This is a genomic window from Ruminococcus sp. NATIVEDY160 (genome assembly GCF_045819885.1).
Taxonomy (GTDB): Bacteria; Bacillota; Clostridia; order Oscillospirales; family Acutalibacteraceae; genus Ruminococcoides.
Window position 1 is genome coordinate 1321770 of sequence record NZ_CP162391.1, and the last position, 114478, is coordinate 1436247.

A 114478-nucleotide genomic window follows, 5' to 3' on the forward strand; every position below is an offset into this window, starting at 1 on the left:
TAGACTTACCAGCCATGTTCGGGCCTGTTATGATGTCTACCCTCTCACCCTTTGTGTCTAGATTTACGTCGTTAGGAACGAATGAGGAGTCCCTGAGCAGCAGCTCAACCACAGGGTGGCGCGAGTCCTTGATCACGATCGCGGTGGACTGGTTGACCTCGGGTCTGACGTATCGGTTGTCCGAAGCGACATTCGCCAGAGATGTCAGAGCGTCTAAAGTTGCCAACGCCTTAGCGGTGTTCTGGATCCTCTCGAGATTATCGGAAACGGTCGTGCGAATAGTCTCGAAGAGCGTATATTCCATCGCAATTGCTCTGTCCTTCGCTCCGAGAATACGGCTCTCCAAATCCTTTAGGTCGGGAGTTATGTAACGCTCGCTGCCGGTCAGGGTTTGTTTGCGAATGTATGTATCGGGCACCAGATTTTTATAGAAATTGGTGACCTCGAGGAAGTAACCGTAAACCCTGTTGTAGCCGATTTTCAGCTTTGGGATTCCGGTTTTTTCTCTCTCCTGAGCCTCAATCTGCGAGAGGATATCCTTGGAGTTGTTCATGTCGCTGTTGACAATGTCAAGCTCCTTGTTGTAACCCTCTCTGATCATTCCGCCCTCGCGAACCGAGAACGGCGGATCGTCGACGATCGCGCTGTCAATCAGTGAATGAATGTCCTCGAGCAAATCGAGATCCTTATAAATCATTCTCATGTAGGACGACTGACAGCCTGAAATCAAATCGGAAATCTGAGGCAGATCAGTGATTGCAGAGCACAGCGAACGCAAATCTCTGGCATTCGCCGAGCCGTAGACAATCTTTGTCATAATGCGTTCGATGTCGTAAATACCGCTCAGTGTCGCCGTAAGCTCCAGCCGCAGCACGGTGTCGTTTACAAGCTCCTCAACCGCGCTCTGACGGTTGTTGATTTTGGAAATATTCATCAGCGGATGGTCAAGCCACGAGCGGATAAGACGCTTGCCCATCGCGGTTTTTGTCTTGTCAATTACCCAGAGCAGCGAACCGCGCTTTGTTTTCGAGAGCATAGTCTGCGTCAGCTCGAGGTTGCGCTGGGTGTTGTAGTCAAGACGCATGTACTGCGCTTCGTTGTAGATCTCAAGGTGATTGATGCGCTCAAGACCGCTCATCTGTGTCTCGCGCAGGTAGTTGATCAGCGCGCCGACAGAGCTTATCACAACGGGCTTGTCCGATATCAGGTGCATTTCGTCGGGAAACTGCTGTTCTACTGTTTCACGGCAAAGCGAAAGCTCGAATTTATCGTCGTCGAGCATTTCGACTCCGGCGGACAGCTTGCTCTTGATAAACTCAGGCAGCTGCTTTAGGTTTATAATATCGCCGCCGAAAAGTATCTCGCGCGGACTGTAGGACGCCAGCTGATTGGTCAGTATCCTGTAGTAATCCCTGCCTGAGATATCGGTCGCGTATAATTCTCCTGTAGAAATATCGCAGAAGCAGATACCGATTTTCTTATCCGAGGAATACATCGAGCAGATGTAGTTGTTGCGGCTCTCGTCGAGCATACTCTGTTCCATGACGGTGCCGGGAGTGATAACGCGGATAATATCGCGCTTTACCAAACCCTTGGCGGCTTTCGGATCCTCGGTCTGCTCACATATAGCTACCTTGTAGCCCTTTGAAACGAGCTTTGCTATGTAACCCTCGCAGCTGTGGAAGGGTACGCCGCACATCGGCGCGCGTTCCTCCTGACCGCAGTCTCTGCCTGTGAGGGTAAGCTCCAGCTCACGGGATGCGAGAATCGCGTCTTCGTAGAACATCTCATAGAAATCGCCGAGACGATAGAACAGAATGCAGTCCTTGTTTTTCTCTTTGATCTCGAAGTATTGCTTCATCATCGGAGAAAGCTCCGCCATTTCTCACACTCCCTTTCTGAAAATAATTACAGCTTATCAGCCGCAGCCGCCGCAGGTGCTGCAGCTTCCGCTGCAGGACTCGGCATAGTCCGCGACCTCGGGGTCAACGCCGTCGATGCACTGCTGAATGATAGCGGTAACGCGGTTTGAGATCTTGTCAAACGCTTCCTTTGCCTCGTTGTAGGCGATCATGTTCTCGTTAGACATGATCTTTGAGTAAACCTCGCGCATCTCTCTGTTGAGGGTGGTCAGCTTCTGCTGATCTCTGTCCTTCTTTGAGGCTTCCTCGTTGATGCCCATTCTCTTTGTGTTGAACTCGCCGATGAGCTTCTGTAACTCCGCGTCGGCGTCGGCCTGAGCCTGAACGTTTTTGAGATTGATGTATGATTCCTCCTGCTGAATTGCTCTGCCGAGTTCTCTTGCAAGTGTGATTGTATCCATTTATATTCCTCCGTTTATATTAGCTCGCCCTTGAGAATCCAGTTGCGGGCTTTTGTAATTTTGACATTCTGAAATGTGCCGATCAATGACGGGTCGCCGTCAAGCTCGACGATGATGTTTCCGCTTGTGCGCGCGTTAAGCTCGCCTGTCTTTTCCTTTTCGCTCTCGATAAGCACGCGCTCGGTCTGTCCGACCATTGACGAACAGCGCTTCGCGGCGATTTCCTCCTGGACGTCGAGCAGCTCTCTGAACCACTTGGACTTTTCCTCGGCGGAAACGGGGTCGTCCATCTTCGCGGCGGGAGTGCCGACGCGCGGCGAATAGATGAAGGTAAAGAGCGAGGTGAACTCTACCTCTCTGATAAGAGAAAGCGTTTCCTTGAAGTCCTCGTAGGTCTCTCCCGGGAAGCCGACGATGATGTCGCTTGTAAGTGATACGCCGTCGATTTTCTCCTTGGCGTAGGCTATGGTCTCGAGGTACTTCTTTCTGTCGTAGCGGCGGTTCATCGCCTTGAGTATTCTGTCGGAACCGCTCTGGAACGGCAGGTGCAGGTGCTTGCTGATATGGCGGCTGTTTGCGATCGCGTCAATCAGCTCCTTTGAGCAGTCCTTCGGGTGCGATGTCATGAATCTCAGCCAGTACTCTCCGTCGTTTTGGTCAATCTCCGAAATGAGCTGAGCAAAGGTTACGGGTGTCTGCAGGGTCTTGCCGTAGGAATTGACGTTCTGACCGAGCAAAGTGATATCCTTGTAGCCCGAGCTTATCATGTCGCGAGCTTCGGAAAGAATAATATCCTTCTCTCTGCTGCGTTCCCTGCCGCGCACATAAGGCACGATGCAGTAGGTGCAGAAGTTATTGCAGCCGTACATGATAGGCAGCCAGCCCTTGAACGAGCCGTCGCGCCTGACGGGAAAGCCCTCGTATAATTTATTATCGTCATTTCCGCGCTCAAATATTCTCTTGCCGTCGACGAGAGAATGGTACATCAGCTCGGGAAAATGGTGAAGCGAGTGTGTGCCGAAAACAAGACCGACGAACGGAAAGCTCTGGTAGATGCGGTTTGCGATATGCTCCTGTTCCATCATGCAGCCGCAGAGCGCGATAAGTATCTGCGGGTGTCTGCGCTTGAGGTTTTTAAGCGCGCCGACGTTGCCGAAAACCCTGTCCTCGGCGTGCTCACGGACAGCGCAGGTATTAAAGAGTATGAAGTCCGCGTCGTCAGGCTCGTCGACAAAGCCAAAGCCCGATCTTGCGAGCATACCCTTGATTTTTTCACTGTCCGCAACATTTTGCTGACAGCCGTATGTACGGATAAACGCGAGAGGTTTTTCGCCTCGCTTGCGAATCTCCATAATTTCGGCGATCAGCGCCATATATTCCTGCTGTTTTTCAGACAGTTTATCCGCCACGATAATATTATCAGACAAATAAACGCCTCCTAACCCATTCTAGTTATTAACTAATTAAGTATATCACAAGTTGATTTTGATTTCAATATTTTTCTTTAGAATTATATAATATATTTCGTTAATAAATAGTCCTTGTTCCACCATATATTGTGGGAATCTCGCCTGTTATGACGTTTTGTGCGACCTCAAAATCCGTGTCAAAGCTTATCGTATCGCCGTAATCCGCGGAAGCCGTCACAATATGAGCGGTCACGACCAGCTTGATGTGGTGCAGGGTCTGATTCATGCCAGCCGACTCAAAGCTGCTCTCGAGGTGCGAGTTGAAGCTGCCCGTCATACAGAAGGTCAGCGGTATCTCGGGGCCTGAGTTTGAGAGAAGCGTCAGCCCCGTAAACGCGCCGAGCGGAATCATGATCTCGCTGTGTTTGATTTTTGTGATCTCGTCCTGCGCGGCGCGTGTAGCCTCGGCTTTGAGCAGATTTATCTGAGCGGAATTCGTTTCGATCGAGCGCGGCTGTCCGCTGTCGGAATATTCGACCTTCGCAAGATCGTCGTAGGAAAGATCAAGCTCGCCGAGCTTGCGGGTGACAGCGTCGTTAATCGCTTCCGCAGCGCACCGTTCGGCAAAGGACGGAATGTAGGAGTTTGAGAACACCTCCGCCTTTTTCTCAAAGCCGTAAACGAGCAGACCGAACACAAAGCAGACAAGCAGAATAATGATGTGCCATTTGCGTAAGCGATGTCTGCGTCTTTTTCTGTACAGCAAAAAAACACCCCTCGTACATGATATACGAGAGGTGTAAATCAGTGAAAATTATTCTTCGCCTTCGCAGCCGTCACAGCCGTCGCAGTTGCCGTCGCACTCTTCCTCTTCCTCGTCAAAAAGACCTGAGAAATCAAACTCAAGCAGCTCGCCGCAGTTCGGGCACTCGATCTCGCCCTCGAGGAGAACGTCCTCGGAAACGTTGAGCTTCTGTCCGCATGCGCCGCAGGTTACTTCGTAGAAGGGATTGTCCTCGTCGTCGAAGTCAAAATCCTCATCTTCATCATAATCATCGTCATCGTCGTCACAGCAGTCGCAGTCCTCGTCATAAAGCTCGGACTCAACCTCCGCGAGATCCTGATCGATTTCGTCAACCTGATCGCTGAGCTCGTCATAAAGCTCTTCCATATCGGTGAGATCGTAAGCGATATCGTCGAGAAGGTCGATGATCGCGTTGATAACCTTAACCTCGGGCTTCTTCTCGTCGAGAGAAAGACCCTCGCAAAGACCCTTGATGTAAGAAATTTTTTCGGTAATGTTCATAGCTTACTCCCGCAGATTATGCTCTGCCCATGTATTCGCCTGTTCTGGTGTCGATCTGGATAACCTCGCCCTCGTCGATGAAGAGAGGAACCTTGATCTCGGCGCCTGTCTCAAGGGTAGCGGGCTTGGTAGCGTTTGTAGCAGTATCGCCCTTGAAGCCGGGGTCGGTCTTTGTAACCTGAAGCTCAACAAAGTTGGGCGGCTCTACGCCGAAAACATTGCCCTTGTAGGAAAGAACCTTGCAGACCATGTTTTCCTTGACGAACTTGAAGTTGTCGCTGAGAACGCTCTTGTTGATGGGAAGCTGCTCCCATGTTTCTGTATCCATGAAGTAATAGAGGTCGCCGTCGGAATAGCTGTACTCCATATCCTTTCTCTCGATAAAAGCGGTGGGATACTTATCGTTGGGGTTAAAAGTCTTTTCAACTACCGCACCGGTAATTACGTTTCTGATCTTTGTTCTGACAAAAGCAGCACCCTTACCGGGCTTAACGTGCTGGAATTCGATAATGGAAACTACCTGACCGTCCATCTCAAATGTAACGCCGTTTCTGAAATCACCTGCTGAAATCATTGTTATTACCTCCTAAGTGTTTTAGTCGCACAGCTTTTGACACTGTGCTCTCATTATCTACCATTATACATAATATCGCCCAAAAAAGCAAGCCTTTTATAAAATTATCAATTCCTTGGGCAGAGATACGAGGTTTTCGTATCCCGTATCCGTGACGCAGAGCATATCCTCGATCCTGACGCCGAACCTGTCGGGAAGATAAATTCCCGGCTCGTCGGTGATGATCATGCCCGCTCTGAGGATCTCATTGCCGCGGTACGAAACAGCGGGAGACTCGTGGATATCAAGCCCTACCCCGTGACCCGTTGCGTGGCCGAAATACTTTCCGTAACCCGCGTCATCAATCACCTTCCGGGCGGCTCTGTCAACGTCTGCGGCAGGTACTCCCGCTTTTACGACATCGAGCGCGCTAAGCTGCGCGTTTAGAACCGTTGTATAGATTTCGCGCATCTCCTCGGTCGCGTGACCGACGGCGACGGTTCTGGTGGTGTCGCTGTGATAGCCCTCATATACCGCGCCGAAATCGCAGGTGAAAAAGTCACCCTCGGCGATTTTCGCGTCGGACGGCACGCCGTGAGGCAGCGAGGTCTTTTTGCCTGTGATTGTAATGAGGTCGAAGGAGATATCCTCTGCCCCGTTCATTTTCATCAGGAACTCAAGCCTTGCCGCAAGCTCGCGCTCGGATACGCCGACCTTAACGAAGTTGAGCATCTCGAGATACGCCTTCTCGGCGATTTTCTGTGCGGTGCGGATTTTCTCAAGCTCTGTTTCGTCCTTTATTATACGGCAGCCGGCAATCTTCTTGTCAAGCTCGCTGCCGTCGCTGACAGTAATACCCTTTGCCTCAAGCTTGTGTCTGAAAAACCTGAGCCTTGCGACCGTCATGTACTCCGCTTCGATTTTGACCGACTTGATCTCATTTTCGGCAAGGATTTTGAGTAAATCCTCGCTGAGCTTATGAAAGCAGATCACTTCGCAGCCGTGAGCCTTTTGATTTGCCGCCTCTATGTAGCGGAAGTCAACAAGCAGATAAGCCTTTTCTCGTGTGAGCAGATAATAGCCCTCGCTGTGGAAAAAGCCGCAGAAATAGCCTATGTTCTTCTCATTTGTGATAAGCGCCGCTTCCCTGTCGGAAAGGATCTCGCGGAGCCTGTTAATTCTTCTATCGAATATATCACTCATTGCAAAGTTCCTTCAGCGCCTCAATGGCGAGGAAATAGCTCAACTTGCCGAAGCCTGCGATCTGTCCCTTGCAGACGGGCGCGATGACCGAGGTGTGGCGGAACTCCTCGCGGGCGTGGATATTCGACATATGCACCTCGACATAAGGAATCTGTACGCAGGCGATAGCGTCCCTGAGAGCGTAGCTGTAGTGAGTGAGTGCTCCGGCGTTGATGACCGCGCCGCAGAATTCCTCGCGCGAAGAGTGGATTTTGTCGATAAGGTCGCCCTCGTAGTTTGACTGATAGACCTCTGCTTCAAAGCCCGACTTGAGCGCGTAGTCCTTGATCTGAGCTTCGATGCTCTCGGCTGTCTCCGCGCCGTAAACGCCCTTTTCGCGGATACCTACCATATTGAGGTTCGGACCGAGCATTACAAGTATTTTTTTCATATTAATACACCCCTGATAAAAAGGCGGACAGCATAAAACTGTCCGCCCATCTCTTTACCTGTATTTGCGCTTGCGAGCTGCTTCTGACTTCTTCTTACGCTTTACAGAGGGCTTCTCGTAAGCCTCTCTCTTGCGCACCTCGGCAATAACACCAGCTCTGGCACACTGCTTCTTGAATCTTCTTAAAGCACTTTCAAGAGATTCATTCTCTTTTAATCTGATTTCAGCCATCTATTATCCCTCCCATCTGCCACATGGCATGGGTAATATGCAAAATTGCATTTGTTATTATACAATATGCAGCTAATAAAGTCAATAGAAATGTAGAATTTTATAAAAAATTTTGTTTTTGTCAACGATTATGGCTTAACAACGAGGTTTACGAGCTTTTTGGGAACCACAATTTCCTTGATGATCTGCATATTTTCGATCGCTGCTTTTACCTTTTCGTCGGATTTTGCAAGCGAAAGAACCTCGTCCTTTGAAGCGTCAACGGGGATATTGAGCTTAGCCTTAATCTTGCCGTTGACCTGAACAACGATCTCGATCGACTCGTCAACGCACTTGCTCTCGTCGTACTCAGGCCACTGAGCCTCGGCGAGAATTCCTTCGCCGAGCTTGTTCGCGGAATAGACCTCCTCGGTTACGTGAGGCGCGAACGGATTGAGCAGAATCGAGAAGATCCTCAGCTCTTCCCTGTTGATCGTCTTGACGTTGGAGATATCGTTGATAAGAGCCATCAGAGCGGCGATAGCGGTGTTGAACTTGATGTTCTCGATGTCGTCGCCGACCTTCTTGATAGTCTTATGGAACGCGCTCTCGAGCTCGGGACGGATAGTGTCGCCGTCGACGAGGTTAGTCTGGAGGTTCCAGTATCTCTCGATGAATCTGCGGCAGCCGCGGATGCTAGCCTGGCTCCACGGAGCGGCCTTCTCGAAGTCGCCGATGAACATTTCATACAGACGCATTGTATCGGCGCCGTACTCGTTTACGATGTCGTCGGGGTTTACTACGTTGCCTCTGGACTTGCTCATTTTCTCGCCGTTCTCGCCGAGGATCATGCCGTGAGAGGTACGCTTTGCGTAGGGCTCGGGAGTGGGCACAACGCCGATGTCGTAGAGGAACTTGTGCCAGAAGCGGCTGTAGAGCAGGTGGAGTGTTGTATGCTCCATACCGCCGTTGTACCAGTCAACGGGCGACCAGTACTCGAGCGCTTCCTTTGAAGCGAGAGCTTCATCATTGTGGGGATCCATGTAGCGCAGGAAGTACCACGAGGAGCCTGCCCACTGGGGCATTGTGTCGGTCTCGCGGGTAGCCTTGCCGCCGCAGCACGGACAGGTGGTGGAAATCCAGTCTGTCATGTTTGCGAGCGGAGATTCGCCGTTGTCGGTCGGCTCGTAGGACTCAACCATCGGCAGTCTGAGCGGAAGCTCGCTCTCGTCGAGGGGTACGAAGCCGCACTTGTCGCAGTGAACGATCGGGATAGGCTCGCCCCAGTAACGCTGGCGTGAGAATACCCAGTCGCGCAGCTTGTAGTTGACCTTTGCGTGACCCTTGCCCTCTACGGTCAGCCATTCGATGATTTTTTTCTTTGCGTCGTCAACACTCAGACCGTCGAGCATACCGGAGTTTACCATGATGCCTGTCGCGCAGTCGGTGAAAGCTTCTTCCTGAACGTTGCCGCCCTTTACAACCTCGATGATCGGGAGGTCAAACTTCTTTGCGAACTCCCAGTCGCGGGTGTCGTGAGCGGGTACCGCCATGATAGCGCCCGTACCGTAGGACACGAGAACATAGTCGGAGATGAAAATCGGGATCTCCTTGTTGTTGACGGGGTTGATCGCGCGGACGCCGTCGAGCTTGACGCCTGTCTTGTCCTTGGCGACCTCGGTGCGCTCAAAGTCGGACTTTCTCGCAGCGGCAGCCTGATACTCGCGGATCTCGTCCATGTTGCCGAGCTTGTCCGCCCACTTCTCGATAAGGGGGTGCTCGGGTGAGATTACCATGTATGTAGCGCCGTAGAGTGTGTCGGCTCTGGTGGTATAAACGGTGAGAATGTCGCCTGTGGTGGTAGTAAAGTCAACCTCGGCGCCTGTGCTTCTGCCGATCCAGTTCTTCTGCTGAGCCTTAACGCGCTCGGGGTAGTTAACGAGGTCGAGGTCATTGATTAGTCTGTCGGCGTACTCTGTGATTTTGAGCATCCACTGTGACTTGACCTTGTGGACAACCTCGCTGCCGCAGCGCTCGCACACGCCGTTGACGACCTCTTCGTTGGCGAGGACGCACTTACATGAGGTGCACCAGTTGACGTTCATCTCCTTCTTGTAGGCAAGGCCCTTCTTGAAGAGCTGAATGAAGATCCACTGTGTCCACTTGTAGTAGTCGGGGTCGGTGGTATTGATCTCGCGGCTCCAGTCGAAGGAGATACCGAGCGACTGGATCTGCTTCTTGAAGCGCGCGATGTTGTTCTTTGTAACGATTTCGGGGTGAATGTGGTTCTTGATGGCGTAGTTCTCTGTCGGAAGTCCGAACGCGTCCCAGCCGATCGGATAGAGCACGTTATAGCCCTGCAGACGGCGCTTTCTCGCAACGGTGTCGAGAGCGGTATACGGACGCGGATGTCCAACGTGCAGACCCTGACCCGAGGGGTAAGGGAACTCGATAAGAGCGTAAAACTTCTCCTTGTCGCTGTTGTCCTGAGCGTGGAAAACGCCCTTTTCTTCCCATATTTCCTGCCATTTAGGCTCTACAGCCTTATGATTATACTTCAATTTACTTCCCTCCGTAATTTAATCCGTAATGATGTCCGTCAGATCAACGGGCTTGCCGTCCTGCCATAGACGGTCGAGGTCATAAAACTCCCTCGCCTCCTCGGAGAACACGTTGACGAGCACGTCGATGTAATCGAGCAGGATCCAGCTGTTTGAGCGGTAGCCCTCGATGTGGCTGACGGAAACGCCCGCCTTGTCGAGCTGATACTCAACCTCGTCGGCAAGCGCCTTGACGTGGGTGGAGCTGTTGCCCGTTGCGATAACCATATAGTCGGCGATAACGGAAACGTCGCCGATTTCTATAACCTGAATATTCAGTCCTTTTTTGCCGTCAATCGCCTTTGCGGCGGCAACGGCGGTTTCGTAAGCTGTCATAGACTACTCCCTTTCGATATTCAAAACCAATTCGTTGTAACAGTCGAGCTGATCGGGGTGGATCGCCAGCTCCTTTGAGGAGAGGTTTCCGATTGTGAACTTGCAGGAAAAAAGCATCGCGTCCTCGAGGGTTTTCCTCGAGAGCTCACGCATGATATCAACGTCCTTGTAGCTTCTCTCGGCCGAGGTAAAATCCGCGATATAGATGATTTTTTCCAGCAGGCTCATACCCGCTCTGCCGGTTGTGTGGTAACGAACCGCGTTGATGATGTCGTTATTTTTTATACCCAGATAATCGCGCACATATACGCTGCCGCTTATGCTGTGCCACAGCTTAGGTGCGTTTTTCTGCACGCTGTCTAAGATTATACCACCGTCCGCGATAATTTGCAACTGCTCGTCCTTGGGAAATTCCTTTGTCACATCGTGCAGAATTCCCGCGGTGTAGGCAAGCTCCTCGTCGCAGCCGTATATTTTTGCGAGAGCCACCGCCTCGTCAGCGACGTTTACGCTGTGAGTGAAGCGGTAATCCCCCATTTTTTGACGGATGAAATCCTTGTACTCAGACGTTTTCAAGTCAGTCACCCCGCGGTCAGTTTTTCTTTTTCGCCTTGGGCAGAACGATCTTCGGCTCCTTTGGGTTCGGGCGGTAGAGCACGAATTTTGAGCCGATGACCTGAACCACGTCAGCGCCGCACTTTTCGGCGATCATATCAGCCGCCTCGCGTGAGGAGTAGGCGCTTGTCTCGAGCACCTTGCACTTGATAAGCTCGCGCGCGGTGAGCGCGGTGTCCGCCTGCATTATGATATTGCCAGTGATCTCGCCCTTGCCGACGATCAGAATTGTCTCAAAACTGTTGGCAAGTCCTCTGAGATACGCTCTTTGTTTGCTTGTTAACATACTTTCCCCTTCCGATCAGCCGAAATGTTCCCTGAGAGCCGCCTGTAATTTTCTAAGCGCCTTGCCTCTGTGGCTGACCTTGTCCTTATCCTCTCCGCTTATCTGGGCGAAGGTCTTGTCTCCGAAGTAGAAAATCGGGTCGTAGCCGAAGCCGCCGTCGCCGATGAACTCGTAGCCGATTTTTCCCTCGCAGGTTTCTTCGATCTCAATTTTGCTGCCGTCGGGAAGAATGCAGCAGATAGCGCAGGTGTAATGAGCGCCGCGTTTCTCGTCCGGAACGCCCTGAAGCTCCTCCAGAATCTTTGCGGTTCTGTCCTCGTCGGTGACGCAGTCCTCGGGGCTGTAGCGCGCCGAGAAGATACCCGGTCTGCCGCCGAGAGCGTCAACACAGATGCCCGAATCGTCCGCGACTGCGGGCATACCGGTCTTTATATAGGCGGCGTTTGCCTTGAGAAAGGCATTCTCGCCAAAGGTGGTGCCCGTCTCGTCAACCTCGTCGAGCACAACGCCCGCGTCCTTTGCGCTGACGGCTTCAATGCCGAGCGGCTTCAGGATACGCTCCATCTCGACGAGCTTCTTCTTGTTATTTGTAGCGATAATAAACTTCATTATTCAGCGCCCTCCGTTTTTGTGAACAGAGCACGCGCGAAGTCCTCGGCGTTGAAGGGCTGCAAGTCGTCGATCTGCTCGCCCACGCCGATATACTTGACGGGAATGCCCAAACCGTCCTTGATTGCGAGGACAACGCCGCCCTTTGCGGTGCCGTCGAGCTTTGTGAGCACGATACCCGTGATGCCTGTCGCCTGACGGAACTGCTCAGCCTGATTTACGGCATTCTGACCTGTAGTGGCGTCGAGCACGAGGAGTTTTTCCTTTGCCGCGTCGGGAAGCTCTCTGTCGATAACGCGGTTGATTTTCGCAAGCTCGTCCATGAGGTGCTTTTTGTTGTGAAGTCTGCCCGCTGTGTCGCAGATTATTACGTCACAGCCTCTCGCCTTAGCGGCGGCGATAGCGTCGAAGATCACGGCGGCAGGGTCGCTGCCTTCCTTCTGCTTGATGATCTCGCAGCCGCTTCTCTGCGCCCAGATGTCGAGCTGGTCGATTGCGGCGGCGCGGAAGGTATCCGCAGCGGCGAGCAGGACGCGCTTGCCCTGCAAACGGAGGTTGTTCGCGAGCTTGCCGATGGTGGTGGTCTTGCCGACGCCGTTGACGCCGATCACGAGAATTATCGACGGGCTTGTGGAAACGTCAAGCTCTTCGCCGCCCGAGAGCATTTCGGTGATGACCTCCTCGAGCAGTCTGTTGATCTCTTTGGGGTCGGTAATGCCCTCCTTCTTGACGCGGACACGAAGCTCCTCACAGATTTTCTGAGCGGTAGGCACGCCCACATCGCCCATAACGAGCAGCTCCTCAAGCTCCTCAAAGAGCTCCTCGTCTATCTTTGTAAAGGATCTGAGCATGGACTCGATCTGACCCATGACAGCCTTTCTTGTCTTTTTTAAGCCTTCTTTGATTTTACTGAATAATCCCATAAGAATACTCCTTTATTTCGAATCTATTCCCAGCTTTTCGGCGACCTCTGTGGAACGCAGCTCGAGAAGCTTTGAAATGCCCTCGTCCTGCATCGTAACTCCGTAGAGAACGTCTGCTTCCTCCATGGTGCCGCGGCGGTGAGTAATCAAAATGAACTGGGTTTTTGCGGTGAGTCTGCGCAGGTAGCTTGCAAAGCGGAAAACGTTTACGTCATCGAGAGCCGCCTCGATCTCGTCCATTACGCAGAACGGCGCGGGTCGAACCTTCATGATCGCGAAATACAGAGCGACCGCGACAAGTGCCTTTTCGCCGCCCGAGAGAGCGTCGAGGTGGACTACGATTTTGCCCGGCGGGTGAACGAGGATATCAATGCCGCTGGTGAGGATATTCTCGGGGTCTGAAAGCGACAGAGAAGCCGTACCGCCGCCGAAGAGCTCCTTGAAGGTCTCGGTAAAGTTGCGGTTTATAGCGCCGAAGCTCTCGACAAAGATCTCCTTCATCTGCTTGGTTAGTGTAACGATGAGTTTTTCGATTTCAGCCTTTGACTTTTCAACATCGGCGACCTGTACGCTCATAAATTCGTACCGCTCGGAAACCTCTTTGTATTCCTCGATCGCGCTGACGTTTACGTTGCCGAGGCTCTTGATGCCCTGCTTGAGCTCTGTCAGACGCTTCTGAGCCTTTGCGGGTTCCTCGATTTTGATCGCGGTCTTTTCCGCCTCGCGGCGGGTTAGCTCATACTCCTCCCAGAGCTTCGAGATAATATTATTATACTCTTTTTCAATGTTGATCTTGCGTTCTTCAAGTCGTGCAAGCTCTCTGCCCGAAAGCTCGCGCTCGGAGGTCTTGTCGCGCTCAAGGCTGCGGATCTCCGCGGTGCGCTTTTCAAGCTCCTCACGCTGCGCGCTGACAGCGGCGATCTGTTCTGTTACGGACTTCTTTGTCGCCTCACATGAATCGACAGCGGCGTTGATCTCCGCGATTCTCTCGTGTGACTGTTCAATAGCCGCTTTGAATTCCTCAATCTGTAATTTAAGCTGTGCCTTCTTATCCTCGTTATCCGAGCCTGTGTTCTTTGCGTATACGATCTCAGAATTGAGCGCGTCGATGTCCTTCTGTGCCCTGACGATTTCAAGGCGGATATTCTGCATGGTGTCGGATAGCTGCTCGCGCTTCTGAGTAAGCTCAGCGCGGCTGCCCGTGACGGAATTGACTTTTTCTTCGGCAGCGGCGATCTTTAGATTGAGGTCGGTGAGTCTTTCTCTCGCCTCTGCCCTGTCCTTTTTAAGCGTTTCAATACGGTCAAGGCAATCATTTATTTCTTTTTCGGAATTATTAATCAATTCCTTGGTATTTTCATATTCAGTGTCGCAAGCTCTGCTTTCAGCCTGCATACGCGCAAGATCCTGCTGTCTGTTCGACAGATCCGCGCGCGTGCCGAGAAGCTCCGCGTCGATTGCCGCGCACTCACGGTTGAGCAGTTCGGTGTTATTTTCGGCTTCCTTTGCCTTTTTGATAAGGCTCTCTGTCTGTGCCTTGAGCTGAGCGATTTCGGAAGCGCGGCTCAGCACGCCCGTGTTTCTCAGCTGTGAGCCGCCTGTGAGCGAACCGCCCGCGTTGACGACCTGACCGTCGAGGGTCACTACCTTGAAGCGGTAGGAATAGCGCTTTGCGATAGAAGCGGCGCTGTTCAAGTCCTCGGCGATAACGATCTTGCCGAGAAGCGAGCTGAGAATATTTCTGTATCTGTCCTCGCAGGAGCACAGCTCAGCCGCCACACCGATGAAGCCGTAACAGTCGTCGAGGCCGTTTTCGCGCAGCTCTCTGGGCTTGATCGTATTCAGCGGAAGGAAGGTTGCGCGTCCTCCGTCAGAGGATTTGAGGTAGCGGATAGCCTGCTTCGCGTCCTCGTCGCTCTCAACAACGATATTCTGCATTGCCGAACCGAGGGCTGTTTCTATCGCGACGGCGTACTCAGACGGCACCGAGATAACTCTCGAAACAGGGCCGCAGATACCCTTAAGTCTGCCGTTGCGCGAGGCGTTGATCACGACCTTTACGCTCTTTGAGAAGCCCTCGAGGTTGCGCTCGAGGTTCTCGAGAAAGGAGATTTTTCTCCTGTGCTCGTTTAGGTCAAGTGTCAGCCTGTCACTTTCGGCTTTGAGCTCATTTCTCTTTTTATTTTTGGAATTCAGCTTAATTTCCAAGCCCGCTATGGAGTTCTCAGCCGATGAGATTTCTTCCTGCACGTTTTTTTTCTGTTCGGAGTAGCTCTCCTTCATCTCGCCGAGCTCTTTGAGCTGAACGGTTTTTTCTTCGTTTGTTTCTTTAAGGTTTTCGATTCTCGCGGTCAGCCCGTTGATGCTGCTGTCCGTGGTCATGTCGATGACCCTCGCGTCCGCCGACTGGGTTGTCAGTACAGACAGCTCGGCAGTGAGCTCCTGTAATTTATCACCGCTGCGGCTCGAGTCGAGGTTTATAGTGTTTAACTGTTCGGAGATTTTGGCGTACTCGCGCTGCTTTGAGGTGATTTCAAAGTCGAGGGCAGTGATCTTCTCCTGCTTCTCGGCGATAGTCTTGTCGAGCTCATCAGCGTTCTTGTCCGCCTGCTCAATTTCTCCCTGAAGCCTTGCGATGTTCCCGTTATTGTGGAGAATATCGTTCTCGGCAACGGAGATATCCGCGCGCTTTGCGGCAATCTCCGAGTCTAGCGAGGACACCTGATTTCTCAGCTCCTCAGCCTTCGAGGACAGAGAACCCGTCTTGAAATAGATTTGGTCGTTCTCCTCCTGGATATCCTCGAGAGCCTGTTCAGCGGCGTCGTACTGAGCGCGCGCGATGGCGATTTTCTCCTCCTGCTCCTTCAGGCTTTCCTGCGACTTGTCAAGAGTCAGCAGCCACAGAGCGATTTCAAGTCCGCGTTTTTCTTCGGACAGCTCCAGAAACTTCTGCGCCTTCTCGGACTGCTTTTTCAGCGGCCCTACGCGCTCCTCGAGCTCCGTGACGATATCGCGCAGACGCAGTAGGTTTTCCTCGGTGTTCTTGAGCTTTCTCTCGGCGTCGATTTTGCGGTAGCGGTAGCGTGAAATACCCGCCGCTTCTTCGAAAATCTCCCGTCTGTCCTCGCTTTTGGAGGAAACGATGCTGTCGATTTTGCCCTGTCCTATCATCGAGTAGCCGTCGCGACCCAAGCCTGTGTCCATGAACAGCTCGTTGATGTCCCTTAGTCTTACGGCGGCCTTGTTTATCATGTATTCGCTCTCGCCGCTTCGGTAGTACCGTCTGGTGACGGCGATCTCATCACCGTCAAAAGGCAGAAAGCGGTCGGAGTTGTCAATGTTCAGCGTGACCTCGGCGTAACCCTGACGCTTGCGCTTGTCCGTGCCGTTAAAGACAACGTCCTCCATCTTGGAGCAGCGCAGGCTTTTGGGCGACTGTTCGCCGAGAACCCAGCGAATCGCGTCGCTGATATTGCTCTTGCCTGAACCGTTCGGGCCTACGACCGAGGTGATTCCCTGCTCAAAAGATAATTTGGTTTTGTCGGGAAAGGTCTTGAAGCCCTGTATCTGCAATGATTTTAATCTCAAACGCTCACCCCTATGCGCATTTCGTATTTTTCCAATGAATCGTCAAAAATAATATTCACCCGGTAGCCCATTTCCTCAAAGGCGCGCAGGTTACATTTTCTCTGTCCGTACAGCTTGGACAGAGATTTTCTGTTGATCGTGATATCGATATTCCGGCTTTCAAGCAGCTTTGTTTTTTCTAAGAAGGAATTATAAAACAGCTTGCTCTCGCAAAGCTCCTTGAAGGCAGGATGGTAGTTTTCGCAGTATCCGTTCTCGATCAGGCTGTCGGAATAGTGCAGCCCGACGCGGATAATATTGATCTTGTTGTCCTCAAATTTCCTTATCAGCTCAGCGCAGAGTTCAACAGACTCCTTAAGCGTGTACGGCTTGTAGCTGCCGTTAAGGAAGTATTTCTCAAGAGCCGTGCCCTTCATAACGACGGTCGGATATATCCTGACTGTGTCGGGTTCGAGCGCGATAAATTTCTCTGCTGTATGCCTGTCTTTGTCAAAATCCGAGCCGTAAAGTCCCGTCATCATCTGCAAGCCGAGTGAAAACCCGAAGGATTTTATAAGCCTTGAAGCCGTACGCACGTCCTCAGCGCTGTGACCGCGCTCGTTAAGTGCAAGCACATGATCATCCATTGACTGAGCGCCGAGCTCAATCGCGGCAACTCCGTACTCTTTAAGCAAAGCGAGGATCTCAGCGTCGATCGCGTCGGGTCGGGTCGATATGCGTATGCCCGAAAACACGCCCTCAAACTCCCTCGCCGCGTCAAGAAGGGAAATCATATACTCCCTGTCAATCGCGGTGAAGCTGCCGCCGAAGAATGCTATCTCGGCGTTTTTCGCCCGTTCGCCCAAGTCCAACCGAGCCTGTCTGAGAGTTTTACGCACGTCCTCAGCGGTCGGCTGGTACGCCTGACCCGTAATGCTTTTCTGGTTGCAGAAGCTGCACTGATGCGGGCAGCCGTTGTGAGGAATAAATACAGAAATATTGCTGTGTTTAATAGCCCATCAGCTCCAATGCTTCTCTTGCCGCCTGCTGCTCGGCTTCCTTTTTGCTTCTGCCGCCGCCCTTTCCGATGACGTTGCTGTTGAGATGTACCTCAACGACAAAGTGCTTGTTGTGGTCGGGGCCGCTCTCGCCGATAAGGACGTACTCGAGCTTTTCGCCCGGGTTCTTCTGGACGATCTCCTGCAGGGTCGTCTTGTAGTCCTTGACCTTCTTTTTGCGCGAATTCTTTATCGACGGGATAACGAAGTTCAGGATATGCTTCGCCGCAGGCTCCATGCCGCCGTCAATGTAAATCGCCGCGATAAGCGCCTCGAAAGCGTCCGAGAGAATCGACGGTCTCTCGGCGCCGCCGTTATTCCTCTCGCCCTTGCTGAGAACAAGGTAGCTGCCGAGGTCGATTTTCTTCGCGAACTCAAAGAGCGATTTCTCGCAGACGAGAGAAGCCCTGAGCTTTGTCAGCTCGCCCTCGGGAAGCTCGGGACAATGGCTGAAAATGTAGTCGGAAACGACGATCGAGAGCACCGCGTCGCCGAGGAATTCCAGCCGCTCGTTGTACTTGATATGCTGAGCCTTGCGCTCGTTCGCGTAGGACGAGTGGGTCAGAGCCTCGCTGAGCAGGTCTTTGTTTTTAAAATGATAACCGATTTTATTTTCTAAGTCCGTCATTTTTTATCACCAGATAACGCGGCGGTAATCTCGGCAATGGCGTTCGCCGAAACATAGTTTGTCGACAGCTTGATAGCGTTGAACATCGTAGTCGCCTTTGAGTCGCCGTGAGCCTTGAATACAGGCTTTGACGCACCGAGGATAGGCGCACCGCCGTACTTGTTGTAGTCGAATTTTTCCTTGATACCCTTGAGGTCCTTCATGAGGAACGCAGCCGCGATTTTACCCTTTGCGCTGTCGGTGAACATGTGCTTCATGATCTTCATCATGGTGATCGCGACGCCCTCGTATGTCTTGAGAACCATGTTGCCCGTAAAGCCGTCGCAGACAACTACGTCGCAGACGCCCTTTGAGATATCTCTTCCCTCGACGTTGCCGATGAAGTTGAGGCTGCTGTCCTTGAGCATTTTATATGTTTCGCGGTAAAGCTCGGTGCCCTTGTGATCCTCAACGCCGACGTTGCCCAAGCCGACTCTGGGGTTTTTGACCTTCATTACTCTCTCCATGTATACAGAGCCCATGAGCGCGAACTGGTAGAGCATTTCGGGGCGGCAGTCGACATTCGCGCCGCCGTCGAGCAGCATGGCAGAGCCTGTTTCGGTGGGAATAACGGGAGCGAACGCCGGACGCTTGATGCCCTTGATCCGCTTGATTCCGAGAGTCGCGCCTACGCACAGAGCGCCGCTGTTTCCGGCACTGATGAACGCGTCGCCCTTGCCCTCGTTGAGCAGGCGGATACCGACAGCCATCGAGCTGTTTTTCTTTGACTTGAGGACGGAATTGGGCTCGTCCTCCATCGTAATGACCTCGTCGCAGTGAACGATTTCCATGCGGTTGAGTGAGATATTATTCTCCTCGGCGCACTTGCGGATCTCGCTCTCGATACCCGTCAGGACAATATCAATATCCAAGCCCTCGACTGCCATTGCGCAGCCCTTGATTACCTCGAGCGGACAGTTGTCGCCGCCGAAAGCGTCTACAATAATTTTCATAATCAATCACCTAAATTTTCAACAATAAAGCTATCAAGTGAAGCGAGCGCACGCTCGGCGTATGCAGCGGCACGTTCGCGCTTATCTCTAGGTCTGTGTTCAAGCTCGGGCAGAATACCGAGATTCGCGCCCATCGGCTGGAACTTCTTCACGCTCGGGTCTGTGACGTAGCCCTCAAGCGCGCCTGTCATTGTGTCCTTCGGGAAAACGACCGTATCCAGACCTCTGAGCCTTCTGACGGCGTTGATTCCCGCGACAATTCCCGCGTCGGCGCTCTCCATATAGCCCTCAACGCCCATGAGCTGACCCGCAAAGAACAGGTTTTTATTTTCTTTTACAGAATAATCCGCGTTGAGTACCTTCGGAGAACAGATGAAGGTATTGCGGTGCATGACACCATAGCGGACGAAATCAGCTTTGTGGAGCGCGGGTATAAGCGAGAACACGCGCTTTTGTTCGGGGAATTTCAGATTAGTCTGGAAGCCGACGAGGTTGTACATCGTGCCGTCGGCGTTTTCTTTGCGCAGCTGCAGCACCGCCCATGGTCTGTGACCTGTTTTCGGGTTTATTAGTCCGACGGGCTTCATGGGACCGAAACGGAGCGTACCCTCACCTCTCTGCGCCATTACTTCAACGGGCATGCAGCCCTCGTACACCTTCGGGTTGCTCACGTCGAAGTCGTGCAGAGGCGCTCTCTCGGCGGACACGAGCGCGTTGTAGAACGTCTCGTACTCCTCCTTGTTCATCGGGCAGTTGATATAGTCGTCCTCGCCGCCGCGGTCGTAGCGTGAGGCGGTAAAGGCGAAGTCCATGTCAACGCTCTCCGCGGTGACGATAGGAGCCGCCGCGTCAAAGAAGGACAGCGAGTCGCCGAAGCGCTTTTCTATAGCGGACGCGAGCGCGTCCGAGGTCAGGGGGCCTGTTGCGACAACGGTTATCGCGTCGCCCGGCAGGTCGGTGATTTCCTCGCTGATCACCTCGATATTCGGGTTGTTTTTAATTCCCTCTGTGACGAGCTGCGCAAACTGTTCTCTGTCAACCGCAAGCGCGCCGCCCGCGGGAACCCTGCACTTGTCGGCGCAGGTCATGAGGAATGAGCCGAGTCTGCGCATTTCCTCCTTCAATAGTCCTGCCGCGCTCTCGACGCGCATAGCCTTGAGTGAGTTTGAGCAGACGAGCTCTCCGAATAAGTCAGATTTATGCGCGGGCGATTTCTTGACGGGCTTCATCTCATAAAGCCTTACCTTAACGCCGCGGGAAGCGATCTGCATCGCCGCCTCGCACCCCGCAAGACCCGCGCCTATTACATTTATATACATTACTTTTCTTCCGTCTTTAATGTCTTTGAGAAGCCGCAGCCTTCCTTTGCGCAGAACACTGTGGGCTTCTTGCCTTTTTTCTTGAAAAGAATTTCTCCGCAGTTCGGGCACTTCTCGTTAACGGGCTCGTTCCAGCTCACGAAGTCGCAGTTCGGGTAGTTGGAGCAGCCGTAGAAAACGCGCTTGCTCTTTGTGTGCTTGACGATGATATCGCCGCCGCACTTCGGGCAGGGTACGCCTGTCTTTTCGACGAACTTGACGATATTCTTGCACTCGGGATAACCGGGACATGCGATGAACTTGCCGTATCTGCCGACCTTGACGACCATCTGTCTGCCGCACTTGTCGCAGATAAGATCGGTTTCGTCCTCCTTGAGCTTGATTTTAACGCCTTCCATGTCCTTCTTGGCGTCCTTGAGTGTGTTCTCGAAATCGCCGTAGAAGCCGTCGAGAAGCTCTACCCACCGGACGTCTCCGCTTTCAACGCTGTCAAGCTCCTCCTCCATCTCGGCGGTGAACTTGACGTTTACGATATCGGGGAAGCGCTCCTTCATCAGCGTGGTTATCGCTTCGCCGAGCTCTGTTGGAACGAGTGTCTTAGCCTCGCGCTTGACATACTCGCGGCCGGTGAGAGTGGTGATAGTCGCGGCGTAGGTCGACGGTCTGCCGATGCCGTACTCCTCGAGCGTCTTGATAAGCGACGCCTCGGTGTAGCGCGCGGGCGGCTGGGTGAAGTGCTGGTTCTTCTTGAGTTCCTTGCACCTTACTGGCATATCCTTTTCGAGCGGCGGAAGCTGTGTCGACTTCTCCTCAGCCTCGTCCTTGCTCTCGACATAGAGAGCGGTGAAGCCCGGGAAATCCACATAGTAGCCCGAAGCCTTGAAGGTATAGCCGTTTGCCTCGATATCCGCCTGAGTTGTTTTCTGAATGCAGTCAGCCATCTGGGAGGCTGTGAAGCGGCTCCATATGAGCTTGTAAAGCTTGTACTGATCGGAGGTCAGGCTGCTCTTGATCTTGTCGGGTTCAAGGCCCGGCATCGAAGGTCTGATAGCCTCGTGGCCGTCCTGAGCGTTCTTTCTTGACTTGTAGAAGCGCGGCTTGTCGGGCAGGTAGTCGCTGCCGTAGGTTTTGCCGATATAATCGGTCACCTCAGCGATAGCGACGTTTGAGATCCTCAGCGAGTCGGTTCTCATGTAGGTGATAAGACCGGTAGCGCCCATACCCTGAATTTCAACGCCCTCGTAAAGCTCCTGAGCGACCTTCATCGTTCTGCGTGACTGGAAGCCGAGCTTTCTCGACGCCTCCTGCTGGAGAGTTGAAGTGATGAACGGCGGCGCGGGACTCTTCTTTCTCGTGCCGTGTCTTACCTTTGTTACGGTGTAATCGGCGTCCTTGAGGTCGGCTTCGATCTTGTCTGCCTGCTCCTGATTTTTGATCTTTATCTTGCCGTTCTTGTCGGAATAGAGCGAAGCGGCAAAGGTCTTTCTGCTGCCCTTGGGAATGAACTTCGCGTCGATCGACCAGTATTCCTCGGGCTTGAACTTGCGTATCTCGTTTTCTCTGTCGACGATGATCCTCAGCGCGACGGACTGGACTCTGCCTGCCGAGAGACCTCTGCGGATTTTCTGAGAGATGAACGGACTGAGCTTGTAGCCGACAAGACGGTCGAGTATCCTTCTCGCCTGCTGTGCGTTCACGAGGTCGATGTTGATCTCTCTGGGGTTGCTCATACCGTTCTGAACGCCCGTCTTTGTGATTTCATTGAATTCCACGCGGTTGCAGTAATCCTCGGGCAGACCGAGAATATACGCAAGGTGCCATGAAATCGCCTCACCCTCGCGGTCAGGGTCGGTCGCGAGGTAGATGTTATCGCTTTGTTCGGCAAGGCTCTTGAGCTCCTTGACGAGCTTTTCCTTGCCTTTTATAATATCGTATTTCGGAGCGAAGCCGTTTTTGATGTCGACGCTTAGTCTTGCCTTGGGCAAATCGCGAACATGACCCATCGAAGCTACGACCTCATAGTCGCTGCCGAGATACTTCTTGATTGTCTTAGCTTTGGCTGGAGACTCCACAATGACCAAATTTGACATTATATTCCTCCTAATCAATACCTTTTATTTCAACGCGAACCGCCTGTTGCCCTTTGACACAATCAGATCGTAAATTTCGAGCTGTGTCAGTGATGAAATAATCTTGTTGACGGGCAGACCGGTGTCCTGCGATATCTTGTCAATGCTGACAGGTGTGTCGGAGAGGTATTTATACACCGTCTCGGCATCCTGTGAAAATCCCGTAATTTCCTTGTGAACGGGCTTTTTTGAGAGCACTTCCTGTTTTGAAGAGCCCTTATCCTTCTTTTTGACGGACTTTTCGGGTTTGATTCTTCGAACCTTTGATTTTACGGGAATTTTCTCCACCTCGTCGAGCGGAATATCTTCCTCGTCCTGCTGTTCGTCAGGTGTTTTGCGGAGAGCGACGACTATATCCAGAAAATCCGTGACGGGCTTTGCCGCGCCGCTTTTGATACGCTCGTTGGAGCCCTCGTTCTCGGGACTGTTGTTGCCCAGAAGCGCGAAGAGCTGCTTGCCCATGTCAAGGGCGTAGTTCGCGGTGATAAGCGAACCGCTTTTCTTACCCGACTCAATAATCAGCACGCCGTCCGAAAGAGCCGCGATGATGCGGTTCCTCGCGGGGAACTGGTAAGGATAAGGCGGAGTGTCGGGCGGATACTCTGAAATCACGGCGCCCTTTTGGGTAATCGCTTCGCGCATGGCGGCGTTATCCATGAGATACGGATAGTTTATGCCGCAGCCGCGGACGCAGACTGTAACTCCGTTTGACGCGAGAACGCCTCTGTGCGACGCGCAGTCAACGCCGAGAGCGCCGCCGCTGACAACGATGAATTTATACTTTGCGAGCGCGTAGCCGAAGGAATAGGAATTCTTCAGCCCGTAATTAGAGGCGGTGCGTGTGCCGACGATACCTATGGTGTCGGATTTGTCAACATCGGGCAGGCTTCCCCACACGTAAAGCACTGCGGGCGGATTCGGGATCGCCCTCAGACACTTCGGGTAAGCGTCGTCGTCGATCGGGAGTATGCTGTAGCCGAGCTCGTCGCAGCGGCTGATGATGCCGTCGGCAGCGTCTTGCTTGATGTTGCTCAGATGTCTGAGCTCGGTATCGGTAAAAAGACCGCTGAACTGCCATTCTTTCTCACCGCCGTCACAAAAGACGGTGATGTCTCTGTACAGCTCATACAGCGCCTTGATTTTTGTGCTGCCGAAACCGAGAGCCTTGCTCAGCCATATCCAGTATTTCACGTTTTTGCTTTTCATCGTAGCATTTCCCAGATAATAACCGTGGCGGCAGCGGAGGCGTTGAGCGACTCTGCGTTGCCGTTCATCGGAATTGTGATTTTATGCTGACAGGCGGAAACGGTTTGTTGTTTCAGACCGTTGCCCTCGTTGCCGATGACTGCCACGCACGAGTCCCCGAAGGAGATGTCCGTGATTCTTTCGGCGTTTGAATCCACAACAGCCGCGTATGAAACGAGCTCAGGGTATTCGCCTAAGAACTCCGCGACAGTTCCGCACACAATAAACGGTACGCGGAACACCGCGCCCATAGAACCGCGGACGACCTTTGGGTTGTAGATATCGCAGCAGTCGTTTGAGAGAATAACTCCCGAAACGCCGAATGCCTCGGCAGACCGCAGTACGGTGCCGAGATTGTTCGGATCCTGCACATTATCGAGCGCAAGGAATTTTCCGCCATTTTTAATTGTAGCAGACTGTAGGGTTTTGTCAAGTGTTTTTATTGTGCACAAAACGCCCTGAGGGTTCTGAGTGTCGCTGACATGGGAGAATACCGCGTCAGAGAGCAGCACGGCTTCCTCGGCGTAATCGATAAGCCCGGCGAGCTTGTCAGAATATTTTTCAAGAGCGGTTTCGGTCAGATACAGCGTCTTTATCACGGCGCGGCTGAGCATAGCGTCGCGGCATACCCTCAGACCTTCTGCGGGAAACAAGCCCGACTGACGGCGAAAGCGAGCGCTAGACTGCAGCTTGATTAGATTTTTAACCCTCTGATTATCCTTGCTTGTGATCATCTGCATAGTTTTCTCCTGATACAGCAAAAGCGTTTGGAGTTATCCAAACGCTGTTACAGTCATTATTTTACCTTCTCAACAAGAGCGGTGAAAGCGGCGGGATCCGAAATCGCGATCTCTGAGAGCATCTTGCGGTTCAGGATAATGCCGGCCTTCTTAAGACCGTTCATAAAGGTTGAATAGTTAGTGCCGTTAGCCTTGCAGGCAGCGGAAATTCTGGTGATCCAAAGACGGCGGAAATCTCTCTTTCTCTGCTTACGGCCGATATACGCATAGTTGCCGGACTTCATTACCGCCTGCTTCGCCATTTTGAAGTGCTTGGATTTTGCACCCCAGTAACCCTTGGCGAGTTTTAATGTCTTTTTTCTTCTTTTGCGAGTCATCATCGCACCTTTTACTCGTGCCATTCTATATTACCTCCGATATTTTGAATTAAAGTGTGAAGCTGAGATTTATCCCGATTATTTGTAAGGGATAAGGCGCTTCATCTGCGGTGTATTGGTTCTGTCGGCAACAACTGTCTGACGGAGACCTCTCTTACGCTTTCTGGTCTTTTTGTTCAGGATGTGGCTTTTGTTTGCGTGAGCACGAATAACCTTTCCGTTCTTGGAAAGCTTGAAGCGCTTTTTGGCACCGCTATGAGTTTTAATTTTAGGCATTTTAATATCCTCCCTTGATGAAATTACTTGTTTGACTTTGGCGCAAGAAACATAAGCATATTGCGGCCTTCGAGCTTCGCGGGCTTCTCGATAACGGCTTCCTCAGCGCAAGCCTCGGCAAAGCGCTTCATGGTATCAAGGCCGATCTCGGGGTGACCCATCTCGCGTCCTCGAAAGCGTATGGATACCTTGACCTTGTCGCCGTGTCTGATGAATTTGAGAGCGTTGTTGAGCTTAGTGTTGAAGTCATGCGTATCGATATTAAGTGAAAGTCTGACTTCCTTAACGTCAACGATATGCTGATTCTTTCTGGCTTCCTTCTCTCTCTTAGCCTGCTCAAAGCGGTATTTGCCGTAGTCCATAATCTTGCATACGGGCGGGTTGCTCTGAGGAGCGATCTTGACAAGGTCAAGATTCTTCTGCTCCGCAATGTTGAGAGCTTCCTTTGCGGACATAATACCGAGCTGCTGACCGTCTGAGCTGATGACTCTCAGCTCCTTGTCGCGGATTTCTTCATTGATCTGAATGTTGTTATCTTTCTTGCCGATGGTTGAGCACCTCCAAAGCACATTTAGCGAAATAAAGAATGCGGACAGAAATACTTCCGTCCGCAGCAATACACAACTATAGCATAGTCAGATATTGACCCGTGCAGACGGTACCCCACAGGTGAAAGCATTTCTGCTTTGCTTTATTTTACCGAATTATTATATTACATATTTCTGAGTTTGTCAAGAGTTTTTTTGAAAGTTAAGATCAGTTAAAATAATCCTTGTACGTCACCGCGAGCGTCTTGTTTCTGAAGCTTTTGTCGTACGTTACCTCTTTGATGACCGTGACAAAATCGGGCAGAGTAAACTCCTGGTTTTCATCTAAAAGCTCGATTTCAAGCAGAGCGAACCTGTCCCAGAACGGAAATACGTCCAGCTCAAAATATGAATTGTTCCATACTATACAATATCTGTCCTTCGCTATTGTACCGCCGCAATATTCTTTTCGGGAAATATAATTCTCGTACTCTTCCTCGCTGATACTCTCTTCGATTTCTATGCGGCGGATCTCGCTTATCTTTTTCTTGACGGTCTTAATGAAAACCGCGTCCTCTCCCTCGCCGCGCTTTCTGACCCTGAACCTGCCCTCCTCGGGAGTTTCGAGATATGTCTGCGAGAGCGGTACCCTGCAGCAAGCATGCATGTTATTCAAAAGACTGAGGTCGGGATAAAAAATCAAAAATTTCCGTTCTATCTCAAGCGGCTCGGGTATACCTACGACGGCGAGCGTTTCTATTAATAAACGTTTCAGCTTGCCCTCAAAGTCCGTGCTGTTGTCGATCACCCTCAGGTGCGGAGCGCCTGTCCAGACGGAGAGCAGCCTGTTATCTATCCTGCGCGCGGTTTCGATGTCCTCGCTTCTCGCTTCGTTGTTGTCGGTCTGATAATGCTCCTGCGCGCCGTCGGCGGCAGTTACAAGATGAAACACCGCGTCGTACTCACAGAGGATATGGTTCTCACCGAAGCCGTTTTCCTTCGCGTACGCAAAAAACTCCTCGTCTGTAACATACGCGCGGCTGTCCATCAGACCTCTGTCGCAGAGGATAACGCACTTCCCGGCAGTTGACTGTTCAGCGAGTAACCGCAGTCTTTTCTCACCCTCGAGCTGGGTTTTGAACAGCAGGCTGTGGAAAGCATAGCTGCCCATACCCCCGGGAGTCCTGCCCGAGTTCATCAGCGCGGTGGCGGTTTCTTCAAGGCAGAATACCTCTGCGCCGAAGCGTTCAAGCTCTGTTTTAAGGAAGGCGGCAGCAGAGGTTTTACCGGCGCAGGGGCCGCCTGTCAGTGCGATTTTGTAAATCTGAGTCATAAATATCCCCCGAAATTAGCAGATAATATTATTATAATCTGCAATAATATCATTATTTTTCCATAAAGGAATATTAATGCAGTTTTAAAGTGCTAAAATACTAAAAAGAAAATTTCACTTTTGAAAGGAAGTTATATAAATGGCAAAGCAGAATATCGATTGGTCAAACCTCGGCTTCGGTTACATCAAAACCAACGAGCGTTTTGTCTCCAACTACAAGGACGGCAAATGGGACGACGGCGTTCTGACAACCGACGACATGGTAACAATCAGCGAGTGCGCGGGCGTTCTCCAGTATGCCCAGACCGTATTCGAGGGACTCAAGGCGTACACCACCTGCGACGGCAGAGTTGTTGTATTCCGTCCCGACCTCAACGCGTCCAGACTCAAGGACAGCTGCGAGCGTCTTGAAATGCCCGTTTACCCCGAGGAGAAGTTCATCGAGGCGATCAAGAAGGTAGTCAAGGCGAACATCGACTTCGTACCTCCCTACGGCACAGGCGCGACTCTCTATATCCGCCCCTACATGTTCGGCACCAACCCCGTTATCGGCGTTAAGCCCGCGAACGACTACCAGTTCCGCGTATTCACAACACCCGTAGGTCCCTACTTCAAGGGCGGCGCCAAGCCCATCACTATCAAGGTTTCGGACTTTGACAGAGCTGCTCCTCACGGCACAGGCCACATCAAGGCAGGTCTGAACTACGCGATGAGCCTGCACGCGATCGTTACCGCTCACGAGGAAGGCTTTGACGAGAACATGTACCTCGACGCTGCTACACGCACAAAGGTTGAGGAAACAGGCGGCGCGAACTTCCTGTTCGTAACGAAGGACGGCAAGATCGTCACCCCGAAGTCAAACAGCATTCTCCCCTCTATCACCAGACGTTCGCTCATGTACGTAGCCGAGCACTATCTCGGTCTTGAGGTCGAGCAGAGAGAGGTTTACTTCGACGAGGTCAAGGACTTCGCTGAGTGCGGACTCTGCGGCACAGCTGCGGTAATCTCCCCCGTCGGCAAAATCTACGACCACGGCAAGGAAATCTGCTTCCCGAGCGGCATGGAGGAAATGGGCCCGATCACAAAGAAGCTCTACGAAACCCTGACAGGCATTCAGATGGGACAGATCGAAGCTCCCGAAGGCTGGATCGTTGAAATCAAGTAATTCAGATAATAAAAAAAGGCCGCTCAGCTTGGGCGGTCTTTTTGCATATTAATAAACCGAAATCAAAAGGGCTGCCCGATCGGACAGCCCTCTTCAATACATAAATATGGAAATGATTACGCCTGATTCTTAAGCTGAACAGCACCAACGATGTACAGTACGGGAAGAATAAGACCTGAAAGAATGCTTACGATCTGAACTCCGAGACCGCCGGTAGCGAACAAAATGTTAGCAACAAGGCTGAGAACGGCACAAACGATACCAAAGATCATCAGGGTCTTGGCAGCAGCGGGGTTGTCCCAGTTCTTCTTGCCCTTCGCGCCTGCGATGATCTCAACGACTGCGCCTGCAACGGAAATAACAACAGCGATCCAGATAACAGCCATGATAGGACCTGTAGCGCCGCTGTAGCCGTTAGCGGCAAGCGCGCTGTCAACTGCGCTGGAAACCTCGGGCTGTGACATAACAGCGGTGCCGAGACCTGCAATGATGGCAGCGATAAAGCTGAATACTGCGCTTACGATACCGCCGATCATCATGATGATGCTGACGATTTTAAGAAGCTTTGAACCTTTCTGTTCCATAATAAAATCCTCCTCTTGAAGATAAAAAATTGTTTCCGGCCTTTCGACCGAGGTTATTATATCATAAATAACCCTCGCAAAACATTACAACCCTGTAACTTTTAAAGAATATTCAAAAATTTTAAGTTTTTATGCAAATCAATTAAAAGTCAGGTTCAGTTTTAATCAATTTGACGAAGCATTTGGCGGTATCCGGCTGCTTTGTTCCGAAAAACAAAGGAGCCGTCATCAAACGGCTCCTTTTCTATGATCAACCTCTGCTGATCAACCTCTGCGGTTTCTTCTGTCGTTGTTTCTGGGTCTGCGCGGACGTGAAGGACGGTCGTTGTCGCCGTTATCCTCGGGAGTGAGGCCGTCAACGTCGATAAGCACCTGACGGCGGCTGAGGTTCAGTCTGCCCTTGTCGTCGATCTCGGTAACCATAACGCGGATAATGTCGCCTACGTTCACAACGTCGGTAACGTTCTCGGTGCGCTTTACATCGAGCTGAGATACGTGAACAAGACCTTCCTTGCCGGGAGCGATCTCAACGAACGCGCCGAAGTCCATGATTCTGGTGACCTTGCCGAGGTACATAGCGCCGGGCTCGGGATCGGAAGCGATAGTCTGGATAATGTCGATAGCGCGCTTGCACTTCTCGGTGTCAAGACCTGCGACGAATACCTGACCGATCTCGCCCTCTTCCTCGATGTCGACCTTAACGTCGCACTCTGCCTGGATCTCCTTGATGACCTTGCCGCTCTTGCCGATGACCTCGCTGATCTTGTCGGCGGGAATGGTTGTGGTGAACATCTTGGGAGCGTAGGGTGAGAGCTCGGGTCTGGGCTTGGCGATAGCCTTGAGCATGACCTCGTCGAGAATAAAGATACGCGCCTTGTGAGTCTTTTCAAGGGCTTCCTTTACCATCTCGGGAGTAAGACCGCTGATTTTAAGATCCATCTGGATAGCTGTGATACCCTCGTGAGTACCCGCAACCTTGAAGTCCATGTCGCCGAAGAAGTCCTCGAGACCCTGGATATCAACCATTGTCATCCAGCGCTCGCCCTCGGTGATAAGACCGCAGGAAATACCTGCAACGGGAGCCTTGATCGGAACGCCCGCGTCCATGAGAGCGAGGGTGGAACCGCATACGGAGCCCTGAGAGGTGGAGCCGTTGGACGAAAGAACCTCGGAAACGAGTCTGAGAGCGTACGGGAATTCCTCAACGGACGGGATTACGGGAAGAAGAGCTCTCTCAGCGAGTGCGCCGTGACCGATCTCACGTCTGCCGGGGCCGCGGCTGGGCTTGGTCTCGCCTACGGAGTAGCTCGGGAAGTTGTAGTGGTGGATATATCTCTTCTCTGTCTCGCCGTCGATGCCGTCGAGGAGCTGCTTGTCGGCAACGGTGCCGAGTGTGGCAACGGTGAGAACCTGAGTCTGACCTCTGGTGAACATACCGGAACCGTGAACTCTGGGAAGAACGCCGACCTCGCTCGCGAGAGGACGGATATCGTTCATGCCTCTGCCGTCAACGCGCTTCTGCTCGTCGAGGAGCCAGCGGCGGACGATGAACTTCTGGGTCTTGTAAAGGCACTCGTCGATGAGAGCCTCCTGCTCGGGATAGATCTCGTCGAACTTCTCGTGTACAGCCTCGTAGATGGGCTTGAGACGCTCGTCGCGGACGGTCTTGTCGTCTGTATCGAGAGCTACCTTTACGTCCTCCTCTGCGAACGCCTTGATAGCCTCAAACATATCGTGGTCGGGCTCGAGGCTCGCGAATTCAAACTTGGGCTTGCCGATCTCGTTCTTGATATCGTTGATGAAGGTGATGATCTTCTGGTTCGCCTCATGACCGAACATGATGGCGTTGTACATCTCGTCGTCGGAAACGCAGTCAGCGCCTGCCTCGATCATAGCGATTCTCTCGCTTGTGGAAGCGACAGTGGTGGACATGCGCGAAACCTTTCTCTGTTCCTCGGTGGGGTTGATAACGAACTCGCCGTCAACCATGCCTACGGAGCAGCCGGAAATGGGGCCGTTCCACGGAACGTCGGAGATGGAGATAGCGATGGACGCGCCGATCATAGCCACGATTTCGGGCTGGCAGTCGGGGGCAACGCTCATAACGGTGCAGACGATGGAAACATCATTGCGCATGCTCTTGTCGAAGAGCGGACGGATAGGACGGTCGATAACACGGCTGGTGAGGATAGCGTGCTCGGAGGGTCTGCCCTCTCTCTTGAGGTAAGAGCCGGGGATTCTGCCGACGGAGTAGAGCTTCTCCTCGTAGTCAACGGAAAGCGGGAAGAAATCAACGCCTTCTCTGGGCTTGGGAGAAGCGGTGACCGCACAGTGAACGACGGTGTCGCCGTAGGTAACGAGGCACGCGCCGTTAGCGAGCTGGGTCATCTTGCCTGTTTCGACCTTGAGGGGTCTGCCCGCGAACTCTGTCTCGAATACGCGGTACTTGTCAAATGTCATAAAGCTGTTCATTCTAAAATCCTTTCTGAAAATATATTCGGCGGGATTTTACACTGCTTTAGCAATAATATAAAACCGCTGTTACCACTCAGTGGACTTATATTACCGCTAAAAAAAGTATAGAAATCCCGATATTTGAATGTAGGGCAAACGGGAAAAACCCGCCTGCCCTTTTTACTGCAAACTTACTTACGGATGCCGAGTCTTGCGATGATAGAACGGTATCTCTCAATGTCAACCTTCTTGAGGTAGCCGAGAAGGCTTCTTCTCTGACCAACCATCATCAGAAGACCGCGTCTTGAGTGGTGATCCTTCTTGTGAATCTTGAGGTGCTCGGTGAGGTCGTTGATTCTTCTGGTAAGAAGAGCGATCTGAACCTCGGGAGAACCTGTGTCGCCCTCGTGGAGAGCGTACTCAGCCATGATAGCCTGCTTTTCTTCTTTAAGCATTGTGTATTCCACCTTTATAAAAATATTTGTCACCAGCGTCTCAGAATAAGGCTGTGAAACTCCGCATTGCGGCTTGATCCAAAATCCGTGGCGCAGGTCAACTGCTATATTCTACCACAAAAAGCGGTAATTGTAAAGTGTTTTTTCAATTTTTATTTGTTTTCTCCCTTAACGACTTCCTCTTTGGTTCGGCTGATCGTTTTGCTTATACCTTTTATAGCCTTCTGCTTGGCAGGCTGAGGAACATCTCTGAGCGAAAGCAGCAGGCTGCGCTCGTCGCCCGTGATAAACATAACGCCGTCGCCGACATTCTGAAGAGGTCTGCCGTCGTAAAAGAGGGTGTTAACGTCGATTTTCAGAGCCTCGACGATAGCGAGGATCATGGCAACGCTCGGCTCGCACACACCCGTTTCGTACTTGGTGTATGTTGTACGGTTAATGCCGAGAATATCCGCGAGCTGCTTCTGGGTATAACCCATGCGTTTGCGGTACTTCACCAAATTCGCGCTGAAATAGTCCTTTTGGTTATTCTCAGGTCTGTTAAGCATACATTCCACCCCATTCAACATTATTATAAACTATTTTGCCCGTATCTTCTACAAATGTGAAAAAAACTCACAAAGGTTTTTTAGAAAATTTATTTTAAATACCATCTTGCAATTAACGGGAAGTTAGTGTATAATAGATTTGTTGTGAACGCTAATGTGGCGCAGCCGGTAGCGCAACTGATTCGTAATCAGTAGGTCAGGGGTTCGAATCCCCTCATTAGCTCCATAAAAACACGGTACAGTCGATGACTGTACCGTGTTTTTATTTGTTACCCGTGCGGTTGAGGGGATTCGAAGACGAGCGTTAAGAAAACAGTCCGGGGGACTGTTTTTAGCGAGAGAGGAGATGAAACCCAACAGAGCGCACTGAACCCATCAGGCGAGATGGAAGGCATCGGAAGAGCGAACGAACCTCATTAGCTACATTTGTTACCCGTGCGGTTGAGGGGATTCGAAGGTGACGAGAACGACCGCCGCCGGTGGCGGATGAAGGGAGTTCGAGGAAGATCCGAAACAGGGAGTTCGAGGAAGCACCTTCAGGTGCGACGCTGAACGACCATGTTTCAATCGGTTTGCGGCGGGAAGCCCCGCAGGCGAATCGCGAGAGAGTAGATGAAACCCATCAGACCGCACTGAACCCATCAGGCGAGATGGAAGGCATAACCGGTTACGCCCAATCCTCCAGTGTGTTGATTTCCTCGAGCTCGTCAATGTCATATGAGCACATGTTCGTTGTATAGTCCTGTGCAGCCTTGCCCGGTTCTCCGACGTCCTGCATCAGCCAATCGAGCAGTGTGGCGTAATGGTTTGAATAATCCTTGCCCTTGCTTTCGATGACAAGTGACAACCGGTCAATCTTGCTTTGATAATGGTTAGGATATTTTTCCCTGAGGTCTGCAGCTTCGGAATCAGATAATAAAACATTCCCGAAGGTTCCGTGCGGTGAGAGCGTTTCTCTCTCACTTCTTACCATTCTTTTATTCTTTACATTCTTAACATTCTTACGATGTGGTTGATTGTTGGTTATCAGTTGGTTTTCTGTCGGTTGATTGTTGGTTAAGCTGTTGGTTGATTCGTTGGCAGGAGTTTTGAATTCCGCTTGATAATCACGCCATTTTACTATGGTTATGACAGTAAATCTGTTGGTTGCTTCAATGGTTATTTCGTTGGTTGATTTCAGCTTTTTTAATGCTGTCCGCACCTGTTGTCTTGAAAACCCCAAATCGTCGGCTAACTTCTGCGTACTGACAATAGCTTGACCCTCTTGTACTATTATCGCTTTCCATGGTCTCTCCTTAAAACTTGCCAGCAAAAGCAGATGAATAAACACATCTTTTACGACACTATCCTGATACCAGCGCCATGTAAGGAGTTTTCTGTGTAATTTTATAAAGCCGTTTAATGAGGTCAAATGCTCTCAACCTTCTTTCTCCCGGTGCCTGCTCCTTCGTTCAGCCCGGACGTTTTAAATACAGCGTTGTCATGAATTTGTACCGTCATTTGCTATCCCCTTTCATAACAGGGACGTAATTCAGGGAAATTGCATACTTTTATGCAATCAGCTCCAAACAAAAAAACGCATGGGAGAGCTTTTCGGCAATCTCATGCGGTATACTTTTATATTTTTTCAGTACCTTATCCTGAAACGCTTTTCTTTCGGGTCGACGGGGATTGACCTGCGGTCGGTTTGGGATATGCTGATGTACCTGCTGTTTTCAATGGTGATGAGCACCTGCTCTATCTGCGTGCGGGTACCTTGAAGCTCCATGCTGACGGTGCCGTCGTACTCGTTTCTCACCCAGCCCGTCGCGCCGTATTCGTTGGCGGCGAACTGCGAAACATAGCGGAAGCCAACGCCCTGCACCCTTCCGTGAAATACAAAACGGCAGCGGATAATTTCACTTAAGTCCATATCAATGCTCCTTTCACCTTGCTCTTATAATTTAATAATACCAGATACTCAGGCTCTTGTCCAGACAAATCGGCTGGTTTGTATGCATTAATCGCAACAAGCGGTAGAGCAAGCCCGTATCATATGCGGCTAATTTTGTTAAATTTGGGGAAATTCGCACAAAAACCGCGAAAACACTTGCCATTTGGCGTTATTTGGGGTATTATAGGTGCGTAAAGGTATATATTTATGTACTATTTCAGGAGGTTTATGATGAAAAGAACTTTGATTTCAGTCACAGCCGCCGCCCTCGCGGTCACTTCCGTACTCGCGTTCGCAGGCTGCGGCAAAAACGAACAGCCCTCGGCTGACACAGCAGCGACCACCGCTGCCGCTCAGGAAACAACCGCTGCTCAGGCTCAGGGCGCTATCCCCGAGAGCGACACGGTATTCACCTACAACGGCGCTAAGGTAGAGCTCAACACACCGATCGACGACATGCTCGCAACTCTCGGTCAGGCTAACGAAGTAAGCTCACAGCTGAGCTGCCACGGCGAGGGTGAGGACAAGACCTACTCCTACAACGGCTTCACCGTCAACTCCTATCCGCTCAACGGCAAGGATTACGTTATGGAGGTCGTCGTTAACGAGGCAGGCATTCCCACATCAAAGGGTGTTGCGGTAGGCGACCCCGTTTCGAAGGTAACAGAGGCTTACGGCAATAACTACAAGGCTGTCGGCGTTTATTATTCCTACGACGCGGGCAACAAGAAGTCGCTGCAGTTCCTCATTGAGAACGACACCGTTACCGAAATCGACTACTTCTACACCGTATAACCCGATTCTCTTGCAGGGGCGCTCAAACGTCCCTGCTTTTTTCAAAGGAAAATCAGTATGAAGAAAAACGTCCTGCGCTTTCTTAAAATACTATGTCTTATGCTTGCCTTCGCTCTGACTGTCGGGGTATTGCAGCAGCTTGTGCTCGTTCACGCCGACCACAACAGGCAGCGCATAAACGGCTTTTATGAGGAAAAGGAAAACTCGCTCGATATCGTCCTGCTCGGTGCGAGCGAGGTCTACTCGGACTTTGCGCCTGCACACGCCTATGAACACGCAGGCGTGACAAGCTATCTGTTCGCGACCCAGGCGAATTCGATCCTCAGCTACAAGAGCGCGCTCAAGAATATCCTCGACCGCCAGAAGGACGCGCTGATCGTGATAGAGCTAAACGGCGCGGTAAACGACGAGGCGGAAACCACCAAGGAAGCGAATCTCCACAACTACGCAGACAACGTGCCGCTCGATATGACAAAGCTCGAATGGCTCTCGCAGGGTGAGATCGAAAACAAGGAGGAGTATCTCTTCCCCATCATCAAGTACCACAGCCTTTGGAGCAATAATTCCGAGAGCGAGAAGTACATGAGGACGATCTCCGACGACAAGACCCGCGGCTACTGTCTGCTCAAGGGCATTCTCAACGAAACCGCCGTTTTCAAAAGCACACAGCGCTCGATGAACCAGTATTTACAGAAGCTCGCAGACGGAGAGGGCATTCCTCACAACGACATAAAGGCGACCGCCGATTCCGCGCAGAAGCAGAAGATAAAAGAAAGAATCAAAAATGAAGTCAAGCGCACCGACGACAATCAGTCAAAGAAAGGCAGAAAGCCTCTGCCCGAGCTTGAGGAAAAGGCACTCAGAGAGCTGCTGAGCTACTGCAGAGAGCAGAACCTCGAGAATGTTGTATTCGCGAGATTTCCTCACATAGTCGTAAAGCGAACCTTCGACCGCTTTGAAAAGAGCAACACCGTCGGAGATATCGTTGAGGAGTACGGCTATGATTACCTGAACTTCGAGCGCGACTTCGTTGAAACGGGACTTGACGAAACGTCTGACTTCTACAACCTCGACCACCTCAACGTGCGCGGTCAGCAGAAGTTCACGGCGTACCTGACGGATTATCTTACTGCGCGCTACGCCGTCGCACCAAAGGAGCAGAGTGAGAAAATCAAGGCTGAATGGAAAAAGTGCGGCACCTACTACAAAGCGTATGTGAGGTACAGCGAGGAGCTGATCGCAAAGGGCGAAAAGCGTGAGCTCTCCGAGGACTATGAGCTGATAAACAAGCTCGGAGATTATATCTACAAACAATAACATAACCGCAAAAGAGGTTCACCCCGAAAGGGCTGAACCTCTTTTTTTATGCTATATTTTGATTCTCATCCAGGCTTTGCCCATTACGAGGGTGCCTGAGTAGTTAACGTCGCACGGGTCGTCGGGCAATACTCCGAAATGATTGTATTCGTTGTGGTGGATATCCCACTCGGGGTCGTAGTACTTGCCCTCGATCTCAGCCCAGCCGTGACCGCCCGAGTTGCAGGCATAAACCTCCGTGTAGCCTATCGCCTTGCCCATGTACGCGTATGCCGCGCCGTAGCTGTAGCAGTCGCCCTTGCCGTAAACATAGAGGTCGTTTGCGTATACTATCGGCCAATCCATCTCGGTATAGGGCGGGTCGTGGCGCACACCCTCGAGATATGAGGTCTTTATGTAGTCAAAGCACTTCCTGAGCTTTTCCTCGCGGCTCATCTTGCTGTCCGTGCAGGCTGCAACCGCCTTGCACGCGGCGTGCAGGGTCTTGTCGGAATCGCTCTCAGCCTTACCTGCCCTGCCCTCGATAACGTACCAGTCAACGCCGCCGACATTCACGCCGTCGCAGTAGCCTGTGTCTATGACGCCGTTGTCGTCCGCGTAGTAGTAGCCGTCATTCTCGCTGCCGACTATGCCGCCCTTCTGAACCTCGCCGCCGCTGATGTAGTACGCGGTCTTGCCGTCGGACACAAAGCCGTCCTTTCTCATGGTCAGGTGTATCTCCATGCCGTCCGTGAGGTACTCGCGCTTGTCAACGTCGCTGTCGTACATAGAGCTCATGAAGCCCGCCTGTGATATCGCGAGGTCTACCGTGCCGCCTATCAGCTCGACGTCCTTCGTGTCGCTGCCGTTGCTCACCTTTACCTTCGCATAGCGCTTTACGGTGATAGCGTGAGCTCCCGCGTCGACCCACCTCGCGTCGCGTTTGGGTTCTACGGTGTCGCGGTCGGATATGTTTATTCCCGCCGCCCCGAGCAGCTGGGCTACGGTCATATCGTCGGTGCCTTCGGCGGTCTCGGACTTGCCGCAGTCAAAAATCGTCACCTTTACGGGGTCGCCTGGCTTTCCGCAGCCGCCAAGCGTAAACGCCGCCAATAATATCGCCAAAACAGGAACAAGTGAAATCAATCGCTTGGTTCTCATTTCCTAAACTCTCCCTTATACAGCCGTGTGCCGTATTTTATACCATTGCCGCCTTGATCGCAGCAAGAAATTCGTCGTAGCTCTCGAACGCGGGCAGGTCGGGGTTGTCCGCCTTGATCTTGTCGGTGCTCCTGAACAGGAAGCCTGCCTTGCTCGCGCGGATCATGCCGAGGTCGTTGTAGCTGTCGCCTGCCGCGATCGTGTCGTAACCGATGGACTGCAGCGCCTTAACGGTTGTCAGCTTTGACTGCTCGCAGCGCATCTTGAAGTCGGTCACCTCGCCGTTTTCAGCCACTACAAGCGAGTTGCAGAAGATTGTCGGCATGCCTAGCTTCTTCATCAGGGGTGCAGCGAACTGGGTGAAGGTGTCGCTGATGATGATTACCTGACAGCATGAGCGCAGCTCGTCGAGGAATTCCTTTGCGCCCTCCATCGGGTCGATAGTCGCGATAACGTCCTGGATCTCCTTGAGTCCCAGACCGTGCTCCTTTAAGATCTTGAGACGGTATCTCATCAGCTTGTCGTAGTCGGGCTCGTCGCGTGTGGTTTTCTTAAGCTCCTCGATTCCCGTTGCCTTTGAAAAAGCGATCCAGATTTCGGGCACCAATACGCCCTCGAGGTCAAGACAGGTTATATACATTTTTGAACATTCCTTTCAGTGTGAGATTATGCAATTATTTATTTCAGAAGCGTGCCCTGGCTGGCGCACTTGAGATAAGCGTTGATAAAGCCGTCGAGGTCGCCGTCCATTACCGCCTGGATATTGCCTGTTTCGAATGCGGTGCGGTGGTCTTTTACCATCGTGTACGGCATGAACACGTAGCTGCGTATCTGAGAGCCCCAGGTGATCTCCTTCTGTACGCCCTTGATATCCTCGATCTTCTCGAGGTGCTCGCGCTCCTTGATCTCAACGAGCTTTGAGATAAGCATTTTCATGGCAACGTCGCGGTTCTGGTACTGGCTGCGCTCGACCTGGCTCGCAACTACGATACCCGTCGGGATATGCGTCAGACGGACTGCCGAGGAGGTCTTGTTAACCTTCTGACCGCCTGCGCCGCTCGCGCGGTATACGTCCATCTTGATGTCCTCGGGCGCGATGTTGATCTCTACGTTGTCGTCCATCTCGGGCATTACTTCGAGCGCGGAAAAGCTCGTGTGACGTCTGCCCGCCGAATCGAACGGAGATACGCGCACAAGTCTGTGAACTCCCGCCTCGCTCTTGAGGTAGCCGTAGGCGTTCTCGCCCTCGATCAGAAGTACAGCGCTCTTGAGTCCCGCTTCGTCGCCGTCGAGGTAGTCGACCTCCTTTATCTTGAAGCCGTGAGCCTCAGCCCAGCGTGTGTACATTCTGTAGAGCATCTCAGCCCAGTCCTGAGCCTCGGTGCCGCCCGAACCCGCGTGAAAGGTAAGAATGGCATTGTTCTTGTCGTACTCGCCCGTCAGCAGCGTCTGCAAACGCTGCTTCTCGAGCGTCCCGCGCACCTCGTCAACCTCTGCCTGAGCTTCCTCGAGGAGTGACAAGTCCTCCTCCTCGTTCGCAAGCTCGATTAGCGCCGCGGTGTCCTCGTATTTGGATACAAGCGCCTCGTATGCCTCAACCTTGCCCTTGAGCGCGCCTGTTTTCTGCAAAACCTGCTGCGACTTCTCAACGTTGTCCCAGAAACCCGGCTCTGTTGCCTTGAGCTCGAGCTGCTCGATCTCGGACTTCATGCTCTTCATTCCCAGAGCGTCCGAGAGGTCGTCGATGTCTGGCTTCAACGCCTGTAAAGTCAGCATCAATTCTTCAAACTGTACCATACTAATACCTTCTTTCATTTTACCAACTATATATTATACCAAAAAAGGTAAAACTTGTAAACTAAAATTAAAATTTCTTTATCTGTTAAATATTGTTGCATTTGCCGATAAAATTTGTTATAATAACTAGTGACTATAAGTACGGAGGTTAATATGGAGTTTACGCAATACAACTGCCCCGTATGCGACAAGAGGTTTGAGAGTGCGGACGATATCGTCGTCTGCCCCGAATGCGGCACCCCTCACCACAGGGATTGCTACGACGAGCTCGGACACTGCTTCTACGAGGACAGGCATAAGGAAGGTTTTTCGTTCGACAGCCTTCACCCCGGACAGCCCGGGGATGAACAGAAGGAGCCTGCTTTCGAGGATTTCGAAACTATCCTCTGCCCTGTCTGCTTCCACAAGAATCCCAGAGGCACCGACGTCTGTCAGCGCTGCGGCACCGATTTGAGAGCTGAGAACGCATACAATCCTCAGCAGCCCGGCAACGGACAGAATCCCCGTCAGGAAGGCTCGCCGTATCAGGGTATGCCGTTCGGATTCGGCGCTTCGGGTATGCCTCAGTTCGACCCTCTCGCGGGTATGGACAGCAAGGAAGAGGTCGGCGACAACGTCACCGCAGGCGAAGCCGCAAAGTTCACGGGCAAGAACACTCAGTATTTCTCGATGGTTTTTCAGAAGCTGAGAAAGCTCGGCAAGGGCAAATTCGGATTTGCCGCCTTTATTTTCTCGGGAGTATATTTCCTTTACAGAAAAATGTACGGAATCGGAATCGCCTTCTCGCTGATCGTAATCGCCACAAACGTGCTCTCTACCTTCATCATCATGACGCCCGAATGGTCGTCCGCAGTGCGGGAGCTTGCAGCAGCCTCGCCCGACAACATTGCAGGCGATCCGCTTTACGCCTATTCGCTCCTCGGAAAGATGGGCTACGCCTACCTTCCGATCATACTGAACGGCGTTCGCTATGTGCTCATGCTGATAAGCGGCCTTACAGCCAACCGTATTTACTACAACCATTCGATGAAAAGGATACGCAGAATCAAGGACGAGTACCGCGGCAAATCCGCCGACGAGCTCAACAAGGCGCTCGAGGAAAAAGGCGGCGTGAACCTGCCTCTCGCGCTGAGCTTCGGCATCACAACCGTCGCTATCTCGTATATCTGCAACTTCTTTATTATGTCATCGAGTATAACAGCTTAACGGAGGAGAAAATTATGAAAATCACCAAGGCAGTTATCCCTGCCGCGGGCTTCGGAACCAGAGTTCTTCCCGCAACTAAAAACATACCCAAGGAAATGTTCCCCATCGTCGACAAGCCCACGATACAGTACATCGTTGAAGAGGCTGTCGCCGCAGGTATCACTGATATTCTTATCATCACAAACCGCGGAAAGAGTCTTATCACAGATCACTTTGACCGCTCGCCCGAGCTTGAGCAGATCCTCGAAAAGGGCGGCAAGACCGAGTTTCTCGAGCAGGTTAAATCGATCTCTCAGCTTGCGAACATCAGCTTTATCCGTCAGCAGGAGATGAAGGGCTTGGGTCACGCGGTACTCAAGGCTAAGTCCTTTGTCGGAAACGAACCCTTCGCGGTTCTCTTCGGCGACGGCGTTATCATCAGCAAAAAGCCCGCTATCGCTCAGCTTATCGAGCATTACGGCGAGTACGGCAAGGGTGTTGTCGGCGTAAAGAAGGTCGCTGAGTCGGAGATCCACAAGTACGGCTCACTCAAGGTCGAGAACCTGCACGACAATGTTTTCGCCTGCACAGATATGAAGGAAAAGCCCAAGACAAAGGAAGAAGTTCTCTCCCTCTACTCTATCCTCGACCGCTGCGTGCTGCCGCCCGAGATTTTTGAGATTCTCGAGCGCACAAAACCCGGCGTCGGCGGTGAGATCCAGCTCACGGACGCTATGCGCGAAATCGCTGTCAAGGAAGGCATAGTCGCCGTTGAGTTTGAAGGCACCCGCTACGATATGGGCAACAAGTTCGGCATTTTACAGGCTCAGATCGAAGTCGGTCTTGAGCACCCCGAAACAAAGGATCAGCTCACCGAATACATCAAAAATCTCGCAAAAACCCTTTGATAAGCAAAACGGACGTGCAATCACGTCCGTTTTTTAATTGAAAATTAAGGGCGGGACACCCGCACCCGATTTATATTTTTATCGGCACGTTCTATTCAATCGGCAAAAGAACCGGCTTATGCTCGCGATATATCGTATAATGCGTAAAGCCTGCCGCCTTTGCAACCTTTATGCCCTGCTCAATGCCCTTGCCCACCATTTCATCTGAATGCGCGTCGGTGCCGATTGTGATATACCCGCCGCCCAGCTCGCGGAAACGCCTTACGAGCGCTTCGTCGGGCAGGGTTCGTCCGATTGGCTTGAACAGCCCCGAAACATTGATTTCGAGGGCTTTTTTGTTTTGTATAAGTATACCGAAAATGCGGTCAATCTGCTCGGAGTACAGGGTCAGATCGGGATAATAGCCCTCTCTCTCGACTATGTAGCGCAGCGGATAGGTCAGGTGCGCGAGGCTGTCGAAATGCTCAAACGAGGCGGTCTCAATAAGCTCGTCAAAATACCTGCGCAATATTTCATCGATATCAACGGTCTTATAGTCGAGGTAATAGAAATCCTCACACCCTCTGAGGTTGTGTACCGACGCTAATATAAAATCAAAGTCCGCATACCCCAGAGCGTGCTTTGTCTGCTCGGGGTCGTGCATTGGTTCACCCAGCTCCAGCCCTCTTAAAACGAGCAGTCTGTCCCTGTATTTTTCTTTTGCGGAATCAATATCCCGTACCGACTGCGGAATCTGCCTGTCAAAGCTGCCGAATTCACAGTTTTCTCCCAAACAGATATACTCCGCCTCACAGTGGTCGGTCACGGCAATGGCGTAAAGGCCCTTATCAAGCGCTGCCTGACACAGCTCGTCAACGGTGCTTTTTGCGTCAAAAGAATTATCGGAATGCGTGTGCATATCGCAAAGCTTCATGTTTTATCACTCCCGAAAAAATCATATCATAATACTTTATTTTTTGCAATATTTAACTTTACTTTCAGCGTGAAAAATTGTATAATAAATAAGAATGTGTCATACATATTTAATGTATAAAATTGGCACATGGAGGTTAGTTATGAAGGCTATAATTACAGTCATCGGCAAAGACACCGTAGGCATTCTCGCCAAGGTTTCAGACGCCTGCGCAAAAGCGAGCGTGAACATCATCGAGGTGACGCAGAGCGTGCTCCAGGATATGTTCGCCATGATAATGCTCGTGGATATCGACAAGGCTACGATAGAGTTCGAGCAGCTCAGAGAAAACCTGAACGCCGTCGGAGAGTCCACAGGCACTCAGATCCACCTGATGCACGAGGATATCTTCAACAGCATGCACCGTATCTGAGACGGAGGACAGCTATGTTAGAAACAAGAGATATACTGGAAACTATCAATATGATCGATAACGAGAACCTTGACGTGAGAACTATCACCATGGGTATCTCGCTTCTCGACTGCATTGACGAGGACATCGACAAGGCGTGCACAAAGGTTTATGACAAAATCTGCCGCAGCGCCAAGGATCTCGTAAAGACAGGCGAGGACATCGAAAAGGAGTACGGAATCCCGATCATCAACAAGAGGATCTCCGTCACCCCTATCGGCATGGTCGCGGCTCCCTGCCAGAGCAAAAGAGTCGTAAAATTCGCCCACACCCTCGACAAGGCGGCTAAGGAGCTCGGCGTCAACTTCATCGGCGGCTACTCCGCTCTCGTTCAGAAGGGCTTTGCAAGCGGCGACTACGCGCTTATCGAGAGCATTCCCGAGGCGCTCAGCGAAACCGATTTCGTCTGCTCGTCCGTAAACGTCGGCTCCACAAAGGCAGGCATTAACATGGACGCTGTAAAGATGATGGGCAAGGTAGTCAAGAAAACCGCCGAGATCACCGCCGACCGCAACTGCATCGGCGCCGCAAAGCTCGTTATCTTCTGCAACGCTCCCGAGGACAACCCCTTTATGGCGGGCGCGTTCCACGGTGTCGGTGAGTCGGATACCGTTATCAACGTCGGCGTTTCGGGCCCGGGCGTAGTGCGCGCGGCACTTGCAAAGAACGGCGAAGGCAAGGATATCGCCGAGATCGCGGATCTCGTCAAGAGAACGGCGTTCAAGATTACACGCATGGGTCAGCTCGTCGCAAAGGAAGCGAGCAAGCGTCTCTGCGTACCCTTCGGCATCGTCGACCTTTCCCTCGCTCCCACTCCCGCCGTCGGAGATTCCGTCGCGTACATTCTCGAGGAAATGGGTCTTGAGAAGTGCGGCTGCCACGGCACCACCGCCACCCTCGCTCTTCTCAACGACGCTGTCAAGAAGGGCGGCGTTATGGCTTCCTCGCACGTAGGCGGCCTGAGCGGCGCGTTTATCCCCGTATCAGAGGACGCGGGCATGATCGCCGCTGCCAAGAGCGGACATCTCGATATCACTAAGCTCGAGGCCATGACCGCGGTATGCTCCGTCGGTCTTGACATGATCGTCGTACCCGGCGACATCACACCCGAGGTCATCTCAGCTATCATCGCTGACGAGGCGGCTATCGGCATGGTCAACACAAAAACCACCGCTGTCAGACTTATCCCCGCTATCGGAAGAAAAGCGGGCGATATGCTCGAGTTCGGCGGACTTCTCGGCTCGGGCCCCGTTATGCCTGTAAGAGAAGGCTCTCCTGCCGTATTCATCAACAGAGGCGGCCGCATTCCCGCTCCGCTTCAGGCGCTGAAAAACTAAACTGTTTGTCTACGGGCGCAAATTCTCCACCTGATATCTAAGGCGTAATTTCACCTGTTCACATATATCATTTCATCATATCGGAGGTGAGGAAAATATGCAGGACATGATTCGTAAAATCGTAGAAGCGGATACCGAAGCGAAAGCTATGGACGAGGCTAACCGAAAGTCTGCCGAGGAGGAAAAACGGAAGATAGAACAGGAAGCCGCCGCGCTCTACAACAGTTATATGGAAAGCGCAAAGCGTGAAATAGTCAAAAACAACGCATATCTGGAAAAACGTTACTTCAAGCGGTGGACTGATATCACCGCCAAACAGGCATCGTCGCTGATAAAACTGAGAATGGATTATGAACAGAACTGCGACAGATGGGTTGACGAAATCGTCCGGCGTGTGCTGGAATAACAAAGGAGGCGTAAGGATGTCAACTACTTCCTATGCTGTCCTCGCAAAGGCACGGGCAAAGTACGGCAGGCACCTGACCGACCGCGACTACTCAAGCATTGTCGCCTGTCAGAGCGTTGCCGAGGTTATGGTCTATCTTAAATCACACACCCACTTCTCCTCCGCCCTTTCCGAGGTAAACGAACGCGACGTCCACAGAGGCAGACTCGAAATGCTGCTCCGTCAGTACCAGTTCTACGAATTCGACTCGCTCTGCCGGTACGATTCGAGCATGAGCGAGGGCTTCTCGAGATACGTCGTCGAAAAAACCGAGGTTGAGCAAATCATACGTTTTCTCATTTTGCTCAACTCAAACTCAACGGAAAAGTTTATTTTCCAGTTCCCCGCCTATTTTGTCAAGCATACCTCTCTCGACATAAACAAGCTAGCAAACGCGCGCGATTACAGCGAGTTTCTGAGCGCTCTGTCGGGTTCGGTGTATTATGATATACTCAAAATCTACAAGCCCGACCGCAGGGGTATGCTGCCCGTTTCCTACATGGAAAACAAGCTCTACGCCTATGTTCTGGGCAATGTGTTCGAGCTGATCAAAAAGAAGGCGAAGGGCACCGAGCGAAAAGAGCTTCTGCAAATGTTCTACACGATCAACGATTATACTATCTTTTCAAAAATCCTGAGATTGAAAAAGTATTATAATCTCTCGCCCGAGGTCATCAAAACAAATCTCATTCCCGAGTACAGCGACCTCAACGCCAAGATGATCGACAGAATGTGCGCCGCGGAATCCTCGGCGGAGGTTTTCAGGATAATGCAGAGCAAGGGCTGCGGCAGGCTGATAAACAAGATCGGCTACACGTATGCGAGCGATATCAGTCCGCGCGTGCAGTACCGCATGGCAAAAAAGTACATTCATTTTTCCGATAACCCTTCCGTTGTGATGATTTCGTACATGTTTCTCGCCGAAACAGAGCTGACAAACGTCATCAGCATGATCGAGGGCATTCGATATCAGCTCGACAAATCGATAATCCAGTCATTGATTATAAGATGACTGCTAAAAAGAGGTGAATAATTTTGGCAGTATCATCACTGCAGGCCCTGAACGTGATCGGTCTGATGGAACATATCGACGAGGCTATTACCGCACTCGGTGAGTCGGGTGTTTTCCAGCCAGATGACGTCAGCAATTTCTATGACAACGTTCAGGATTTCACACATTTACAAACAAAAAATACCTTCGCGGAGCCTTTGACAAACCTCAAGGCAGCTCTCAACCAGACCAAGCGCAGCTTTCCGCTGACCGACGTCAGCGATTTCAGCCCCTCCGTCGAGGATCTGGAAAACTTCTCCGCCGTCACCACAGCCGATATCGACGCGCTGATCGACAAGAGAGAAACCGCTGCCGCAAAGCTCAATGAGGTCAGACAGAATCTCAGCGTGACAAGCCACTTTATCGGCATGGGCGTTGAAATCGAGAAGGTTCTCAAAATGAAGTACATGAAGGCGCGCTTCGGCAGACTGCCCAAGGACAGCATGTCAAAGCTCGAGGCGTACCGCGACAACGAGTATGTCGACTTCGCCGTCTGCACCGAGGACAAGACTCACTGCTGGGGCGTGTATTTCGCTCCCTTCGACGTGGTGGAGGAAATCGACAAGATCTTTGAGGCGCTGTTCTTTGAGAGGTGCAATCTCGTCAGCGAGAACGAAACGCCGCGCGAACGCATCGAGGACTACAAAAAAGAAATCCCCGCGCTCGAAGCAAATGTCAAAAAGGCGCAGGCTCAGCTTGACAAGTACCTCGACGAAAACAAGGAACAGATAACAAATTATCTCTCCAAGCTCGAGGAGCTTTACCTCTACGCGAGCATAAGAAACAAGGCGCTCCAGTACAACAACAGCTTCATCATCGTCGGCTGGGTTCCTACAGAGAACAAAAAGCAGCTCAGCCGCAGACTCAAGAAGATACGCAGCATCGAGGTAGATTTCTCCGATGCAAAGAACGAGCTGGATAAGCGCCCGCCCGTCAGGCTCAAAAACTGCTTCCTCGCAAAGCCCTTTGAGTTCTACACCGAAATGTACGGCGTACCTGAGTATAACGAGATCGACCCGACGCTCTTCATTGCCTTTACCTATGTCGTGATCTTTGGCATAATGTTCGCCGATCTGGGACAGGGACTTCTGCTCTCGGTCGTCGGCATACTGATGTGGAAGATAAAAAAGATGAAGGTCGGCAGGATACTCTTCCCTTGCGGAATTTCCTCCGCGATATTCGGAACTGTCTTCGGCTCTGTGTTCGGCTTCGAGCACCTGCTCGACCCCATGTTCCACGCCCTCGGCTTTGAGGAAAAGCCGATGCAGGTAATGAACCCCGAGAACACGAACTCCGTTATCCTCACGGCGATAAGCATTGGCGTTATCCTGCTGATCGTCGCAATGTTCCTCAACGTCTTTTCTTCGCTGAGGCAGAAGAATCTCGGCAAGGCGCTGTTCGGCACAAGCGGTCTTTCGGGAATCGTATTCTACGGCGCGGCTATCTTCGCCGTCGTCGCTGAGGTTTTCCTCGGCTGGCACGTGGTTTCGCTGTTCTATATTCTCGGTCTGATCGTGCTTCCGTTTATACTGATTTTCTTTGCGGAACCGCTCGGAGATCTGGTCAACGGCAAAGAGGACTGGCAGCCCGAAAGCTGGGGCGGATATATCGTCGAAAACATCTTTGAATCCATCGAAGTGCTGCTCGGCTATGTAACCAACACAATGAGCTTCCTTAGAATCGGCGTATTCGTACTGGTTCACGCGGGCATGATGCTCGTCGTATTCACGCTTGCCGAAACCGCAGGCGGTGAGTTCAGCATTCCCTACTGGATCATCATTATTTTCGGCAACGCGCTTGTTATGGCGCTCGAAGCCCTGCTCGTTTCAATTCAGGTACTCAGACTCGAGTATTACGAGATGTTCAACCGCTTTTATTCGGGTGAAGGCAGACCCTTCAATCCCGTTAAGTTAAATATTGAATAATTTTTGGAGGTTATTTTTATGTCTATTCTTTTTAATCTTTTATTCTCTGCTGTCCCCGTTATTTTCCTGGTAGGCTCCGTTGTCCTCGCTGTCAAGGCTGTTTCCCGCGGCAAGAGCAGAAAGAGAACACTTCTTATGCAGCTCGCTTCCTTTGCTGCCGTATTCGCTCTCTGTGTTATTTTCCCGATCGTTGCAAACGCTGCAGGCGACGCTTCCGCTGCAGCTGACGCCAGCGGCATGAAGTACATCGCGGCAGCTGCGGCTACAGGTATCGCCTGTATCGGCGGCGGCGTAGCTGTCGGAAACGCTGCTCCCGCGGCTATCGGCGCAACAAGCGAGGATCCCAAGGCGTTCGGTAAGGCGATCATCTTCGTCGCTCTCGGCGAAGGTATCGCGCTCTACGGCGTACTGGTTTCAATGCTTATCATCAACAGCTAAGTGAGAAACCATGAAATTTTATTTAATCAGTGATAACGTCGATACCAAAATGGGTATGCGCTTCGCGGGAATTCCGGGCGTTGTGGTTCACGAGGAGGAAGAGGTCAGACGAGAACTGATGCAGGCGATCGAGAACGAGGATATCGCGGTCATTCTGATGACGGAAAAGCTCGTTTCGCTCTGTCCCGACATAGTTTACAACCTCAAGCTGAACCGCAAAAAGCCGCTTATCGTTGAAATTCCCGACCGTCACGGAAACGGCAGAACGAAGGACAGCATCACCAAATACGTTCAGGACGCCATCGGCGTAAAGCTGTAAGCGTTATCATGGAACTGAGGTAATGATATGGCAAGAAATAAAACCGATAACTTTCTGAGGGCGATCAAAAAATACGCCAAGGCGCAAAGCACGCTCCTGCAGACCGAGGTCAAGCAGCTTAAATCCGAACGGATCAAGGAAGCTGAGGAAACCGCGCGCCGTGACAGCGAACGTCTGATCAAGGATAAGCTGCACGAGAAGCGTAACCATGAGATGGCTGTCCTCGCTAAAAAGACCCAGGAGGGTCAGAAGGAGCTCTTTGTCGAACGCACAAAGATGACCGGGGAGATATTCTCGAAAGCGTCTGACAAGCTGATCGACTTCACCAAAACAGACGAATATACCCAAAGGCTTTGCAACAGCGCAAAGGCTATCGCGGAGCTTTTCGGCGACAGGGACTGCGTGCTCTATGTAAACGAGCGCGACCTCGGCACCGCAGAGAGCTTCAGGGACTTCTTTGCGGGCAAAGTTGAGGCAAAGGCTGATAAAACCATCAAAATCGGCGGTATCAAGGGTTACTGCCCCGAAATGGCTATCATCGCCGACGAAACCCTTGACACCAAGCTGGAAGCACAGCGGGAGTGGTTTATCGAAAACGCCACCCTTTCCGTACTATAAGCCGAAAGGGAGGAATTAAATTAATATGAATCAAAATGTAATATACGGAATCAACGGCCCTGTTGTCACCGTCAGTGACACCGACAGCTTTGAGATGATGGAAATGGTTCACGTCGGCGTTCAGAACCTCGTCGGCGAGGTAATCGGCATCACCGACAAGCTCACCACTATCCAGGTTTACGAGGAAACAACAGGCCTAAAACCCGGCGACCCCGTCACGGGTACGGGCGCTCCGATGAACGTGCTTTTGGGACCGGGTATCATCGACAACATTTTCGACGGCATCGAGCGTCCCCTGAAGGCTATCGAGGAACAGGCAGGCGCGTTTATCAACAGAGGCGCTTCAGTTACATCTCTCGACACCGAAAGACTCTGGAACGTCACAATGAAGATCAAAATAGGCGACAAGCTCGATGGCGGTCATATCTACGCGACCATACCCGAAACCCCGATCATCGAGCACAGACTTATGCTCCACCCCGACCTCTCGGGTGTTGTCACAGAGGTAAAGCCCGACGGCGAATATAAAATCTTTGACACCGTAGCGGTCATCGAGGACGACCTCGGCGAAAAGCACGAGCTCAAGCTCTGCCAGCAGTGGCCTATCAGAACATCGCGTCCCGTAAAGGACAGACTCACGCCATCTATCCCGCTGATCACGGGTCAGAGAATCATGGACACACTCTTCCCCATCGCCAAGGGCGGCACGGCGGCTATCCCCGGCGGCTTCGGTACGGGCAAGACCATGAACCAGCACCAGCTCGCAAAGTGGTGCGACGCGGACATCATCATCTACGTCGGCTGCGGCGAGCGCGGAAACGAAATGAGCCAGGTTCTCGAGGAATTCTCCGAGCTTATCGACCCGAAATCGAACCGCCCGATGACAGACAGAACCGTGCTCATCGCGAACACCTCCAACATGCCCGTTGCGGCGCGTGAGGCTTCTATCTACACGGGCATCACACTCGCTGAGTATTACCGCGACATGGGCTATCACGTAGCTATGATGGCAGACTCCACGTCGCGCTGGGCTGAGGCTCTGCGTGAGATCTCGGGACGACTCGAGGAAATGCCCGCCGAGGAAGGCTTCCCCGCTTATCTGCCCTCGCGTCTTGCAGAGTTCTACGAGCGCGGCGGACGTGTAAAGGCTCTCTGCGGCGACGAAGGCTCCGTTACCATTATCGGCGCGGTTTCTCCCCAGGGCTCCGACTTCTCTGAGCCTGTCACCCAGAACACAAAGCGCTTCACACGCGTTTTCTGGGCGCTCGACAAGGCTCTCGCCTACGCCCGTCACTATCCCGCTATCAACTGGATCGACAGCTACAGCGAATACTTCAACGACCTCGACCCGTGGTTCAGAGAACACCTCGGCGACGACTTCGTTGAGTACAGAAACAGGATCAGCGCGCTGCTCCAGGAGGAAAGCTCGCTGATGGAGATCGTAAAGCTCATCGGCTCCGACGTACTTCCCGACGACCAGAAGCTCGTTATCGAAACCGCGAGAGCTATCCGCGTAGGCTTTTTGCAGCAGAACGCCTTCCACGCCGAGGATACATACGTACCCCTCGAGAAGCAGAAGCTGATGATGAAGGTTATTCTTCACCTGCACGCAAAGGCAAAGGAAGTCGTCGCGCGCGAGATTCCGCTCTCGAAGATTTCACAGCTCGGACTCTTTGACAAGCTCACCAAGATGAAATACGATATCCCCAATGACAGACTCTCGATGTTTGACGGTTATATTGAAGAAATTGACCTCAAGCTCGGCGAATTATTGAAGTAAGGAGGAAACGCGCAATGATTATAGATTATGTTGGCGTTAAAGAAATCAACGGCTCGCTGATTGTTATCGACGGCGTTAAGGGCGTTTCCAACGAAGAAATTGTAGACATTAAGCTCGAAAACGGCTCCACAAGACAGGGTCGTGTCGTTCAGATTGAGGGCGAAAGGATCGTCGTGCAGGTCTTTGAAGGCACGAGAAGAATCAGCCTCAAGAATACCCGCACCCGCCTGACAGGTCACCCGATGGAAATGCCGCTCTCTCCCGAGATCATCGGCAGAGTGCTCGACGGCGCCGGCAGACCTATCGACGGTCTAGGCGACATCTTCCCCGTCAAAAAAGCTAACATCAACGGCACGCCTATCAACCCCGTTTCGAGAGTATACCCCAAGAACTACATCAACACCGGTATCTCGACGATCGACACACTGATGACGCTTATCCGCGGTCAGAAGCTGCCTATCTTCTCAGGCTCGGGTATGACTCACAACGACCTCGCGGTTCAGATCGTGCGTCAGGCGAAAATCAGCGGCGCTGACAGCACTAACTTCGGCGTTGTTTTCGCGGCGATGGGCGTTCAGAAGGACGTCGCGGAGTACTTCCGCAAGAGCTTTGAGGAAAGCGGCGTTCTCTCACGAGTCGTCATGCTCCTCAACCTCAGTAACGACCCGATTATCGAGCGTACGCTTACCCCGAGATGCGCGCTGACCATCGCGGAATACCTCGCGTTTGAGCTCGATATGCACATTCTCGTCATTATGACAGACATGACCTCCTACGCCGAGGCTCTGCGTGAGTTCTCGTCCTCAAAGGGCGAGATCCCCGGCAGAAAGGGTTATCCCGGTTATCTCTACTCCGACCTCGCTTCTCTGTACGAGAGAGCGGGCATGATCAAGGGTCATTCGGGTTCGGTAACTCAGATCCCGATTCTCACCATGCCGAACGACGATATCACCCACCCCATTCCCGACCTCACAGGCTACATCACAGAGGGTCAGATCGTTCTCGACCGCACACTCCAGGGTCAGGGTTTCTATCCGCCCGTAAGCGTTCTGCCGTCGCTGTCGCGTCTGATGAAGGACGGCATCGGCGAAGGCTACACGCGCGCTGATCATCAGCCACTCGCGAACCAGCTCTTCGCGTCATACGCAAAGGTTATCGATGCGCGCGCGCTCGCGTCGGTTATCGGCGAGGAGGAGCTTTCCCCGATCGACAAGAAATACATCGAGTTCGGCAAGCTCTTTGAGCAGAAGTTCGTAAACCAGGGCTTCAGCGAGAACAGAAGCATTGAACAGAGCCTCGACTTGGGCTGGGAGCTTCTGTCGACCCTGCCCAGAGCTGAGCTTGACCGTGTTGACGACGCGGTTCTCGACGTTTATTACAAGGGCTAAGAAGGTGTAGTCATGGCTGTACAGGCAGTACCCACCAAGGGTAACTTAATGAATACCAAAAAATCGCTCTCGCTCGCCAAGAACGGCTATGAGCTGCTCGACCGCAAGCGCAACATTCTCATCAGAGAGATGATGACGCTTATCGACCACGCAAACGCCATTCAGGAAAAAATCGACAGCGCGTACGAGGAAGCGTACATCGCCCTCCAGACCGCGAATATCTCAAACGGCTTCTGCGAGGAGATATCAAACGCTATACCCGTTGAGGACGGTCTGCACCTCGATTCGCGCAGCGTCATGGGCGTTGAGATTCCGATTCTCACCATCGACGAGGTTGAGCATTACGAGTTTTTGCACTACGGCACAAGAACCACCAACGCGGCTATCGACAAGGCGTTTATCCTCTTCTCGAAGGTAAAGTACCTCACCGTTGAGCTCGCGGAGATCGAAAACAGCGTTTACCGCCTCGCGGATTCCATCAAGAAAACCCAGAAGCGAGCAAACGCTCTGAAAAACATCATGATTCCGCGCTTTGAGGAAACCGTCAAGTTCATCACCGACGCTCTCGACGAAAAGGACAGAGAGGAGTTCAGCCGCCTCAAGGTCATCAAGCGCAAAAAGCTCAGGGACAGCGAAAGCGAAAGCGCATAAAAAAATGGCAAGCAGTTAACGCGCTGCTTGCCTTTTTCATTTTTAAATACTATTTATTCATGTCCTTCAGCACGCGGTCAGCCGCGAGCATGATGCCGAGCTTGCCGCCGTGGAAGTTGAGTCCGCCCTGCATCCACACGGCGTACGGTTCTCTCAGAGGTGCGTCCGCCGAAAGCTCGATAGACGAGCCGAGTGTAAACGCTCCTGCCGCCATAATAACCTGACTCTCGTAGCCGGGCATATCGGACGGCATCGGCTGAACAAAGCTGTCGACCGCAGAACCGCTCTGGATTCCGCCGCAGAAGGAAATGAGCTTTTCCTCGTCGCCGAGCATGATAAGCTGGATAATATCTCCCCTGTCGTCGCTGTACTTAGGAGTGGTTTCAAATCCGAGCAGCTCAAAGAGCGCCGACGCGAAAACCGCAGTCTTGAGCGCTTCGCCCGTGACGTGAGGAGCGTGATATGCACCCATGAACATCTCGCGGTTAACGCCGAGAGTCGCGCCGATCTCCTTGCCCGTACCGGGAGTGGTCAGTCGGTAGGCGCACATCTCGACAAGCTCCTTTTTTCCTGCAATGTAGCCGCCTGTGGGAGCGATACCGCCGCCCGGGTTCTTGATAAGCGAGCCTGCCATGAGGTCAACGCCTATCGTGAGCGGCTCAACCTTCTCGACGAACTCGCCGTAGCAGTTGTCGAGCATGATGATCGATTTCGGCGACACGCGCTTTGTGATATCACAGATTTTCTTTATCTCGCGCCATGTCAGAGTCGCGCGCAGGCTGTAGCCGCGCGAACGCTGGATATACACCATCTTCGGCTGCTTTGCGGCGATGTCGCGCTCAGCCTGTTCATAGTCGACGGTGCCGTCGGGCAGCAGGTCGGTCATCTCAAAGTTGATGTTAAAATCCTTGAGCGAACCGGGGTAGTTGCCCTCGATGCCGATCGCGGAACGTATAGTGTCGTAAGGCATTCCGGTCACACAGTGAACAGTGTCGTTCGGGCGGAGAACGCCGAACAGAGCTACCGTCAGCGCGTGGGTGCCGCTCACGAAGTTGTGGCGGACAAGAGCGTCCTCGGCGTCAAAGGCGAAGGCGTATACCCTGTCGAGAGCGTCTCTGCCGAAGTCGTCGTAGCCGTAGCCCGTGGAAGCGCAGAAGTAACTCTCGCGCACTCCCGCGTTCTGGAACGCCTTTATCATCTTCACCTGATGGTATTCCTGGATTTCATCTATCTCGCGCAGCTTGTCCGCGCAGAGCGCCATGGCCTTCTCTGATGCTTCAAGTATGCGTTCGTCAATATCAAAAAATTTCAAATAATCACCCTATAAAAGATATTCTCGCCATGTGCCGCACTCGGAAAAGCCGAGTCCGCTGTAAAAGCTGACGTTCGCGTTTTTCGCGCGGTGGAGAAATACGTTCTTACCCTCGCTGATAAGAGAATTTGTGATGTGCTTCACCACAGCGGAAGCAAAGCCGGACCTGCGGAACTCCTGTGCGCAGGCGACAGCGCCTAAAACCGCGCCGTCGTCGCTTTCGGCAACCGTCATGGCGAGAGCCGCGAGCTTGCCGTCATGCTCAATTCCGCAGATACGCGCCGCGTTGTGGCGCAGCTTGTGGTTCACGTCAACGTAGAAATCCTCGAACGCGGGCGGACGGAAGTTCTCGTCGGCACAGCCGAAAATCAGCTCATACGCCGCGCGCAGGTCAGGCTCGACAAATCTCAGACCCCCGTCCTCCTCAAACGGAGTATTGCGCACGAGAACAGCGCCCGTTGTTGTTTTCATGTTAAGATCAAGCTCGTAGCTGCCGCTGCAGATTATCCCTGCCGCGCCGCCGACGCGCACGAACGACGAAACCTCGTCTAAATCGGATTTGTCGGTCAGAAATAATATAAAATTCGAGCCGTTGCGGGCTACAGCGCCTGTTACGGCACCGCTTTCATCGTCGAGCTGGAGCCAATAGTCGACAAAAACCAGCTCGGGCCGGTAGCTCTGGTACAGCGAAAGAATGCGGCAGGCGAACGGGTCAAGAGCCGAAAAAGCCCTTATAGCGCCCGCAAAGTCAGTGTTTTCGGTGACAGCCTGTATCATAGCTCACCGCCCGCGATTTTCTCAGCCATCTTGTGCGCGAGGAGCATGACGCTCTCGCAGTCTGACTTATTTGCCACGCAGTTAGGCGCGTGAAGGTAGCGGCACGCGAGAGAAATAGCGAGGGTGCGGATACCGCCGTTTGACTTGTGGATAATTCCCGCGTCGTTGCCGCCTGCTACGGCTCGCTTGTACTGAGCCTTGACGCCGATTTCGTCAGCCGTTTCGAACGCCGCCTTTACAAGTCCCTTGTCATAAATCGTTGTTCTGTCCATCACGGAGGCAACAGCGCCTTCGCCGAGGGTGCAGACCTGCTTTGTCGGCTCGATCTCGGGGATATCGGCGGCTGTAGTGGTTTCTATCACAAGAGCGAATTCGGGGTCAATGCTGTACGCCGCGACCTTTGCGCCGCGCAGTCCGACCTCCTCCTGTACAACAAAGGCAAAGTCGGTATCGTACTTCAGATCGCTCTTTATAAGCTCAATCAGGACAAGACAGCCAAAGCGGTCGTCGATAGCCTTGGAGCGTATCGTGCTCTCAGTTTCGGCAAACTCGCTGTCAAAACAAATGCTGTCGCCTATTCCGACAACGCTCAGAGCATCATCGCGGCTGTCAGCGCCGATATCGATATACAGCTCGGAGTACGCCGGAATCGCCGCGTTCTCATCGCCGTTTGTAAGGTGGACGGGCTTTATGCCGATAACGCCGATAACGCCGTTCCTGCCGACGCGGACGCGCTTGCCGACAACGACTCTGCGATCAAGACCGCCGACCTCGTCGAACTTGAGAAAGCCGTCGGACGTGATATCCGTCACCATAAGTCCGACCTCGTCCATGTGAGCTGAGAGCATCAGCTTGTTCTCAGCGCGATCTCTGCCCTTTTTATGTACAAGAATATTGCCGAGATTATCGATTCTGATTTCGTCGGCACAGTCCTTTATTTCATTTATGATTAAGTCGCGAACCTCTCCCTCGTCGCCCGAGATACCGTCTGCGGCGCAGAGCTTTCGCAGCAGTGTGTAATCAATCATCAAAAGCACCTCCGCTGAGAATATAAGCCGAAATCAGCTTTGCGGTACGCTCCGCGTCGTCCGGGTGCATGACCTCCGCCTGGGTGTGCATATACCTCTCGGGAATCGAGAGCATGGCGGTCTTTACTCCGCTCTTTGTAACGGAGATATGGTCGGCGTTGGTGCCCGTTCTGCCCGACATAGCTTCATACTGCAGGGGTATACCCTCGCTCTCGGCGAGAGCCTTGAGCCTCTCGGTCATCTGTCGGTTGAGAATCGGCGAGTAACCGAGCATGGGGCCTTTATTCAGTTCAATATTGCCGTACTGTCCCGAAACGTCAGGCTGGTTTGCAAAGCTAACGTCGACTACTATCGCTTCGTCCGCATCAATCTGAAACGCGCCCGTCATTGCGCCCGAGCCGTAGGTTTCCTCCTGAGCGCTCAGGAGAATAATGACCTTATAGTCAAGCTCCCTGCCGCTGAGTAATTCCGCGACGCGGATAAGAGCTGCCACGGAACAGCGGTTGTCGAGCGCAGGTGATGTGATTTTTCCGCCCAGAAGCTCCGTCGGCTGCTCGCGGAAGGTCAGCTTGTCACCGACAGATATTTTGCGGCTGACTTCTTCGTAACTCATTCCGAAGTCGAGCCAGATTTTATTGATCGGAGTCGCCTTGTCCTCGCTGCCGTCAGAAAGGTGCGGCGGCAGGGAACAGACCGTGCCTGTCAGACCGTCCTCTGTGGTGAGCACTGCATTCTGGAGCACGCGGATATCCATTCCTCCGCACTTGTCGACCTTGACAAAGCCCTTGTCGTTGATATCAGTGACAATCAGACCTATTCTGTCGAGGTGCGCGTCAAGGAGAACGGTTTTCTTCGCGTCGGGGTTGCCGAGGGTGGCGAATAGATTGCCGTTGTGGTCGGTTCTTACCTCAGAATACGGCTCTAAGTATCGCGCTGCCACAGCACAGGCGGATTCCTCGCTGCCCGAAACGCCCTGCGCCGAACAGAGGGCGAATATTATTTCTTTTAAGTCCATCATATTACTCCAGTCCGTTTACTATCGACTTGAAGTGGTTGCCGCGTTCCTCGAAGTTCTTATACAGTCCGAAGCTCGCGCTCGCGGGTGAAAGAGATACGATATCGCCCTTCCCGGTGTTTTCAACAGCGGCGGCGACGGCTTCCTCCATGTTGGTGACGTTGATGATTTTAATAGCGCTTTCGTCGAAATTATCGGCTTCTCTTACCGCCTGCTCGATCTTGGGAGCGGTGTCGCCGAGGAGAATGAGGAGCTTTACCTTGTCGTTGATTACGGGACCGAGCGGCTCGTAAGGAATATGCTTGTCATATCCGCCCGCGATGATCGCGATCTTGAAGTCATAGAGCGAGAGTGTGCCGAGCGCCGTACGGGTCGGGCTGGAAGCTATGGAGTCGTTGTAGTAGCGCACACCCTTGTATTCCCTGACAAACTCCGCGCGGTGAGCGACGCCGCCGAATTCCTTTGCGACCTTGACTATTGTATCAACGTCGACCATACCCCAGACAGCGGAAATCGCCGCGAGGTAGTTCTCGACGTTGTGCATGCCCGGAATGCGGATATCGGAGATATCCATGATTCGCGTTACCTTACCGTAGTCGCTGTAGCAGATCGTGGTGCCATCAAGATACGCGCCGTTGGAGAGCTGTTCCTTAACGCTGAACTTGCAGAGCTGACCGCGGACGTTCTCGGAAAAGCTGTTCGCGATTTCGTTATCGAGGTTGACTACCGCCTTTGAGAACGCGCTCTGGTGAAGCACGATGTTGCGCTTTGAATCGATGTACTCCTGCATATCCTTGTGGATATCGAGGTGGTTCGGCGCGAGGTTTGTGACAACCGCCACGTCGGGGCTTTGGCGCATGGAAATAAGCTGGAAACTCGAGAGCTCGACAACCGCATAGTCGTCGGCACTTATGCTCTCGATTTCGGGCAGCAAGGGCTTGCCGATGTTGCCTCCGAGGTGAACGGTCTTTCCCGCCGCCTTCAAGAACTCGGAAATGATCGTCGTTGTGGTGGTCTTGCCGTCGGAGCCTGTGACGGCAATTGTCTTGCACGGACACAGCTCAAAGAAAACCTCCATCTCAGAGGTCAGTACATTTCCGCTCTCGCGCACAGCCACAAGCTCGGGCTTGTAGAACGGTGTGCCCGGGCTGCGGAAAACTATGTCCGCGTCGATATTGTCAAGGTAGCAATCTCCCAGAATCAGCTCAGCGCCGTACTCCTTTGCGAGCACGCCGTTTTCGCCGAGGGCTTCAAAGTCCTTTCTGTCGAGCGCCTTGACCTTTGCTCCCTTATCCGCGAACAGCTTTATCAAAGGCAGGTTGCTTGTGCCGATGCCGATAAAGGCTACGGTCTTGCCCTTGATTCCTTCAAAAAAACGGTTTACCGAAGTATTCACAAAAATCCCTCTCTCGTAAAATTATCATACTTATTTATTATACTAATAAATGGAGAAAATTTCAACCGTTATTGCAATATTCCCCTGTGGGTGGTACAATGAAAATGGTGATGAAATGCTTTACGATTTTATTATGACTGACAAAAACGACAAAATACCGCTCTATCGGCAGATTTACCACTCCGTCAGACGGGCTATCGAGAACGGCAACCTGAAGAAAAACGACCGCCTGCCGTCTATAAGAGAACTGAGCAGCTCGCTGTCGCTCTCAAAAACCACCGTGATTTCTGCCTACGACCAGCTGTGCGCCGAGGGTTACATTACAAACCGCCCGAAAAGCGGTTATTTCGTCGCGGCTGACTTTGAGAACCGCCCGAAGATTGCCGAGAGCATCGAGGATAATTCTAAAAAAGAAAATAAGTACTACGAGTATGATTTCAGCACCAAGAGCATTGACAGCAGCGTTATTGACCTCGCTATCTGGCGCAAGGAGATAAAAAATATCATCAACCGCAGCTACCTTCTGACCTCATACGGCGACGCTCAGGGTGAGGAAGCCCTGCGTTACGCGCTGCAGAAATACGCGCTCGGAATCAGAAGCGTCAACTCAAAAATGTCTAATATTATAGTCGGCGCAGGTACCCAGGCTGTATTGTATCTCTTGTGTTCGCTGATCGGAACTGATAAACGCGTCGCTCTGCAAAAGTCGAGCTTCGTACAGTCGGAATTCGTTTTCCGCAGCTTCGGATATGAAATCTGCTACTTCGACAGCGACGATTTGGGCGTAACGATCGATTCACTCGACGAGATAAACCCCGATATTATCCTTGTCAACCCGAATTTCTCGGGCAAACGCGGCCTTAATATGCCTGTGACAAGGCGGCTCGAGATGATTCGCTGGGCAGCTAAGCACGGCGCGTATATTATCGAGGACGATTTCAACGGCGAGCTGCGATACAGCTCCCACCCTATTCCCTGCGTTCAGTACTATGACTCTGAGCACACTGTGTACATCGGCTCGTTCTCAAAGGTACTGCTGCCGTCGGTTCGTATCAGCTACATGGTGCTGCCTGAGAGCCTGATGAAGGATTTTTCGGAATGCAAGCCCTACATTAATCAAATCGCCTCAAAAACCGAACAGCTCGCGCTGGCGGGATATCTCAACTCGGGCAAGATGGACTCGCATATCCGCAGAGCAAGGCGTGTTTACCTCGAAAAGAGCAGGCAGACACTTGAGAGTATAAAGAGATACTTTCCAAACGCAGCTCTTACCTTCAACGAAACCGCAATGTATGTCGCCGTTAAGCTGCCGAAAGAAGTAAACCGCGCCGAAATCGACAATGCGCTTGAAGAAAACGGAATCCGTCTGATGACATCTATTAAATCGGACAGTGACTTCGGCTTCTGCTTCTCGGGAATACCGATAAATAAAATAGACGAGGGTATCCGCCTCGTCAGTGAAATAATATTCAAACAGCCGGCTTGTTAAAAGTCGGCTGTAGTTATTTGTATTAAGATTTAAAGCCGCTCCTGAAGCCGCCGATAAGGGTGAAGATACCGAATACGGCTATGTCGGCGATCACTATTGTCGCGCCTACGGGAGTGTTCGCAAGGATTGATACCAGAATACCTATCGCCGCGCAAAATACCGACAGACATGCCGAGCAGATCGTGACGGATTTAAAGCTCTTGAAAACGCGCATTGCGGACAGCGCAGGGAAAATAATAAGCGCGGAAATAAGAAGCGAACCTACGAGGCTCATTCCGATTACGATAATGGCTGCAATGATTATCGCGATAATCAGATTATAGACACTCACCCGTGTACCTGTTGCGCGCGCGAAGTTCTCGTCGAAGGTAACGGAAAAAATCTTGTTGTAAAAGAAGATGAACGCAAGCACAACCACGAGCGACAGCACCGCGCAGAACCAAACGTCCTCTTCCTTGAGAGTGATGATCGAGGTCGAACCGAAAAGCGTTGTGCACACGTCGCCCGAGACGTTAGCCGAGGTCGGGAACTTGTTCATCAGAAGATAACCGAACGCAAGCGCGCCGACGGATATCATCGCGACAGCCGCGTCGCCCTTTATCCTGGTGTTGGTGCCTGTGCGCAAAAGCAGAACCGCGCTGATTATAGTGATAGGCATAACGATGAACATATTATTCGTCAGCCCCACGACAGCCGCGACCGCCATTGCGCCGAACGCGACGTGAGAGAGTCCGTCGCCGATGAACGAGAAGCGCTTGAGCACCAATGTCACGCCCAGAAGCGAGGCACAGAGCGCTATCAGTATACCGACGATGAAGGCGTAGCGCACAAACGGCATCTGGAAAAACACCGCGAGGCGCGAGAACATTTCTTCCATCAGAACTCGCCTCCCATCAGAACCGACAGCCTTTTGCCTGCCTTGCTCTCCTCAAACTGGCGGCGCGTGCCGAAAAACAGCTCGTCGCTGATGTGGAGAATATGGGTGGCGTACTTGAGCGCGGCGGAAATGTCGTGCGAAATCATTATTATTGTGATGCCCTCGTTCTTGTTGAGAGATTCGATAAGGCTGTACATATCAGCCGTGACGATTGGGTCAAGTCCCGCGACAGGCTCGTCCAGAAGCAGCATTTTTTTCGTCGCACAGAGTGCGCGCGCCAAAAGAACGCGCTGCTGCTGACCGCCCGAAAGCTCGCGGTAACAGCGGTTCTTCAAGTCCTCAATGCCCATCTTGCGGATATTTTCCATGGCGACGCGCTTTTCAGCCTTTGTGTAAAACGGTCTGAGTCCGCACCTTCCCTGAAAGCCCGAAAGAACTATTTCCTTTACCGAGGCGGGAAAGTCCTTCTGTACTACCGTCTGCTGCGGAAGGTAGCCGATTTCACGGGAACGAAGCCCGTCGCCGGTGATGATCTCGCCCTTCATCGGCTTGCGCAGTCCGAGAATAGTTTTCATGAGGGTGGATTTACCCGAGCCGTTCTCGCCGACGATACAGAGATAGTCGCCCGCGTTGACGTGAAAGCTGAGGTTCGAGATTATCTCCTTGCCCTCGTAGCCGAGAGAAAGCTCACGGCAGGTTAACTGTGACATATTTTCTCCTTATTTCCCGACCGCGAGCGCCGTTTTGAGCACGTCGAGATTCTTTTCCATCATGCCGATATAGTCGTCTCCGCTGTCAATCATTTCCTTTGAAACTGCCTGCATTGAGTTGAGCTGAAGGATTTGCGCGGTCTTGTTGTCAGAGGTTTCGATTATTGTCTCGGCGAGCTTTCCGTCCGAACCGTCGATCGTTAACACGGCAGGCAGCTCAAGCTCTGTCAGCTTGTCCGCGAGAAAGGCGACTGTCTCAAAGCTCGCCTCGCTGTCAGCCGAACAGCCTGCAAACGCGGCGTAGTATTTCAGCTTATAGTCGTCGACAAGGTAGCGGAACGGAAAACGGTCGCCGAAAAGCAGGGTGTCGTATTTCTTGTCCGCCTTCACAAGAGCGTCGGTGTGCTTGTCGTCGAGGGCTTTCAGCTTCTCCTGATACGTCTTTTCGTTCTTCTCATATACATCGGCGTTTGCAGAATCAGCGGTCTTTAGTCCGGCTGCCAGCTCGCGGCAGAATAGCTCCGCGTTCTTTACCGAGAGCCAGACGTGCTCGTCATAAGCGCCGTCATCGTCCTCCTCTTCCTCTGCCTGCATTCCTTCAACAAGCTCCTCGTCTTTCGCGTAATCGCCGAGAAGGTCGAGCAAAGATACCTTATACTTGCCGTCGTTGTCCTTAAAAAACGCTGCCGCGGAGTCGTTTACCCACTTGTCAGACTCGCCGCCGACGTATACAAAATAATTGCAGTCGCTGATTTTTACCATATCCTCGGCGGTCGGCTGGTAGTTGTGGATATCCTTGCCGTCCTCGACGAGAAGAGTCAGCTCGACGTTCTCAGCGCCGTCTGTGATATTCTGCAGCCAGTTGTAAACGGGATAGATCGTTGTCACTATCTTGAACGCTTTGCTCTCGGTTGTTGTTGTGCCGCAGCCTGCAAATAAACAAAGCGTCATCACGGCGGTGAGCATTAATGCTATAAGTCGTTTCATCTAGTCCTCCTTGTTTTTGCGACAGGACTTGCAGACGCCGTACAGCACCGTGTTCGCCTTGTCAATCTTGAATTCATCGCTTTGCTCGAGGTTATTCATAAGCATCTCGACCCCGGGCATATTCATATGATATGTTCTGCCGCACTTCTCGCACGAAAGGTGCAGACAATCCTTGCAGGAATCGCTGTCGGTGTAGAGATAATACACCTCGCGAGTGCCGCTTTTGCTGACGCGGCGTATCTTGCCCTCCTTCTCAAGGTCGGAGAGGTTGCGGTACACAGCGCTGATGCTGATTCCCTCTCCCGAAAGAGCTGTTTCGAGCTGCTTTGCCGTGAGCTCCTCGTCGGCATGCTCTGACAAAAAAGCAAGCAGCGCCTTCCGCTGCTTTGTCATATACTTAGGCAAATCATCGCCTCCCAATTTGCAATTCATTCGCAAATTATTATACCAAATCAGAGGCGGTATGTCAAGCAATTTGCGAATATTTCGCAAATTCGATTTATAAGGCAAGTAATTATTATTTATGATTTATATATTACTATTGCGCAATTTTTCAGGTTATGATATAATCTTATTGTGTATTTTTAAAAATGAGGAGGAAAATTATGTGGGAGCAAATACTCTCGACCGTTGAGGAGGTAAATAATTTTCTCAACGGTATTGTTTGGGGCTGGCCTGTGGTCATTCTTATTCTCGGCACGGGCATTCTGCTCACCGTCAGGACAAAATTCCTGCAGGTGCGCAAGTTCGGCGAATCGCTGAACACAACCATAGTCCCCACTCTCAAGAGCTTAGGCAAAAAACGCGAGAAGGACAGCCGCGTCAAGTCGGTATCTCAGTTCGAGGCGTTCTCAACCGCTATCTCGGGAACAGTCGGCACCGGAAATATCGTCGGCGTTGTATCGGCAATACTGACGGGCGGTCCCGGCGCTGTATTCTGGATGTGGATCTCGGCGTTCTTCGGCATGGTCACAAACTACTCCGAGAACGTACTCGGTCTGTACTTCCGCAAGAAAGACAAGGACGGCAACCTCTCGGGCGGCTCGTTCTACTACATCGCGAACGGTCTGAAATGGAAATGGCTCGCTTACTGCGCCGCTATCTTCTGTGTGTTCGCGGCAATCGGCATGAGCGGTGTGCAGACAAACAAAATCTCCGGCACTCTCACCGAGGCGCTCACAAGGGTATGGACGGCTGAGAACGCCATGACAATCAAGCTGATCATCGGTGTGATCGTCGCGGCTCTGACTGCGGTTATCATCATCGGCGGCATTCAGAGAATCGGCAAGGTCACATCTATGCTCGTTCCGTTTATGTCGCTGCTCTTTATAATCATGTCGCTCATTGCGATCATCATTCACTTTGACCAGGTACCCAAGGCTTTCGGTCTTATCTTCGAAAAGGCTTTCAATTTCCAGGCGGCAGGCGGAGGTATTCTCGGCTACTCCTTCGCGCAGGTCATCAAAAAAGGCATGGCGAGAGGCGTATTCTCAAACGAAGCAGGTCTAGGCTCGTCCGTTATCGCGCACTCCGCTTCCGAAACAAGAGAGCCTGTAAAGCAGGGTCTTTGGGGTGTGTTTGAGGTATTTTTCGACACCTTCATCATCTGCACCCTCACCTCTCTCACCTTCCTGACGACCTTCGATCTCAACACTCTGACCGCCGATATGGACGACTCCGTTATGGCCATGTCGCTGTTCTCAACTAACTTCGGCACCTTCGGCGTTGCAGTGTTCTCTATTATCCTTCCGCTGTTTGCATTTACGACGATTATCGCGTGGTCGTACTACGGCGAAAAGGCTATTGAATTCTGTTTCGGCTGGGTCAGCGAGAAAAAGCGCAAGTACATAATCATCGCGTTCAAGATCGTTTACGTACTGCTGATCGCGGTTTCCGCGGCGATCCACGGCGAGCTTATCTGGGCGATCGACGACACCTTTAACGGTCTGATGGCTGTGCCGAACCTGATATGCCTGATTGCGCTGAGCGGTCTTGTGGCAAAAATCACGAAGAACTACTTTGACCGTAAGAAAGGCAAAAGACTTGAGCCGATGCTCTCCGCTTATCCCGATATGAACGAGGAATTCAAGCAGGATATCATGACTGACAATCTCGAGATGAAATAAACGCAAATCACCCCTGACCGATTAAGTCAGGGGTGTAATTTTTTATTTATTCCCATTCTTAAGTGCAAAGCAATCATTAAACAACTTCGTTTAATAAATATTGCTTCTCGTGGGAAAATATGGTTTCAATTATACATTTTTGTTTAGTTATCACAGCTTGTGCTATCAAAAAGCTATCAGTCATTTGCTATCATTCGTAGCTTGGTTTATTTCTGATTACTTTTGGTTTATTATAGCATAGCTGTCATTTAAAATCAACACTTTAAAGCGATAAATTGATTATGCTTTTTGATCTTGATAATAAATCGAAAAAGTGTCACGCTTTTGGGCTTCAAAACGCAGTGCTTATGCGCCCTTTGAGAAGCAAAACCAGTTAGGTAGGGTAATTATATTACTTTGCAAGCTTGATGGTAATAGAAAACGCCGCCAAGCAGGAGGGTTCCGACTTGGCGACTTGGTTATTATTCGGTTTTGGAATTATAATGCGGTTATCAATACAATAAAACGTGGCTCTGTAATATTGTTTTGCAAGCCTAGGCTTCCACTAATTCGTTCATTTTTTGATATAATTCCGGAAATTCTTTTCTAAAGGATAAATACGGCTTATAGCTTCCGTCCTTTGCAAAAAAATGAGAGCTGACGCCCTTGTAGCAGAGCTCGTTTGTATCGGTGTTGATGATCTCATAGGCAAAGCTCATCTTTACGCCCTTAAATCCGGTCAACCGCATAACCACCTTGAACGGATCGTCGTAACGCAGGTAATTAAGAAATTCTCCCGAAGCGGAAACGCAGGGGATTATGACTCCCGATCTTTCAAGCTCACTGTAAGTGATGAGATTATCGCCCAGCCAATCCATTCGGGCGTCCTCAAGCAGACGCAGATAATTAGAATGATGCACTACGCCCATTCGATCGGTTTCATAATATTTTACTCTTCTGTTGTATTCCCAACTCATAACGGCTCCTTAACAAATCTTAGTTCTGTCAATGCTTCTGATGTCGGTGCGTTTGATTTTTCCGCTTATGGTTTTCGGCATTTCGTCGGCAAATTCCAGAACTTGGATATGCTTGTAGGATGAAACCTTTTTGTTGACAAAACGCTTGATTTCTTTTTCGAGCTGTTTGCTCTTTTCAAAACCGTCGGCAAGCTTTACCGTTGCTTTGATAGCCTGTCCTCTTGAAGCGTCGGGAATACCCGTAACCGCGCATTCCAAAACAGCAGGGTGTTTCATCAATACATTTTCGATTTCAAACGGTCCGACGCGGAAGCCTCTTGTTTTGATCAAATCGTCTATTCTTCCGACATACCAATAGAATCCGTCTTCGTCCTTATACGCGGTGTCGCCTGTGTGATAAACGCCGTTTCTCCACACGCTTTCGTACAGCTTTTCATCACCGCAATAGCCCATAAATATACCGTACTGCTGTTTTTGCGGCACGACTACGATCTCGCCGACCTCGTTCTCCTTAAGCTCGTTGCCGTCTTCATCAACTATCATGGTGTTGTACAACGGCGTAGGCTTTCCGAGCGAGCCGGTCTTTGATTCGGTACCGACAAGATTACCGAGCATAAGCACGGACTCTGTTTGACCGAAGCCTTCCTTTAAGCACAGACCCGTCTGCTCATAAACCTTTTCAAATACCGAAGTGTTAAGCGCTTCTCCGGCAGTGGTCAGGTGCTCCAGCGCCGATAAATCATACTTGCTCATATTACGCTTGATAAAATAACGGTAAACCGTCGGCGGCGCGCAAAAAGAGGTAACCTTGTATTTCTCCATTATCCGCAGCAGCTTGTGCGGTGAGAAGCTGTCAAAATCGTAAACCATAACAGCGCAGCCGCACAGCCATTGTCCGTAGATCTTTCCCCACGAGGCTTTGCCCCAACCTGTTTCGGCTACGGTCAGGTGAAGCCCGTTTTCACGGACGTTCTGCCAGTATTTAGCGGTGATTATGTGCGAAAGCGAGTAGGTGTGATCATGCACGACTGCTTTAGGGTAGCCTGTTGTGCCGGAGGTAAAGTAAATCAGCATAGGTTCTTCCGCTTTGGTATCAACAGGCGTGAAGCTTTCGTCTGCCGAATCTATCAGTTTTGTCAGATTGATTGCTCCGGGCAAATCGCGGCGCACAACGAACACTGATTCTAACTGCCGCTTTTGCGCTGCGGCTTCAAGCATATCCTCGGCTGTGCTGCCGTCCGGAGTACAGATCGCAAAACGAATATCCGCTGTTTCTATGCGATAGGTAATATCGTCAACTGTCAGCATATTGGTCGCCGGAATGGCAACCGCGCCTAATTTATGGAGTGCAGGTACAATATACCAGTACTCATAGTTACGCTTCAAAATAACGAGCACTTTATCGCCTTTTTTAACGCCTTGTGCTTTCAGCGCATTTGCCGCTTTATTGCTCAGCCGGCTTATGTCGCCAAATGTAAATGTTTTTTCAACCTTGTCGGGGTTAGTATAGACAAGAGCCCTGTCACCGGGCGCAAGGCGAGCCATCTCATCAACTACATCATAGCCGAAATTATAGCTTTCGGGTACGTTCAGCTGAAAATCAACTAATAAACCGTTTTTGTTTACCGTTGGGGTACAAAACTTTTTGAATAACTGCATAATTAATCTCCTTAAATAAATGGAATAATCATGACTGTACAGTTCGTTAAAGGTTGATCGTCACCAACCGTCATCATTATAAAGAAAGAGTTGAAGAAAGTCAACAAATCGGCTATGCAAATTATCTCAAATACGAATATAGTTATTCGAATTTTGCATAAGTGTATATTTTAGTAGCTTTATGTTTATAAGAGTTACATTTTTCTGATTACAAAAAGCAGTGATAAACGCAACGAACAGATCAAACAAAGTCCGGAAAACAAGGATAACAATAAACCGCAGTTTTAGAAATAGACCCCAAAACTGCGGTTTTTATATTACTTACAATAATCCTTCGTCATTTCATCATTAATTTCTTTTGCGGATTTGATTTCGTGAATGTCGCTGATGCCGTTGCCTACGGAAACATAGCCGTTTTCATTTGCTCCGATAATGTCGTGTTCCCTGTCGCCTATCATAACAGCCGAGGATTTATCGAATATATCTCCCGAAGAAGGAGTAACACTAATATTCATAAAGCCATTTGAACGAAGCAGATCATCAGTAAAATTTTCAAAATCCCTACCTTCCATAATATCAACTTCATTTAACTTAGGGATATCAGGTGAAGCATAAGTTACTATATTTGTGATAAATAGCTCTTTGACGCTGTCATTAGTGTTCGGGAAAATACTGTTTTCGAGCTTGTCTATAAAAAATCCGTCATCAGAGTAATCTATATCTATCCCAAACTTAGTTTTATAGATTTCGGAAACACTCGGCGTTTCAGCAATCATTTTCCGAATTTCTGCATCCGATAAAACAGAGTAGTCATTATCGTGGGAATCATCATCTATAACTGTTTCTTTTTCAGCAGGTAATTCGTTATATATTATTTCCCACTCTTTATATGTAACAAGGACATCACGCGGTTTAGCGCCTTGATGAGGTCCAACTACTCCTAACTGTTCCAGTTCATCCAACAATTTGCCCGCTCTCGCATATCCGATTTTTAACCTTCGTTGAATAATAGAAGTTGAAGCATTTGCCGAATCAATAACACACTTAGCAGCTAAATCAAGCATTGAGTCACGTTTAGGGCATATATTTTGACTTCTTTCTTCATTGGATAGTTGCCGAATTTTTTTCTTCTTCAGCTATCTGCCGAATTCTTTTTTCTATTTCGAGATTGTATTGATCGTTGCGACTCACATTATCATCTCCAAGATTTATTATAATTATAGTAACATATCATATGGATATTTGCAACAGGAACACACCTTTAAATCAATCATATTAGCACATTATATCGAGAAATAAAAAAGCCGAAGGCGAAGGCGCGGGACGGCTCGCCGAGACGGTTGACGACGCGGTAGCAGGGGATATGCGCGGGATCGGGATTGACGTGCAGGGCGTAGCCGACGACGCGGCTCCAGCGCGGGTTGCCCGCGAGCATGGCGATCTGTCCGTAGGTCGCGACCTTGCCGCGGGGGATCCTTCTGACAACGTCGTAGATCAGTTCAAAAGAGTTTTTCATCACATCACCGCCTCGTGTTTGATTATAGCATGGACGGGAGGAGATAGCAATATACTTGCTTGACAGTTCGGGAGGACGGGGGTATAATAAGCTTATCAAAAATGTTAGGAGATCGAAGATGAAAAAACTATTCGGAGGAATCAATCTGACTTGGCCGAGGGTGATTATAGGGGCTGTGATCGCGGGCGTGGTGACGGCGGTGTTCGCGATCGTTCCGATATTTTTGAACACGTCGTTCCATACGATAACAGCGACCTTTGAGGTATGGATTTTGTTCGGTATCTTTATCATCATGAACAGCAAATCAAACTTGGATTCCGCCTTGAAGTGCTTTGTTTTTTTCCTGATCAGCCAGCCGCTGGTGTATTTGATACAGGTGCCGTTCAGCAGTATGGGCTGGGGGTTGTTCGGATATTACGGGTACTGGTTTATTTGGACGCTCCTTTGCTTCCCGATGGGCTTTGTCGGCTATTACATGAAAAAGGACAAGTGGTGGGGATATCTGATCCTGCTGCCGATGATCTTGCTGACGGGCATGTCTTATATGAATTATTTTTCGGATTGTCAGTTTTCGTTCCCGCGGTATATCCTGATCACACTGTTCTGTGCGGCGGCGATGATATTGTATCCCGTGTGTATCTTCCGCGATAAAAGGATACGGATCACGGGCGCGGCGATCGGCGCGGCGGCTGTCGTAACACTGACGGTGATCTGCCTGCTCAATCCCCCTGTGTACAGCACGGATATCCTCTCGAGCAGCGAGGAGACGCCCCTTGACGACACGTACACGGTCGCCATTGAGGACAGCAGCTACGGCGATATCAAAATCGTTTATATGGAAGAGATCGAGGGTTATATGGTGCATGCCGACCTGAAAAAATCAGGAGAAACGAGCTTTACGCTCAAGGCTCCTGACGGAAAGACGCGGGAATTCGGCTTGACGATCGAGAGAAATACCTATGAAGTAACGGAGAAATAAAGGAGTCAGACAATGGAAGCGAATAAATATTGTCAATGCTGCGGTATGCCGCTGACGGACGAGGATATGCTTAGTCGTGAAGCGGACGGCAGTATTAACGACGACTACTGCAAATGGTGCTATGCGGACGGGAAGTTCGCCTATGACAGCAAGGAGAAGCTGCTGGATTTCCTGATGGAGCATGTGCCGAATACGGAGGATATCCCTGATGATGAACGCCGCGCGGCGTATGACGGGTATCTGTCGCAGTTGAAACGCTGGAAAGAAGCATAATCAAAGATAATAAAGGCGCCCTTGATCGTGCGGTTTACGGTCAAGGGCGCCTGTTTAGTTATCGGTTCAGAGTGGTGATATGGTCGTGAAACGAATCATCATTGACTTGTCAATCTATAACTTGGCGAAGCAAAATCACTCCCATTCCACCGTTCCGGGAGGCTTGGAGGTGATGTCGTAAACTACGCGGTTTACGTGGGTCACTTCATTAATAATGCGGTTTGAGACCTTGCCGAGAATATCATACGGAATCTTTGCCCAGTCGGCGGTCATGAAGTCGTCGGTCGTTACCGCGCGGATTGCAACAAGCTCGCTGTAGGTGCGCGCGTCGCCCATTACGCCGACGGTCTTTACACCGGGGAGTACCGCAAAGAACTGGCTCATCTTGTCGGCATAGCCGCACTTGTCCATCTCGTCGCGGAGAATAGCGTCGGCTTCCTGCAAAATTCTTACGCGCTCGGCGGTTACCTCACCGATAACGCGGACGCCCAGTCCCGGCCCCGGGAATGGCTGACGCCATACGAGGTCGTGAGGAAGTCCGAGCTTCTCACCTACCGCGCGTACCTCGTCCTTGAACAAGTCCTTGAGCGGTTCGATGATATCCTCAAACTTGATGTCCTCGGGCACGCCTACCTGGTTGTGGTGGGTCTTGATCTTCGCCGCGTCACCCTTGCCGCTCTCAATGCGGTCGGGGTAAATCGTGCCCTGAGCGAAGAATCCCGAGCCGTAGCTCTCGCGGATTTTATTCCAGAACACGTTATAGAACTCAGTTCCGATGATTTTACGCTTGTCCTCGGGATCGCTCACGCCCTTGAGCTTTGAGAGGAACTCGTCCTGACAGTTGATGCGGACAAAGTTCATGTCGAAGAGCTTAGTGAAGGTGTTTTCAACGAAATCGCCCTCGTCCTTGCGCATTAAGCCCTGATCGACGAATACGCAGGTGAGCTGCTTGCCGATCGCCTTGCTGATCAGCGCCGCGGCAACAGAGGAATCAACGCCGCCCGAAAGACCGAGAACTACGCCCTTGTCGCCTACCTGAGCGCGAATCTGCTCAACGGTGGTGTCGATGAAGCTGTCCATCTTCCACTCGCCCTTACACTCGCAAACGTCGTACAAGAACGCTCTGAGCATGTCCTTGCCGTTCTCGGTATGGTTTACCTCGGGATGGAACTGAACGCCGTATAGTCTGCGCTCGGGGTCAGCCATTGCAGCAACGGGACAATGAGCGGTAGCTGCGGAAACGGTAAAGCCCTCAGGAACCTCGTTTATATAGTCGCGGTGACTCATCCACGAAATGCCCTGAGAAGGAATATTCTTAAAAAGAATATTATCGGGGTTGTAATCGGTCACGGTCTTGCCGTATTCGCTGACAGCGTCGTCAGTCGCGGAGACTACGTTGCCGCCGAGAGAGTAAGCCATGAGCTGACAGCCGTAGCAGATTCCGAGAATCGGCACGCCCAGCTCAAAAATCTCGGGAGTGTAGTGCGGCGAGTTCTCGTCATATACACTGTTGGGTCCGCCTGTGAAGATAATTCCCTTGGGGTTGAGAGCCTTGATTTTTTCAAGCTCCACCGTATAGGGCAGGATTTCGCAATACACATTGCACTCGCGAACCCTTCTGGCGATAAGCTGATTGTACTGACCGCCGAAATCGAGGACAATTACCGTTTCCTTGTTCATATTATACCTCTTTTCAAAATGAACGGGGCTGTCTTGAAACAAGACAGCTCCATTTTATTATCTGTAGATGATATCGCTGCGGGACGGGCCGTTGGAGACCATCTTGATCGGCACGCCGATTTCCTTCTCGGCGAACTCGATATACTCGCGGCACTCCTTGGGAAGCTTATCGTACTCAGTGATACCCGAGATAGAGCACTTCCAGCCCTTGAGCTTTTTGAGGATAGGCTTGCATCTCTTGAGCTTGGTTGTTGACGGGAAGTAGTCGATAACCTCGCCGTCGAGCTCATAACCGACGCAAACGGGGATTTCGTCGAGGTAGCCGAGAACGTCGAGGACGGTAAAAGCAACCTGAGTAGCGCCCTGAACCATGCAGCCGTAGCGTGTGGCAACAAGGTCGAGCCATCCCATACGTCTGGGTCTGCCTGTGGTAGCGCCGAATTCGCCGCCGTCGCCGCCGCGTCTGCGAAGCTCGTCAGCCTCGTCGCCGAAAATCTCGGAAACGAACTCGCCCGCGCCTACAGCGCTGGAGTAGGCCTTGACAACGGTGATGATCTCCTTGATCTCGTAGGGCGGAATACCTGCGCCGACCGCGCCGTAGCCCGCGATCGTGTTGGAGGAGGTTACCATGGGATAGATGCCGAAGTCGGTGTCCTTGAGAGAGCCGAGCTGACCCTCGAGGAGAATGTTCTTGCCTTCCTTGATGGCGTTATGTACGAACATGAACGCGTCGCTGACGTACGGCGCGAGCTGCTCCTTGTACTCCATGAGCTTGTCAAAAACCTCCTGCTCGGTGATTTCGGGCTTGTTGTAGAGGTTCTTGAGGGTCGCGTTCTTGATTTCGAGCGCGTGATGAATCTTCGCCTTCAGAGAGTCGGGATCGTCATAGAGCTCGTTGATCTGAAAGCCGATTTTTGAGTACTTGTCGGAATAGAAGGGCGCGATACCGCTCTTGGTGGAGCCGAAGGAATTCTTGCCGAGACGCTCCTCCTCGTAGCAGTCGAACGCGACGTGGTAAGGCATAACAATCTGAGCGCGGTCGGAGATGATGACGTTGGGTGTGGGTACGCCTCTGTCCTCAAGCTCCTTCATTTCCTTGACGAAGTTCTCGACGCTGAAAGCTACGCCGTTGCCGATGATGTTGGTGATATTCTGATGAAATACGCCCGAAGGGAGCTGATGCAGCGCAAATTTGCCGTAATCGTTGATGATGGTGTGACCTGCGTTCGCACCGCCCTGAAAGCGGATAACGATGTCACTGTCATTGGCTAGGACGTCGGTGATTTTACCCTTTCCCTCATCGCCCCAGTTAGCGCCTACGATTGCTTTTACCATGGTTTTTTCTCCTTATGCTTAAACGTTGATTTCGGGTTTGTCCGATTCAATATCCTTGTATTTTTCGAGCGCGGGAGCAACATATTCAGCGAGGAAGTCCTCGGTCTGCTCCTTTGCTCTGCCTGTGTACTTCTCGGGCTGGAGAATGTTCTCAAGCTCCTCGAGCGTTACGCCGAACGCCTCGTCTGATGCGATTCTGCTGAGAAGGTCGTTCTCGCCGCCTTCCTCCTTGATGACCTTGGAAGCTGCCATTGAGTGAACGCGGATTCTCTCGTGAAGCTGCTGACGGTCAGCGCCTCTCTTCTTTACAGCGTCCATCATGATGTTCTCGGTTGCCATGAAGGGCAGCTCCTTGCGCAGACGCTGCTCGATAACCTTCGGGTAAACGACCAGACCGTCAGCGACGTTAGCGCAGAGTGAGAGCACTCCGTCGATCGCGAGGAACGCTTCGGGCACGCTCAGACGCTTGTTCGCTGAGTCGTCAAGTGTGCGCTCAAACCACTGTGTAGCGGTCGTGAAGTAACCGTTGAGCACGTCAACCATCACGTAACGCGAAAGAGAACCGATTCGCTCGCTGCGCATCGGGTTGCGCTTGTAGGCCATCGCAGATGAACCGATCTGGTTCTTCTCGAACGGCTCCTCTACCTCCTTGAGGTGCTGCAGAAGTCTGATATCGTTGGAGAACTTCGCCGCGGACTGCGCGATACCCGCAAGTACATTGAGGAACTGTGAATCGAGCTTGCGCGAGTAGGTCTGTCCCGATACGGGGAAGCAAGCCTGATAGCCCATTTTTTCGGCGATCTTCTTATCGAGAGCCTTGCACTTCTCATGGTCGCCGTCAAAGAGCTCCAAAAAGCTCGCCTGAGTACCTGTGGTACCCTTTGAGCCGAGCAGCTTAGCCTTTGAAAGCTGATACTCGACGTCCTCGAGATCCATCATGAATTCCTGGATCCAGAGGGTCGCGCGCTTGCCTACGGTCGTGGGCTGAGCGGGCTGAAAATGTGTAAACGCGAGTGTCGGAAGCGCCTTGTATTCGTCCGCGAATTTGGAAAGGTTGCGGATAACGGTGATCAGCTTGTTGCGGACAAGCTTCAGACCCTCGGTCATGATGATGATATCGGTGTTGTCGCCGACGTAGCACGAGGTAGCTCCGAGGTGGATAATACCCTTTGCGTTCGGGCACTGCACGCCGTAAGCGTAGACGTGGGACATTACGTCGTGGCGGACGAGCTTCTCTCTCTCCTGCGCGACTTCATAGTTGATGTCGTCGGCGTGAGCTTTGAGCTCGTCGATCTGAGCCTGTGTTACTGGCAGACCCAGCTCCATTTCCGCCTCGGCAAGCGCAATCCAGAGTCTGCGCCAGGTGCGGAATTTCTTGTCGGGTGAGAATATATATTTCATTTCCTTGCTCGCGTAACGCGCGGACAAGGGTGACTCATAACAATCCTTACTCATTTTCCTGTTCCTTTCCGATACATTTGCTGTCAAAATTCATTCCGCCGCGTTCCTTACCCTCGAGAGTCTCGCGGATAATATCGGCGGGGTAATCTCCCGTGAAGCAGCCCTGACAGAAGCCGACAGGCGCGTAGCCTATCATCTCGTGAAGGCTTTCAACAGGCAGATAGCCGAGGGAATCGGCTCCGCTGAGCTTGGTGATCTCCTCTATTGTATGGTTGCAGGCAATCAGCTCTCCGCGCGACGGAATGTCGGTGCCGTAGTAGCAAGGCCACATGAACGGCGGCGAGCTTATGCGCATATGTACTTCCTTTGCGCCGGCGTCTCTGAGCATTGTGACTATGCGGTCGACGGTGGTTCCGCGAACGATACTGTCGTCGATCATAACCACACGCTTGCCGCGTACCATGTCAGCAATCGGATTGAGCTTGATCCTGACGCTCTTCATGCGCTCGGACTGGCTGGGCTTGATGAAGGTTCTGCCGATGTAGCTGTTCTTGACGATCGCCTTTTCGTAGGGAATGCCGCTCTCCTCAGCGTAGCCGATAGCCGCGTCAATTCCCGACTCGGGTACGCCGATGACCATATCAGCCTCAACGGGGAATTCTCGTGCCAAAATCCTGCCCGCCTGCTTTCTCGCTTCATACACACTCACGCCGTCGATAAACGAATCGCTGCGCGCAAAGTAGATATACTCAAAGATGCAGAGGGACTTTTTCTTTTCGCCGAAATCGGGCTTCATTGTGCGAAGTCCCTTATTGTCTACAATGACGATCTCTCCCGGATCAACGTCGCGGACAAACTCGGCTCCGCAGGCGTCAAGAGCTGCGCTCTCGCTGGCAAAAACATAGGTGCCGTTGAGCTTACCCATGCACAGAGGTCTGAATCCGTGCGGGTCGCGCGCTGCGATCAGCTTTCTCGGGCTCATTACGAGCAGAGAGTACGCGCCCTTGATGTGCGTCATGGTCTGAGCAACCGCTTCCTCTACGGAATGGCAGTTAAGACGTGCGCGAGCGATAAGATAACAGATAACCTCACTGTCGATTGTCGTCTGGAAAATCGCACCCTTATGCTCGAGCTCGCGGCGGATTTCAACCGCGTTGGTGAGGTTTCCGTTGTGAGCGACGGAAAGAGTACCCTTTACATAACGCATAACAAGCGGCTGTGCGTTTTCGAGCACAGAGCCGCCTGCTGTTGAATAACGGACGTGGGAAATACCCATCTGACCGCGAAGTGAGTCAAGAATACTGTTGTTGAACACCTCGGTCACAAGTCCCATATTTTTATGATAGTCGATAACGCCCTCGTCGGACACCGCAATGCCGCAGCTTTCCTGACCTCTGTGCTGAAGCGCAAGAAGTCCGTTGTAGCAGGCATAGGCAGGGTCAAGAGAGCCGTCGCTGAATATTCCGAATACGCCGCACTCCTCGTGCAGCCCTTCTTTTACAAAGTTGTCGAAAGAATAATTCAAAATTTCACCATCCGAAACAGGTTGTAATTTTTTATTCGCCGAGACCGATTCTCTTCATCATTTCGGCATAAGCCTCTTCTACGCCGCCCATGTCGCGACGGAAACGGTCCTTGTCGAGCTTCTCCTGGGTGTCAACATCCCAGAAACGGCAGGTGTCGGGAGAAATCTCGTCTGCGAGAATGATGGTGCCGTCGGGCAGTCTGCCGAACTCGATCTTGAAGTCGATAAGGTCAACCTTGCACTCCTTGAAGAACGCAACCATAACCTCGTTGATTTTCATGGTGTATTTCGCGATAGTGTCAAGCTCTTCCTTAGTCGCGGCGCCGATAGCGATAATCTGGCTGTCGTTGATCATGGGATCGCCGAGAGCGTCGTCCTTGAGGCAGTACTCGAGAGTCGGGCACTTGAACGCTGTGCCTTCGGGAACGCCGAAACGCTTTGAGAAGGAACCTGCGGCCTTGTTTCTGACAATTACCTCAAGAGGAACAATCTGAACCTTCTTGAGCACGGTGTCGCGGTCGTTGAGCTCCTCGACATAGTCGGTGGGAACGCCGTTCTTCTCAAGCAGCTTGAACATGAAGTTGCTCATTCTGTTGTTTACAACACCCTTGCCGACAATGGTGCCCTTCTTCTCACCGTTGAACGCGGTGGCGTCGTCCTTGTAGGATACAACGCAGAGAGCGGGGTCATCTGTAGCGAATACCTTTTTAGCCTTGCCTTCGTAGAGCATTTCTTTCTTTTCCATCTGTCATACCTCCAAAGATTCGTTGCGGTGGAAACCGTCGGAGTCTGCCGAAGGTCGCCTGACCGCTGAAAATACCAATACGTCTATATTATATAATAGTTTTGTCATTTTGGCAACCGTATAAGAATTAAAAACGAATTTTTCCGAATAAAATAAAATATTTTCGTATTCAGGTAAATTTATATATAAATTTGCAACAACTCAAAACAAAGAGAAAACCTGAAAATAAGACTTGATTTTTTTAAGTTATTAATGTATAATTAAGCATGGTAAAATTGCCGGTGTGATGGAATTGGCAGACGTAGCGGACTCAAAATCCGCCGGTAGCGATACCGTACCGGTTCGAGTCCGGTCACCGGCACCAAAAAAGACAGTTTTCGGACTGTCTTTTTTCTTTGCCAAAATTTCTCAGAATGCCCAAAAACGCCTTGAATACTGGGTTTCCGAGTGTTCGTACAGTTAAGTTGAGTAAAGTTGAAATCTGTTAAAATAAGATAAATTACTGTCAAATTTACTGTCAATTCTCTTGGCAAAAACGCAGTGTTTATCGAAAAGTCAAAGAATATCGGCATTTGAAATGCTGTCAAATTACCGAAAATAGCCTGAAAAGCGCTGAATCGTGCTTCTGATCAATAAAAAATTTCACTATTTTCGGAGGTAAAGACTATGACGACGACAAAAATATCTTATACACAGCAGGGTGATTATCTTCTTCCCAATTTGAAATTACCCAAACAGCCGAAGGTCGAAATCGGCGTATTCGGTAAACGTAGGCTTCGTTATTTGGAACACAATCGTAAAATTCTCTACACAAATCTGCTTACTAAAGGCAAGCTGACCGCTTATCTCGCCGATATCGACGAACAGGCGGAGAATATGTTTGATCGGTTGGTAAGTCAGCTTGCAGAGCGTGAGGGTGTAACAGAACAGCTCAAAGCAGAAAATCAAATGCTGTGGGTTAAAAAGATGAACTCTATCCGCAACCGTGCCGAAGAAATTGTCAATCACGAGTTGATTTACAGCTAAAAAACAATAGGCGCTTAAAACGCCCGTGAAGGGCATTCTACGCAAAAACGGGGTAACCGCTCAACAACCACCCCATCCCCCAAAACGCAAGCCCTCGGCAAAACACCGAGGGCTTGATTATGCAAAAACCTTATCCTGAATTATTCACGCCATCGCCTGGTAATCGCCCCAACACAGGGAAAATACTAAAAAAATGAAGAAACGGGCTTTCACCTAAAAGATGAAGCCCGCAGGGTATGGAAAAGGGACTTCAAATTTGGTATAATGTAGTTACCACAACAACAAACCAAAGGAGAGAAGTCCCATGGCTATTATATCAGAAACAGTGTTGGAAAGCAATAAGAAAATTCGCGTAAATTTCGATGGCGGCAATCTTTCTTCGGATGGCGGACTGCTTTTGCTCAAGGAGTTTTATCACAAGCTGGGCGTCAATTCGCTGCTCAGAAATCGTTTCCGCACAACGGACACTGCTTCATTCCGAATCCACAAAGATCATGAGAATCTTTTACAGATGCTCTATCAGATTACCGGCGCCTATTTTCAGGACGATCACGCCGACAGCCTGAGAAACGATCCTGTCCTGAACGCTGTTATCGGCAAAACCGCTTTAGCCTCTCAGCCTACTCTGTCCCGTTTTCACAACCGCATGGATGAACGGAGTTTACAGCAGTTGGAAGAGATACAGCGGATTCTTCGCAGAAGAGTCTATTCTGTCGATAAACCGGAGCACATTCTGTTCGACCTCGATTCCACCTTGCTGGCTGCATATGGCACGCAGGAAGGCGAAGCGTTCAACTACCACTACCAAGCCCACGGTTATCATCCCCTGCTTTGCTTCGACGGAATGACCGGAGATTTACTGATGGTAGAACTGCGCCCGGGAACGCAGTATTGCAGCAACGGAGCAGCCGCATTTATGCTGCCGCTTCTGGAGGAATATCAGAGAGATTATCCTCAAACAGCCCTCTTTGCACGGGGAGACAGCGGTTTTGCCACAGATGAACTCTACAGTCTGTTTGAAACAAACGGCACCGGCTATGTCATTCGGCTCAAGGAAAATCCTGTGCTGAGAAGACTTGCTCAAGACTTGGACTCTGAACTGTATGATCTTACCCGGGAGGACACTGTTTCTCATGCCGTCGTGTATGGCGAGTTTCTGTACAAGGCGGGTTCTTGGGATTACCCCAGACGCGTCGTCTGCAAAATCGAGAAGCCTTACGGTCAGATGATTCACATGCATACCTTTGTCGTGACCAATATGGAGTCCTCTCCTGAGGATTTAATCCGCTTTTACTGCAAGCGGGGAAATATGGAAAACTTCATCAAGGAGTGCAAATCCGGCTTTGATATGAGCTATGTCAGCAGTTCTTCCATGATTGTCAACGCCAACCGGGTTCAGATTCATGCGCTGGCATACAATCTATTTAACTGGTTTCGCCGCCTGACACTGCCTGAATCCATGCGAAAGGATCGTATCGACACTGTCAGACTCAAGCTGTTGAAAATTGCAGCCAGAATCGTCAGCTCCGCGAGATATGTGTATTTTAAACTGTGCAGTTACTGTCCATACCAAACGCAGTTTTTCGAGACTCTCGCCAATATTAAAAAACTCAGTCCGCAACTCAAATAGACGTTACCCCGTGTACCTTGACAGCTTCAAAACTCCCGTTCAAAAATTATCTGACCCCCAAGGGAGTAGTGCGCCTTTATTCGGTGGAAAACTTTGCAGGGTGTCAGTTTTGCTGCTGTTTTCTCTTACATATCCATTTTCATACGCAATTCCGGATATCCGTGAATAATTCGGGTGTATTCTTCTGTTAATGGTGCCGGTTTGGTTCTCGTTGCAATGGATTCTTTGATCTCCTTGCTCCAGGGCATAAAGCTTTCCAGATCTTCATTTGAAAACGGTCTGCCTATGTACTGCATATTTGTCAAAATGAGGTTGAGGTATGTGTACGGTTCTATACCGTTTGCTTTTGCTGTTTCGATCAGACTGTAAATGATCGCGCTGGATTTGGCACCTTTGACGGTGTCGGAGAACAGCCAGTTTTTTCGCCCGATAACAAACGGTCGGATCGCGTTCTCGGCAAAGTTGTTGGAAATTTCAACCTCGCCGTTTTTCAAAAACGCTCGCAGATACTGCTCTTGGTTCAAGGCATAATTTACCGCGTCCTCCAGCTTGCTGCCGATAACGGGGTCGAGAGATCGCACCCAAAGGACACGCCAAAGCGTACTTTCCCGGGAAAAGAAGCTCCTGAATCATCTCGTTGGTAACGTCGTCACCCAACGGCCAGGAGATTCCGGCTTTCTTCGCTTTATCAGGTACATCAGAGATCGTGTGACGCGAGCAGTACAACTCTCGCTCCATCGCTCGCTGACTATGCCCTTCGCTGTGCAGTCTTAAAATGTTTCGGTAGTCGATCATTTCGACACCCTCCTTTTTGATTTAGTCACGCTTACGCGTGCCAAATCAATTATAGAGGGTGGTGCTCAGCTCCGTAAAGGGTGGTGCTAAAGCCGCGTGACCGTGGTGCTAAAACTCCGTGCAAGTGGTGCTCACGCGGCGGAATATACACATTTATTATACCACATTTTCGCTGTTTTGTCAGTATTTATCGGAGGTTTTGGGTTATTCAGTTTACATTACTTTAAATTATAATATTTATAATTATCACAACACAGTTTTTGGGTTTTTTCATGCTTTTATTGAATTTTATTATTAATTCTATACAAAGCAAGTCGACAAAATTTATGTTGCTTATATACAATTTATCAGCGATTGCTTTGGCAGTTATACCGAAATATTAATTTGCTTTTTCTGTATTTATTCACAATTTAGTATCATAATCACGCGTATTCTTCCCTCCTGCGCTCAAACGGCGAAAAAAACGCCCTTTTCAGAGCGCAAAAAAGGCCGGCAAAAGCCGACCTTTGAATATTGAAATTTTACAGAGTCTGAACCGTCAGTCCTTCTCCGTCAGATGTGACGTGTATCGAGGACAAGCTGCCGTTCTCGGAGGAAATCATCGCCTCGGCGATCTTCTCCTCTACCTCACGGCGGATTGTATTGCGCAAGTCGCGTGCTCCGCTCTTGCCGCCACAGGATTTCTCAGCGAGATATTCGCAAGCCTTGTCGTCGTATGTAAAGGAAATATGCTTCTCCTCAAGTGTGGATACGTATTCAGCGAGCATGAGCCCCGCGATTTTTACATAATCCTCGGACTTGAGATTATTGAACACGATCACCTCGTCAACTCTCGCGATAAACTCGGGACGGAGAAAATCGGACAGTGCCTTCATTACCTTCTCCTTGGACGCGTCCTCCATTGTCTTTCCAAAGCCGAGAGCACTTTCCTTTGTGCCTGAGCCGGCGTTTGAGGTCATTACAATGACGGTGTTCTCAAAGTTTACGGCTCTGCCGTGAGCGTCTGTTACCTTTCCCTCATCGAGAATCTGGAGCAGGATATTGAGCACATCGGGGTGCGCCTTTTCGATCTCGTCAAAGAGCAGTACGGAATAAGGACGGCGGCGAACCTTCTCGGTAACCTGTCCCGCCTCGTCATAGCCTACATATCCGGGTGGTGAACCGATGATCTTGGACACCGAGTGCTTCTCCATAAACTCAGACATATCAAGGCGGATAAGGGTTTCGGGTGTATCGAAGAGCTGCTGGCTGAGTACCTTTACAAGCTCGGTCTTTCCTACGCCTGTCGGGCCTACAAAGATAAAGGAAGCGGGTCTGCGGCGCGGCGAAATCTGGCAGCGGCTTCGCTTGATTGCTGATGCGAGAGCCTCCACAGCCTCGTCCTGACCGATAATTTTCTTCTTGAGCTCTCCCTCGAGGTCGGCGAGCTTCGAAAGCTCGTTCTCGCGGATACGTGACGCGGGAATGCCCGTCCACAGCTCGATTACCTTGGCGATATCCTCTTCGGTAACGTGCGAAATCAGGCTGTCGGGATCAATGCCCGACAGCTCTGAATCTATTTTAGCAAGGTCGGTGTTGACCTCGGCAAGCTTTTCATAGTCGACATTCTCGGCGGTTGTCAGCTCTTCCTTGAGCTGAACAAGGTTCTGCTTCTGCTCGTTGAGCTTATCGCTGCGCTCAAGATCCTTGTTCCTCAGAGCTGCGCACGCACAGCTCTCGTCGAGAAGGTCGATAGCCTTATCGGGCAGAAAGCGGTCTGTGATGTAGCGCTCTGAGAGGACTACCGTCTTGCGAACAATGTCGTCATCAACAACAACGCGGTGATGGTTCTCGTAATATTCCTTGACTCCCGCGATTACCTCGATAGACTGAGCAATTGTCGGCTCGCCTACCTTGACGGGTTGGAAACGCCTTTCGAGAGCGGAGTCCTTTTCTATGTATTTTCTGTATTCGTTGAAGGTCGTAGCGCCGATTACCTGTACCTCGCCGCGTGAAAGAGCAGGCTTGAGGATATTTGCGGCGTTCATTGTTCCCTCGCTGTCGCCTGTACCGACAAGACTGTGAACCTCGTCGATAAAGAGAATGATGTTGCCGCTCTCCTTGATTTCGGAGACAAGTCCCTTGATACGGCTCTCAAACTGACCGCGGAACTGGGTGCCCGCTACAAGCGAGGTGAGATCAAGCAGCTGGATTTCCTTATTCTTAAGGCGCTGGGGAACATCGCCCGAAGCTATCCTGAGCGCTAGACCCTCGGCGATGGCGGTTTTACCTACGCCCGGCTCACCGATAAGACAGGGATTGTTCTTTGTTCGGCGGGAAAGAATCTGAATTACACGCGCGATTTCGGTATCTCTGCCGACAATGCGGTCGATCTTGCCGTCTCTCGCCTTGCGGGTCAAGTCCTCGCAGTAAAGGTTGATGTGCTTTCTCTTCTTATCCTTCTTCTCGGGCTTTTTAGGGTTGCCGGACTGGGAATCGATCTTCTGTCCGCCGAAGATATTATTGAAGAAATTCGGGAACGCGGGCGCGCCGTGAGAGAAATCATCGTCGTCGCTGCCGGTCTGCTCAGCCGCGAAATCCTCCATCTGCTCAGCGAGATTGCCCGCGCCGAGCTGCTCCATCAGGCTGTTGATGTCGCCGCCCTGCATGAGGGAATTCATCTGATCCTGGACGTTTTCAAGATCCTCGTCGGAAATGCCCATCTTGCTTATCAAGTCCTCTACAGGCTTGATTTTCAGCTCCTTGGCACAGCTGAGGCAATAGCCGATCGTCGGCGCGTCCTTGGAATTATTATTTGTAACGAAAACGACCGCCTGCCGTTTTCCGCATCTGCTGCAAATCATAGTCAGTACCTCATATTATCTGTTGGTTAGGTTCTTATAGGTTTTTATTGTATAATAAATCGCGACAAATAGCAAGTCTGTTCACAAAAGCGTCACGAATTTTTTTTAGCTTTGCTTTCCTTTATCAGTAGCAGGAACATTCTCGAGTAATTCAGAAGTGCAAAAAGCATTACAAGAGCTGTCAGAATAAACAGTACCGTCACAAGAGTGAGGCTCTCGTAGGAGAATACTGCCTTCAAAAAGATTATTGTGACCACCGAGAAATAAAATACGACGGTCGCGAATTTACCGTACCAGCGCGCGGGAGGCGGAGTAATGCGCTTTATCAGCAGAATCAGTCCGCAGAACAGCATGGTGATCTCCTTGAACATCAAAAGCCCCAGAAGAGGCAGAATCGCGGGATAGTAGATTATCATACACAGCGCCACCGAAAACAGCGTGAGCTTGTCGGCGATCGGGTCGAGAATCTTTCCAAGAGAAGTCACCTGATTTAGTTTACGCGCCAGCAGTCCGTCAAAACAATCGGTCAGTCCCGAAAAGCCGATGCACACCGCTGCACCAATATAGTTTTGCTGCAGAAAGAAATACATAAACGGCACAACCAGCAGAAACCTGAGATAGGTCAGCAGGTTCGGAACTGTCCATAAATCGGAGATTTTGAAACTCCAGCTTTCATTATCCATAAATATCACCCTGTATATTTCCTATAAATATACGCACAGCGCCCTGAAAAGCGTACCGAAATACTGGTGGTTATCCGTCAGCGCAGGGCTTGCGTATGTCATTATAACATAAAAAATATTAATTGCAAGGCAAACAAACACAATTCCTTCGATACAGCCGAAAATACCGCCAAAGAAATGATTTATTCCGCTGAGCGCGGATAGTCGGAAGAATTTGAGGATCGCCCTGATAATTAGCTTGATTATGATCATAAAAAGGAAGAACAGCACTGTCATTACAATGACGTTGAGCACGGCGATGATTATCTCGCTCATAGGCTGTTCGATTGTTTTGGCAAGCTGCTGTGCCTGTGTATCGTCAATGATGATACCCTTCTGCAGATTGCCCGTGTTCACTCCCATCGGAGCGAAAAAGGTATTGAGCATTGTATTTACCCAATCGGGAGCTGACTTCATCGAGTTGGCAACCGCCTCGGAAAAACCGTTTTTGGCAATCTCTGACTCGAGGTTCGATAGGATAACCTTCTGAATGAAGGTTGTGTATATCCAGCCCGATATCACTCCCGAAAGAAAATGCGACAGCATAAGATTGAGCACCAATCCCGCAAAATTCAGCAGTGTCCGCGCAAAGCCGCGAATTGCTCCGATAACTATAAAACCGATGATGACCGCTGCGATTATCAGGTCAGATATCATTCGCCCGCCTCACTTTGCTGCTCCTGTTCGAGCTTCTCCTGCTCGCGCTGCTGCCGCTCCATCTCCGCCGTCACCTTCGCAAGATCGAAGTAGCGCATCTGGTTGATACTGAGAACGTAAGCGGTGGAATCCGACGTCAGCGTTACGGCAGTAGCGCCCGTACCCACGTCGCAGGTGTTGGTTATATTTCCCTCCGAATTGAAGGTGTAGATTGTGTTGCCGTCGAGAACGGCCATCGTACCCTTGAATACGGAGAACGACTCGGCGCCCTTTTCGGTGTCTATCTGTGTCTGAACGTCACCGTTATCGTTATATCTTATGAGCGTACAGCTTCTGCCGTCACCGCTTTTTGAGAGGGCTATAGCATAGCTTCTGGTCGACGGACTGAAGCAGTAATTCGTTAGCTTTCCCTCATATTTGACGCTTGCGTAGTCCTCTTCGCCGACCTTTACGACATATGACGCGTTTTCACCGACAAGGGCGATTCTCCTGCCGCTGATATACCTGCTGTCGAGAATCGAATCATTCTCAATCGTGTACTTTCCGACAGGCTCTTCCTTCGAGAAGTCGAGCACATATATGCCCGTGCGCATCGCGCCGTTGTTGCTCGTTATGCCGCAGGCAACGCAGCCGCTGCCGTCGCTGTTTATCGCGACCGAGTTGATGTAATATTCCGAAAAAGAATATTTATATATTCTGTTGTTATTCCGGTCAAAGGCGTACAGCTCGCTGAGAAAGCCGTTGCCCTCGGTGACAAGGCAGAAGTTTCCGTTAGGAGCGATATCTCCCGTGAAAATCACGCCTTCCGCGGTTCCCGCGTAAAGCTCCTTGTCGTATGTGAGAATCTGGTAGCCCGTATCGCCCAGCCCGTAGGTGAGGAAACGGTTTTCGCCGCTCTTCATAACAGGCTTTGAGTAACGAAGCTGAACGTTGGCAATCTCCTTGCCCGAGGAGTTGAGAGTGACGAACGAGGTATCTGAAGCATAGGCGACTCTGCTCTGGTTTACGGCGAAGTTGCCCTTCTTGACCTCGGAGCCGACAAGCTCTACGGGATAACCCTTGCCGCCGTTTCCGAGAACCTCATAGCTCCACCACATGGACAGGTTTTCCGGAGAAAGCTTGTCGCGGTTCGCAAAGGCGAGAACAAGAAGTCCCGCCACAAGCGCGATGGCCACAGCAATGATTATTTTTTTGACTGCCTTCGGAGAGATATTCGTGCGTTCCTGCTCGTAATCCTCGAGAGGAATGTCCTCATAGCTGATGACGGTGCGTTCCTTATTCGGCTTAGTTTCCGCGTACCGTCCGTTTCTTTTATTGAACATATTGAACTCCTGTCAATAATTGACTTTATTCAAATACAGTCCGCATGCCTGAGCGGTAGGCCCCGCGCAGGAGCGGCTGCGGCTTTCGATAATTTCGGGAATCTGATTGGGACGGAACTTTCCCTGCGCAACACGCAAAAGCGTTCCGACCATTATCCTGACCATGTTATAGAGGAAGCCGTCGGCTTCTACTTTCATGATAACCATATCGCCCTCGCGCGTAACAGAGAACGCCTTGACCGTTCTTGCCAAATCGCCCTGCTCGCGGTTGTCGAGGGTGCAGAACGAGGTAAAATCGTGCTTACCGACATACGCCTGAGCCGCATCGTTCAGCAGCTTTTCGTCGAGCGGATATCGGTAATGAAGCGCGTAACCCTCCAGAAACGGAGATCGAACCTCGCTGTTCCATATCTTGTAGATGTATTCTTTGCTCTTGCAGCTGTAGCGCGCGTGAAAGTCGGGTCCGACCTCGCGGCAGTCATTTACTGCTACACTGAGCGGAAGCCAGCGGTTAAGCGCCGCCTTTAGCCGCTCCGGCGGAATCGGGTGGGTAGTCTTGAGGCTGATGCAGTACATATTCGCGTGTACGCCCGTGTCGGTGCGGCTGCAGCCTTTTAGGTCAAAGCCCTCGCCGATTATCTTCGTAAGCGCGGTCTGAAAAGCCTCCTGAACCGTATATGCGTTCTGCTGAATCTGCCAGCCGTGGAACTGCCTGCCGTCGTATGAAATTGTGAGAAGCAGATTTCTTAAATCACGCTCGTCAGGAATATGTTGCATACAATCACTCCGCCGATCAAGGCTGCTGTTGTTATCATCGATATTATATCTCTCGCGCTCATGCGCAGGATTTTCATTCGCGTGCGTCCGCTTCCGCCGCGGTAACAGCGGCACTCCATTGCGGTCGCGATGTCATACGCGCGTCTGAATGCCGAAACAAAAAGCGGTATCAGAATCGGAATCAGCGCCTTTACGCGCTTGAAGAATCCGCCCGACTCCAGATCGGCGCCTCTCGCCTTCTGAGCCTGCATGATTTTGTCGGTTTCTTCGAGCAGAGTCGGCACAAACCGAAGCGCAAGCGACATCATCATCGCGATTTCGTGAACGGGAAAATGTATTGCCGTCAGCGGCTTCATCAACCTCTCCATCGCGTCGGTGAGCTCTGTCGGCGAGGTGGTAAAGGTCAGGCAGGAGCTTGCCAGAATCAGGCAGATTATCCGCACTGTGACAAACGCCGCGCGGTGGATGCCGTTCCACGTTACGCGCAGAATCCACCACTGCCATATCGGTTCACCCGAGCCGTAAAAGAGATTGAGCACCGAGGTTATCAGCACCACGAACAAAATCACTTTCAGACTCTTGAAGTAGAATTTCGGCGATACGCCGCTCGCCGCTATCATAAAAATCGTGAAGGCGGCGATAAGACCGAGGGAAGCGTAATTGAAGGTGAAGAAAATCAACACCACAAACGCTATAAAACAGACAAGCTTCGCGCGCGGGTCGAGCCTGTGCATAAGACTTTTTCCCGGGAAATACTGTCCGAAGGCTACGTCTCTTACCATATCTTACCCTCCTTTTTGAGAATCGAGGAGAGTACCTCGAGCGCTTCGTCAACGGTGAGAACTCCGTCGGGCACATCGGTGCCGCGCTCTCTGAGCGTCTGCATAATCCGGGTGATCTGCGGTACCTTAAGACCGATTTTACGCAGATCATCACCCTTTGCAAACACGCTTTTTGTCTTGTCAAAATCGTGCAGCGTGCCGTGATTCAGAACCATGATCCTATCCGCTACACGCGCGATATCCTCCATGCTGTGTGAAACAAGCAGTACGGTCACACCGCGCTCCTTGTGGTAATTTACAATCTGACTGAGCAGAATCTCTCTGCCCATCGGGTCAAGGCCTGCGGTGGGCTCGTCGAGAATCAGAACCTCGGGCTCCATCGCCATCACACCGGCGATTGCAGCACGGCGCTTCTCACCGCCCGATAAATCAAACGGCGACTTGTCAAGCAATTCTTCCTTAAGTCCCGTAAATTCAGCAGCTCTGCGAACGGCTTTGTCCAGAGCGTCGCCCTCAAGACCCTTATTCTTCGCTCCGAAGGCGATATCCTTGTAAACCGTGTCCTCAAAAAGCTGGTACTCGGGATACTGGAACACCATGCCGACGCGGAAACGGATCTCGCGGATTTTCTTAGGCTCTGTCCAGATATCCCTGCCGTCGAGCAGAACCTGTCCGCTTGTGGGCTTCATCAAACCGTTGAGCATCTGCACAAGGGTGGATTTTCCCGAGCCCGTGTGGCCGATGATACCGATGAATTCTCCCTTTTCGATAGTTGCGCTGAGGTTGTCCACCGCTTTTTTTTCAAAAGGAGTTCCCTGACCGTAGACAAAGCTCAGGTTTTTCAGCTCGAGAATGTGACTCATTTCATCACCTCCAGGAGCATTTGCGCGCACTCCTCCTCGTCGAGTGGAATGCGGTCTATTTTAACGCCGCAGCCCTTTAAGCGGAACGCGAGCTCCGCCGCCTGCGGCACGTCAAGTCTGTGTTTTTTGAGCAGCTCAACCTGCGAGAATACCTCCCCGGGCGTCCCCTGTGTGAGCACCTTTCCGCTGTCCATAACGACAACTCTGTCGGCAGATACCGCCTCGTCCATGTAGTGCGTAATCAGCACGACCGTTATACCCATTTCCTTATTCAGGCGGATAAGGGTCGACATGACCTCTTCCCTGCCGCTCGGGTCGAGCATCGCGGTCGGCTCGTCAAGCACGATGCACTGAGGCTGAATCGCCAGAATACCCGCGATCGCTATGCGCTGCTTCTGTCCGCCCGAAAGCTTATACGGCGCGTGCAGACGGTACTCGTACATACCGACAGCTTTGAGCGCCTTGTCGACTCTCTCGCGGATTTCCTTTGGCGGGACTCCGAGATTTTCAGGGCCGAAGGCTACGTCCTCCTCGACGATGCTCGCTACGAGCTGGTTGTCGGGATTCTGGAGCACCAGTCCGACCTTCTCGCGGATCTCCCATGTTTTGTTCTCGTCGGCAGTGTCATCTCCTTCGACATACACCTTGCCGCTGTCCGGCAATAGCATTGCGTTGAGATGCTTGGCAAGGGTTGACTTGCCGCAGCCGTTGTGTCCTATGACAGCCACAAACTCACCCTGTTCAACGGTGAGCGATACGCCGTCCACGGCGTTCTTGACGGGCTGACCGTCCTCGACGCTGTCATACGAGAAGAACACGTTTTCGATTGATATGAACATATTATTTCTCCCAGATAGCGGTTGAACCGCACGGTAATACGAGTCCCGTGTCGGTCACCCTTAGTCCGATTTCGTCGCTTGAAACGCAGCCGCCGAAGCTCTGCTGAAGCTGTACGCCGAGGAGATATTCCATTACGGCGGGCGACAGTCCTGTGGTATAGGAATTCAGAATGAAAAATACGGGGTTGTTGCTGAGCACCTGACGGCACAAATCGACAAGCGGGAAAAGCTGTTCCTCGAGCTTCCAGACCTCGCCTCCCGGACCTCTGCCGTAGGACGGCGGATCCATTATGATGCCGTCGTAGCGGTTACCGCGGCGGATTTCACGCTGCACAAACTTTACGCAGTCGTCAACAAGCCAGCGGACAGGCAAATCGGCAATCGAGCTCGACTGGGCGTTTTCCCTAGCCCACTGCACCATACCCTTTGATGCGTCGACATGGCAAACCATCGCTCCCGCATTCATGCAGGCCAAGGTTGCGCAGCCGGTATAGCCAAAGAGGTTAAGCACCTTGAGCGGTCTGTTTTCATTCCTGATTTTTTCGGCGGCATAATCCCAGTTCACCGCCTGCTCGGGAAATACTCCCGTATGCTTGAAGCCCATGGGCTTTATATTGAAAACAAGCTGATTGTATCGGATAGTCCAGCGGTCGGGCACCTTGCGATAGGTTTCCCAGTGCCCGCCGCCCTTATTCGAGCGGTAATAGCGCGCGTGAGCGTTTCTCCAGAGAGGGTTCTTTCTGCCCGTAGACCAGATGATCTGAGGGTCGGGACGGATAAGAATGATATCTCCCCAGCGCTCAAGCCGCTCGCCGTCCGAAGTATCAATAAGCTCGTAGTCCTTCCAGTGTTCGGATAATCGCATAAATTCTCCTTAATTGTTGTTATCGAACAGATTCGGCTGCGTGGCAGCACCCTGCACGGCTCCCTTCGGGAAGTCATAACCGAGATGTCGGCAGCCCTCCGCCGTTATACAGCGGCCTCGCGGTGTGCGGCTCAAAAAACCGATTTGCATGAGGTACGGCTCGTAGACGTCCTCAATCGTGACCGCCTCCTCACCGATTGCGGCGGCAAGGGTTTCGAGTCCCACGGGACCACCGTTGTAGAAACGGATAATCGCTTCGAGCATTCGCCTGTCGTTCTGGTCAAGGCCGAGCTCGTCGATTTCGAGCCTGTCAAGTGCAGTTCTGGCGGTGTCAAGAGTGATAACGCCGTCGGACATCACCTGAGCGAAGTCGCGGACTCGCTTGAGCATTCTGTTGGCGATTCGCGGTGTGCCGCGTGAACGGGAAGCGATTTCGATCGCGCCCTCGTAGTCGGTCTTTATTCCCAAAATGCCTGCGCTGCGCATGATGATTTTCGCAAGCTCCTCGGGTGTGTATAGTTCAAGCCTGAGCAGCACGCCGAATCGGTCGCGCAGAGGCGCCGTGAGCTGTCCCGCGCGTGTCGTCGCACCGACTAATGTAAAACGCGGAAGCGGCAGATGATATGACGCCGCCATCTGACCCTTGCCCGTGATAATGTCAATCGCGAAGTCCTCCATCGAGGGGTACAGAACCTCCTCAACCGCGCGGCTCAGACGGTGAATCTCGTCTATAAACAGCACGTCACCCTCGTTGAGGTTGGTAAGCAGAGCCGCAAGGTCGCCCGGCTTCTCAATTGCGGGGCCGGAGGTGATACGGATATTTACTCCCAGCTCGTTCGCGATAATGCCCGCGAGCGTGGTCTTGCCCAGTCCCGGAGGGCCGTAGAGGAGAACGTGGTCGAGGGTTTCGTGGCGAATCTTTGCCGCCTCGATGTAAACGCGCAGATTCTCCTTCGCCTTCTCCTGTCCGATGTACTCGTCGAGGTTCTTCGGCCGCAGAGGATTGTCGCCCTCTGCGCTCTCCTCGGGAAGCTCCGTCGGCTCCATTATTCTGTTTTCAAAATCGAAATCATCAGAAAAATGCGTGTTGCTCATTTACTGTCTTCCCATCTGTCTTAACGTCATGGCTATCAGCTGCTCCACAGGGAGCGAGCTGTCTAAGGTCGCGAGTACAGGCGATACGTCGGCGGGTGTGTAGCCCAGAACTCCGAGAGCCTCAATCGCCTTAGGCGCGTTGCCCGAAACCGCTGCAGCAGCTTCTCCCGATACTGCAGAAAAGCCAGAATCGGAAACCGCAGCCTTCGCGAGCTTGTCCTTTAACTCAAGGATAATTCGCTGGGCGATTTTCTTGCCGATACCCGGCGCGCGTGTTATTGTCTTTACGTCGTCCGTTGCAATCGCCATGGCAACCTGCTCCGGACTTAGCTGCGAGAGAATCGCAAGACCCGCCTTAGGACCTACGCCGCTGACGCTGATAAGCGTCTTGAAGGTCTCAAGCTCGGTAGCGGTCGCGAAGCCGAACAGCTCCATTGCGTCCTCGCGGACATTTAAATATGTATAGAGCGTGACCTCTGTTCCGATTTTTATCTGCTTTAATGTATTGATAGTCGTCTGGCAATTATATCCGACGCCCGCGCACTCGACAACGGCGCTTGAGGTCGTGGTGTGAATCAGCTTTCCTCTGACTGAATATATCATGTTTATCTTCCTTGTATTATTGGTAGTGCGTTCCGCGCTGATACATAGCCCTTCTCAGCTCAGAGCCTGCCGCCTGCGCGTGGCAAACCGCTATCGCTAGCGCGTCTGCAGTATCGTCGGGCTTTGGCATTTCGGAAAGGTTCAGCAATCGGCGCGTCATTTCCATTACCTGCGGCTTCTGAGCCTTTCCGTAGCCTGTGACTGCGGTCTTGACCTGAAGCGGAGTGTACTCAAAAATCGGGATTTTCAGCTTCTGCGCCGCGAGCAGCGTTACGCCTCTCGCCTGAGCCACCTTTATCGCGGTCTTTTGGTTGGTCTGGAAATAAAGCCGCTCAATCGAAAGCGCGTCGGGACGGCAGCGGCTCAGAATCGAATACAGCTCATCGTAGATATACTCGAGCCGCGCGTTAAAGTCGGTATGCGCCTCGGTTTCCACAGAACCGTAGCCGATTGCGCGGTATTTGTTGGACTGAAAGCTGATCGCTCCCCAGCCGACAATCGCGTACCCCGGGTCTATTCCGAAAACAACCAAAATATTACCTCCGATAAAATGGCATAATGAAACATAATAAATTACATTCCAATATATTATACCACAAAGGATTGTGTTTCGCAATATTTATTTCTCTTTTTCGAGGGTAATTGTACCGTCCCCGTAGGTGAGGTCAAGCTGGTCACCCTTTGGCAGATATTCAAATCCGTAGTTGAGCGAAAGCGACGGTATAAAAATGACAATATTGCTGTCGTCTATAACGCATTTTCCCGAAATCTCAATCCTCTCTCCTGCGCTGTCGACGGTAAGCGCGGCGCTGTCACCGTCAAAGCTCAGCCTTACCTCCGCCCCGCCGTCAAGGGTTTTGCTCCACGAATAATTGCACAGCTCGTCTACGCTGCCCGAGGTGCTTTGGGTACAGCCGCAGAGAAATATCGCGCAAAACAAAATAATAAACAAAATTTTTTTCAATTATTTCACTCCCGTCTGTACAAACTATTCTTGGGAAATGTTTCTTATTACAGTTTTGTTAATATTCTTGAAAAGCAAAATATAGTTTGATATATTCTAAGGGAATCATTGATTCAAGTAAGATTTGGAGTGATGAAATTGCAGCGTGAGATTCTTGAGCCCTGCAATATTTTTGAAGAAAACGGAAGCGTGATGCAGGCAGGCTGGTCAAGAACGCCTGTCTTTATCAGAAACGACGAACAAGGCAGGTCTGTCGCAAAGCACTGTGAACGTGAAATCTGCTTTGTAAATAACGGCGAAGTATCGCTTTACTTCGCTGTTGAGAACTACGTGAAGGAATTCAACATAAAAATCGCCGTGGCGGACTTGAAGCACGGCGGCGTTATCTGCGATAATATCAACAAGAAGCTGCGCTTTTCAAAGGTTGAGCTTCCGTCGGACGACACAAACGGAGAATTCACCTTCGATGACAAGGGAATTACTCTTAAGCTGACAAACACAATCGACGGGAAGTTCATCAGGTGCGCGTACAGGGAATTCGGCGGCTTTGATGATTTTTACTGCAATATATTTCTGAAAAAGAATATTGAAGAGAGTCTTAGCGAACTCGCGCCGTTTGAACGCAACCGCAAATACTACTACTTCAAAAGATTTATGCCCTGCTACACCGCACAGGGCGCGATAAAGCTCGGCGGGATTGAATATTCCTTAAAAGAAAATACCGCCCGTGCCTATATCGACAAGACGAGGTACTTCAAGCCCCGCGAGCACCAGTATCAGCGCCTCTCGGCGGACTGCATGCTCGGCGGCAAGCGGTTTTCGCTCAACCTCGCGAGCCGCGTCGGCGACAACCGTTACGGAAACGAAAACTGCTTCTTCTACGACGGCAAACTCGAAAAGCTCTCGCAGATCACCGTCAAGGGCACGCCGAACCGCAACGACAGACCGTATTACTACAAGGGCGGAATGTCGGCGCTCGATATCATGTTCAAACCGTTCACCGTCAGAGGCGAAGCTATGGCGGCAAAGCTCGGAAACACCACCGTGATTTTCGGAAGGCTGTACGGCACTATCAACCGAATAGACTACGACAAGCCGCTCGAGCTCGATAATGCGCAAGCCCATATGATTTTTTCGGAATTTTAAAACAAATCTTGCAAAATCAAATTCTATATGGTATAATACACTCAAAACTTAGTAATTTGGTGGGATTAATATGAAGATTTCGACAAAAGGACGTTACGCGCTGCGGCTTCTGCTCGATCTGGCCGAGCATAAAAATGACGGCTACATTGCCCTCAAAGACATTGCAAACCGTCAGAATGTTTCAAAGAAATACCTTGAACAGATTATTCCTATTCTCAACCGCTCGGATATTCTCAGCGCGAACCGCGGCTACCAGGGCGGATATAAGCTCGCTAAGGAGCCTAACCAGTACAAAATCGGCGATATTCTCAAGCTGACCGAGGGCAGCATCGCGCCTGTCGCCTGTCTTGACCACGACCCTATCGAGTGTGAGCGCGCTGCCGACTGCATTACTCTTCCGCTGTGGAAGGGCTTGTACAAGGTTATTGACGACTATCTCAGCAGCATCACCCTTCAGGATCTGCTCGACAATCAGCGCGAGCTGTACATCAACAATTACGTTATTTAAAATGCCGACGGCGGTTCACAGAACGAACCGCCGTTATTTTTTATTATTTTTGGATATCAGCAGCTTTCTCCGCATCTGAAGGAGCCGAGAAACGCGCGAAGATCGAGAAAACCGTGAGAAAGCTGGTCAAGATATAGAGGAGCAGCGCGAGCATCGAGCCGAGCGAAATCAGATTGATAGTAACGATTGTCAGGATCGATACTACGCCGAGCAGACAGCAGAGAATTGAAACGATGTTTTTCATGTTGCTCTTTCTGTCCAGCACACAGAAGAAAAAGCCGACGATAGGGATTACCAGAAAGATGAAATTCAGAGGAATCATCGTGTTGATAGCGGAATATTCAGACGACGGCAAACCGATGTCGTTGCCCGCGCCGAGTGCGCTGAGCATATCGAAAACAGAGTTTGAATATATTTTGCCGTCCATGCTGTACTGATAATACGGCAATGAACAGAGCACGATTTCAAGCAGATAGAACACCCACATGGCGGTTCTCAGTCGTTTACGGGTTTTATTTTCGGGAATTTTATTCATATTGTCCTCCAAATCACAAATTTTTACAATAGTTATTGTATCACAAAACTTTAATTTGCACAATAGGTAATTTTGTGATATAATATAAATCCGATTATTCCATAACCCTGTTTTCGGTTGTGTTTTAATAATCCATACTTTAGGCATTCACAAAGGAGACCCCATCATGAGTTACATCAACGAAAGCATTATCTACAACATCTATCCTCTCGGTTTTTGCGGCGCGCCGCGTGACAACGACCACCAGCTCAATTACCGTCTTGATAAAATATACGACTGTATCGACCACTTCAAGCGTCTCGGCATCAACGCGCTTGTTTTTAACCCTCTCTTTGAAAGCTCCCACCACGGCTACGACACCATCGACTACAGAATGGTTGACAAACGCCTCGGCGACAACGAGTCCTTCAAGAAAATCTGCGATACCCTTCACGCCAACGGAATCAGAGTTATCCTCGACGGCGTATTTAACCACGTAGGCAGAGAGTTCTTCGCCTTCAACGACGTTCAGCAGAAAAAGTGGGATTCACGCTACTGCGGCTGGTTCCAGAACCTTAACTTTGACGGAAGAAGCTGCTACGGCGATCCCTTCTGGTACGAGGGCTGGGCAGGTCACTACGACCTCGTAAAGCTCAATCTGCGAAACGACGAGGTTGTCAACTACCTTCTCGGCTCCGTTGAAATGTGGATCGACGAGTTCGGCATCGACGGACTGCGCCTTGACGCGGCGGACGTTATCGACCCCGAGTTCTTCAAGAAGCTCAAGAATCTCTGCAAGTCCAAGAAGCCCGATTTCTGGCTCTACGGCGAAATCACACACGGCGACTACAACAGAATCGCAAACAAGGATATGCTCGACTCCGTTACGAACTACGAGTGCTACAAGGGCATTTATTCAAGCCACAACGACCACAACTACTTTGAAATAGCGCATTCCATGAACCGTCAGTTCGCAAACGGCGGTATTTATCAGAATATCTATACCTACAACTTCGTGGACAACCACGACGTCAACCGCGTAGCGAGCGTGCTCCGCGATAAGAACCACCTCTACAATATCTACACCATGCTCTACACCATGCCCGGTGTGCCGTCAATCTACTACGGCAGCGAGTACGCCGTTGAAGGCAAGCGCACTCGCGACTCCGACTATGACCTTCGTCCCTGTCTCGACCTCAACAACGTGCCCAACGCAAACTATCAGCTCTGCGACCACATCATCAAGCTCGGCAAGGTAAGACTGGCTCTCGAGGCTCTCAAATACGGAAAGTTCGAGAACGTCAACATCATGAACGAAAAGCTCGTTTACAAGCGTTACACCGACAACCAGACCGTGTTTGTGCTCTTCAACCTCACCGACCACGACGAAAGAGTCGGCTTTGACTCGCGCTGCAACGCAAAGCTCACAGACGTGCTCAACGGCAATCAGGTATTTGACTGCAACGGCTGGTGCGAGCTTCCCGTTCCCGCGTACTCGACGAGAATCCTTGTTGTCAACGACGGCAGCTTCACAGTAAACCTCGACAGCGAAAACGTCTGCGCTCCCGTTAAGAACGAAGCACCGGAAAAGGCTGAGGAAGAAGTCACCGTCGGCGCGCGTTACCGCCACTTCAAGGGCAATGAATACGAGATAACAGGCTTTGCTAAGCACAGCGAATCAGGCGACAGGCTGGTGATCTACAAGTCGCTCTCAGACGGCGAGGTCTGGGCAAGACCTTACAATATGTTTGTTGAGACTATCTGGGATAACGGCAGACAGATCAAACGCTTCGAGAAAATATGAAAATCAAGGTTCTGATTGCGGCAGCCGCGCTGATTTTCGTAATCGGCATTGCCTGCAGTATATTTGTGCTGTGCTCCCCCTCAAAAAGCATAGTCAATATCGTCCGCGACGGAGAAGTGCTGTACTCCTTTGACTTATCAAAAGAGGAAAACCGCAGCTTTGTCATCGAATACGGCGACAGCAGCAACACCGTCGAGATAAAGGACGGCAAAATCCGCGTGTCAGAGGCTGAATGCCCCGACAAAACCTGCGTGCGCACGGGCTGGCTCAGTTTCTCTGCAATGCCTATCGTGTGCCTGCCCAATCACCTGATCATTGAATTCGCGGACGAAAACAGCGAAATTGACGCGCTGGCGGAGTAATTTATGAAACCGAAACGACTGGCTGAGCTCGCTGTGCTGACGGCGGTATCGCTGATTATCTTCATCATCGAGCTTCAGATACCAAACCCCTTCCCTATTCCCGGCGTTAAGCTCGGGCTCGCGAACATCATAACCGTCTACGCCGTGTACCACTACAAAGCATATGAAACCGCGATGATCGTCGCGGTGCGGCTGATACTCGGCGCGTTTTTCAGCGGGAACGTCTCCGCGCTGATTTACAGCGCGGCAGGAAGCACGCTGTGCCTTATCGGAATGCTGCTGTTGCGAAACGTGATTGATGAACGGCACATCTGGCTCTCAAGCGTATTCGGCGCTGTTCTCCACAACACAGGTCAGATGGCGGCGGCAATTCTTGTCACTCAGACCGTCGGACTTATTGCCTACTATCCTTTTTTGCTCGTATCGGGCTGTCTAGCGGGTCTGTTCACGGGACTGTGCGCGCAGCTTTTGATTCCCAGAATCCGCAAAATAAAAAAATAATAATCAATACTCTCCTTTCATCATATTATAGAGCGATGAAAGGAGATTTTTATGCCTGTGAACAATCAGAAAATCAGCGGCGAAACGCCGTTCAAGCCCGAGTACGACGAATTTATTAACGAATACCGCGGCAGAGGATCGCTTAAGGTTCAGACCAGCGTGGCGCGCGAGGCTTTCCCGATAAAAAACGCCTTTGTGGACGTGGCGCTCATCTACAAGGGCAAGAGGTACTCAATATACAACGACGTGACGGACAATTCGGGAATTGTCGACGAGATCGTCCTGCCGTCGCGGCTGACAGCGGCGACTCAGACGCCTGAATCTGCCGCTTTGGGTGAGCCGGAGTACCTTATCTCGGTATTCCACCCGGGGTTCGAGGAAATAATCGACGCACCCGTGGTTATCCACGACAGGGTCGAAACAATACTTCCGCTGAGCCTGAACCCCTGCAACGGACAGACGGAGGACTGAGTATGGCGACTACTCCCGTTATTCCCACCAATATTACGGTTCATCTGGGACGACCGAACTCCAATGCCGAGAACGTCACTGTTCCGTTTACCGACTACATCAAGAACGTCGCCTCGAGCGAGATTTACCCGACTTGGCCTGAAGCGGCAATCCGCGCGAATATCCTCGCTCAGATATCATTTGCACTCAACCGCGTATACACAGAGTTTTACCGCAGCCGCGGCTACGACTTTGACATCACGAACACAACCGCGTTCGATCAGGCGTACACAAAGGACGGCGAGGTGTACGAGAATATCAGCCGCATTACGGACGAGATCTTCAACAACTACCTCGTACGCACAGGCAGCGTTGAGCCGCTGTTCGCGCAGTTCTGCGACGGCTACAACACAACCTGCCCCGGACTGTCGCAATGGGGTACCGTCACCCTCGCTAACAACGGCATGAGTCCGCTCGAGATCCTTCAATTCTACTTTGGCGACAACGTGAGCATCGTGTTCAATGCGCCTATCAGCGACAACACTCAGTCATACCCCGGTGTAGCACTCAGGAAGGGCAGCTTCGGCGACGATGTGGTAATAATCAAGCGCGAGCTCAACCGTATTGCCCAGAACTACCCCGCTATCCCGAAAATTAAATTTATCAACGGAGTCTATGACCTCGAGACTGAGAATGCGGTCAAAAAGTTCCAGGAGATTTTTAACCTCGACGCTGACGGGATCGTCGGCAAGGCGACGTGGTACAAGATAAAACAGATTTTTGCGAGCGTCAAGCAGCTTTCAGACCTCACGAGCGAAGGACTGACTATCTCTGAAATCTCGCGACGCTATACCCGCGAGCTGCGTCCCGGAAGTCAGGGTCTGGACGTTGAGGCGCTTCAATACTACCTCGCGTTCATCGGTTACTTCTATCCGTACCTGCCGCCGATTCCTATTACGGGTTACTTCGGCGAAATGACGCGCGACGCGGTGTTCGCGTTCCAGAGCTACTACGGACTTCCTATTACGGGAGTCGTCGACGGAAACGTGTTCGCAAAGGTCGAGCAGGTGTACCGCGACGCGGTCGCGGAGCTTCCGGCGAATTACCAGAGCGCAATCGGCGAGCCGTACCCGGGACGTTTCCTTACCGAAGGTGACCGCGGCGAGAGCGTGAGGATCATTCAGGGTTACCTCAACAAAATCGGGCAGAATGTGCCCGAAATCCCCGCAATTGATGTTGACGGAATCTTCGGCCCGCTCACAAAGGGTGCGGTAATCGCACTTCAGCAGTACCTCGGCATTGAGGAAACAGGCGCGATAGGCCCTGTGGAATGGGCTGAAATCATCACACTAGGAAATAATCTTTAAAATGCAGACGGCTCAGAGCAATCTCCCTGAGCCGTATTCTTATTTGTTGCTGTAAATGCTGTCGTCTCTTTTCAGAAAATAACGCAGTCCGCTGTAGCGCTTCGTCTGGCGGTTGTTGTTGACCATCATTTCAACCGTGTAGGGATTGCCCACGAGAATAAGCCTTTCCTTCGCGCGTGTAACAGCGGTATAGAGCAGGTTGCGGTAATATAACCTGCTCGGTCCCGGAAAAACGGGAATGATCACACAGTCGAACTCGTTTCCCTGGCTCTTATGGACAGTCACGGCATATGCAAACTCGAGCTCTGACGCATTCTCGTAGCTGAGCGCCGCGATTTTGTCAAAAAAGCGTATCCTGAACAGCTTGTTTTTGCGGTCGATCGAGAGGATAACGCCGATATCGCCGTTAAAGACTCCCTCACCCGTCTCTCCATCATCACGCTCCCAGCGTATGTCGTAATTATTCTTGGTCTGCATAACCTTGTCGCCGACGCGGAAGGTCTTGCCGCCGACAGTCGCCTCATCCTTGCCGCCCATCTTCGGATTGAGGGCATCCTGCAATTTTAGGTTAAGCTCCGCAGTTCCGAGCTCGCCTTTTTTTGAAGGGCAAATCACCTGAATACTATCGATCGGCGAATAGCCGTATGCCTTGGGCAGACGTGTGGTGCACAGCTCGAGAATGGTATTTGTAACATCATTTTTGTTTGCGCGCGGCATAAAGAAAAAGTCCTTGTCTGCCGAATTCAAAATCGGCATACTGCCGCCGACAATGCGGTGCGCGTTTGTTACAATCAGACTCTGCTGCGCCTGACGGAAAATTTTATTAAGGCTTACAACAGGAAGCACTCCGCTATCAACCAGGTCGCCCAGAACATTTCCCGCGCCTACGGACGGAAGCTGGTCGGAGTCACCTACCAGAATCAGCCGGCAGCCCACCGGCAAAGCGCGAAGTACGCTCTCAAAGATATTTACGTCAACCATCGACATCTCGTCGATAATCAGCGCCTCGCATTTGAGGAGGTTTTTCTCGTTTTTGCCGAAAACAGGCTTGTCCTCTCTGTCCCACGCGACCTCAAGGAGGCGGTGCAGAGTCTTTGCCTCGTTTCCCGTAAGCTCGGTCATGCGCTGCGCCGCTCTGCCCGTTGGAGCCGCAAGAAATACGCGCTGACCATTTCGCTGCAATATCTTGATAATGGCGTTCAGGGTAGTCGTCTTGCCTGTGCCCGGGCCGCCCGTCAGCACGAGAAAGCCCTCGGAAAGCGCCATTTTGATCGCGCACTTCTGCAAATCATCGTAAACGATGCCGTCAGCTTTCTCGCATAGCTCGATCGCATTATCGATTCCGCGAAGGCTCTCGGCGGGAAAGCCCTTGAGCAGCTTCAGACGTGACGATATGTAAAGCTCTGTCAGATGCATGCTCTGGCGGAAGATAAATTCACGCCCTTCAAACGATTCGGATACAAGCGAGCGGTCAAATATAAGACGCTCCATACTTTCTTCAACGCTCTGCACTTCAACCCCGAGAAAACGCGCCGCCGTGTCGGTGAGAACGTCGCGCGGAAGGCAGGTGTGTCCGTTACCCTCGTTGCGGCGCAAAATGTAAAGAATACCTGCATTTACACGGATCTCGGCATCACCGCCGAGGTTTTCACGAACAGCAATTTTATCCGCACTCTCAAAGCTGATGCCGAAGTCTCCGTCGCACAAAATATAGGGGTTTTCCTTTATCAGCCTGACAGCCATCGGCCCCAGCGCTTTGAATATCCTGATCGCCGCGGCATTTGAGATATCATACTCACCGAAGAAAAGTACAAGCTTGCGGATACCCTCGTTCGATTTGAGCTGTATAGAAAAGTCAGCCGCCTTGTCAGAGCTGATTCCGCGCAGCATGGCGACGCGCTCGGGCTCGTTCTCCATGACCTCAAGCGTATTTTCACCGAAGGCGTCAACCAGCCTTCTCGCTGTTGTCGGGCCGACACCCTTGACCGCGCCCGATGCTAGATAGCGCAGGATATCCGCGGCACCCGTGGGGCGTTCAACCTCACAGGTCTGAGCGGAAAACTGCAGACCGTAGCTCTTGTGCTCGGTGAAGCTGCCGAGCATTCTTGCTCTGTCGCCCGCAGTGATTTGCGGCATAACGCCCACGGCGGTAAATTCTTCGCCGTCGACGTCAATCTCGAGCACGGTGTAGCCGTTGTCCTCGTTGCGATATACTATTCTTTCAACGCTCCCTACAATTTGGAGCAGGTTATTTTCTTCCATAGAATTATCCAAACAGTTCGCCTTTCAATTCTTCCTTTGTCATCAGCTTCAAAAAGCCGTAGTCCCTGCATACTGTTTCACAAATTTTCCGCGTATGTTCGTCGAGGTCGCAGTCAAGACAGACCGCACAGCTGCGCCTGCCTCTGCCCCATCTTAGCTTTTCTGCGGCGCTCCTGAGTACAAACTCGGCATTGTCGCCGTCGTTTACGGGAGTAACGAGCAAAACGGAATGCTCCTCCCTGTACGAAAACAGCCGCAGCGACAGCTCCCTGACGACGGACGCTGCGCCGATTACGGCGAGCACCACCAGTATGACAGCCGAAACGACGTTCATAAAAATCACCTCGCTACAGTTTATTGATTTTTTTCAATAAGGTGCGAATAATTGAAACAAACAAGGGCACGCTAATAATACATTATAAATCGAGGTGAATATGGTGGATAACAAGTACGCGAATCAATGTATCGCCTGCACGGTGTCGAGCTGCAAGCATCACAACGACAAGAAGGATTTCTGCTCGCTCGAGAAAATCACCGTCGGCATACACGACACACGTCCCGCCGAATATCCCTGCACCGACTGCAGGAGCTTTCAGTTGAAATCCGATTACGATTTCAGTGAGTGTTAAAACACAGGGCGACCGATGGTCGCCCAAAATCTTTTTATGAGTTCTTTTCGGCAATAAGGCGTTCGAGGTCGTCGCGGGTAAAGGCATAGCGCTTGTTGCAGAACTGGCACACAGCCTCGGTTTTTCCGCTCTCGTCCGGAAGTGTGCGGATTTCCTCGTCGCTCATTGTCATGAAGTAGCGCTCGAGCTTTTCGCGCGAGCAGGAGCATACATAGTTTACGGGATTTTCGTCGAGCACCTCAACCTCAAAGCCCTGAAGAGCAGTCTTGCAGATATCGAGAATGCTCATTCCCTTTGCGAGCATTGTGGTCACCGGCTCGAGATTCTTCACGTTCTCCTCAAGCCTGTCGATCGCCTCGTCGTACGCGCCGGGCAAAAGCTGAATAAGAAGTCCGCCCGCCAGAAGAACCTCTCCGTCCTCCTTGTTGATAAGAACGCCCAACGCGCAAACCGTGGGAATCTGCTCCGATGTAGCGAAGTAGTTTGTGATATCCTCGGCAATCTCACCGCTGCACAGCTCGACCTGACCGATATAAGGGTCGCCTGTACCGTAGTCGCGCATGACGCTGAGGGTGCCGTTTTTGCCGACCGCTTTGGCAACATTGATTTTGCCGCTGTTATAGTGTTCTGTCGGGCAGTCGGGGTTTTCAACATAACCGCGAACATTGCCTCGGCTGTCGCCAACAGCGACTACAGCGCCCATCTCGCCGTCGCCTAGAACGCGGAGATTGATAAATGCGTCCTTCTGCTTGAGCATATTGCCCATCATCGAGGTAGCGCAGAGAAGTCTGCCTAGTGCCGCCGTCGCGCTGCGGCTGAGATTGTGCAGCTTCTTTGCGGTAAAAACAATATCCGACGCGTCGATAGCCGAAGCCATTATCGCGCCGTCGCTTGTAATACAGCGTATAATTTTATCCATAAATTAACCTTTCTTTCTCGCGATATAGACCGCGCGCTGTTCGTCGTCCGCGGGCGGTTCGTATGTGAAATCACCGTAGACTGCAAGAAGCTCGAAGTCCGCCTTTTCAAGCGCGTTTGTCAGCTCCAAGGCCGAATAAGCCCGCTCGCAAAACTCCTCGCTGTAGCGCTGATAGGAGCCGTCCTCCTGTTCCTCAAAGAAATCCAGAAGGATCTCGGTGAGCACGCCGTCCTCGGTGACGTTCTGCCACGCGCAGAACACTGTGTCGTTCTCGATCGTAAAGGCGTTGTTGCCGAGAACCTCGCGGTGCTTGTAAGGGGTATTGACATCAAAAATAAAAAGTCCGCCGCCGTTCATGTACCTTCCGACACGAAAAAGCGTTTCCTCAACGTCAGACAGCTCGGTCAGGTGGTTGAGGCTGTCGAGAGTACAGAAGCAGGTGTCGATATTTTCCGCAAGCTCGAGCTCACGCATATCCTGACAGATGTACAGTATGCCGTCGCCGCGCATCGCTTCGCAAAGCATATCCTCGCTTCCGTCAACACCGAAAACATCCACTCCCCGCGATTGCAGCTCACGCGTCAGCGAACCTGTGCCGCAGGCGAGGTCAAGACAAAGACCTGTTTCGTGATTGAACCGCGCACAAAGACTGAGCAGGTAATCCGCGCGTTCGGGATAGCGCGCGTCCTCCATGAGGGATTCGTAAAACCTCGCGAAATCGCTGTAGCTGTCCATCATGACTTGCCGTTCATCTTGTCGAGGACGAGAGAATAGCCGTATGTATCGTTGTCAAAAAGCGAGCGCTTGACGCGGCTGATTGTCGCGGTGGAAGCGCCTGTTTCCTTGACGATTTCGGTGTATACCTTCTTTTCGGTGAGCATTTTCGCTACTACAAGACGCTGTGACATCGCCTTGAGCTCAGCGCTTGTGCATAAATCCTCAAAAAACCGATAGCAGTCCTCCTTGGTTTCGAGGGAAAGTATCGCGTCAAACAAAAAATCCGTAGCGTCGTTTTTCAGCTTGGAATTCATAGTTGCCTCCTTGGAGTATTCCAAATATTTTCATACTCTAAAATTTTACCATATAAAAGCGTAAAAGTCAAAGCATTTTCAAAATATTTATCCCAAATATCAAACAAAAAAAGAACGGCCGGAAAAATCCAACCGTTCGAGAATTTTAACTTATGTTGATAACCTTGACCTCGCAGTTGACAGACTTGCCGTTGTGTGTGGTCGCCGTGATGATCGCGCCGCCCGTTGACTTAGCGGTCAGCTCGCCTGTTTCGCTGTTGACTTTGCAGACATTAGGGTCGCTTGACTTGTAGGTCACAGTCGACATACCGTCCTCGAGGACTGCTTCAAGCTGAGCTTTCTCGCCTGTCTTGAGAGTAACACTTGTCTTATTGAGCGATATCGACTTTGGCGGCGGGCCTACTGTGATCTCGCAGGTCGCCTTGAATCCGTTGAAGGTCGAGGCAGTTACTGTCGCCTTACCCATTGTTACAGCGAAAATATTGCCCTTCTGATCAACTCTTATAACGCTCTCATCGCTCGACGAGAAGGTGATCGCCGAAGCGGAACCCTCGGTGATTGTCGCCTTTAGCGTGAGTCTTTCGCCTGAGCCGATATTGAGCTTTTCCTTGTCGAGCTTTATCGACTTAGGCGCTTTCTTTACGATGATATTGCAGCTTGCGGGCTTTTCATTGTAGGTCTTAGCTACAACCGTAGCGGTACCGACCTTTTTGGCGGTAACCAATCCGCCGATCTTCTCCACAGACACGCTGTCGGAATTATTTGTGTAATAGTAAACCTTCTGAGCAGCCGTGCCCTCGGGAAGTGAGCTGTTCAAATCAAACTGCTCTCCCTCGCCGAGCGTGAGCATATTCTTGTTGAGCGAAATGCTGTCCGGCGCATCAAAAACCCGTACATAGCTCGACGCCGAAACTCCGTTGCCAGAAGTGACGGTGACCTCGCATGAGCCCTTGCCTACGGCGCGAATCCTGCCGTCGTACTCAACCTGAGCGACGCTCGGGTCACTTGTTGTCCACATGAAGCAGGTCTTTGCCTCGGCAGGCGACGAGGTAATTGAATAGACGTAGCTCTCGCCTATGCCCATGGTAATCTTGTTCCAGTTGAGCGAAATCGACTCAAGCTCTGCCTCAGCGCTGTAGTTTTTGCCTGAGGTGGCTTTGGCGTCCTTCGCCTCATAGACCGCCTTGTATTTGTACTCGCGGATCGTGTTTCCGCTGACGTTTGAAATCTTTGACTTGCTCATCGCGGCAACTCCGCAGTCTTTTGTGCCGCTGATATAGTTGTTCTTGACCGCCTGCGCGGAGCTTGAATTGTTGAGCTGGATCGCGTCGGCTCCCGAATTTGCCACACGGCAGTCGGAAATCGTACCTATCCACGAATCATCGGCATAGATGCCGCTGTTGAGGCTGCCCTCAATATCGCAGCCGCTGATTGTCTTGACAACGCTGTCGTCGGTCATCGCGATGCCGTGGTACTTGACCTTGTCAAACTCGTTCGCTGAACAGCGGATAAGGTTGTTGCCCATATCGACGCAGCTTGCGTCGCTGAGCTGGATACCATAGCCGCGGCAATCGATGGTATTGCCAAAAATCCTGATTCCCGTCAGGTAGTAATCGCCTTTCGGCAGCGCGCCGCTTCCGTCCTCAAAGGCGGAATACTTCTTTGAAACGACCTTGCCGATTACCGAAATGCCCGCGTACTGGTAAGGCGCGTAGATGTCCTTTACGGTGCCGCAGTTCTTGATGGTGTTGTCGGAAATCAGAATATTGCTGTCAGTCGGGCGGATATAATCCTCGGAAATATCGGTAGAGGTGCTGCCCTCGTCCGCAAGAACGCTCGCGGGATACATTCCCTGACCGCCGTCAAACATTGAGTAAATCGCGATTCCTCTGGGAGTTCCGTCGATAACGTTGCCGGAAATCTCGACATTCTTCCAGTTCATGCCCTGAATAGCGGCGCTGGTCATATCGGTAAAGGTGTTGTTGCGGATCTTCACTCCGTCAAACGGCGCGTTCAGAATCGCGGTGTGGGTGCCGATTCCTCTCGGACAGTTTGTAAAATCGCAGTTCTCGATGCGGATATTCTTCATCGTCAGCGCCTCCGAACGGCACTGTACGATATGGCCGCTCTTGAGGATATCGAGCTGGATCGCCTCGTAGCCGACCTCGTCAGCGTCCATATACTGGTCGCGGAAGGTGCATTCGAGGACATTGAACCCGTCGACGCCCGCGATTTCCATCATATGGCCGTTATGCTCATTCTGGAAGGTCACGCCCTTCATGGTGAAGTCCTTGGCGTGTGCGACCTTGATCATCGTGTTCGATGTGCCGCCGCCGTCAAAAATACCGCCCTCGATGAGGATATTGGTATGGGCATCGTACCCTGTCGCACCCGAATTCTCGCTATCGTAATCGCCCGTGCGAAGCATATTTGCAGTCGCCTCGGGGTTGCGGTTAAGGGTTACCCCTCCGAGCGAAAGAATTGTATTGCTGTATATGTGAAGCGCCCTTGTGAGGTCGTAGCTGCCCGGCTCTACCGTGACGCGGTAGATATTGTTCTCGCTCGCGCCGCATCGCGCGGTATCTAGCGCCGACTGAATGGCGCTGTAGGTGCCGTAGTCGCTGATCTGCGAGGCGCGGACAAAAAGCTCGGTTGTCTCATCTGAATCCGTGCTTGCCGACTGGGCGTTGGCGACGCCGCAGAAGCCGATTGTTACGGCGAGAGAAAGCATGACAGCCGCGGTTTTTTTGATAAAACCTCTCAAAAGCTCACCTCCAAAATTCTAAATTAAAATTCTCCAAAAGAAAGTTCCATTTTATTTTAACCGATTCGATTACAAAAGTCAACCATTTTTGTCATTTTTTCACAGAGAATTCACAGAATTTTTTTGATGATTTTTGTAGTTTCAGTTTGGTTTTCAGAAAAATTTATGTGTAATTAGTAAATCACGCTCTAAATATATTGCAATCCTGTAACATTTATCATATAAAAAAGAAAGGCACATAAATGCTGTGCCTTTCGTCGCTTTTCATGATAATGTTAATTATGCTGATTTACTGCTCCATACGCGCCTGCAGTTCCCTGACCGTCACCTCGTAACCCTTGACCGCGAGAGGATTTGGTTCCGCGTCCTTGCCCGTAATAAGCTTGTTGATATAGGTCAGAAATTCCGGATTCTTCATTAGAACCGGACCTGTGAGGTGGGTACAGAAAAGATTATTCATTCTCACGCCCTCGCCTGTGCTGTCGCTGCAGTTGCCCAGACCGAGCTTTACGGTAAACATAGGCTTGTCGATGCCCTTGATCTCGCTGCACTTGTTGATAAAACCAACAAGAGGTTGGCTGAGAAAGTCAGCTGTGAATACCGCGTCGGCGGTATTGCGGGTCTTGTTCTGCTCTGTTACGGTAAAGTCGAAAAGGCTCAGTCCCTCAAAAACATTACCGTCGCAGTCGGTTATGGTCTTTCCGAGCATCTCAAAGGCGTTGCCTGTGAGAAGCGCTGCTTTGCCGCTGTCGACATACGCCTTGAACGCGTCGCGCTTGGGCAGGAAATCCGCGAGAACAGACTTCTGACCTCGCTCGGTGCCCGAACCGATATACACAAAGTCATATTCATCAAAATTCACGTCGTCGCCATAGCTCTTTTTCACTACCTCGCAGGACTCGCCGCTCTTGATGATCATGTCGCGAACCGCGAGGACGTTGGCGTACTCGCCATAGAGATTCATGACGTCGTGGTACATATGTAAAATTTTCATATCATTCACCCTTAACACGCGCGAGGAACTTGCCCTTGTCAGAGAAGCAGGTAATCGCGTAGATATATTCCTTCCTGTCGCTGTCGAGGTAGTTCACAGCCTCGTTGATATCCTCAAAGCAGCGGATTTTTTCCGCGGGAATATCCGTGTACTCAAATCTGAGCGCGAGGTCGTTCACGTACTTGCCCGCAAGGACGATTTCACCGACATTCTCGCTCTTGAGCATATCAAAATCAATATCCCACAGCCACGAAACGTCGCTTGTGAAGTACTTTCTGCTGACCGCGTCGACGATAATCATAACGTCGCAGCCCTCCTTGTACGCCGAAGCGACGCGAAGGCTCTGGTCGTAGGAAATGCTGTTCTCGTGCTTTGAGGTGAGCAGTGTACCGCGGCGGCGGCCGAGCTCAAAGGTGATGACTCTGCCGTTCTTGAGCACATAGTCGTTCATATCCGAGGCAATCTCAGCGCCGTCAATGCCGACAATCCGCGCGACTGTGTAAGCGGAGAGAATGTTATAGATATTGTACAGGGATTTAAGCGCAAGAGTTATGCGGTACTTGCCGTCAATCATCATTTCGCCGCCGTCGAGGTCAACCGAGGTGATGGTATAATCGGTATCGTGGCGCTTATAGCCGCAGGAGGTACAGTTATAGTGACCGATGTGATTGTAATGATAGGTCGAATATGTCATCGGCTTGCGGCAGGCAGGACAATACGCGCCGTCGTTGTACGCGCTCTCGAGCGTCTCGGTATCAGATGAAAGCTTGTCCGCGCCGAACCAGATAACGTCCTCTTTGTCCTTTCCAAAAAGCGATACAAGAGGATCGTCGGCGTTGAGGATAAGCTGGGTGCCGTCGCATATACTGTCCTTGAGCGCGTCGAACACCCACTCAGGGTGGCCGTTTCGGGTCAGCTGGTCGCGGTAGAGATTAGTGATAACATAATGTGTGGGCTTGATGTACTTGAAAGTGTAGCGCGCAAAACGCTCGTCGCTCTCAATCAAGAGTATATCGCTCTTCACCTTGCCGCCCATGGTCGCGTTGCTGAGCACAAGAGTGGTAACGCCCTCGATCTGGTTGGAGCCTTCGCGGTTCCACGAGACGGATTTTCCGTTCTTGCTCAGGATATGGGCGATCATCTCAACGGTAGACGTCTTGCCGTTTGAACCCGTTACTGCGATGATGTACTCGGGAAGTGTGACCCTGCTGAGAATATCGGGACACAGCTTGAGCGCAATCTGTCCCGGGAAGCTGCTGCCCTTGCCGATGAGCTTGCCGACAAAACGAAGCAGCTTACAAACCAAAATCGTAATAAAAACCTTCATACGCGCCTCCAAATCAAAAACTAATACTTATTATAAGCCATTCACCTTGTTTTTTCAAGGGTTTTTGCGACACCTTTCATTTATTGGCGCAAATCGCCCTGACAATGACAATTCGGACAATGGCGAAATAATCATTTACAAAAACAATCAAGATTTCTATAATAAATATATATATTTTAACAACAAGGGAGATGGAGCAAATGGCGAAAAACTGCAAATTCTGCGGAACGCCTCTTGAGGACTGGATGGTATTCTGCGACAACTGCGGAAAAAGACAGGACGGTGCTTTTTCAAACGCTCAGCCGCCCGTTCAACAACAACCGCAACAGCCATATCAACCCGCACAGCGGCCGCCTCAGCCTTACCGTAAGCAATACCAACAGCAGCCCTATCAGCAGAGCATAACTCCGCGTCAGCCGGCACCGCAGGGATATCAGGCTCCGCAGCCCAAAAAGACAAACGTCGGATTGATTATCGGCATTGTCGCGGGTTCCGTTACGCTGCTTATCGTCCTTATTGTAATAGCCGTGATATTTTTCTTTTCGGGAATATTAACTCCCAATACGCCGCCGCTTCCCGTGCTGACACAGTTGTACACTGTGCCCGCTGCTACAAAGGCTACGGATAAACCTACCGAGTCTGAAACCGAGCAGCCCACCGAAAAGGCTACAGAAAAGCCCACCGAAAAGCAGACGGAAAAACCGACCGAGAAGCCTGAACCCGCTACCGAAAAGCCGAAGATCGACACCGATAATGTCGGCGACCCGTCTGTCAATGATTTTTCACAGTGGTTTTTAAAGGCGACCGACAGTGGTATGCCATACGACGCCGACACGATTTTCAGCAACAGCAAAATCAACGGCGAATGGAAGGCAATCTTCATGTACAGCGAAACAGGCGTCAATGAGCTCAGCAAGGTCAATATCGAAGCAGGCGACCACGCGGTGACCGTCACAGTCAAGCACAAATACGTCAGCGTTAACGGCGGCGACTATATGAACGACTCAACGCCTGATACATCGTTTGACGGAGCTGCCGACAACGGCTCACTGACCGCCTACAGCAACTCGGGCAAGCTCGAAATCTGGTTCTTCTGGGAATACGAGGGCAAGCAGTACGGTCTCGGCACATTCACAAATCCCAGCGGTGAGAAGGCGAGCGTCGGTCTTATGCGCCCGTAAGGAGTGAGTAAATGAACTGTCCGAAATGCGGATGCGCACTCAGACAAAACGCTGGCTTCTGCCCCGGGTGCGGCAATGCTGTGATTCAGCCGCCGTCCCGTAATATAGTCTTTTGTCCCGACGGAAAGTACCGCTGGGTATATGAAATGAGTCTGCTGAAAAACCCTACGGTATTCTTCCTCGTCTGGAAAATCTTCTTTTTCGTCTTTCTCGGAATTTTCACCTTTATCATAATCCTTGACGCGGTAAGCTCATACGACTTCTTTCCCGACCGTTTGCTTGGAGATTTGAAATTCTTCGGCATATTTGTGGTTGGTATGACCGTGATCGTTGCCGTCAGCGTGCTGATTTACGCAGCGATCATGGGAGGAAAATACTGCGTTCTGTTCGAGATGGACGAACAGGGTGTGCGGCACATTCAGCACCCTAAGCAAATCAAGAAGGCTCAGGCTCTCGCAGACCTCGCGGTTCTCGCGGGCTTTGCGACAGGCAATCTTTCCGTAATGGGAATGGGTATGAACGGCGCGCGAACAGAAATGTACTCGGAATTTGGCAAAGTGAGAAGCGTTAAAGCCTATCGACGCCGAAATCTCATCAAAGTCAACGAGGTGCTAAACCACAACCAGGTCTACGCGGAAAAAGAGGATTTTGACTTTGTTCTGAATTACATCAGCAGCCGCGTTCCAAAAAAATAAAAGCAAAGGCTATGGCGTAAACCATAGCCTTGATTTTTTATATACTGTCGGTAAAGAGATTGTCCTTTGCCGCGAGCACGGCGGACTTCATCTCTTCGTAATCGTTCCACAGCGTCTCTGGAGTGTATTTTTTCCACTCGTCATAACTGTCCGCAATGAAAAACTCACGCATACGCGAGGCTGACATATCAATTATCTTTGGGACATACAGCTCGGCGACCGATACGCCCTCTACGCTGTCGAACCAGCTCACGCGGCGTTCCTCCTTGCCCGAAACGAGCAAATCCGGAGACTTTCCGAAGCGCTCTCTTACGTTTTTGAGAACGTAGTCGCCCCATGTGGAGTTATTGCCGACGCCGATATCCGGCAGCGGATAAATTTCCACCTTATCGCCGAACACCTCGCGGAGAAAGTGTTCCCTCTGTTCGTAGGTATATGGATTCTTTGAGGTGCCGCTCTCCTGAGATGAACCGACGAAGATACCTACTCTCTCGCAGACGGCAACAGCCTTTTCTATCATGTATACATGACCCGTGTGAAGAGTCTGGAAACGGCCGACCATCACTCCAAGGTCAAACGGCTTATTATTCATACCCATTCCTCCTCAGATAACGTCAATCTGACAGCTTCTCATTGTTGCCAGAGCCGCCTCGTGAGCCTGAGGCGTAACGCCCGCGCAACACGCGGAGTCAACGGATATCGGTATTTCGGGGAAATTCGCCTTGAGCACAAGCGCGTTGCTGACGACGCAGATATCGGTGCACAAACCGATTATTTCAATCGAAAAATCATCGCCATCGGCAGAGGCTTCGATCAGGCGCGGAAGCTCAAGCGAGCCGAAGGTAGGCTTCTCAACGGCGGTATATTCTCTGTCAGAAAGCGCACAGGTGACGTTTTTGTCGAGCTTCCAGCCCTCTGTGCCCTTAATGCAGTGCGGCACAGGAAGCTTTCTGCCCTCAGCGGTTTCGGGATAATTATCAAAATGGGTATCGAAAGTGACGAAAATCTCTCCGTCAAAGCTCTTTATCTTCTCAACGACACTCGGCACGATCGCGACAGCGTCACCGCTTCCGAGCGCGCCGTCAACAAAGTCCTTCTGCATATCTACAACAACCAAAAACCGCTTCATAAGCTCCTCGCTTCCTCCTGAATTGTTATCTTTTTTGTATTCTCAGCATGATAATATCACATTGTGATTATCACGTCAACACAAATTTGAGCAATTTGCAGAACTGCCGTTTTCCGCGGTAAAAATAAGGCGGAAATGATTGACAAATCGGGGAAAAGTACTATAATGGTATTTAGTATGGACAAGTGTGCAAACACGCGGCTCACGGAGGTGAACAGCTCTTGTAATTAAGCCCGTCATTTTGAGTTTTGTTAACCGTTATTTGTATATTTTTCTCTATGTTTAAGGAGGTTGTTTTTTGATTACTTCGATTTTCAAGGAACACAAGGGATTTGGAAAACAAATCTTTCTGCTCGCGAAAAACGAGCTGATTAAAACATACAAGGGCGCCGTTATCGGCCCCGGCTGGGCTGTTGTGAAGCCCGCGTTTACGGTTTTTGTATACTGGTTCGCGTTCTCTGTCGGTATCAAAACCATGAAAACCATGCACGTTAACCTCGGAAGCCACGACCCGTTCTCTATTGACTTCTTTACCTTCATGTTTATCGGCATTATTCCGTGGTTCTTCATACAGGACAGCATTATTCAGGGCGCAAAGACCCTTAGAACAAACAGGCAGTTCATTACCAAGGTCAAGTTCCCTGTTTCGACTATTCTTACCTACACAGCGATTTCCAGGCTCTATGTACACATAATGCTGATGGTTCTGATGTATGCTTATGTCATTTTTGCCATCGGTCCGAGCTGGTACAATCTGCAGTTCTTCTTCTACTGCCCGCTGATGTTTATGTTCTTCCTGGCGCTTTCGTGGTCTACCGCACCTATGTCCGCGTTCAGCAAGGACTTTGAAAGCCTTATCGTTTCGATTATGTCGGGTATCTTCTGGCTGTCGGGCATCATGTACGACTCCTACAGCTTCCAGGAGCCGCTGAAGTTTATCATGCTCCTTAACCCGATTAACTTCTTCGCAAACGGCTACCGCAACTGCTTCCTCTACCACAGACCCTTCTTCTACTACAAAACGGAGCTTGCCGTATTCCTCGCGGAATTCATCTTCGTTTTCGCGCTCGGCATCTTCAACTACAACAGACTCAGGAAAAAGCTTCCTGACGTACTTTAATCGGAGGAAAAGCAATGTCTGAGGCGATTATTACTTTCAAAAACGTAAGCAAAACCTATATTCTCTATAAAAATGACCAGGCTCGTTTCAAGGCGCTGTTCTTCAAGCCGCGAAATCCTAAAACCAACAAAGCGCTCAACGACGTTTCCTTTGAAATCTACCGCGGCGAATCCGTCGGCATCGTCGGCGATAACGGCGCAGGTAAGTCGACCCTGCTCAAGATGATTACGGGCGTTGCCTTCCCCGATGAGGGCGAAATCATCGTAAACGGCAAGGTCGCGGCGCTCCTTGAGCTGACCGCGGGCTTCTCGATGGAGATGACAGGCAGAGAGAATATCTACCTCAAGGGCTATATTCTCGGTCTTGAGGACGCGTATATCAAGCAGATTGAAGAGCGTATCATTGATTTTGCCGAACTCGGCGACTACATCGACCAGCCCGTCAGAACATACTCCAGCGGTATGAAAATGCGTCTGGGCTTCGCAATCAATGTAAACATCGAGCCCGATGTACTCGTAGTCGACGAGGCTCTCTCCGTCGGCGACGCGAGCTTCAAGAGAAAGTGCAAGGACAAAATCAAGGAGATAATCTCGGCAGGCACTACGGTTCTCTACGTAAGCCACAACGCCGAATCCGTCCGCGAGATCTGTCCGCGCTCGATTTACCTGAGAAAAGGCACCGTTATTTTTGACGGCAATACAGACGAAACCCTCAAGGTCTATCAGGACTACAAGGCAGCTCAGAAAAATAAGAAAAAATAATGAAAAATAAATTAACCGATTTCCAGGCAGACTGGGCGGCTATGCCCCAGGTCGAAAAGGAACAGATCTTAAAATTAAAAAACAAAACTATAGTAGTCAGCGGACATTCTCTTGCCCGCTGTCTTTGCTATGCGCTGATTTACCAGAACGAAACACGAAATCTCGGCTGTAAGGTCGTGCTCTGCGCTCAGGACAAAAGCCTGATCGACGACCTCTACCCTGAACTGATACTACGCGAGGACTTTGACTTCGTAGATTTTAATTCTGTTTCAGAAATAAACAAAGCAGATTTCATTGTCCACACAGGCTTCTGTAACGAAGCTGTCAGCGATTTCACAGCCGATTTCAGGAGAGAAATCAAGCTCGCGCAGGTCATTTCAGCTTTAGCACAAAAAACAAACGCGCCGTTGGTTCTGCTCAGCGACAGCAGGGTTTACGGCAACCCGAAGCCGCACAGGATTTACGCTGAAAACGAGTATGCGGACATCGTTAACACAGATGCGGCAAACACTGAAAATCAGCTTCTAAGAACCGTTGAAGCGATGTTCAACTGCGAAAAGAAAGCACGCGGCTTTGAGCTGACAACCCTCCGCACGGGCATCATTCTCGGCGCTCACTCGGGAATCAAGAGCTTCCTCGACCCGATCTTCGAGGCGGTTGCTGAAGGCAAAGAAACCTCGCTGTTTAACTCAAAGCAAAAATACTCGTTCGTTTATCTTACCGACGTGCTACGCTCGATTATTTACGCCATGAACGTGCTTGACAGAAATCAAGTCTACAACGTAGTGGGTATAAACTCAACCGTTTCTACAGCGACAATCGCCGCTGTTCTCCATGATGTTTACGGCGACGCG

At 51.2% G+C, this 114478-nt stretch carries 115 protein-coding genes, 2 tRNA genes and 1 pseudogene (2 of these 118 only partly in view); 37 read left to right on the forward strand and 81 right to left on the reverse strand.

What is annotated here, in order from left to right; all coding sequences use genetic code 11:
- From mutS to AB1I49_RS06580, 27 genes are all read right to left on the reverse strand, one after another.
- On the reverse strand, positions 1 to 1882 hold the 5' portion of the coding sequence (mutS, locus tag AB1I49_RS06450) for a DNA mismatch repair protein MutS (RefSeq protein ID WP_407720486.1). The gene continues 707 nt to the left of window position 1, outside the view; only the first 1882 of its 2589 coding nucleotides appear in the window; it begins with the start codon at positions 1880 to 1882; its stop codon lies off the left edge, out of view.
- Positions 1883 to 1918: 36 nt separating this feature from the next.
- On the reverse strand, positions 1919 to 2323 hold the full coding sequence (locus AB1I49_RS06455; RefSeq protein ID WP_316610757.1) for a YlbF/YmcA family competence regulator: 405 nt from the start codon (positions 2321 to 2323) through the stop codon (positions 1919 to 1921).
- Between the two features lie 14 nt (positions 2324 to 2337).
- Positions 2338 to 3750, reverse strand: a complete 1413-nt coding sequence (gene miaB, locus AB1I49_RS06460; protein WP_316610756.1) for a tRNA (N6-isopentenyl adenosine(37)-C2)-methylthiotransferase MiaB — start codon at positions 3748 to 3750, stop codon at positions 2338 to 2340.
- 100 nt (positions 3751 to 3850) lie between these two features.
- Positions 3851 to 4498, reverse strand: coding sequence for a sporulation protein YunB (locus AB1I49_RS06465; RefSeq protein WP_316611670.1), 648 nt, complete (start codon positions 4496 to 4498; stop codon positions 3851 to 3853).
- Between the two features lie 48 nt (positions 4499 to 4546).
- Complete coding sequence (locus AB1I49_RS06470; protein ID WP_316610754.1) at positions 4547 to 5038, reverse strand: CD1247 N-terminal domain-containing protein; 492 nt, start codon at positions 5036 to 5038, stop codon at positions 4547 to 4549.
- A gap of 16 nt (positions 5039 to 5054) precedes the next feature.
- Complete coding sequence (gene efp / locus AB1I49_RS06475) at positions 5055 to 5612, reverse strand: elongation factor P (RefSeq protein ID WP_316610753.1); 558 nt, start codon at positions 5610 to 5612, stop codon at positions 5055 to 5057.
- 96 nt (positions 5613 to 5708) lie between these two features.
- Positions 5709 to 6794: an aminopeptidase P family protein gene (locus AB1I49_RS06480; protein WP_407720487.1), complete on the reverse strand. Its 1086-nt coding sequence runs from the start codon at positions 6792 to 6794 to the stop codon at positions 5709 to 5711.
- Positions 6787 to 7224, reverse strand: a complete 438-nt coding sequence (aroQ, locus tag AB1I49_RS06485; protein ID WP_407720488.1) for a type II 3-dehydroquinate dehydratase — start codon at positions 7222 to 7224, stop codon at positions 6787 to 6789. Before aroQ ends, AB1I49_RS06480 begins: the two co-directional genes overlap by 8 nt.
- A 54-nt stretch (positions 7225 to 7278) precedes the next feature.
- Positions 7279 to 7455 carry a 30S ribosomal protein S21 gene (gene rpsU / locus AB1I49_RS06490; RefSeq protein WP_015523801.1) on the reverse strand — a complete coding sequence of 59 codons (177 nt, stop codon included), beginning with the start codon at positions 7453 to 7455 and terminating at the stop codon, positions 7279 to 7281.
- 128 nt (positions 7456 to 7583) lie between these two features.
- Positions 7584 to 9995 carry a leucine--tRNA ligase gene (gene leuS, locus AB1I49_RS06495; protein WP_407720489.1) on the reverse strand — a complete coding sequence of 804 codons (2412 nt, stop codon included), beginning with the start codon at positions 9993 to 9995 and terminating at the stop codon, positions 7584 to 7586.
- Between the two features lie 18 nt (positions 9996 to 10013).
- Entirely contained in the window at positions 10014 to 10370 is a 357-nt protein-coding gene (rsfS, locus tag AB1I49_RS06500) for a ribosome silencing factor (RefSeq protein ID WP_216523486.1), read from the reverse strand.
- Between the two features lie 3 nt (positions 10371 to 10373).
- Positions 10374 to 10946 (reverse strand): bis(5'-nucleosyl)-tetraphosphatase (symmetrical) YqeK, encoded by a 573-nt coding sequence (yqeK, locus tag AB1I49_RS06505; protein WP_316611674.1) that lies wholly within the window; start codon positions 10944 to 10946, stop codon positions 10374 to 10376.
- Between the two features lie 16 nt (positions 10947 to 10962).
- Positions 10963 to 11271, reverse strand: a complete 309-nt coding sequence (locus AB1I49_RS06510) for a YhbY family RNA-binding protein (RefSeq protein WP_316609466.1) — start codon at positions 11269 to 11271, stop codon at positions 10963 to 10965.
- 15 nt (positions 11272 to 11286) lie between these two features.
- Entirely contained in the window at positions 11287 to 11880 is a 594-nt protein-coding gene (rdgB, locus tag AB1I49_RS06515) for an RdgB/HAM1 family non-canonical purine NTP pyrophosphatase (RefSeq protein ID WP_316609465.1), read from the reverse strand.
- Positions 11880 to 12803, reverse strand: coding sequence for a signal recognition particle-docking protein FtsY (ftsY, locus tag AB1I49_RS06520; protein ID WP_316609463.1), 924 nt, complete (start codon positions 12801 to 12803; stop codon positions 11880 to 11882). Before ftsY ends, rdgB begins: the two co-directional genes overlap by 1 nt.
- Positions 12804 to 12815: 12 nt before the next feature.
- Complete coding sequence (gene smc / locus AB1I49_RS06525; protein WP_407720490.1) at positions 12816 to 16391, reverse strand: chromosome segregation protein SMC; 3576 nt, start codon at positions 16389 to 16391, stop codon at positions 12816 to 12818.
- A complete protein-coding gene (locus AB1I49_RS06530) occupies positions 16388 to 17383 on the reverse strand; it encodes an elongator complex protein 3 (RefSeq protein WP_407721644.1) in 996 nt (331 codons plus the stop codon). The genes smc and AB1I49_RS06530 overlap by 4 nt, the downstream gene beginning before the upstream one ends.
- A complete protein-coding gene (gene rnc, locus AB1I49_RS06535) occupies positions 17379 to 18056 on the reverse strand; it encodes a ribonuclease III (RefSeq protein ID WP_316609460.1) in 678 nt (225 codons plus the stop codon). Before rnc ends, AB1I49_RS06530 begins: the two co-directional genes overlap by 5 nt.
- On the reverse strand, positions 18053 to 19048 hold the full coding sequence (gene plsX, locus AB1I49_RS06540; protein ID WP_316620607.1) for a phosphate acyltransferase PlsX: 996 nt from the start codon (positions 19046 to 19048) through the stop codon (positions 18053 to 18055). The genes rnc and plsX overlap by 4 nt, the downstream gene beginning before the upstream one ends.
- A 2-nt stretch (positions 19049 to 19050) precedes the next feature.
- Complete coding sequence (trmFO, locus tag AB1I49_RS06545) at positions 19051 to 20367, reverse strand: methylenetetrahydrofolate--tRNA-(uracil(54)-C(5))-methyltransferase (FADH(2)-oxidizing) TrmFO (RefSeq protein WP_316609457.1); 1317 nt, start codon at positions 20365 to 20367, stop codon at positions 19051 to 19053.
- Positions 20367 to 22457 carry a type I DNA topoisomerase gene (gene topA / locus AB1I49_RS06550; RefSeq protein WP_407720491.1) on the reverse strand — a complete coding sequence of 697 codons (2091 nt, stop codon included), beginning with the start codon at positions 22455 to 22457 and terminating at the stop codon, positions 20367 to 20369. Before topA ends, trmFO begins: the two co-directional genes overlap by 1 nt.
- Before the next feature lie 24 nt (positions 22458 to 22481).
- Positions 22482 to 23702, reverse strand: coding sequence for a DNA-processing protein DprA (dprA, locus tag AB1I49_RS06555; protein ID WP_407720492.1), 1221 nt, complete (start codon positions 23700 to 23702; stop codon positions 22482 to 22484).
- On the reverse strand, positions 23699 to 24481 hold the full coding sequence (locus AB1I49_RS06560) for a TrmH family RNA methyltransferase (protein WP_407720493.1): 783 nt from the start codon (positions 24479 to 24481) through the stop codon (positions 23699 to 23701). The genes dprA and AB1I49_RS06560 overlap by 4 nt, the downstream gene beginning before the upstream one ends.
- Positions 24482 to 24537: 56 nt before the next feature.
- A complete protein-coding gene (rplT, locus tag AB1I49_RS06565; protein ID WP_186834051.1) occupies positions 24538 to 24882 on the reverse strand; it encodes a 50S ribosomal protein L20 in 345 nt (114 codons plus the stop codon).
- Positions 24883 to 24936: 54 nt separating this feature from the next.
- On the reverse strand, positions 24937 to 25134 hold the full coding sequence (gene rpmI / locus AB1I49_RS06570) for a 50S ribosomal protein L35 (protein WP_092967365.1): 198 nt from the start codon (positions 25132 to 25134) through the stop codon (positions 24937 to 24939).
- 23 nt (positions 25135 to 25157) lie between these two features.
- The gene (gene infC, locus AB1I49_RS06575; RefSeq protein WP_316609451.1) at positions 25158 to 25703 is read right to left on the reverse strand and encodes a translation initiation factor IF-3; all 546 of its coding nucleotides are present in this window, start codon (positions 25701 to 25703) and stop codon (positions 25158 to 25160) included.
- Positions 25704 to 25890: 187 nt separating this feature from the next.
- On the reverse strand, positions 25891 to 26994 hold the full coding sequence (locus AB1I49_RS06580; protein WP_407720494.1) for an AAA family ATPase: 1104 nt from the start codon (positions 26992 to 26994) through the stop codon (positions 25891 to 25893).
- 139 nt (positions 26995 to 27133) lie between these two features.
- Here AB1I49_RS06580 and AB1I49_RS06585 point away from each other — a divergent pair, with 139 nt between their 5' ends.
- Complete coding sequence (locus tag AB1I49_RS06585; protein WP_186834053.1) at positions 27134 to 28159, forward strand: branched-chain amino acid aminotransferase; 1026 nt, start codon at positions 27134 to 27136, stop codon at positions 28157 to 28159.
- 116 nt (positions 28160 to 28275) lie between these two features.
- On the opposite strand, the gene AB1I49_RS06590 is transcribed toward AB1I49_RS06585, so the two are convergent.
- The 4 genes from AB1I49_RS06590 to AB1I49_RS06605 all read right to left on the reverse strand — a co-directional run bounded on the left by AB1I49_RS06590 (position 28276) and on the right by AB1I49_RS06605 (position 32200).
- Entirely contained in the window at positions 28276 to 28743 is a 468-nt protein-coding gene (locus AB1I49_RS06590; protein ID WP_186834054.1) for a hypothetical protein, read from the reverse strand.
- A gap of 264 nt (positions 28744 to 29007) precedes the next feature.
- A complete protein-coding gene (locus AB1I49_RS06595; protein ID WP_407720495.1) occupies positions 29008 to 31215 on the reverse strand; it encodes a polyribonucleotide nucleotidyltransferase in 2208 nt (735 codons plus the stop codon).
- A gap of 173 nt (positions 31216 to 31388) precedes the next feature.
- Positions 31389 to 31652, reverse strand: coding sequence for a 30S ribosomal protein S15 (rpsO, locus tag AB1I49_RS06600; protein ID WP_092970427.1), 264 nt, complete (start codon positions 31650 to 31652; stop codon positions 31389 to 31391).
- Between the two features lie 152 nt (positions 31653 to 31804).
- Positions 31805 to 32200 carry a helix-turn-helix domain-containing protein gene (locus tag AB1I49_RS06605; protein WP_186834056.1) on the reverse strand — a complete coding sequence of 132 codons (396 nt, stop codon included), beginning with the start codon at positions 32198 to 32200 and terminating at the stop codon, positions 31805 to 31807.
- A 150-nt stretch (positions 32201 to 32350) separates the two neighbouring features.
- On the opposite strand from AB1I49_RS06605, the gene AB1I49_RS06610 reads away from it, so the two are divergent.
- A tRNA-Thr gene (locus AB1I49_RS06610) sits at positions 32351 to 32426 on the forward strand.
- Positions 32427 to 32867: 441 nt separating this feature from the next.
- On the opposite strand, the gene AB1I49_RS06615 is transcribed toward AB1I49_RS06610, so the two are convergent.
- Together AB1I49_RS06615 and AB1I49_RS06620 are read right to left on the reverse strand one after the other, a co-directional pair.
- Positions 32868 to 33611 (reverse strand): hypothetical protein, encoded by a 744-nt coding sequence (locus tag AB1I49_RS06615; protein WP_407720496.1) that lies wholly within the window; start codon positions 33609 to 33611, stop codon positions 32868 to 32870.
- 216 nt (positions 33612 to 33827) lie between these two features.
- Complete coding sequence (locus AB1I49_RS06620; RefSeq protein ID WP_186834076.1) at positions 33828 to 34112, reverse strand: acylphosphatase; 285 nt, start codon at positions 34110 to 34112, stop codon at positions 33828 to 33830.
- A gap of 252 nt (positions 34113 to 34364) precedes the next feature.
- On the opposite strand from AB1I49_RS06620, the gene AB1I49_RS06625 reads away from it, so the two are divergent.
- A complete protein-coding gene (locus tag AB1I49_RS06625; RefSeq protein WP_316610672.1) occupies positions 34365 to 34928 on the forward strand; it encodes a hypothetical protein in 564 nt (187 codons plus the stop codon).
- Between the two features lie 57 nt (positions 34929 to 34985).
- On the forward strand, positions 34986 to 36245 hold the full coding sequence (locus AB1I49_RS06630; RefSeq protein WP_316611939.1) for a hypothetical protein: 1260 nt from the start codon (positions 34986 to 34988) through the stop codon (positions 36243 to 36245).
- A gap of 51 nt (positions 36246 to 36296) precedes the next feature.
- Here the strand turns inward: AB1I49_RS06630 and AB1I49_RS06635 are convergent, their stop codons facing one another.
- Genes AB1I49_RS06635 through prfB form a run of 3 tightly spaced genes read right to left on the reverse strand, consistent with a single transcriptional unit; the run spans position 36297 to position 39182 of the window.
- Complete coding sequence (locus tag AB1I49_RS06635; protein WP_316610670.1) at positions 36297 to 37385, reverse strand: ubiquitin-like domain-containing protein; 1089 nt, start codon at positions 37383 to 37385, stop codon at positions 36297 to 36299.
- A 37-nt stretch (positions 37386 to 37422) separates the two neighbouring features.
- A complete protein-coding gene (gene thrH / locus AB1I49_RS06640; RefSeq protein WP_186834080.1) occupies positions 37423 to 38025 on the reverse strand; it encodes a bifunctional phosphoserine phosphatase/homoserine phosphotransferase ThrH in 603 nt (200 codons plus the stop codon).
- Between the two features lie 38 nt (positions 38026 to 38063).
- Positions 38064 to 39182 carry a peptide chain release factor 2 gene (gene prfB, locus AB1I49_RS06645; RefSeq protein WP_186834081.1) on the reverse strand — a complete coding sequence of 373 codons (1119 nt, stop codon included), beginning with the start codon at positions 39180 to 39182 and terminating at the stop codon, positions 38064 to 38066.
- A gap of 153 nt (positions 39183 to 39335) precedes the next feature.
- On the opposite strand from prfB, the gene AB1I49_RS06650 reads away from it, so the two are divergent.
- Together AB1I49_RS06650 and galU are read left to right on the forward strand one after the other, a co-directional pair.
- Positions 39336 to 40388, forward strand: a complete 1053-nt coding sequence (locus AB1I49_RS06650) for an RING finger protein (protein ID WP_407720497.1) — start codon at positions 39336 to 39338, stop codon at positions 40386 to 40388.
- Between the two features lie 14 nt (positions 40389 to 40402).
- A complete protein-coding gene (gene galU / locus AB1I49_RS06655; protein ID WP_407720498.1) occupies positions 40403 to 41275 on the forward strand; it encodes a UTP--glucose-1-phosphate uridylyltransferase GalU in 873 nt (290 codons plus the stop codon).
- Positions 41276 to 41366: 91 nt separating this feature from the next.
- On the opposite strand, the gene AB1I49_RS06660 is transcribed toward galU, so the two are convergent.
- Positions 41367 to 42188, reverse strand: coding sequence for a histidinol-phosphatase HisJ family protein (locus tag AB1I49_RS06660; protein WP_407720499.1), 822 nt, complete (start codon positions 42186 to 42188; stop codon positions 41367 to 41369).
- A gap of 142 nt (positions 42189 to 42330) precedes the next feature.
- Here AB1I49_RS06660 and AB1I49_RS06665 point away from each other — a divergent pair, with 142 nt between their 5' ends.
- From AB1I49_RS06665 to AB1I49_RS06715, 11 genes are all read left to right on the forward strand, one after another.
- Positions 42331 to 42600 carry an ACT domain-containing protein gene (locus AB1I49_RS06665; protein WP_186834084.1) on the forward strand — a complete coding sequence of 90 codons (270 nt, stop codon included), beginning with the start codon at positions 42331 to 42333 and terminating at the stop codon, positions 42598 to 42600.
- 14 nt (positions 42601 to 42614) lie between these two features.
- Positions 42615 to 43976 carry a PFL family protein gene (locus AB1I49_RS06670; protein WP_405318531.1) on the forward strand — a complete coding sequence of 454 codons (1362 nt, stop codon included), beginning with the start codon at positions 42615 to 42617 and terminating at the stop codon, positions 43974 to 43976.
- A gap of 97 nt (positions 43977 to 44073) precedes the next feature.
- A complete protein-coding gene (locus AB1I49_RS06675; protein WP_186834086.1) occupies positions 44074 to 44382 on the forward strand; it encodes a hypothetical protein in 309 nt (102 codons plus the stop codon).
- A 16-nt stretch (positions 44383 to 44398) separates the two neighbouring features.
- Positions 44399 to 45433: a V0D/AC39 family V-type ATPase subunit gene (locus AB1I49_RS06680; RefSeq protein WP_316610765.1), complete on the forward strand. Its 1035-nt coding sequence runs from the start codon at positions 44399 to 44401 to the stop codon at positions 45431 to 45433.
- Positions 45434 to 45456: 23 nt separating this feature from the next.
- On the forward strand, positions 45457 to 47397 hold the full coding sequence (locus tag AB1I49_RS06685) for a V-type ATP synthase subunit I (RefSeq protein WP_407720500.1): 1941 nt from the start codon (positions 45457 to 45459) through the stop codon (positions 47395 to 47397).
- A gap of 18 nt (positions 47398 to 47415) precedes the next feature.
- Positions 47416 to 47835, forward strand: a complete 420-nt coding sequence (locus AB1I49_RS06690; RefSeq protein WP_186834089.1) for an ATP synthase subunit C — start codon at positions 47416 to 47418, stop codon at positions 47833 to 47835.
- Positions 47836 to 47845: 10 nt separating this feature from the next.
- Positions 47846 to 48154, forward strand: coding sequence for a V-type ATP synthase subunit F (locus AB1I49_RS06695; RefSeq protein WP_186834090.1), 309 nt, complete (start codon positions 47846 to 47848; stop codon positions 48152 to 48154).
- 27 nt (positions 48155 to 48181) lie between these two features.
- The gene (locus tag AB1I49_RS06700) at positions 48182 to 48772 is read left to right on the forward strand and encodes a V-type ATP synthase subunit E (protein ID WP_316617363.1); all 591 of its coding nucleotides are present in this window, start codon (positions 48182 to 48184) and stop codon (positions 48770 to 48772) included.
- A 25-nt stretch (positions 48773 to 48797) separates the two neighbouring features.
- Entirely contained in the window at positions 48798 to 50552 is a 1755-nt protein-coding gene (locus tag AB1I49_RS06705; RefSeq protein WP_407720501.1) for a V-type ATP synthase subunit A, read from the forward strand.
- Positions 50553 to 50566: 14 nt separating this feature from the next.
- Complete coding sequence (locus AB1I49_RS06710) at positions 50567 to 51940, forward strand: V-type ATP synthase subunit B (RefSeq protein ID WP_186834093.1); 1374 nt, start codon at positions 50567 to 50569, stop codon at positions 51938 to 51940.
- A 12-nt stretch (positions 51941 to 51952) separates the two neighbouring features.
- On the forward strand, positions 51953 to 52591 hold the full coding sequence (locus AB1I49_RS06715; protein WP_186834094.1) for a V-type ATP synthase subunit D: 639 nt from the start codon (positions 51953 to 51955) through the stop codon (positions 52589 to 52591).
- Positions 52592 to 52640: 49 nt separating this feature from the next.
- Here the strand turns inward: AB1I49_RS06715 and AB1I49_RS06720 are convergent, their stop codons facing one another.
- The 5 genes from AB1I49_RS06720 to murD are packed head-to-tail and all read right to left on the reverse strand — an operon-like array spanning position 52641 to position 58119.
- On the reverse strand, positions 52641 to 53903 hold the full coding sequence (locus AB1I49_RS06720; RefSeq protein ID WP_186834095.1) for a methionine gamma-lyase family protein: 1263 nt from the start codon (positions 53901 to 53903) through the stop codon (positions 52641 to 52643).
- Between the two features lie 9 nt (positions 53904 to 53912).
- Complete coding sequence (locus AB1I49_RS06725; protein ID WP_407720502.1) at positions 53913 to 54680, reverse strand: GNAT family N-acetyltransferase; 768 nt, start codon at positions 54678 to 54680, stop codon at positions 53913 to 53915.
- Complete coding sequence (locus AB1I49_RS06730) at positions 54677 to 55708, reverse strand: M42 family metallopeptidase (protein ID WP_407720503.1); 1032 nt, start codon at positions 55706 to 55708, stop codon at positions 54677 to 54679. The genes AB1I49_RS06725 and AB1I49_RS06730 overlap by 4 nt, the downstream gene beginning before the upstream one ends.
- The gene (locus AB1I49_RS06735; protein ID WP_407720504.1) at positions 55701 to 56726 is read right to left on the reverse strand and encodes a M20/M25/M40 family metallo-hydrolase; all 1026 of its coding nucleotides are present in this window, start codon (positions 56724 to 56726) and stop codon (positions 55701 to 55703) included. The genes AB1I49_RS06730 and AB1I49_RS06735 overlap by 8 nt, the downstream gene beginning before the upstream one ends.
- A 1-nt stretch (position 56727) precedes the next feature.
- Complete coding sequence (gene murD, locus AB1I49_RS06740) at positions 56728 to 58119, reverse strand: UDP-N-acetylmuramoyl-L-alanine--D-glutamate ligase (protein ID WP_407720505.1); 1392 nt, start codon at positions 58117 to 58119, stop codon at positions 56728 to 56730.
- Between the two features lie 115 nt (positions 58120 to 58234).
- Between murD and AB1I49_RS06745 the strand changes: the two genes are divergently transcribed.
- On the forward strand, positions 58235 to 59608 hold the full coding sequence (locus AB1I49_RS06745) for a MocR-like pyridoxine biosynthesis transcription factor PdxR (RefSeq protein WP_407720506.1): 1374 nt from the start codon (positions 58235 to 58237) through the stop codon (positions 59606 to 59608).
- Between the two features lie 22 nt (positions 59609 to 59630).
- On the opposite strand, the gene AB1I49_RS06750 is transcribed toward AB1I49_RS06745, so the two are convergent.
- Genes AB1I49_RS06750 through AB1I49_RS06765 form a run of 4 tightly spaced genes read right to left on the reverse strand, consistent with a single transcriptional unit; the run spans position 59631 to position 62587 of the window.
- The gene (locus AB1I49_RS06750; protein WP_407720507.1) at positions 59631 to 60485 is read right to left on the reverse strand and encodes a metal ABC transporter permease; all 855 of its coding nucleotides are present in this window, start codon (positions 60483 to 60485) and stop codon (positions 59631 to 59633) included.
- Positions 60485 to 61195, reverse strand: a complete 711-nt coding sequence (locus AB1I49_RS06755; RefSeq protein WP_201426552.1) for a metal ABC transporter ATP-binding protein — start codon at positions 61193 to 61195, stop codon at positions 60485 to 60487. The genes AB1I49_RS06750 and AB1I49_RS06755 overlap by 1 nt, the downstream gene beginning before the upstream one ends.
- 9 nt (positions 61196 to 61204) lie before the next feature.
- Positions 61205 to 62182 carry a metal ABC transporter substrate-binding protein gene (locus AB1I49_RS06760; protein ID WP_407720508.1) on the reverse strand — a complete coding sequence of 326 codons (978 nt, stop codon included), beginning with the start codon at positions 62180 to 62182 and terminating at the stop codon, positions 61205 to 61207.
- The gene (locus AB1I49_RS06765) at positions 62183 to 62587 is read right to left on the reverse strand and encodes a Fur family transcriptional regulator (protein ID WP_186834103.1); all 405 of its coding nucleotides are present in this window, start codon (positions 62585 to 62587) and stop codon (positions 62183 to 62185) included.
- A gap of 200 nt (positions 62588 to 62787) precedes the next feature.
- On the opposite strand from AB1I49_RS06765, the gene AB1I49_RS06770 reads away from it, so the two are divergent.
- Complete coding sequence (locus AB1I49_RS06770; protein WP_316612171.1) at positions 62788 to 64308, forward strand: alanine/glycine:cation symporter family protein; 1521 nt, start codon at positions 62788 to 62790, stop codon at positions 64306 to 64308.
- Between the two features lie 533 nt (positions 64309 to 64841).
- On the opposite strand, the gene AB1I49_RS06775 is transcribed toward AB1I49_RS06770, so the two are convergent.
- The 4 genes from AB1I49_RS06775 to AB1I49_RS06790 all read right to left on the reverse strand — a co-directional run bounded on the left by AB1I49_RS06775 (position 64842) and on the right by AB1I49_RS06790 (position 68439).
- Positions 64842 to 65264, reverse strand: coding sequence for an acyl-CoA thioesterase (locus AB1I49_RS06775; protein WP_407720509.1), 423 nt, complete (start codon positions 65262 to 65264; stop codon positions 64842 to 64844).
- A gap of 9 nt (positions 65265 to 65273) precedes the next feature.
- A complete protein-coding gene (locus tag AB1I49_RS06780) occupies positions 65274 to 66923 on the reverse strand; it encodes an AMP-binding protein (protein WP_407720510.1) in 1650 nt (549 codons plus the stop codon).
- Positions 66924 to 67240: 317 nt separating this feature from the next.
- The gene (locus AB1I49_RS06785) at positions 67241 to 67987 is read right to left on the reverse strand and encodes a DNA translocase FtsK (RefSeq protein WP_407720511.1); all 747 of its coding nucleotides are present in this window, start codon (positions 67985 to 67987) and stop codon (positions 67241 to 67243) included.
- 206 nt (positions 67988 to 68193) lie between these two features.
- Positions 68194 to 68439 (reverse strand): MGMT family protein, encoded by a 246-nt coding sequence (locus AB1I49_RS06790; protein ID WP_201426547.1) that lies wholly within the window; start codon positions 68437 to 68439, stop codon positions 68194 to 68196.
- A gap of 118 nt (positions 68440 to 68557) precedes the next feature.
- On the opposite strand from AB1I49_RS06790, the gene AB1I49_RS06795 reads away from it, so the two are divergent.
- The gene (locus tag AB1I49_RS06795; protein WP_407720512.1) at positions 68558 to 69418 is read left to right on the forward strand and encodes a hypothetical protein; all 861 of its coding nucleotides are present in this window, start codon (positions 68558 to 68560) and stop codon (positions 69416 to 69418) included.
- A gap of 12 nt (positions 69419 to 69430) precedes the next feature.
- Positions 69431 to 69691 (forward strand): zinc ribbon domain-containing protein, encoded by a 261-nt coding sequence (locus tag AB1I49_RS06800; RefSeq protein WP_407720513.1) that lies wholly within the window; start codon positions 69431 to 69433, stop codon positions 69689 to 69691.
- A gap of 135 nt (positions 69692 to 69826) precedes the next feature.
- Here AB1I49_RS06800 and guaA read toward each other — a convergent pair whose 3' ends face one another.
- Genes guaA through purC form a run of 5 tightly spaced genes read right to left on the reverse strand, consistent with a single transcriptional unit; the run spans position 69827 to position 76377 of the window.
- A complete protein-coding gene (guaA, locus tag AB1I49_RS06805; RefSeq protein WP_201426544.1) occupies positions 69827 to 71371 on the reverse strand; it encodes a glutamine-hydrolyzing GMP synthase in 1545 nt (514 codons plus the stop codon).
- 57 nt (positions 71372 to 71428) lie between these two features.
- Positions 71429 to 72706, reverse strand: a complete 1278-nt coding sequence (locus AB1I49_RS06810; protein ID WP_407720514.1) for an adenylosuccinate synthase — start codon at positions 72704 to 72706, stop codon at positions 71429 to 71431.
- Positions 72707 to 72724: 18 nt separating this feature from the next.
- Positions 72725 to 74161, reverse strand: a complete 1437-nt coding sequence (gene purB, locus AB1I49_RS06815; protein WP_316610810.1) for an adenylosuccinate lyase — start codon at positions 74159 to 74161, stop codon at positions 72725 to 72727.
- Entirely contained in the window at positions 74154 to 75635 is a 1482-nt protein-coding gene (gene purF / locus AB1I49_RS06820; protein WP_407721646.1) for an amidophosphoribosyltransferase, read from the reverse strand. The genes purB and purF overlap by 8 nt, the downstream gene beginning before the upstream one ends.
- Positions 75636 to 75663: 28 nt before the next feature.
- Positions 75664 to 76377: a phosphoribosylaminoimidazolesuccinocarboxamide synthase gene (gene purC, locus AB1I49_RS06825; protein ID WP_201428932.1), complete on the reverse strand. Its 714-nt coding sequence runs from the start codon at positions 76375 to 76377 to the stop codon at positions 75664 to 75666.
- A gap of 277 nt (positions 76378 to 76654) precedes the next feature.
- Between purC and AB1I49_RS06830 the strand changes: the two genes are divergently transcribed.
- The 3 genes from AB1I49_RS06830 (at position 76655) to AB1I49_RS06840 (ending at position 79033) form a co-directional block, all read left to right on the forward strand.
- Positions 76655 to 76741: transfer RNA gene (locus AB1I49_RS06830), tRNA-Leu, on the forward strand.
- A 302-nt stretch (positions 76742 to 77043) separates the two neighbouring features.
- Positions 77044 to 77403, forward strand: coding sequence for a TnpV protein (locus tag AB1I49_RS06835; protein WP_407720515.1), 360 nt, complete (start codon positions 77044 to 77046; stop codon positions 77401 to 77403).
- Positions 77404 to 77707: 304 nt separating this feature from the next.
- On the forward strand, positions 77708 to 79033 hold the full coding sequence (locus tag AB1I49_RS06840; RefSeq protein WP_330054891.1) for an IS1380 family transposase: 1326 nt from the start codon (positions 77708 to 77710) through the stop codon (positions 79031 to 79033).
- Between the two features lie 125 nt (positions 79034 to 79158).
- On the opposite strand, the gene AB1I49_RS06845 is transcribed toward AB1I49_RS06840, so the two are convergent.
- The 15 genes and pseudogenes from AB1I49_RS06845 to AB1I49_RS06915 form a co-directional block, all read right to left on the reverse strand.
- Entirely contained in the window at positions 79159 to 79368 is a 210-nt protein-coding gene (locus AB1I49_RS06845; RefSeq protein ID WP_407721647.1) for a hypothetical protein, read from the reverse strand.
- Positions 79347 to 79614, reverse strand: a pseudogene (locus AB1I49_RS06850) (transposase); the annotation flags it as partial. The pseudogene AB1I49_RS06850 and the gene AB1I49_RS06845, both read right to left, overlap by 22 nt.
- Before the next feature lie 735 nt (positions 79615 to 80349).
- On the reverse strand, positions 80350 to 82671 hold the full coding sequence (locus AB1I49_RS06855; RefSeq protein ID WP_407720516.1) for an ATP-dependent Clp protease ATP-binding subunit: 2322 nt from the start codon (positions 82669 to 82671) through the stop codon (positions 80350 to 80352).
- 92 nt (positions 82672 to 82763) lie between these two features.
- Entirely contained in the window at positions 82764 to 83354 is a 591-nt protein-coding gene (locus tag AB1I49_RS06860; RefSeq protein ID WP_405317476.1) for a CDP-alcohol phosphatidyltransferase family protein, read from the reverse strand.
- A 21-nt stretch (positions 83355 to 83375) separates the two neighbouring features.
- Positions 83376 to 84050 carry a CvpA family protein gene (locus tag AB1I49_RS06865; RefSeq protein ID WP_407720517.1) on the reverse strand — a complete coding sequence of 225 codons (675 nt, stop codon included), beginning with the start codon at positions 84048 to 84050 and terminating at the stop codon, positions 83376 to 83378.
- Positions 84047 to 85372: a DUF5711 family protein gene (locus tag AB1I49_RS06870; protein WP_316611979.1), complete on the reverse strand. Its 1326-nt coding sequence runs from the start codon at positions 85370 to 85372 to the stop codon at positions 84047 to 84049. Before AB1I49_RS06870 ends, AB1I49_RS06865 begins: the two co-directional genes overlap by 4 nt.
- A gap of 12 nt (positions 85373 to 85384) precedes the next feature.
- Complete coding sequence (truA, locus tag AB1I49_RS06875) at positions 85385 to 86149, reverse strand: tRNA pseudouridine(38-40) synthase TruA (protein WP_316619883.1); 765 nt, start codon at positions 86147 to 86149, stop codon at positions 85385 to 85387.
- On the reverse strand, positions 86119 to 86931 hold the full coding sequence (locus tag AB1I49_RS06880; RefSeq protein ID WP_201426679.1) for an energy-coupling factor transporter transmembrane component T family protein: 813 nt from the start codon (positions 86929 to 86931) through the stop codon (positions 86119 to 86121). The genes truA and AB1I49_RS06880 overlap by 31 nt, the downstream gene beginning before the upstream one ends.
- Positions 86925 to 87794 (reverse strand): energy-coupling factor transporter ATPase, encoded by an 870-nt coding sequence (locus tag AB1I49_RS06885; protein WP_201426678.1) that lies wholly within the window; start codon positions 87792 to 87794, stop codon positions 86925 to 86927. The genes AB1I49_RS06880 and AB1I49_RS06885 overlap by 7 nt, the downstream gene beginning before the upstream one ends.
- Positions 87791 to 88633 (reverse strand): energy-coupling factor transporter ATPase, encoded by an 843-nt coding sequence (locus tag AB1I49_RS06890; RefSeq protein ID WP_201426677.1) that lies wholly within the window; start codon positions 88631 to 88633, stop codon positions 87791 to 87793. The genes AB1I49_RS06885 and AB1I49_RS06890 overlap by 4 nt, the downstream gene beginning before the upstream one ends.
- A gap of 1 nt (position 88634) precedes the next feature.
- Positions 88635 to 89498: a class I SAM-dependent methyltransferase gene (locus AB1I49_RS06895; RefSeq protein WP_407720518.1), complete on the reverse strand. Its 864-nt coding sequence runs from the start codon at positions 89496 to 89498 to the stop codon at positions 88635 to 88637.
- 9 nt (positions 89499 to 89507) lie between these two features.
- Positions 89508 to 90593: a Holliday junction branch migration DNA helicase RuvB gene (ruvB, locus tag AB1I49_RS06900; protein WP_316618134.1), complete on the reverse strand. Its 1086-nt coding sequence runs from the start codon at positions 90591 to 90593 to the stop codon at positions 89508 to 89510.
- Positions 90594 to 91196, reverse strand: coding sequence for a Holliday junction branch migration protein RuvA (gene ruvA / locus AB1I49_RS06905; RefSeq protein WP_407720519.1), 603 nt, complete (start codon positions 91194 to 91196; stop codon positions 90594 to 90596).
- A gap of 16 nt (positions 91197 to 91212) precedes the next feature.
- Positions 91213 to 91728 (reverse strand): crossover junction endodeoxyribonuclease RuvC, encoded by a 516-nt coding sequence (gene ruvC, locus AB1I49_RS06910; RefSeq protein WP_407720520.1) that lies wholly within the window; start codon positions 91726 to 91728, stop codon positions 91213 to 91215.
- A gap of 87 nt (positions 91729 to 91815) precedes the next feature.
- Entirely contained in the window at positions 91816 to 92160 is a 345-nt protein-coding gene (locus tag AB1I49_RS06915) for a hypothetical protein (protein WP_407720521.1), read from the reverse strand.
- A gap of 138 nt (positions 92161 to 92298) precedes the next feature.
- Between AB1I49_RS06915 and AB1I49_RS06920 the strand changes: the two genes are divergently transcribed.
- Positions 92299 to 93306, forward strand: coding sequence for a DUF2804 family protein (locus AB1I49_RS06920; RefSeq protein ID WP_407720522.1), 1008 nt, complete (start codon positions 92299 to 92301; stop codon positions 93304 to 93306).
- A gap of 70 nt (positions 93307 to 93376) precedes the next feature.
- A complete protein-coding gene (locus tag AB1I49_RS06925) occupies positions 93377 to 93814 on the forward strand; it encodes an RrF2 family transcriptional regulator (RefSeq protein WP_316612934.1) in 438 nt (145 codons plus the stop codon).
- Between the two features lie 43 nt (positions 93815 to 93857).
- On the opposite strand, the gene AB1I49_RS06930 is transcribed toward AB1I49_RS06925, so the two are convergent.
- Positions 93858 to 94349 (reverse strand): hypothetical protein, encoded by a 492-nt coding sequence (locus tag AB1I49_RS06930; protein WP_316609588.1) that lies wholly within the window; start codon positions 94347 to 94349, stop codon positions 93858 to 93860.
- Between the two features lie 166 nt (positions 94350 to 94515).
- Here AB1I49_RS06930 and AB1I49_RS06935 point away from each other — a divergent pair, with 166 nt between their 5' ends.
- From AB1I49_RS06935 to AB1I49_RS06955, 5 genes are read left to right on the forward strand one after another with little or no spacing between them, the layout of a single operon-like run.
- Entirely contained in the window at positions 94516 to 96132 is a 1617-nt protein-coding gene (locus AB1I49_RS06935) for a DUF1653 domain-containing protein (protein ID WP_407720523.1), read from the forward strand.
- Entirely contained in the window at positions 96129 to 96494 is a 366-nt protein-coding gene (locus AB1I49_RS06940) for a NusG domain II-containing protein (RefSeq protein WP_407720524.1), read from the forward strand. The genes AB1I49_RS06935 and AB1I49_RS06940 overlap by 4 nt, the downstream gene beginning before the upstream one ends.
- Before the next feature lie 3 nt (positions 96495 to 96497).
- Positions 96498 to 96995, forward strand: a complete 498-nt coding sequence (locus tag AB1I49_RS06945; RefSeq protein WP_407720525.1) for a Gx transporter family protein — start codon at positions 96498 to 96500, stop codon at positions 96993 to 96995.
- A 51-nt stretch (positions 96996 to 97046) separates the two neighbouring features.
- A complete protein-coding gene (locus AB1I49_RS06950; protein WP_316609583.1) occupies positions 97047 to 97466 on the forward strand; it encodes a hypothetical protein in 420 nt (139 codons plus the stop codon).
- A 2-nt stretch (positions 97467 to 97468) separates the two neighbouring features.
- Positions 97469 to 98812 carry a peptidoglycan-binding protein gene (locus AB1I49_RS06955; protein ID WP_407720526.1) on the forward strand — a complete coding sequence of 448 codons (1344 nt, stop codon included), beginning with the start codon at positions 97469 to 97471 and terminating at the stop codon, positions 98810 to 98812.
- Positions 98813 to 98851: 39 nt separating this feature from the next.
- Here AB1I49_RS06955 and AB1I49_RS06960 read toward each other — a convergent pair whose 3' ends face one another.
- Positions 98852 to 101074, reverse strand: coding sequence for an SF1B family DNA helicase RecD2 (locus AB1I49_RS06960; RefSeq protein WP_407720527.1), 2223 nt, complete (start codon positions 101072 to 101074; stop codon positions 98852 to 98854).
- A gap of 4 nt (positions 101075 to 101078) precedes the next feature.
- Positions 101079 to 101408, reverse strand: coding sequence for a hypothetical protein (locus AB1I49_RS06965; protein ID WP_316609579.1), 330 nt, complete (start codon positions 101406 to 101408; stop codon positions 101079 to 101081).
- 100 nt (positions 101409 to 101508) lie between these two features.
- Between AB1I49_RS06965 and AB1I49_RS06970 the strand changes: the two genes are divergently transcribed.
- Entirely contained in the window at positions 101509 to 101703 is a 195-nt protein-coding gene (locus tag AB1I49_RS06970; RefSeq protein WP_316609577.1) for a DUF1540 domain-containing protein, read from the forward strand.
- Positions 101704 to 101737: 34 nt separating this feature from the next.
- On the opposite strand, the gene hslO is transcribed toward AB1I49_RS06970, so the two are convergent.
- From hslO to AB1I49_RS07000, 6 genes are all read right to left on the reverse strand, one after another.
- A complete protein-coding gene (gene hslO / locus AB1I49_RS06975; protein ID WP_407720528.1) occupies positions 101738 to 102622 on the reverse strand; it encodes an Hsp33 family molecular chaperone HslO in 885 nt (294 codons plus the stop codon).
- A 3-nt stretch (positions 102623 to 102625) separates the two neighbouring features.
- Entirely contained in the window at positions 102626 to 103360 is a 735-nt protein-coding gene (locus AB1I49_RS06980; protein WP_407720529.1) for a class I SAM-dependent DNA methyltransferase, read from the reverse strand.
- Positions 103357 to 103653, reverse strand: a complete 297-nt coding sequence (locus tag AB1I49_RS06985) for a YerC/YecD family TrpR-related protein (protein WP_316609572.1) — start codon at positions 103651 to 103653, stop codon at positions 103357 to 103359. Before AB1I49_RS06985 ends, AB1I49_RS06980 begins: the two co-directional genes overlap by 4 nt.
- A 145-nt stretch (positions 103654 to 103798) precedes the next feature.
- The gene (locus AB1I49_RS06990; protein ID WP_407720530.1) at positions 103799 to 106417 is read right to left on the reverse strand and encodes an Ig-like domain-containing protein; all 2619 of its coding nucleotides are present in this window, start codon (positions 106415 to 106417) and stop codon (positions 103799 to 103801) included.
- A gap of 289 nt (positions 106418 to 106706) precedes the next feature.
- Positions 106707 to 107411 carry a hypothetical protein gene (locus AB1I49_RS06995; protein ID WP_201428849.1) on the reverse strand — a complete coding sequence of 235 codons (705 nt, stop codon included), beginning with the start codon at positions 107409 to 107411 and terminating at the stop codon, positions 106707 to 106709.
- A gap of 1 nt (position 107412) precedes the next feature.
- Entirely contained in the window at positions 107413 to 108738 is a 1326-nt protein-coding gene (locus AB1I49_RS07000) for a MurT ligase domain-containing protein (protein WP_316618394.1), read from the reverse strand.
- A gap of 200 nt (positions 108739 to 108938) precedes the next feature.
- Between AB1I49_RS07000 and AB1I49_RS07005 the strand changes: the two genes are divergently transcribed.
- Both AB1I49_RS07005 and AB1I49_RS07010 read left to right on the forward strand, forming a co-directional pair.
- Entirely contained in the window at positions 108939 to 109919 is a 981-nt protein-coding gene (locus AB1I49_RS07005) for a hypothetical protein (protein WP_407720531.1), read from the forward strand.
- Positions 109920 to 109930: 11 nt separating this feature from the next.
- Positions 109931 to 110614, forward strand: coding sequence for a zinc ribbon domain-containing protein (locus AB1I49_RS07010; protein WP_407720532.1), 684 nt, complete (start codon positions 109931 to 109933; stop codon positions 110612 to 110614).
- A 37-nt stretch (positions 110615 to 110651) separates the two neighbouring features.
- Here AB1I49_RS07010 and AB1I49_RS07015 read toward each other — a convergent pair whose 3' ends face one another.
- Positions 110652 to 111206: an adenylyltransferase/cytidyltransferase family protein gene (locus AB1I49_RS07015; RefSeq protein WP_316612576.1), complete on the reverse strand. Its 555-nt coding sequence runs from the start codon at positions 111204 to 111206 to the stop codon at positions 110652 to 110654.
- A 12-nt stretch (positions 111207 to 111218) separates the two neighbouring features.
- Positions 111219 to 111743 carry a cysteine hydrolase family protein gene (locus AB1I49_RS07020; protein ID WP_407720533.1) on the reverse strand — a complete coding sequence of 175 codons (525 nt, stop codon included), beginning with the start codon at positions 111741 to 111743 and terminating at the stop codon, positions 111219 to 111221.
- Between the two features lie 298 nt (positions 111744 to 112041).
- Between AB1I49_RS07020 and AB1I49_RS07025 the strand changes: the two genes are divergently transcribed.
- The 3 genes in view from AB1I49_RS07025 to AB1I49_RS07035 are tightly spaced (at most 14 nt apart) and all read left to right on the forward strand, a layout consistent with a single transcriptional unit that may run on beyond the window.
- Positions 112042 to 112863 (forward strand): ABC transporter permease, encoded by an 822-nt coding sequence (locus tag AB1I49_RS07025; protein WP_201428855.1) that lies wholly within the window; start codon positions 112042 to 112044, stop codon positions 112861 to 112863.
- A gap of 14 nt (positions 112864 to 112877) precedes the next feature.
- A complete protein-coding gene (locus tag AB1I49_RS07030) occupies positions 112878 to 113624 on the forward strand; it encodes an ABC transporter ATP-binding protein (protein WP_201428856.1) in 747 nt (248 codons plus the stop codon).
- On the forward strand, positions 113624 to 114478 hold the 5' end (the start) of the coding sequence (locus AB1I49_RS07035; protein WP_407720534.1) for a LicD family protein. It continues 996 nt past the right edge of the window; the window shows 855 of its 1851 coding nt (coding positions 1-855); the start codon lies at positions 113624 to 113626; its stop codon lies off the right edge, out of view. Before AB1I49_RS07030 ends, AB1I49_RS07035 begins: the two co-directional genes overlap by 1 nt.

Bases quoted from the DNA above. Each gene is read 5' to 3' on its own strand.
- AB1I49_RS06855 (WP_407720516.1), bottom strand. From the start codon at position 82,671: ATGATTTGCAGCAGATGCGGAAAACGGCAGGCGGTCGTTTTCGTTACA.
- AB1I49_RS06675 (WP_186834086.1), top strand. From the start codon at position 44,074: ATGCAGGACATGATTCGTAAAATCGTAGAAGCGGATACCGAAGCGAAA.
- AB1I49_RS06925 (WP_316612934.1), top strand. From the start codon at position 93,377: ATGAAGATTTCGACAAAAGGACGTTACGCGCTGCGGCTTCTGCTCGAT.
- thrH (WP_186834080.1), bottom strand. From the start codon at position 38,025: ATGTATATAACCTGTCTTGACCTCGAGGGCGTATTGGTGCCCGAAATC.
- AB1I49_RS06680 (WP_316610765.1), top strand. From the start codon at position 44,399: ATGTCAACTACTTCCTATGCTGTCCTCGCAAAGGCACGGGCAAAGTAC.
- AB1I49_RS06980 (WP_407720529.1), bottom strand. From the start codon at position 103,360: ATGATGGACAGCTACAGCGATTTCGCGAGGTTTTACGAATCCCTCATG.
- AB1I49_RS06885 (WP_201426678.1), bottom strand. From the start codon at position 87,794: ATGAGTCACATTCTCGAGCTGAAAAACCTGAGCTTTGTCTACGGTCAG.
- galU (WP_407720498.1), top strand. From the start codon at position 40,403: ATGAAAATCACCAAGGCAGTTATCCCTGCCGCGGGCTTCGGAACCAGA.
- AB1I49_RS06755 (WP_201426552.1), bottom strand. From the start codon at position 61,195: ATGTCACAGTTAACCTGCCGTGAGCTTTCTCTCGGCTACGAGGGCAAG.
- AB1I49_RS06470 (WP_316610754.1), bottom strand. From the start codon at position 5,038: ATGAACATTACCGAAAAAATTTCTTACATCAAGGGTCTTTGCGAGGGT.
- AB1I49_RS06790 (WP_201426547.1), bottom strand. From the start codon at position 68,439: ATGAAAAACTCTTTTGAACTGATCTACGACGTTGTCAGAAGGATCCCC.
- purC (WP_201428932.1), bottom strand. From the start codon at position 76,377: ATGGAAAAGAAAGAAATGCTCTACGAAGGCAAGGCTAAAAAGGTATTC.
- AB1I49_RS07005 (WP_407720531.1), top strand. From the start codon at position 108,939: ATGGCGAAAAACTGCAAATTCTGCGGAACGCCTCTTGAGGACTGGATG.
- AB1I49_RS06735 (WP_407720504.1), bottom strand. From the start codon at position 56,726: ATGATGGACTTAAAAGAAATAATATTCGCCCTCTGTTCGGCGCAGGGC.
- rdgB (WP_316609465.1), bottom strand. From the start codon at position 11,880: ATGAAGTTTATTATCGCTACAAATAACAAGAAGAAGCTCGTCGAGATG.
- AB1I49_RS06780 (WP_407720510.1), bottom strand. From the start codon at position 66,923: ATGCAGTTATTCAAAAAGTTTTGTACCCCAACGGTAAACAAAAACGGT.
- AB1I49_RS06730 (WP_407720503.1), bottom strand. From the start codon at position 55,708: ATGATTGATTACACACTGCTGCGAAAGCTCTGCGCCGCAGACGGTATC.
- AB1I49_RS07010 (WP_407720532.1), top strand. From the start codon at position 109,931: ATGAACTGTCCGAAATGCGGATGCGCACTCAGACAAAACGCTGGCTTC.
- aroQ (WP_407720488.1), bottom strand. From the start codon at position 7,224: ATGAAAAAAATACTTGTAATGCTCGGTCCGAACCTCAATATGGTAGGT.
- AB1I49_RS06595 (WP_407720495.1), bottom strand. From the start codon at position 31,215: ATGAACAGCTTTATGACATTTGACAAGTACCGCGTATTCGAGACAGAG.
- AB1I49_RS06970 (WP_316609577.1), top strand. From the start codon at position 101,509: ATGGTGGATAACAAGTACGCGAATCAATGTATCGCCTGCACGGTGTCG.
- AB1I49_RS06995 (WP_201428849.1), bottom strand. From the start codon at position 107,411: ATGAAAATTTTACATATGTACCACGACGTCATGAATCTCTATGGCGAG.
- AB1I49_RS06580 (WP_407720494.1), bottom strand. From the start codon at position 26,994: ATGACTCAGATTTACAAAATCGCACTGACAGGCGGCCCCTGCGCCGGT.
- AB1I49_RS06955 (WP_407720526.1), top strand. From the start codon at position 97,469: ATGGCGACTACTCCCGTTATTCCCACCAATATTACGGTTCATCTGGGA.
- AB1I49_RS06635 (WP_316610670.1), bottom strand. From the start codon at position 37,385: ATGAGAACCAAGCGATTGATTTCACTTGTTCCTGTTTTGGCGATATTA.
- truA (WP_316619883.1), bottom strand. From the start codon at position 86,149: ATGCAACATATTCCTGACGAGCGTGATTTAAGAAATCTGCTTCTCACA.
- AB1I49_RS06625 (WP_316610672.1), top strand. From the start codon at position 34,365: ATGAAAAGAACTTTGATTTCAGTCACAGCCGCCGCCCTCGCGGTCACT.
- plsX (WP_316620607.1), bottom strand. From the start codon at position 19,048: ATGAAAATTATTGTAGACGCTTTCGGCGGCGACAACTGTCCGCTCGAG.
- rpsU (WP_015523801.1), bottom strand. From the start codon at position 7,455: ATGGCTGAAATCAGATTAAAAGAGAATGAATCTCTTGAAAGTGCTTTA.
- ruvB (WP_316618134.1), bottom strand. From the start codon at position 90,593: ATGAGCAACACGCATTTTTCTGATGATTTCGATTTTGAAAACAGAATA.
- topA (WP_407720491.1), bottom strand. From the start codon at position 22,457: ATGTCAAATTTGGTCATTGTGGAGTCTCCAGCCAAAGCTAAGACAATC.
- AB1I49_RS06860 (WP_405317476.1), bottom strand. From the start codon at position 83,354: ATGGATAATGAAAGCTGGAGTTTCAAAATCTCCGATTTATGGACAGTT.
- AB1I49_RS06840 (WP_330054891.1), top strand. From the start codon at position 77,708: ATGGCTATTATATCAGAAACAGTGTTGGAAAGCAATAAGAAAATTCGC.
- AB1I49_RS06785 (WP_407720511.1), bottom strand. From the start codon at position 67,987: ATGCTTGATTTAGCTGCTAAGTGTGTTATTGATTCGGCAAATGCTTCA.
- AB1I49_RS07015 (WP_316612576.1), bottom strand. From the start codon at position 111,206: ATGAATAATAAGCCGTTTGACCTTGGAGTGATGGTCGGCCGTTTCCAG.
- AB1I49_RS06895 (WP_407720518.1), bottom strand. From the start codon at position 89,498: ATGCGATTATCCGAACACTGGAAGGACTACGAGCTTATTGATACTTCG.
- AB1I49_RS06945 (WP_407720525.1), top strand. From the start codon at position 96,498: ATGAAACCGAAACGACTGGCTGAGCTCGCTGTGCTGACGGCGGTATCG.
- purB (WP_316610810.1), bottom strand. From the start codon at position 74,161: ATGAGTAAGGATTGTTATGAGTCACCCTTGTCCGCGCGTTACGCGAGC.
- AB1I49_RS06670 (WP_405318531.1), top strand. From the start codon at position 42,615: ATGTTAGAAACAAGAGATATACTGGAAACTATCAATATGATCGATAAC.
- AB1I49_RS06960 (WP_407720527.1), bottom strand. From the start codon at position 101,074: ATGGAAGAAAATAACCTGCTCCAAATTGTAGGGAGCGTTGAAAGAATA.
- AB1I49_RS06745 (WP_407720506.1), top strand. From the start codon at position 58,235: ATGCTTTACGATTTTATTATGACTGACAAAAACGACAAAATACCGCTC.
- AB1I49_RS06585 (WP_186834053.1), top strand. From the start codon at position 27,134: ATGGCAAAGCAGAATATCGATTGGTCAAACCTCGGCTTCGGTTACATC.
- AB1I49_RS06965 (WP_316609579.1), bottom strand. From the start codon at position 101,408: ATGAACGTCGTTTCGGCTGTCATACTGGTGGTGCTCGCCGTAATCGGC.
- AB1I49_RS06775 (WP_407720509.1), bottom strand. From the start codon at position 65,264: ATGAGTTGGGAATACAACAGAAGAGTAAAATATTATGAAACCGATCGA.
- AB1I49_RS06880 (WP_201426679.1), bottom strand. From the start codon at position 86,931: ATGGTAAGAGACGTAGCCTTCGGACAGTATTTCCCGGGAAAAAGTCTT.
- ruvA (WP_407720519.1), bottom strand. From the start codon at position 91,196: ATGATATATTCAGTCAGAGGAAAGCTGATTCACACCACGACCTCAAGC.
- AB1I49_RS06455 (WP_316610757.1), bottom strand. From the start codon at position 2,323: ATGGATACAATCACACTTGCAAGAGAACTCGGCAGAGCAATTCAGCAG.
- AB1I49_RS06800 (WP_407720513.1), top strand. From the start codon at position 69,431: ATGGAAGCGAATAAATATTGTCAATGCTGCGGTATGCCGCTGACGGAC.
- AB1I49_RS07000 (WP_316618394.1), bottom strand. From the start codon at position 108,738: ATGAAGGTTTTTATTACGATTTTGGTTTGTAAGCTGCTTCGTTTTGTC.
- rnc (WP_316609460.1), bottom strand. From the start codon at position 18,056: ATGACGGACTTAGAAAATAAAATCGGTTATCATTTTAAAAACAAAGAC.
- AB1I49_RS06705 (WP_407720501.1), top strand. From the start codon at position 48,798: ATGAATCAAAATGTAATATACGGAATCAACGGCCCTGTTGTCACCGTC.
- AB1I49_RS06890 (WP_201426677.1), bottom strand. From the start codon at position 88,633: ATGTTCATATCAATCGAAAACGTGTTCTTCTCGTATGACAGCGTCGAG.
- efp (WP_316610753.1), bottom strand. From the start codon at position 5,612: ATGATTTCAGCAGGTGATTTCAGAAACGGCGTTACATTTGAGATGGAC.
- AB1I49_RS06810 (WP_407720514.1), bottom strand. From the start codon at position 72,706: ATGGTAAAAGCAATCGTAGGCGCTAACTGGGGCGATGAGGGAAAGGGT.
- rpmI (WP_092967365.1), bottom strand. From the start codon at position 25,134: ATGCCTAAAATTAAAACTCATAGCGGTGCCAAAAAGCGCTTCAAGCTT.
- AB1I49_RS06760 (WP_407720508.1), bottom strand. From the start codon at position 62,182: ATGAAACGACTTATAGCATTAATGCTCACCGCCGTGATGACGCTTTGT.
- AB1I49_RS06695 (WP_186834090.1), top strand. From the start codon at position 47,846: ATGAAATTTTATTTAATCAGTGATAACGTCGATACCAAAATGGGTATG.
- hslO (WP_407720528.1), bottom strand. From the start codon at position 102,622: ATGGATAAAATTATACGCTGTATTACAAGCGACGGCGCGATAATGGCT.
- rplT (WP_186834051.1), bottom strand. From the start codon at position 24,882: ATGGCACGAGTAAAAGGTGCGATGATGACTCGCAAAAGAAGAAAAAAG.
- AB1I49_RS06630 (WP_316611939.1), top strand. From the start codon at position 34,986: ATGAAGAAAAACGTCCTGCGCTTTCTTAAAATACTATGTCTTATGCTT.
- AB1I49_RS06715 (WP_186834094.1), top strand. From the start codon at position 51,953: ATGGCTGTACAGGCAGTACCCACCAAGGGTAACTTAATGAATACCAAA.
- AB1I49_RS06700 (WP_316617363.1), top strand. From the start codon at position 48,182: ATGGCAAGAAATAAAACCGATAACTTTCTGAGGGCGATCAAAAAATAC.
- guaA (WP_201426544.1), bottom strand. From the start codon at position 71,371: ATGAACAAGGAAACGGTAATTGTCCTCGATTTCGGCGGTCAGTACAAT.
- dprA (WP_407720492.1), bottom strand. From the start codon at position 23,702: ATGAAAAGCAAAAACGTGAAATACTGGATATGGCTGAGCAAGGCTCTC.
- rpsO (WP_092970427.1), bottom strand. From the start codon at position 31,652: ATGCTTAAAGAAGAAAAGCAGGCTATCATGGCTGAGTACGCTCTCCAC.
- AB1I49_RS06950 (WP_316609583.1), top strand. From the start codon at position 97,047: ATGCCTGTGAACAATCAGAAAATCAGCGGCGAAACGCCGTTCAAGCCC.
- AB1I49_RS06510 (WP_316609466.1), bottom strand. From the start codon at position 11,271: ATGTTAACAAGCAAACAAAGAGCGTATCTCAGAGGACTTGCCAACAGT.
- AB1I49_RS06620 (WP_186834076.1), bottom strand. From the start codon at position 34,112: ATGGACTTAAGTGAAATTATCCGCTGCCGTTTTGTATTTCACGGAAGG.
- AB1I49_RS06835 (WP_407720515.1), top strand. From the start codon at position 77,044: ATGACGACGACAAAAATATCTTATACACAGCAGGGTGATTATCTTCTT.
- AB1I49_RS06480 (WP_407720487.1), bottom strand. From the start codon at position 6,794: ATGAGTGATATATTCGATAGAAGAATTAACAGGCTCCGCGAGATCCTT.
- ftsY (WP_316609463.1), bottom strand. From the start codon at position 12,803: ATGGGATTATTCAGTAAAATCAAAGAAGGCTTAAAAAAGACAAGAAAG.
- AB1I49_RS06650 (WP_407720497.1), top strand. From the start codon at position 39,336: ATGGAGTTTACGCAATACAACTGCCCCGTATGCGACAAGAGGTTTGAG.
- AB1I49_RS06725 (WP_407720502.1), bottom strand. From the start codon at position 54,680: ATGATACAGGCTGTCACCGAAAACACTGACTTTGCGGGCGCTATAAGG.
- trmFO (WP_316609457.1), bottom strand. From the start codon at position 20,367: ATGTATATAAATGTAATAGGCGCGGGTCTTGCGGGGTGCGAGGCGGCG.
- AB1I49_RS06770 (WP_316612171.1), top strand. From the start codon at position 62,788: ATGTGGGAGCAAATACTCTCGACCGTTGAGGAGGTAAATAATTTTCTC.
- AB1I49_RS06865 (WP_407720517.1), bottom strand. From the start codon at position 84,050: ATGATATCTGACCTGATAATCGCAGCGGTCATCATCGGTTTTATAGTT.
- AB1I49_RS06940 (WP_407720524.1), top strand. From the start codon at position 96,129: ATGAAAATCAAGGTTCTGATTGCGGCAGCCGCGCTGATTTTCGTAATC.
- AB1I49_RS06930 (WP_316609588.1), bottom strand. From the start codon at position 94,349: ATGAATAAAATTCCCGAAAATAAAACCCGTAAACGACTGAGAACCGCC.
- AB1I49_RS06935 (WP_407720523.1), top strand. From the start codon at position 94,516: ATGAGTTACATCAACGAAAGCATTATCTACAACATCTATCCTCTCGGT.
- prfB (WP_186834081.1), bottom strand. From the start codon at position 39,182: ATGGTACAGTTTGAAGAATTGATGCTGACTTTACAGGCGTTGAAGCCA.
- AB1I49_RS06985 (WP_316609572.1), bottom strand. From the start codon at position 103,653: ATGAATTCCAAGCTGAAAAACGACGCTACGGATTTTTTGTTTGACGCG.
- AB1I49_RS06710 (WP_186834093.1), top strand. From the start codon at position 50,567: ATGATTATAGATTATGTTGGCGTTAAAGAAATCAACGGCTCGCTGATT.
- AB1I49_RS06605 (WP_186834056.1), bottom strand. From the start codon at position 32,200: ATGCTTAACAGACCTGAGAATAACCAAAAGGACTATTTCAGCGCGAAT.
- AB1I49_RS07020 (WP_407720533.1), bottom strand. From the start codon at position 111,743: ATGAAGCGGTTTTTGGTTGTTGTAGATATGCAGAAGGACTTTGTTGAC.
- AB1I49_RS07030 (WP_201428856.1), top strand. From the start codon at position 112,878: ATGTCTGAGGCGATTATTACTTTCAAAAACGTAAGCAAAACCTATATT.
- rsfS (WP_216523486.1), bottom strand. From the start codon at position 10,370: ATGACAGCTTACGAAACCGCCGTTGCCGCCGCAAAGGCGATTGACGGC.
- AB1I49_RS06560 (WP_407720493.1), bottom strand. From the start codon at position 24,481: ATGCAGATGATCACAAGCAAGGATAATCAGAGGGTTAAAAATCTAATC.
- AB1I49_RS06660 (WP_407720499.1), bottom strand. From the start codon at position 42,188: ATGAAGCTTTGCGATATGCACACGCATTCCGATAATTCTTTTGACGCA.
- AB1I49_RS06590 (WP_186834054.1), bottom strand. From the start codon at position 28,743: ATGGAACAGAAAGGTTCAAAGCTTCTTAAAATCGTCAGCATCATCATG.
- AB1I49_RS06690 (WP_186834089.1), top strand. From the start codon at position 47,416: ATGTCTATTCTTTTTAATCTTTTATTCTCTGCTGTCCCCGTTATTTTC.
- AB1I49_RS06870 (WP_316611979.1), bottom strand. From the start codon at position 85,372: ATGTTCAATAAAAGAAACGGACGGTACGCGGAAACTAAGCCGAATAAG.
- AB1I49_RS06795 (WP_407720512.1), top strand. From the start codon at position 68,558: ATGAAAAAACTATTCGGAGGAATCAATCTGACTTGGCCGAGGGTGATT.
- AB1I49_RS06750 (WP_407720507.1), bottom strand. From the start codon at position 60,485: ATGGAAGAAATGTTCTCGCGCCTCGCGGTGTTTTTCCAGATGCCGTTT.
- AB1I49_RS06665 (WP_186834084.1), top strand. From the start codon at position 42,331: ATGAAGGCTATAATTACAGTCATCGGCAAAGACACCGTAGGCATTCTC.